The 113,345-nt window shown below is 53.8% G+C and carries 115 protein-coding genes and 2 pseudogenes (1 of these 117 running past the window's edge); 48 read left to right on the top strand and 69 right to left on the bottom strand.

Annotated features, from left to right (window positions below; all coding sequences use genetic code 11):
- A protein-coding gene (uilS, locus tag SBO83_RS15755; protein ID WP_353504069.1) for a UilS family quorum-quenching N-acyl-homoserine lactonase crosses the window boundary here: on the top strand, positions 1-123 show its 3' portion. The gene continues 741 nt to the left of window position 1, outside the view; the window shows 123 of its 864 coding nt (coding positions 742-864); its start codon lies beyond the left edge, outside the window; its stop codon occupies positions 121-123.
- A gap of 25 nt (positions 124-148) precedes the next feature.
- On the opposite strand, the gene SBO83_RS15750 is transcribed toward uilS, so the two are convergent.
- Positions 149-1,036 carry a LysR substrate-binding domain-containing protein gene (locus tag SBO83_RS15750; protein ID WP_396132180.1) on the bottom strand — a complete coding sequence of 296 codons (888 nt, stop codon included), beginning with the start codon at positions 1,034-1,036 and terminating at the stop codon, positions 149-151.
- 94 nt (positions 1,037-1,130) lie between these two features.
- Between SBO83_RS15750 and SBO83_RS15745 the strand changes: the two genes are divergently transcribed.
- Positions 1,131-1,739, top strand: a complete 609-nt coding sequence (locus tag SBO83_RS15745) for a short chain dehydrogenase (protein ID WP_034796212.1) — start codon at positions 1,131-1,133, stop codon at positions 1,737-1,739.
- An 82-nt stretch (positions 1,740-1,821) separates the two neighbouring features.
- Here SBO83_RS15745 and mtr read toward each other — a convergent pair whose 3' ends face one another.
- Positions 1,822-3,066 carry a tryptophan permease gene (gene mtr, locus SBO83_RS15740; RefSeq protein WP_396132179.1) on the bottom strand — a complete coding sequence of 415 codons (1,245 nt, stop codon included), beginning with the start codon at positions 3,064-3,066 and terminating at the stop codon, positions 1,822-1,824.
- Positions 3,067-3,306: 240 nt separating this feature from the next.
- On the opposite strand from mtr, the gene SBO83_RS15735 reads away from it, so the two are divergent.
- The 3 genes from SBO83_RS15735 (at position 3,307) to SBO83_RS15725 (ending at position 4,617) form a co-directional block, all read left to right on the top strand.
- On the top strand, positions 3,307-3,600 hold the full coding sequence (locus SBO83_RS15735; protein WP_396132178.1) for an I78 family peptidase inhibitor: 294 nt from the start codon (positions 3,307-3,309) through the stop codon (positions 3,598-3,600).
- Between the two features lie 171 nt (positions 3,601-3,771).
- A complete protein-coding gene (locus tag SBO83_RS15730) occupies positions 3,772-3,996 on the top strand; it encodes a hypothetical protein (protein WP_396132264.1) in 225 nt (74 codons plus the stop codon).
- A 54-nt stretch (positions 3,997-4,050) separates the two neighbouring features.
- Entirely contained in the window at positions 4,051-4,617 is a 567-nt protein-coding gene (locus SBO83_RS15725) for a helix-turn-helix transcriptional regulator (RefSeq protein WP_396132177.1), read from the top strand.
- Here SBO83_RS15725 and SBO83_RS15720 read toward each other — a convergent pair.
- Positions 4,602-5,201 carry a LysE family transporter gene (locus tag SBO83_RS15720; protein WP_396132176.1) on the bottom strand — a complete coding sequence of 200 codons (600 nt, stop codon included), beginning with the start codon at positions 5,199-5,201 and terminating at the stop codon, positions 4,602-4,604. The two genes, SBO83_RS15725 and SBO83_RS15720, sit on opposite strands and share 16 nt — an antisense overlap.
- Positions 5,198-5,797, bottom strand: coding sequence for a GNAT family N-acetyltransferase (locus SBO83_RS15715; protein WP_396132175.1), 600 nt, complete (start codon positions 5,795-5,797; stop codon positions 5,198-5,200). The genes SBO83_RS15720 and SBO83_RS15715 overlap by 4 nt, the downstream gene beginning before the upstream one ends.
- A 322-nt stretch (positions 5,798-6,119) precedes the next feature.
- Here SBO83_RS15715 and SBO83_RS15710 point away from each other — a divergent pair, with 322 nt between their 5' ends.
- Positions 6,120-6,524, top strand: coding sequence for a (R)-mandelonitrile lyase (locus tag SBO83_RS15710; RefSeq protein ID WP_396132174.1), 405 nt, complete (start codon positions 6,120-6,122; stop codon positions 6,522-6,524).
- Here the strand turns inward: SBO83_RS15710 and SBO83_RS15705 are convergent, their stop codons facing one another.
- Positions 6,525-7,205, bottom strand: coding sequence for a DsbA family protein (locus SBO83_RS15705; RefSeq protein WP_396132173.1), 681 nt, complete (start codon positions 7,203-7,205; stop codon positions 6,525-6,527).
- A gap of 137 nt (positions 7,206-7,342) precedes the next feature.
- Complete coding sequence (locus SBO83_RS15700) at positions 7,343-7,717, bottom strand: winged helix-turn-helix transcriptional regulator (RefSeq protein ID WP_353504080.1); 375 nt, start codon at positions 7,715-7,717, stop codon at positions 7,343-7,345.
- 103 nt (positions 7,718-7,820) lie between these two features.
- Here SBO83_RS15700 and SBO83_RS15695 point away from each other — a divergent pair, with 103 nt between their 5' ends.
- The 8 genes from SBO83_RS15695 to SBO83_RS15660 all read left to right on the top strand — a co-directional run bounded on the left by SBO83_RS15695 (position 7,821) and on the right by SBO83_RS15660 (position 15,449).
- Complete coding sequence (locus SBO83_RS15695) at positions 7,821-8,942, top strand: NADH:flavin oxidoreductase (RefSeq protein ID WP_396132172.1); 1,122 nt, start codon at positions 7,821-7,823, stop codon at positions 8,940-8,942.
- Between the two features lie 469 nt (positions 8,943-9,411).
- A complete protein-coding gene (locus SBO83_RS15690) occupies positions 9,412-11,241 on the top strand; it encodes a phospholipase effector Tle1 domain-containing protein (protein WP_396132171.1) in 1,830 nt (609 codons plus the stop codon).
- Positions 11,232-11,882, top strand: coding sequence for a DUF2931 family protein (locus SBO83_RS15685; protein WP_353504083.1), 651 nt, complete (start codon positions 11,232-11,234; stop codon positions 11,880-11,882). The genes SBO83_RS15690 and SBO83_RS15685 overlap by 10 nt, the downstream gene beginning before the upstream one ends.
- A gap of 48 nt (positions 11,883-11,930) precedes the next feature.
- Positions 11,931-12,608, top strand: a complete 678-nt coding sequence (locus tag SBO83_RS15680) for a DUF2931 family protein (protein ID WP_396132170.1) — start codon at positions 11,931-11,933, stop codon at positions 12,606-12,608.
- 48 nt (positions 12,609-12,656) lie between these two features.
- Positions 12,657-13,319: a DUF2931 family protein gene (locus SBO83_RS15675; protein ID WP_396132169.1), complete on the top strand. Its 663-nt coding sequence runs from the start codon at positions 12,657-12,659 to the stop codon at positions 13,317-13,319.
- Between the two features lie 48 nt (positions 13,320-13,367).
- Positions 13,368-14,039, top strand: a complete 672-nt coding sequence (locus tag SBO83_RS15670; protein ID WP_396132168.1) for a DUF2931 family protein — start codon at positions 13,368-13,370, stop codon at positions 14,037-14,039.
- A 48-nt stretch (positions 14,040-14,087) separates the two neighbouring features.
- Complete coding sequence (locus SBO83_RS15665) at positions 14,088-14,738, top strand: DUF2931 family protein (protein WP_396132167.1); 651 nt, start codon at positions 14,088-14,090, stop codon at positions 14,736-14,738.
- A gap of 48 nt (positions 14,739-14,786) precedes the next feature.
- On the top strand, positions 14,787-15,449 hold the full coding sequence (locus SBO83_RS15660; protein WP_396132166.1) for a DUF2931 family protein: 663 nt from the start codon (positions 14,787-14,789) through the stop codon (positions 15,447-15,449).
- 97 nt (positions 15,450-15,546) lie between these two features.
- Here the strand turns inward: SBO83_RS15660 and gap are convergent, their stop codons facing one another.
- The 4 genes from gap to SBO83_RS15640 form a co-directional block, all read right to left on the bottom strand.
- Positions 15,547-16,557, bottom strand: a complete 1,011-nt coding sequence (gap, locus tag SBO83_RS15655) for a type I glyceraldehyde-3-phosphate dehydrogenase (protein ID WP_396132165.1) — start codon at positions 16,555-16,557, stop codon at positions 15,547-15,549.
- Between the two features lie 77 nt (positions 16,558-16,634).
- On the bottom strand, positions 16,635-17,615 hold the full coding sequence (locus SBO83_RS15650) for a helix-turn-helix domain-containing protein (protein WP_396132164.1): 981 nt from the start codon (positions 17,613-17,615) through the stop codon (positions 16,635-16,637).
- 64 nt (positions 17,616-17,679) lie between these two features.
- A complete protein-coding gene (map, locus tag SBO83_RS15645) occupies positions 17,680-18,441 on the bottom strand; it encodes a type I methionyl aminopeptidase (RefSeq protein ID WP_396132163.1) in 762 nt (253 codons plus the stop codon).
- Positions 18,431-18,688, bottom strand: coding sequence for a ParD-like family protein (locus SBO83_RS15640; protein WP_353504089.1), 258 nt, complete (start codon positions 18,686-18,688; stop codon positions 18,431-18,433). The genes map and SBO83_RS15640 overlap by 11 nt, the downstream gene beginning before the upstream one ends.
- Before the next feature lie 189 nt (positions 18,689-18,877).
- On the opposite strand from SBO83_RS15640, the gene SBO83_RS15635 reads away from it, so the two are divergent.
- Positions 18,878-19,360 (top strand): NUDIX domain-containing protein, encoded by a 483-nt coding sequence (locus tag SBO83_RS15635; protein WP_396132162.1) that lies wholly within the window; start codon positions 18,878-18,880, stop codon positions 19,358-19,360.
- A gap of 748 nt (positions 19,361-20,108) precedes the next feature.
- A complete protein-coding gene (locus tag SBO83_RS15630) occupies positions 20,109-20,687 on the top strand; it encodes a flavin reductase family protein (protein ID WP_353504091.1) in 579 nt (192 codons plus the stop codon).
- 30 nt (positions 20,688-20,717) lie between these two features.
- On the opposite strand, the gene SBO83_RS15625 is transcribed toward SBO83_RS15630, so the two are convergent.
- Positions 20,718-21,611, bottom strand: a complete 894-nt coding sequence (locus tag SBO83_RS15625; protein ID WP_396132161.1) for a LysR substrate-binding domain-containing protein — start codon at positions 21,609-21,611, stop codon at positions 20,718-20,720.
- 101 nt (positions 21,612-21,712) lie between these two features.
- Between SBO83_RS15625 and SBO83_RS15620 the strand changes: the two genes are divergently transcribed.
- Complete coding sequence (locus tag SBO83_RS15620) at positions 21,713-22,351, top strand: NAD(P)-binding domain-containing protein (protein WP_396132160.1); 639 nt, start codon at positions 21,713-21,715, stop codon at positions 22,349-22,351.
- Here the strand turns inward: SBO83_RS15620 and argE are convergent.
- The 9 genes from argE to SBO83_RS15575 form a co-directional block, all read right to left on the bottom strand.
- A complete protein-coding gene (gene argE, locus SBO83_RS15615; RefSeq protein WP_396132159.1) occupies positions 22,319-23,479 on the bottom strand; it encodes an acetylornithine deacetylase in 1,161 nt (386 codons plus the stop codon). The two genes, SBO83_RS15620 and argE, sit on opposite strands and share 33 nt — an antisense overlap.
- Positions 23,480-23,489: 10 nt before the next feature.
- Positions 23,490-23,900, bottom strand: a complete 411-nt coding sequence (locus tag SBO83_RS15610) for a RidA family protein (protein WP_353504272.1) — start codon at positions 23,898-23,900, stop codon at positions 23,490-23,492.
- 84 nt (positions 23,901-23,984) lie between these two features.
- Positions 23,985-24,737 carry an ATP-binding cassette domain-containing protein gene (locus SBO83_RS15605; RefSeq protein WP_396132158.1) on the bottom strand — a complete coding sequence of 251 codons (753 nt, stop codon included), beginning with the start codon at positions 24,735-24,737 and terminating at the stop codon, positions 23,985-23,987.
- Complete coding sequence (locus SBO83_RS15600; RefSeq protein ID WP_396132157.1) at positions 24,724-25,392, bottom strand: ABC transporter permease subunit; 669 nt, start codon at positions 25,390-25,392, stop codon at positions 24,724-24,726. The genes SBO83_RS15605 and SBO83_RS15600 overlap by 14 nt, the downstream gene beginning before the upstream one ends.
- A complete protein-coding gene (locus tag SBO83_RS15595) occupies positions 25,389-26,060 on the bottom strand; it encodes an ABC transporter permease subunit (protein ID WP_396132156.1) in 672 nt (223 codons plus the stop codon). Before SBO83_RS15595 ends, SBO83_RS15600 begins: the two co-directional genes overlap by 4 nt.
- 90 nt (positions 26,061-26,150) lie before the next feature.
- Complete coding sequence (locus SBO83_RS15590) at positions 26,151-26,951, bottom strand: transporter substrate-binding domain-containing protein (protein WP_396132155.1); 801 nt, start codon at positions 26,949-26,951, stop codon at positions 26,151-26,153.
- 102 nt (positions 26,952-27,053) lie between these two features.
- Positions 27,054-28,034, bottom strand: coding sequence for an agmatinase (locus SBO83_RS15585; protein WP_396132154.1), 981 nt, complete (start codon positions 28,032-28,034; stop codon positions 27,054-27,056).
- 43 nt (positions 28,035-28,077) lie between these two features.
- The gene (locus SBO83_RS15580; protein WP_396132153.1) at positions 28,078-28,953 is read right to left on the bottom strand and encodes an SIS domain-containing protein; all 876 of its coding nucleotides are present in this window, start codon (positions 28,951-28,953) and stop codon (positions 28,078-28,080) included.
- A gap of 314 nt (positions 28,954-29,267) precedes the next feature.
- Positions 29,268-30,242 (bottom strand): NmrA family NAD(P)-binding protein, encoded by a 975-nt coding sequence (locus SBO83_RS15575; RefSeq protein ID WP_396132152.1) that lies wholly within the window; start codon positions 30,240-30,242, stop codon positions 29,268-29,270.
- A gap of 95 nt (positions 30,243-30,337) precedes the next feature.
- Here SBO83_RS15575 and SBO83_RS15570 point away from each other — a divergent pair, with 95 nt between their 5' ends.
- Complete coding sequence (locus SBO83_RS15570; RefSeq protein WP_396132151.1) at positions 30,338-31,255, top strand: LysR substrate-binding domain-containing protein; 918 nt, start codon at positions 30,338-30,340, stop codon at positions 31,253-31,255.
- Positions 31,256-31,369: 114 nt separating this feature from the next.
- On the opposite strand, the gene SBO83_RS15565 is transcribed toward SBO83_RS15570, so the two are convergent.
- Entirely contained in the window at positions 31,370-32,161 is a 792-nt protein-coding gene (locus SBO83_RS15565) for a TSUP family transporter (RefSeq protein ID WP_396132150.1), read from the bottom strand.
- 64 nt (positions 32,162-32,225) lie between these two features.
- Here SBO83_RS15565 and pdxR point away from each other — a divergent pair, with 64 nt between their 5' ends.
- Positions 32,226-33,692 carry a MocR-like pyridoxine biosynthesis transcription factor PdxR gene (gene pdxR / locus SBO83_RS15560; protein ID WP_396132149.1) on the top strand — a complete coding sequence of 489 codons (1,467 nt, stop codon included), beginning with the start codon at positions 32,226-32,228 and terminating at the stop codon, positions 33,690-33,692.
- Between the two features lie 92 nt (positions 33,693-33,784).
- Here the strand turns inward: pdxR and SBO83_RS15555 are convergent, their stop codons facing one another.
- Positions 33,785-35,119 carry a family 10 glycosylhydrolase gene (locus tag SBO83_RS15555; RefSeq protein WP_396132263.1) on the bottom strand — a complete coding sequence of 445 codons (1,335 nt, stop codon included), beginning with the start codon at positions 35,117-35,119 and terminating at the stop codon, positions 33,785-33,787.
- A gap of 220 nt (positions 35,120-35,339) precedes the next feature.
- Between SBO83_RS15555 and SBO83_RS15550 the strand changes: the two genes are divergently transcribed.
- Positions 35,340-35,636, top strand: coding sequence for a hypothetical protein (locus SBO83_RS15550; protein ID WP_396132148.1), 297 nt, complete (start codon positions 35,340-35,342; stop codon positions 35,634-35,636).
- Between the two features lie 330 nt (positions 35,637-35,966).
- Here SBO83_RS15550 and SBO83_RS15545 read toward each other — a convergent pair whose 3' ends face one another.
- Complete coding sequence (locus SBO83_RS15545; RefSeq protein WP_396132147.1) at positions 35,967-37,190, bottom strand: citrate synthase family protein; 1,224 nt, start codon at positions 37,188-37,190, stop codon at positions 35,967-35,969.
- 69 nt (positions 37,191-37,259) lie between these two features.
- Between SBO83_RS15545 and SBO83_RS15540 the strand changes: the two genes are divergently transcribed.
- The 3 genes from SBO83_RS15540 (at position 37,260) to SBO83_RS15530 (ending at position 40,289) form a co-directional block, all read left to right on the top strand.
- Positions 37,260-38,651 carry a CoA transferase gene (locus SBO83_RS15540; protein ID WP_396132146.1) on the top strand — a complete coding sequence of 464 codons (1,392 nt, stop codon included), beginning with the start codon at positions 37,260-37,262 and terminating at the stop codon, positions 38,649-38,651.
- Between the two features lie 275 nt (positions 38,652-38,926).
- Positions 38,927-39,409 (top strand): glutathione peroxidase, encoded by a 483-nt coding sequence (locus tag SBO83_RS15535; protein ID WP_396132145.1) that lies wholly within the window; start codon positions 38,927-38,929, stop codon positions 39,407-39,409.
- Between the two features lie 373 nt (positions 39,410-39,782).
- The gene (locus SBO83_RS15530; RefSeq protein ID WP_353504130.1) at positions 39,783-40,289 is read left to right on the top strand and encodes a YciE/YciF ferroxidase family protein; all 507 of its coding nucleotides are present in this window, start codon (positions 39,783-39,785) and stop codon (positions 40,287-40,289) included.
- 142 nt (positions 40,290-40,431) lie between these two features.
- On the opposite strand, the gene SBO83_RS15525 is transcribed toward SBO83_RS15530, so the two are convergent.
- The 7 genes from SBO83_RS15525 to SBO83_RS15495 all read right to left on the bottom strand — a co-directional run bounded on the left by SBO83_RS15525 (position 40,432) and on the right by SBO83_RS15495 (position 45,042).
- Positions 40,432-40,578, bottom strand: coding sequence for a hypothetical protein (locus tag SBO83_RS15525; RefSeq protein ID WP_396132144.1), 147 nt, complete (start codon positions 40,576-40,578; stop codon positions 40,432-40,434).
- A gap of 52 nt (positions 40,579-40,630) precedes the next feature.
- Complete coding sequence (locus SBO83_RS15520) at positions 40,631-41,236, bottom strand: TetR family transcriptional regulator (RefSeq protein WP_396132143.1); 606 nt, start codon at positions 41,234-41,236, stop codon at positions 40,631-40,633.
- Positions 41,237-41,517: 281 nt separating this feature from the next.
- A complete protein-coding gene (locus tag SBO83_RS15515; protein WP_396132142.1) occupies positions 41,518-42,198 on the bottom strand; it encodes a DJ-1/PfpI family protein in 681 nt (226 codons plus the stop codon).
- Positions 42,199-42,450: 252 nt separating this feature from the next.
- On the bottom strand, positions 42,451-42,759 hold the full coding sequence (locus tag SBO83_RS15510; RefSeq protein WP_396132141.1) for an aldehyde dehydrogenase family protein: 309 nt from the start codon (positions 42,757-42,759) through the stop codon (positions 42,451-42,453).
- A 63-nt stretch (positions 42,760-42,822) separates the two neighbouring features.
- Positions 42,823-43,458: a XopG/HopH/AvrPtoH family type III secretion system effector gene (xopG, locus tag SBO83_RS15505; RefSeq protein ID WP_353504132.1), complete on the bottom strand. Its 636-nt coding sequence runs from the start codon at positions 43,456-43,458 to the stop codon at positions 42,823-42,825.
- A gap of 20 nt (positions 43,459-43,478) precedes the next feature.
- Positions 43,479-43,961, bottom strand: a complete 483-nt coding sequence (locus tag SBO83_RS15500; RefSeq protein WP_396132140.1) for a CesT family type III secretion system chaperone — start codon at positions 43,959-43,961, stop codon at positions 43,479-43,481.
- Positions 43,962-44,112: 151 nt separating this feature from the next.
- A complete protein-coding gene (locus SBO83_RS15495) occupies positions 44,113-45,042 on the bottom strand; it encodes a cupin domain-containing protein (RefSeq protein ID WP_396132139.1) in 930 nt (309 codons plus the stop codon).
- Positions 45,043-45,155: 113 nt separating this feature from the next.
- On the opposite strand from SBO83_RS15495, the gene SBO83_RS15490 reads away from it, so the two are divergent.
- Positions 45,156-46,190 carry an NAD-dependent epimerase/dehydratase family protein gene (locus SBO83_RS15490; RefSeq protein ID WP_396132138.1) on the top strand — a complete coding sequence of 345 codons (1,035 nt, stop codon included), beginning with the start codon at positions 45,156-45,158 and terminating at the stop codon, positions 46,188-46,190.
- A gap of 161 nt (positions 46,191-46,351) precedes the next feature.
- Entirely contained in the window at positions 46,352-47,587 is a 1,236-nt protein-coding gene (locus SBO83_RS15485; RefSeq protein ID WP_396132137.1) for an EAL domain-containing protein, read from the top strand.
- A gap of 222 nt (positions 47,588-47,809) precedes the next feature.
- Here the strand turns inward: SBO83_RS15485 and SBO83_RS15480 are convergent, their stop codons facing one another.
- The 12 genes and pseudogenes from SBO83_RS15480 to SBO83_RS15430 form a co-directional block, all read right to left on the bottom strand.
- A complete protein-coding gene (locus SBO83_RS15480; protein WP_396132136.1) occupies positions 47,810-49,870 on the bottom strand; it encodes an FUSC family protein in 2,061 nt (686 codons plus the stop codon).
- A gap of 275 nt (positions 49,871-50,145) precedes the next feature.
- Positions 50,146-52,566, bottom strand: coding sequence for a TonB-dependent receptor domain-containing protein (locus SBO83_RS15475; protein WP_396132135.1), 2,421 nt, complete (start codon positions 52,564-52,566; stop codon positions 50,146-50,148).
- Positions 52,567-52,961: 395 nt separating this feature from the next.
- Positions 52,962-53,876, bottom strand: coding sequence for an EamA family transporter (locus SBO83_RS15470; RefSeq protein ID WP_396132134.1), 915 nt, complete (start codon positions 53,874-53,876; stop codon positions 52,962-52,964).
- A 258-nt stretch (positions 53,877-54,134) separates the two neighbouring features.
- A complete protein-coding gene (locus tag SBO83_RS15465) occupies positions 54,135-54,323 on the bottom strand; it encodes a YjfB family protein (RefSeq protein ID WP_034795659.1) in 189 nt (62 codons plus the stop codon).
- A 191-nt stretch (positions 54,324-54,514) separates the two neighbouring features.
- Complete coding sequence (locus SBO83_RS15460; RefSeq protein WP_353504142.1) at positions 54,515-55,546, bottom strand: methionine synthase; 1,032 nt, start codon at positions 55,544-55,546, stop codon at positions 54,515-54,517.
- A gap of 26 nt (positions 55,547-55,572) precedes the next feature.
- Positions 55,573-56,553: a DUF1852 domain-containing protein gene (locus tag SBO83_RS15455; RefSeq protein ID WP_396132133.1), complete on the bottom strand. Its 981-nt coding sequence runs from the start codon at positions 56,551-56,553 to the stop codon at positions 55,573-55,575.
- A 397-nt stretch (positions 56,554-56,950) separates the two neighbouring features.
- The gene (locus SBO83_RS15450; RefSeq protein WP_449536235.1) at positions 56,951-63,805 is read right to left on the bottom strand and encodes an autotransporter outer membrane beta-barrel domain-containing protein; all 6,855 of its coding nucleotides are present in this window, start codon (positions 63,803-63,805) and stop codon (positions 56,951-56,953) included.
- 45 nt (positions 63,806-63,850) lie between these two features.
- A pseudogene (locus SBO83_RS21420) lies at positions 63,851-63,949 on the bottom strand (ESPR-type extended signal peptide-containing protein); the annotation flags it as partial.
- A 540-nt stretch (positions 63,950-64,489) separates the two neighbouring features.
- A pseudogene (locus tag SBO83_RS15445) lies at positions 64,490-64,771 on the bottom strand (GNAT family N-acetyltransferase); the annotation flags it as partial.
- A 118-nt stretch (positions 64,772-64,889) separates the two neighbouring features.
- Positions 64,890-65,603, bottom strand: coding sequence for an arsenical resistance protein ArsH (gene arsH / locus SBO83_RS15440; RefSeq protein ID WP_396132131.1), 714 nt, complete (start codon positions 65,601-65,603; stop codon positions 64,890-64,892).
- Positions 65,584-65,934, bottom strand: coding sequence for a metalloregulator ArsR/SmtB family transcription factor (locus tag SBO83_RS15435; RefSeq protein ID WP_396132130.1), 351 nt, complete (start codon positions 65,932-65,934; stop codon positions 65,584-65,586). The genes arsH and SBO83_RS15435 overlap by 20 nt, the downstream gene beginning before the upstream one ends.
- 157 nt (positions 65,935-66,091) lie before the next feature.
- Positions 66,092-66,388 (bottom strand): DUF1127 domain-containing protein, encoded by a 297-nt coding sequence (locus SBO83_RS15430; RefSeq protein ID WP_396132129.1) that lies wholly within the window; start codon positions 66,386-66,388, stop codon positions 66,092-66,094.
- 168 nt (positions 66,389-66,556) lie between these two features.
- On the opposite strand from SBO83_RS15430, the gene SBO83_RS15425 reads away from it, so the two are divergent.
- Positions 66,557-68,008, top strand: a complete 1,452-nt coding sequence (locus SBO83_RS15425; protein ID WP_396132128.1) for an aminotransferase class I/II-fold pyridoxal phosphate-dependent enzyme — start codon at positions 66,557-66,559, stop codon at positions 68,006-68,008.
- Positions 68,009-68,041: 33 nt separating this feature from the next.
- Here the strand turns inward: SBO83_RS15425 and SBO83_RS15420 are convergent, their stop codons facing one another.
- Positions 68,042-68,791: an SDR family oxidoreductase gene (locus SBO83_RS15420; RefSeq protein WP_396132262.1), complete on the bottom strand. Its 750-nt coding sequence runs from the start codon at positions 68,789-68,791 to the stop codon at positions 68,042-68,044.
- A 188-nt stretch (positions 68,792-68,979) separates the two neighbouring features.
- Between SBO83_RS15420 and SBO83_RS15415 the strand changes: the two genes are divergently transcribed.
- From SBO83_RS15415 to SBO83_RS15405, 3 genes are all read left to right on the top strand, one after another.
- Complete coding sequence (locus SBO83_RS15415; RefSeq protein ID WP_396132127.1) at positions 68,980-69,765, top strand: alpha/beta fold hydrolase; 786 nt, start codon at positions 68,980-68,982, stop codon at positions 69,763-69,765.
- Positions 69,766-69,840: 75 nt separating this feature from the next.
- Entirely contained in the window at positions 69,841-70,512 is a 672-nt protein-coding gene (locus SBO83_RS15410) for a heavy metal response regulator transcription factor (RefSeq protein WP_396132126.1), read from the top strand.
- Complete coding sequence (locus tag SBO83_RS15405) at positions 70,509-71,903, top strand: heavy metal sensor histidine kinase (RefSeq protein WP_396132125.1); 1,395 nt, start codon at positions 70,509-70,511, stop codon at positions 71,901-71,903. Before SBO83_RS15410 ends, SBO83_RS15405 begins: the two co-directional genes overlap by 4 nt.
- Positions 71,904-71,970: 67 nt before the next feature.
- Here the strand turns inward: SBO83_RS15405 and SBO83_RS15400 are convergent, their stop codons facing one another.
- From SBO83_RS15400 to SBO83_RS15390, 3 genes are all read right to left on the bottom strand, one after another.
- Positions 71,971-72,288 (bottom strand): DMT family transporter, encoded by a 318-nt coding sequence (locus SBO83_RS15400; RefSeq protein WP_034795720.1) that lies wholly within the window; start codon positions 72,286-72,288, stop codon positions 71,971-71,973.
- Positions 72,289-72,437: 149 nt separating this feature from the next.
- Positions 72,438-73,835 (bottom strand): amidohydrolase family protein, encoded by a 1,398-nt coding sequence (locus SBO83_RS15395; protein WP_396132124.1) that lies wholly within the window; start codon positions 73,833-73,835, stop codon positions 72,438-72,440.
- A gap of 111 nt (positions 73,836-73,946) precedes the next feature.
- The gene (locus SBO83_RS15390; protein WP_396132123.1) at positions 73,947-74,801 is read right to left on the bottom strand and encodes a LysR family transcriptional regulator; all 855 of its coding nucleotides are present in this window, start codon (positions 74,799-74,801) and stop codon (positions 73,947-73,949) included.
- Positions 74,802-75,109: 308 nt separating this feature from the next.
- On the opposite strand from SBO83_RS15390, the gene SBO83_RS15385 reads away from it, so the two are divergent.
- The 3 genes from SBO83_RS15385 (at position 75,110) to SBO83_RS15375 (ending at position 77,695) form a co-directional block, all read left to right on the top strand.
- The gene (locus SBO83_RS15385; RefSeq protein WP_353504155.1) at positions 75,110-76,570 is read left to right on the top strand and encodes an AMP nucleosidase; all 1,461 of its coding nucleotides are present in this window, start codon (positions 75,110-75,112) and stop codon (positions 76,568-76,570) included.
- A gap of 193 nt (positions 76,571-76,763) precedes the next feature.
- Positions 76,764-77,108, top strand: a complete 345-nt coding sequence (locus SBO83_RS15380) for a hypothetical protein (protein WP_396132121.1) — start codon at positions 76,764-76,766, stop codon at positions 77,106-77,108.
- Positions 77,109-77,125: 17 nt separating this feature from the next.
- The gene (locus tag SBO83_RS15375; protein WP_396132120.1) at positions 77,126-77,695 is read left to right on the top strand and encodes a glycine zipper family protein; all 570 of its coding nucleotides are present in this window, start codon (positions 77,126-77,128) and stop codon (positions 77,693-77,695) included.
- Positions 77,696-77,720: 25 nt separating this feature from the next.
- Here the strand turns inward: SBO83_RS15375 and kup are convergent, their stop codons facing one another.
- The 4 genes from kup to SBO83_RS15355 all read right to left on the bottom strand — a co-directional run bounded on the left by kup (position 77,721) and on the right by SBO83_RS15355 (position 82,048).
- On the bottom strand, positions 77,721-79,589 hold the full coding sequence (kup, locus tag SBO83_RS15370; protein ID WP_396132119.1) for a low affinity potassium transporter Kup: 1,869 nt from the start codon (positions 79,587-79,589) through the stop codon (positions 77,721-77,723).
- 136 nt (positions 79,590-79,725) lie between these two features.
- On the bottom strand, positions 79,726-80,907 hold the full coding sequence (locus SBO83_RS15365; RefSeq protein ID WP_353504159.1) for a sugar transporter: 1,182 nt from the start codon (positions 80,905-80,907) through the stop codon (positions 79,726-79,728).
- Positions 80,908-81,059: 152 nt separating this feature from the next.
- Positions 81,060-81,383, bottom strand: coding sequence for an AzlD domain-containing protein (locus SBO83_RS15360; RefSeq protein WP_396132118.1), 324 nt, complete (start codon positions 81,381-81,383; stop codon positions 81,060-81,062).
- On the bottom strand, positions 81,380-82,048 hold the full coding sequence (locus tag SBO83_RS15355; RefSeq protein WP_396132117.1) for an AzlC family ABC transporter permease: 669 nt from the start codon (positions 82,046-82,048) through the stop codon (positions 81,380-81,382). Before SBO83_RS15355 ends, SBO83_RS15360 begins: the two co-directional genes overlap by 4 nt.
- Before the next feature lie 115 nt (positions 82,049-82,163).
- Between SBO83_RS15355 and SBO83_RS15350 the strand changes: the two genes are divergently transcribed.
- Positions 82,164-82,712 (top strand): helix-turn-helix domain-containing protein, encoded by a 549-nt coding sequence (locus SBO83_RS15350; RefSeq protein WP_396132116.1) that lies wholly within the window; start codon positions 82,164-82,166, stop codon positions 82,710-82,712.
- A gap of 64 nt (positions 82,713-82,776) precedes the next feature.
- Here SBO83_RS15350 and ompC read toward each other — a convergent pair whose 3' ends face one another.
- The 7 genes from ompC to SBO83_RS15315 all read right to left on the bottom strand — a co-directional run bounded on the left by ompC (position 82,777) and on the right by SBO83_RS15315 (position 88,836).
- Positions 82,777-83,937, bottom strand: coding sequence for a porin OmpC (ompC, locus tag SBO83_RS15345; RefSeq protein WP_396132115.1), 1,161 nt, complete (start codon positions 83,935-83,937; stop codon positions 82,777-82,779).
- Between the two features lie 483 nt (positions 83,938-84,420).
- Positions 84,421-84,624 carry a hypothetical protein gene (locus SBO83_RS15340; protein ID WP_396132114.1) on the bottom strand — a complete coding sequence of 68 codons (204 nt, stop codon included), beginning with the start codon at positions 84,622-84,624 and terminating at the stop codon, positions 84,421-84,423.
- 141 nt (positions 84,625-84,765) lie between these two features.
- Positions 84,766-85,335 carry a hypothetical protein gene (locus tag SBO83_RS15335; protein ID WP_396132113.1) on the bottom strand — a complete coding sequence of 190 codons (570 nt, stop codon included), beginning with the start codon at positions 85,333-85,335 and terminating at the stop codon, positions 84,766-84,768.
- Positions 85,336-85,386: 51 nt separating this feature from the next.
- Entirely contained in the window at positions 85,387-86,238 is an 852-nt protein-coding gene (locus tag SBO83_RS15330; protein WP_396132112.1) for a metal ABC transporter permease, read from the bottom strand.
- A complete protein-coding gene (locus SBO83_RS15325; protein WP_396132111.1) occupies positions 86,235-87,104 on the bottom strand; it encodes an iron chelate uptake ABC transporter family permease subunit in 870 nt (289 codons plus the stop codon). Before SBO83_RS15325 ends, SBO83_RS15330 begins: the two co-directional genes overlap by 4 nt.
- Positions 87,101-87,898, bottom strand: coding sequence for an ATP-binding cassette domain-containing protein (locus SBO83_RS15320; RefSeq protein ID WP_396132109.1), 798 nt, complete (start codon positions 87,896-87,898; stop codon positions 87,101-87,103). Before SBO83_RS15320 ends, SBO83_RS15325 begins: the two co-directional genes overlap by 4 nt.
- Positions 87,895-88,836, bottom strand: coding sequence for a metal ABC transporter solute-binding protein, Zn/Mn family (locus tag SBO83_RS15315; protein WP_396132108.1), 942 nt, complete (start codon positions 88,834-88,836; stop codon positions 87,895-87,897). Before SBO83_RS15315 ends, SBO83_RS15320 begins: the two co-directional genes overlap by 4 nt.
- A 190-nt stretch (positions 88,837-89,026) precedes the next feature.
- Between SBO83_RS15315 and mntR the strand changes: the two genes are divergently transcribed.
- Complete coding sequence (gene mntR / locus SBO83_RS15310) at positions 89,027-89,470, top strand: manganese-binding transcriptional regulator MntR (RefSeq protein WP_396132107.1); 444 nt, start codon at positions 89,027-89,029, stop codon at positions 89,468-89,470.
- A gap of 323 nt (positions 89,471-89,793) precedes the next feature.
- Here mntR and SBO83_RS15305 read toward each other — a convergent pair whose 3' ends face one another.
- Positions 89,794-90,420 carry a TetR family transcriptional regulator gene (locus tag SBO83_RS15305; RefSeq protein WP_396132261.1) on the bottom strand — a complete coding sequence of 209 codons (627 nt, stop codon included), beginning with the start codon at positions 90,418-90,420 and terminating at the stop codon, positions 89,794-89,796.
- A gap of 175 nt (positions 90,421-90,595) precedes the next feature.
- Between SBO83_RS15305 and SBO83_RS15300 the strand changes: the two genes are divergently transcribed.
- Positions 90,596-91,810 (top strand): Tm-1-like ATP-binding domain-containing protein, encoded by a 1,215-nt coding sequence (locus SBO83_RS15300; protein WP_396132106.1) that lies wholly within the window; start codon positions 90,596-90,598, stop codon positions 91,808-91,810.
- 12 nt (positions 91,811-91,822) lie between these two features.
- Positions 91,823-92,653 (top strand): phosphoenolpyruvate hydrolase family protein, encoded by an 831-nt coding sequence (locus SBO83_RS15295; protein WP_396132105.1) that lies wholly within the window; start codon positions 91,823-91,825, stop codon positions 92,651-92,653.
- Positions 92,654-92,723: 70 nt separating this feature from the next.
- Here SBO83_RS15295 and SBO83_RS15290 read toward each other — a convergent pair whose 3' ends face one another.
- A complete protein-coding gene (locus tag SBO83_RS15290; RefSeq protein WP_396132104.1) occupies positions 92,724-93,137 on the bottom strand; it encodes a hypothetical protein in 414 nt (137 codons plus the stop codon).
- A gap of 55 nt (positions 93,138-93,192) precedes the next feature.
- Entirely contained in the window at positions 93,193-93,480 is a 288-nt protein-coding gene (locus SBO83_RS15285; RefSeq protein ID WP_396132103.1) for a HigA family addiction module antitoxin, read from the bottom strand.
- 195 nt (positions 93,481-93,675) lie between these two features.
- On the opposite strand from SBO83_RS15285, the gene SBO83_RS15280 reads away from it, so the two are divergent.
- The 8 genes from SBO83_RS15280 to SBO83_RS15245 all read left to right on the top strand — a co-directional run bounded on the left by SBO83_RS15280 (position 93,676) and on the right by SBO83_RS15245 (position 102,341).
- Complete coding sequence (locus SBO83_RS15280; protein WP_353504177.1) at positions 93,676-94,674, top strand: LLM class flavin-dependent oxidoreductase; 999 nt, start codon at positions 93,676-93,678, stop codon at positions 94,672-94,674.
- Between the two features lie 10 nt (positions 94,675-94,684).
- Positions 94,685-95,248 (top strand): GNAT family N-acetyltransferase, encoded by a 564-nt coding sequence (locus tag SBO83_RS15275; protein WP_396132102.1) that lies wholly within the window; start codon positions 94,685-94,687, stop codon positions 95,246-95,248.
- A gap of 79 nt (positions 95,249-95,327) precedes the next feature.
- Complete coding sequence (locus SBO83_RS15270; protein WP_396132260.1) at positions 95,328-96,908, top strand: ABC transporter substrate-binding protein; 1,581 nt, start codon at positions 95,328-95,330, stop codon at positions 96,906-96,908.
- Between the two features lie 42 nt (positions 96,909-96,950).
- Complete coding sequence (locus tag SBO83_RS15265) at positions 96,951-97,958, top strand: ABC transporter permease subunit (RefSeq protein WP_396132101.1); 1,008 nt, start codon at positions 96,951-96,953, stop codon at positions 97,956-97,958.
- Entirely contained in the window at positions 97,955-98,794 is an 840-nt protein-coding gene (locus SBO83_RS15260; RefSeq protein WP_396132100.1) for an ABC transporter permease subunit, read from the top strand. Before SBO83_RS15265 ends, SBO83_RS15260 begins: the two co-directional genes overlap by 4 nt.
- Positions 98,791-100,398, top strand: coding sequence for a dipeptide ABC transporter ATP-binding protein (locus tag SBO83_RS15255; protein WP_396132099.1), 1,608 nt, complete (start codon positions 98,791-98,793; stop codon positions 100,396-100,398). The genes SBO83_RS15260 and SBO83_RS15255 overlap by 4 nt, the downstream gene beginning before the upstream one ends.
- 36 nt (positions 100,399-100,434) lie before the next feature.
- Positions 100,435-101,787 (top strand): NtaA/DmoA family FMN-dependent monooxygenase, encoded by a 1,353-nt coding sequence (locus SBO83_RS15250; RefSeq protein WP_396132097.1) that lies wholly within the window; start codon positions 100,435-100,437, stop codon positions 101,785-101,787.
- Between the two features lie 248 nt (positions 101,788-102,035).
- Positions 102,036-102,341, top strand: coding sequence for a YdgH/BhsA/McbA family protein (locus SBO83_RS15245; RefSeq protein WP_353504183.1), 306 nt, complete (start codon positions 102,036-102,038; stop codon positions 102,339-102,341).
- 75 nt (positions 102,342-102,416) lie between these two features.
- Here the strand turns inward: SBO83_RS15245 and SBO83_RS15240 are convergent, their stop codons facing one another.
- The 4 genes from SBO83_RS15240 to SBO83_RS15225 all read right to left on the bottom strand — a co-directional run bounded on the left by SBO83_RS15240 (position 102,417) and on the right by SBO83_RS15225 (position 105,001).
- Positions 102,417-103,388 (bottom strand): oxidoreductase, encoded by a 972-nt coding sequence (locus SBO83_RS15240; protein WP_396132096.1) that lies wholly within the window; start codon positions 103,386-103,388, stop codon positions 102,417-102,419.
- Positions 103,389-103,552: 164 nt separating this feature from the next.
- Positions 103,553-103,819 (bottom strand): type II toxin-antitoxin system mRNA interferase toxin, RelE/StbE family, encoded by a 267-nt coding sequence (locus SBO83_RS15235; protein WP_396132095.1) that lies wholly within the window; start codon positions 103,817-103,819, stop codon positions 103,553-103,555.
- A 2-nt stretch (positions 103,820-103,821) separates the two neighbouring features.
- The gene (locus SBO83_RS15230) at positions 103,822-104,079 is read right to left on the bottom strand and encodes a type II toxin-antitoxin system RelB/DinJ family antitoxin (RefSeq protein ID WP_396132094.1); all 258 of its coding nucleotides are present in this window, start codon (positions 104,077-104,079) and stop codon (positions 103,822-103,824) included.
- 79 nt (positions 104,080-104,158) lie between these two features.
- Positions 104,159-105,001 carry a methyltransferase domain-containing protein gene (locus tag SBO83_RS15225; RefSeq protein WP_396132093.1) on the bottom strand — a complete coding sequence of 281 codons (843 nt, stop codon included), beginning with the start codon at positions 104,999-105,001 and terminating at the stop codon, positions 104,159-104,161.
- A 127-nt stretch (positions 105,002-105,128) separates the two neighbouring features.
- Between SBO83_RS15225 and SBO83_RS15220 the strand changes: the two genes are divergently transcribed.
- Entirely contained in the window at positions 105,129-106,040 is a 912-nt protein-coding gene (locus SBO83_RS15220; protein WP_396132092.1) for an AraC family transcriptional regulator, read from the top strand.
- 33 nt (positions 106,041-106,073) lie between these two features.
- Here the strand turns inward: SBO83_RS15220 and SBO83_RS15215 are convergent, their stop codons facing one another.
- The 4 genes from SBO83_RS15215 to SBO83_RS15200 all read right to left on the bottom strand — a co-directional run bounded on the left by SBO83_RS15215 (position 106,074) and on the right by SBO83_RS15200 (position 108,904).
- Positions 106,074-106,958: a helix-turn-helix domain-containing protein gene (locus tag SBO83_RS15215; protein WP_396132091.1), complete on the bottom strand. Its 885-nt coding sequence runs from the start codon at positions 106,956-106,958 to the stop codon at positions 106,074-106,076.
- Between the two features lie 80 nt (positions 106,959-107,038).
- Positions 107,039-107,677: a TetR family transcriptional regulator gene (locus SBO83_RS15210; protein ID WP_396132090.1), complete on the bottom strand. Its 639-nt coding sequence runs from the start codon at positions 107,675-107,677 to the stop codon at positions 107,039-107,041.
- Positions 107,678-107,744: 67 nt separating this feature from the next.
- Positions 107,745-108,440: a methyltransferase domain-containing protein gene (locus SBO83_RS15205; RefSeq protein WP_396132089.1), complete on the bottom strand. Its 696-nt coding sequence runs from the start codon at positions 108,438-108,440 to the stop codon at positions 107,745-107,747.
- On the bottom strand, positions 108,437-108,904 hold the full coding sequence (locus SBO83_RS15200; RefSeq protein ID WP_396132088.1) for an Rrf2 family transcriptional regulator: 468 nt from the start codon (positions 108,902-108,904) through the stop codon (positions 108,437-108,439). The genes SBO83_RS15205 and SBO83_RS15200 overlap by 4 nt, the downstream gene beginning before the upstream one ends.
- A 152-nt stretch (positions 108,905-109,056) precedes the next feature.
- Between SBO83_RS15200 and SBO83_RS15195 the strand changes: the two genes are divergently transcribed.
- Positions 109,057-109,710, top strand: coding sequence for a hypothetical protein (locus tag SBO83_RS15195; RefSeq protein ID WP_396132087.1), 654 nt, complete (start codon positions 109,057-109,059; stop codon positions 109,708-109,710).
- A 254-nt stretch (positions 109,711-109,964) separates the two neighbouring features.
- Positions 109,965-111,170, top strand: a complete 1,206-nt coding sequence (locus tag SBO83_RS15190; protein WP_396132086.1) for a TCR/Tet family MFS transporter — start codon at positions 109,965-109,967, stop codon at positions 111,168-111,170.
- Here SBO83_RS15190 and SBO83_RS15185 read toward each other — a convergent pair.
- Entirely contained in the window at positions 111,163-112,050 is an 888-nt protein-coding gene (locus SBO83_RS15185; protein WP_396132085.1) for an SDR family oxidoreductase, read from the bottom strand. The genes SBO83_RS15190 and SBO83_RS15185 overlap by 8 nt on opposite strands.
- 130 nt (positions 112,051-112,180) lie before the next feature.
- Between SBO83_RS15185 and SBO83_RS15180 the strand changes: the two genes are divergently transcribed.
- On the top strand, positions 112,181-113,077 hold the full coding sequence (locus SBO83_RS15180; RefSeq protein ID WP_396132084.1) for a cupin domain-containing protein: 897 nt from the start codon (positions 112,181-112,183) through the stop codon (positions 113,075-113,077).
- Positions 113,078-113,345: the final 268 nt, after the last annotated feature.

Below are 113,345 nucleotides of genomic sequence, written 5' to 3'. Positions count from 1 at the left end.
CTGACCACTGCCGAGAAAAAGCTCTACGTTGAGCAGGGCGCGAAGCACTACGACTTCTACTCGGGCGAGCATTTCACGCCGGTAGTCGCCGAACAAACCGCATGGTTCAAACGCTGGCTGTAAAGCTGTTCGCGCCCCGGCCTTCTCGTCAGGGCGCGTTTAAACTCAAAATCTGCTCCACCACCCACTGATGCAACGGATTGGACGCCACCCGGCGATGCCATGCCGCCACCACGTCAAAACTCTGCGGTTCCTCGGCAAAGTCTATCGTTTTGAAGTTGCCTAATCGGGTCATAGTGGACGGCACAAAGGCCACCACGTCATTGACCGACAAGAAGCTCTGTAGCGCGGTATAGCAGGGCAGCACGGCAATCACCCGGCGCTCCACCCCCTGCTCCTTCAAAAACGCTTCCACCGTATTGCTAAAATGGTAGCCATTGTTGCCCATCGCCACGTGGGGGAAGGCGGCCAAATCGGCGGGTTGGCGGATCTGCTCGAAAATCGCCGAATGCTCATTGACCACGCAGGCGTAGTGCTCTTGTTGAATCGGGACCTGAGTCAGGCGCTGGTCGATAAACTCGCCAAAACCAATCACGATATCCGCCTCGCCGCTCGCCAGCAGGGCTTCATGGGTGCGGTGGTCGAAGTCAATGATATTGAAAGTGATATTGGGAGCCAGCGCGGTGGCGGCGCGCACGAAAAGCGGCACATAGGAGAGCTGGGCGTACTCATTGGCGATGATGGTGTAAGTCTGATTGGCAGAGGCCAAATCGAAGGGCAAATCATCATAGATTCGATCTACTTCCTTGAGTACCCGCTCGAACTTGGCACACAGCTCGAAGGCGAAGTGGGTCGGTTGCAGGCCGTTACTTTGGCGCAGGAACAGCTCTTCCTGAAACTCTCCGCGTAGCCTTTTCAGGTATCCGCTCACCGCCTGCTGGGTTAAACCCGCCTCCGCCGCCACCTTCGAGACGCTTTTCTCTCTCACCAGTTGGACGAACACCCGCATATGCTTGAGGTCGATTCTATCTATCATAATATGTGATATCTCTTACATGTAATCTCTGTTTTTAATTGTATCACCACTCTCCTAAAGTGTCGGCGAGTTCAACACACACTTAGGAATAAATATGAAAACTGTCATTGTTATTGGCGCGCAGGGCAAGATTGGTCAGGCAGCACTTACCGGTTTAACCAAGCATCGGGTGATCACCGCCAGCCTGTCCGGCAAGGGCTGTGACCATCAGGTGGACATTACCGATAAGGCGTCAATTCGCGCGCTGTTTGAAAAAGTCGGCAAATTTGACGCCGTGGTTAACGCCGCCGGTTTCTGCGAATACGCACCTTTCGCCGAGATGACCGATGAGCAGTGGGAAGCCAGCGTACAGAGCAAAATGCTGGGCCAGATGCGACTGGTCAAAGAGGGGCTGAACTACATCAACGATGGCGGCTCTTTCACCCTGATTTCCGGCATTCTGAATGTGAAACCTATCCCGGAAGGCATTGCCGATGCTACCACCAGCGGCGCTATCGACACCTTCGTGCAATGCGTGGCGCACGAACTGCCGCGCGGCATTCGCATCAACGCCATCAACCCAACCGTGGTTGAAGAAGCTTGGGAATTGTTCGCCGACATGATGCCGGGTTTCCAACCGGTACCAAGCAAATTGGTCGGCAAAGCCTTCGAGCGTTCAGTCGATGGGTTTATTAGCGGGAAAGTACTGTTTGTCGATGCTTAAGCTTATGGATGCTTAAAGCAGCATAAGAAGAGACTTAATATGGGCGCGGATCTAAGATCCGCGCCCATTTTTGCTTTTAGTTTTAACGGTATACCGGCAGCCAGTTGAGGCTGGAGAGAATATGCACCGTGGCGTTGAGTACGCCAAACAGCAGCACTAAAACAATCATCGGCTTGCCACCCCAGACGCGATAACGCGGGCTGCCAAAACGCAGGCGCGAGGCGCGAGCCATCAGCGCCGGGACAATCACCGCCCAGATGGTTGCCGCTAAACCGGCGAATCCTATGGCGTAGATAAAGCCGTCAGGGTAGATCACGCCGCCAATGATTGGCGGGACGAAGGTGATCAGCGCGGTTTTGAAGCGTCCGGTTTTGCTGTCATCAAACTTGAACAGGTCGGCCAAATAGTCAAACAGCCCCAGCGTCACCCCAAGGAAGGAACAGGCCACGGCGAAGTTGGAGAAGATGGTTAGCAGTAAATCCAGCCCGGCGCTGTTCAGCACTTGGCTCAGCGACTGCACCAACACGTCAATATTGCCGCCGCGCTCGGCGATGCCGATAAACTCAGGGCGGGGGATATTGCCCATGGTGCCAAGCATCCAAATCACGTACAGACCCAGCGCCATCAGGGTGCCGAGCAGCACGCACTTCTGGATGGTTTTCGGGTCCTTACCGTAGTACTTCATCAGGCTCGGCACATTGCCGTGATAGCCAAACGACGCCAGACAGAACGGCAGCGTGGCTAAGAGGTAAGGCAGGTAGCTGGGGTTCACTTCCACACTATTGAGCAGATTGACCGGCTTGATGTGCCACAGCAAACTGCCAAACGTCAGGAAGAAGGCGATAATTTTGGCACCCAGCACGATGGCCGTCATGCGGCTTACCGCGCGAGTACTCAGCCAGACAATAAAGGCTACCGCCAGCGCGGTGAGCAGGCCGCCCAGACGCGGGGAGAAGCTGACGGACATTTCGCGCAGGGTGTGCTGGATCACCGAGCCGCTGGCCGAGATATAGGCGTAGGTCAGAATGTACAGCACGAAGGCGATGGTGATGCCGTTGATGCGATTCCACGCGTTGCCCAGCAGGTCTTTGGTCACGGTATTGAAACTGGAGCCGATAGGGTAATTCAGGTTGGCTTCAAGGATCATCAAACCCGAGTGCAGCATGCAAAACCAGGTGAAAACCAGCGCGGCCACTGACCAGAAAAACCAAGCACCGGACATCACGACGGGAAGAGAAAACATGCCTGCGCCAATGATGGTGCCGCCAATAATCATTGCGCCACCCATCACAGAGCGGGGGGAAGTGTCGACGGACTGCGTCGCCATGGTGCGGTTCCTTATGCAAAAACAGAGCGCTATAAAATGTTATTTCCAGGGCAATTCGCCGGTGGAATATCGCGTTAAGCGCCGCAATATAGTGCATAACTCACCAAATGTACATTGTGAACTAGTTCAGTGATACGGCGTTTCACCAGAACTTTTCATAGATTTTCCTATGGACTGCGCCAATGCGTATGTCTAAATTCATTGGGTGAATTTATTTTTTCAAACCTTGAGTCTTTTATAATGAAAATCAAACTATTGCTCGTCGCTTCTCTGGCTACTTTCGCACTGACTGCCTGTCAAAACCACGGGGAAACCGCAAAGCAGGAGGACGCTGTACAACAGCCGGACACCTGTAATGCGGCATCTTTTAAATATTTAATCGGCAAACCTTCCTCTACGCTGGACGGCATGCGCTTCGCCAAACCTATGCGCCTCATCACGCCGGGCACGGCGGTAACCATGGACTTCAATCCTGAGCGTTTGAATATCATGGCTGATGAGAAGGGCGTGATCACCAGTCTGCACTGCTCTTAAAAGTAAAACCGCTCTCCCGAGTGACACCCGAGATCTGATAGGCTGCCCCAGCGCAAGCAAAGGGGGATTGCGCTATGCGTTAATGAATTGGATGAGAACCAGTAAGGAAAGAACGTGAATGAGCGTTGACTGATGTCAACACTGTGTTTAGAGTACATTTCACGTAGGCCAATGAAGGCGCATCCTAATAAACATATTCAAGCAGCCATTGAATATGCCTTAACACGAGGCTGGGTTTGGGTGGCACCGGGTAGCTCGGCGCACTGTTTTTGTAAGTTGCGCTGCGGAAATCCCTTATGTGACCATCGGGACCATGCAATGAGTATATGGTCGACGCCGAAAAGTGCTGAAAACCACGCTCACCAAATAGTGCGTATGGTAAACCGCTGCTCTTAATTGCATAACGTAGTCAGGGCGAGAACTTCGCCCTTTTTGACCGCTGGAGGTCTTATGCCACTCTACAATTTCACTCTTATGCTCTCTGGCGTGACCTATCAAACTGAAGGTTTGGAAGACGCGCTTTACCGCAGCAACTGTGATGATGCGCTAATCAGCGCCTTTGGTCGCTCGGTTTATCTTGATTTCGACCGAGAAGCTGAGTCGCTCGACGCCGCCATCGCCTCTGCGGTTGGAGATGTGGAATCGGCAGGCATAGGCGCAGTTGTGGAATCCGTGGATTCTGCTCTGGTCGGGTTAAGTGATATTGCAGAACTGACCGGCATGACGCGTCAAGCCATCGCCTTACTCAAAGATGGCTCGCGCGGAGGCGGTGATTTCCCTTGCCCAATCCAGCGTATTAAAGGGCAATCTCCCCTGTGGGACTGGGCCGAGGTGGCTTTGTGGCTTGAGAGAAATGGGCGTCTGGTTGGCAATGAAACGCTGGTGGCGAATGCAAGAACGCTGAGTAAGTGGAATTTGGCACTGCGCGCCTCGGCTTTTAAGGATGTCGCTGAGATTGAGAAAATAACCCATCAACTTTTAGCCAGCAGAAAGCAGTACAGTTACCAATCCAAATAAGGCCAAATCGTAAACACCAGCAGTAACGAACCACCGCCAATGTCGATCACTTTCTTCAATTTGCGGGTGCTAATTTTGGCTGCGGAGCGTATCAGCATCTGTCCGGCGAAGAGTAACCACAGGGCCATCACCGCGACGTGAATCGACGCCAATACCAGATAACTCCACGGGGTTGCGCCACCGCCCGCGAAGGCGGGCACCACGGTGAGATACAGCATTATGGCTTTGATATTTAGCACGTTGGCTAAGTAAGCTTCTTTGATGCCGGTTGCACGGCTGCCGGAGGTGAAAGCCAAATCCTTGGCGTTCAGGCCACTGCGGATCAGTCGAATTCCCAAATAGAGAAGATATGCCGTGCCGGCAATTTTGATGGCATTCATCAAAGCAGGATAGGCCACGATAAGTCGCGTGATGCCAAGTCCGGCCAACAGGGCGTGGGTGTAGATCCCCAGCAGCGTGCCAAGAATAATTCGTCCGGTGCCGCGCATTCCCTGTTGAACGGCGTTGTTCATCGCTAAGGTAAAACTGGCCCCCGGCGAGAGAGCCACCGGCAGGATCGCCAGCGCGAAGCCGAGCAGATTCATCCGCCAACCGCGCCAAAATTCTGCAATTTGCTGTGCAGATTGCTGCGCACCTCAGGCCATTCCTCATCAATAATGCTAAATCGCACCGAGTTACGTTTACGGCCGTTTGGCATGATGCGCTCGTGACGCACAATCCCTTCCTGCTTAGCACCTAAGCGCAAAATGGCATTGCGCGACTTCTCATTCAGCTCATCTGTGGTGAACTGCACCCGCACGCAGTTCATCTCCTCGAAGGCGTGGGTGAGCAGCAGCAGTTTGGCCTCGGTATTGGCGTAGGTTCGCTGCCACGAGGCCGACAGCCAGGTGTGGCCGATTTCCAACTTGCGATTTTGAGGATCAATCTTCCACAGGCGGGTCGAGCCTATCGGCTTGCCGCTGGCAATCTCTTCAATCACGAACGGCAGCACCGTGCCCGCATTGCGGCCGGTGATCGCGATATTGATGTACTGCGCGACAGTATCTGGCGACGGAATATGGGTCAATTGCATATTCCACAATTCACCGTCTGAGGCGGCAAGCAGCAGGGCATCGGCATCTTGTTCTGTCAGGGGGCGAAGGCGGATTTTCTGACCGATCAGCGAAACGGGATTATTCATCTACGCAGGTTGCCTCATTTTATTAGCGGGGGGAGTGCTTGATTTCACTCTAAAAGATACGCGCTGGGCAGGCATTTCTCCAGCACGTATAATTAAAATGAATTTATGAATAGAAATCATTAATGCTGCGCAAGAATGTTGCCACCATTGGTATGAGCTTATGAGTTTTCCTCATTAATCCGCGCCAACGGCCTGTGCGATATTGATGAATTAGGCTTATAGCCGTTTGCAGATTTAGGCCGTAGTCGCGGGCAATGGATCTCTGTAACGTTGAATCACATCAGCACGGCCTCTTTTAGCAGATACTTTTCAGGAGCAAAGCATGAAGATCTTACGCAACGGTTCACAGCCATCGAAGGCCGGTCCGGCAGACTATTTCACCGGCAAAGTGCGGATTGACGCCCCTTTTCAGGCGACCGAACCGGCGCGGGTTGGTGGGGCGACGGTGACTTTTGAACCCGGCGCACGCACCGCGTGGCATACCCATCCCTTAGGCCAGACGCTGATTGTCACCCAAGGCCGTGGCTGGGTTCAAAAATGGGGTCACGAGGTGGAAGAGATACATCCGGGAGATATCGTTTGGATCCCTGAAGGAGTGAAACACTGGCACGGCGCAACCAGTGCGACAGCAATGACGCACATCGCCATTGCTGAATCACTCAACGGCAGCCCGGTCGAGTGGCTGGAGAAAGTCACTGACGAGCAGTACCCGGCGAAATCGGCCTAATTAACCGGCGGCGGTTCTCACTTTCTCATTGATGGCCGCGACCAGCGCCTGCGGGTCAACATAAAGGGGTTTGCCGCTGATCTGCTCATAACGATCGCCCGTCTGCACCAGCAACAGAGGTACGCCTCTGACTGCCAATTTATCCATCAGCGCCTGGGTGGTCTGGGTTCGCCGATGAGTTTGTTCAGCCAGCGCTTCGTCGTGAGCCAGACGCAGGGCAAAGTCGCTGGCATCTAGCTCATAACCCGCCGCCTGCACGTGCTGCGCGGCAATGTTGGCAACCACTTGGGGAGCCGAAGTGTCTTGCCCGTTCACATAACGCTCGTGCTGTAAGTGATGCAAAACTTGTGTTTCTAATGTGGCGTCGAGCTGGCGAATGGCCGTCAGCGCGCGGTTCATCGCCTGAGAATCAAAACGCCCATCCGTGCTCATCAGGATCTGATTAAAGTATTTTTCGCTAAATACCTGACCCGTCAGTGACTCAATGCGCTGATCGTTGGTCCACGCATGGGTGGCCAATGACGGTGACATCTCTCGCGCCCCGGTATCAGAGAACAGGCCGCTTGGCATCAACTCTAACTGCTGTGTAAAGGCCGCCGCGAGGCTGGCTAATGCCGGCGCGCTGGCGTAACACCAGCCGCAAAGTGGGTCAAAAATATACAGTAATTTAAAGTCTTGCATCGCGCCTTTCTCTCGTCACCCGTCATATGCGCCACTTTATTAGATTCAAAATGCGAGATAAACCCTCATCTGGTTGACGATTTGTTGCATAAATCGAACAAATACAGCCAATGAATAGGGCTGATAAAGTGGCATTTTTACTCTTCTTCGGCATTTAAATCGAATTTCTGCCGGGCTTTTTCCACCTCGGGCAGATAGCTGATCGTCCAGTTGAAGAGCGCGCCGAACGGCTCTTTCAATGTGCGTCCCAAGGGGGTTATGTGATATTCCACCGCGATAGGCGAGGCGGTGATCACCTTGCGATCCACAATGCCGTTGCGCTGAAGTCTGCGCAGGCTTTGCGTTAGCGCCTTCTGAGTAATGCCATCTAACTGGCGCTTAATTGTATTAAATCGTAACGGCTGCTCGCACAGGGCACTGAGGATCAGCACGGACCATTTATCCGCAATCTGGTCCAACAGCAGTCGGTGCGGGCAATCCTTGGTTGCGCAGGGGGCTTTTTGAATCGACACAGTGGTTTCCTTAACGATACCTGGTAGCGTTTTGGTGCCTGATTGACACTAGGTATACATAATATACCCTCAGCTTTGCTAACCACATAGAGAGAATTCAATCATGAGCCAAGCGAATGTAGATGCCCTATTTCAGCCTTTCCAGTTAAAAAAACTGACGTTAAAAAACCGTATTGTGATGGCGCCAATGACCCGCTCTTTCTCGCCCAACGGCGTGCCGGGCGATAACGTGGCGGCTTACTATCAGCGCCGCGCGGCGGCGGATGTCGGATTAATTCTGTCCGAAGGGACGGTGATTGACCGCCCGGCGTCGCGCAATGATGCCAATATCCCTTTCTTCCACGGCGAAGAGGCGCTGACAGGCTGGAAAAAGGTGATTGACGAGGTTCACGCCGCCGGAGGCAAGATGGGGCCGCAGCTGTGGCATACCGGCTCCGTTGCCAGCTTTATGACCGAATGGGTACCCGAGGCGCCGGTAGAAAGCCCTTCAGGGCTGATTGGGCCGGGCCAGCCGCGTGGAGAGATCATGAGCGAAGAGGCGATTGCCGATACCATCGCTGCTTTCGCAAAGGCCGCCGCAGACGCCAAACGCTTAGGTTTTGACGTCGCCGAAATCCACGGCGCGCACGGCTATCTCATCGACCAATTCTTCTGGGCGGCGACCAACCTGCGCACCGACAGCTTCGGCGGCGCGACGCTAAAACAGCGTTCTCGCTTCGCCGCCGAGGTGGTGAAAGCCATGCGCGAGGCCGTAGGGCCAGACTTCCCGCTGATCCTGCGCGTCAGCCAGTGGAAGCAGCAGGACTATGCCTTCCGCCTGACGACTACCCCTGATGAAATGACCGACTGGCTGTTGCCGCTGGTCGAGGCGGGCGTGGATATATTGCACTGCTCGCAGCGCCGATTCTGGGAGCCAGAGTTCCCTGAGATTGATGGGGAGTCCGGTCTGAACTTCGCGGGTTGGGCCAAGAAATTGACAGGCGCTGCGACCATCAGCGTCGGCTCGGTCGGCCTGTCGAATGACTTTATGGGCTCCTTCACTGGCGAAGGCGCGCAGCCCGCCAGCCTCGACAACCTGCTACAACGCCTGGAACGCGACGAGTTCGACTTAATCGCCGTCGGCCGCGCGCTGCTCAGCGACCCGCACTGGGTCATCAAAATCCGCAACGGCAATCAGGACCAACTGCACGACTTTGACGCCGCGAGTTTGGGTGTGCTGGTTTAAGTAAAATCGAGCAAAAAGGGTTAGTTCTAGCTTATCTTAAACCAGCCTAAGTCCAGACTTTGCTGACATTCCAGCCAGAGAATATAGGATATATTCTCTGGCCTTCATCTTGCTTAATCGACGCGGCGCTATGTCATCCTCCCACCCGCCAGCTTCTCGCCGCCGGGCCAGATATTGCGGCGCGCTGACAGGAAATCTTAGTGGGGAACCCCCTGTAACTCAATAATGAAAAGTAACCTTTGGCGAAACGCTAGCCATGGGTAAAATGAGCGCGGAATAACCATATAAAAAAGGAAATTAATATGGATACGCTGCGTCACAGCAGGAGCACGCCTGCCCATTGGCTGGAAATCGTTCAATCTGGCCCTTCAATTTATCAGCCTCTTTCTCATAGCCTGCGGCTCAACGACCCCCATTCGGCGGCAAAAAACCTTGTTTCAAGCTTCACTCCGCCTTGGAGGATGCGCTAATGACAATAGGTTATTATCTGGTCGTCGAGGACGAAACTACCTGTGGCGGTATCATTCTGGAGGGGGATTTTACCCACACGCTGTTTGGCAGAGCGGTGGCAAGGGAAGAGGATAGGGTTAGCTGCGGCAAGCACCCCGGCACTTACATCATTGTGGGGCACATTCCCCATGACACCATTAACGGCCGCAAATTTGCCGGTACGCTGCACAGTAGAAGTAGCTGCCCGTGCAATGCAGAATTCATTCCATCAATGGTGAATGACACCTATGAATTTATTGGCGAAGAAACGGCGGCGAAGAGCACAAGCGCAGATCCGGAGCAGCGCGGACAGGCTGCAAAGAAACCGAAACGCGAAATTACCCTAACCCTCGGCGTGTTCTTTGATGGTACGGGGAATAATGCCAACAATACCGACGCGCGTCTCAAGGCATGTAGTGCAGAGCATTATGAGATGAGCAGCGCTGATGCGATATCCTCGTTACAGCAGTGTGTCAAAATTACGCATGGGCTAAGTGGTATCTCGGCTGGTAGCCATCTTGGGTATTACACCAATGTATATTGGCTTAACACGTTATATAACCAAAAACTTGAAGTTGATTCTGGCACCGGACAGCAGGCGATTTATATCGAAGGTATTGGAACAGAATCAGGTGCAGGAGACAGTTCTTACGGAATGGGGACTGGAGCAGGAGATACTGGCGTTATTAAGAAAACCGACAAGGCCATAACAAACTTAATTGACGGTATAAGAGGGTATTTTACAAACCACCGTGTTGCACGCTCTTGCATCATAAAAGAGCTGCAGTTCGATATTTTTGGCTTTAGCCGTGGTGCCGCCGCAGCTCGGCATTTTGCCAATCGCGTGTTCTCTCAAGACCCTCAAATTATAGCCGCGATAAAAGCGGGATTAGGCAATGTTGAGTTAAATGGCACTCCGGGAGGTAAAACCCGGTTTATTGGCATTTTTGATACCGTGGCGGCCATCGGCACGCCCGAAAATGGCTTTAACCCTCATACAGCGGATACAGGCGATGTGAATATCGCTCTGCGTCCCGGTGTAGCAGAAAAAGTCTTCCATATTACTGCCCAGCACGAGTGCCGATTTAACTTTGCGCTCAACAGTGTGAAGCCCGCATGGCCAGAAGTAGAGTTACCCGGAGCCCATTCCGATATAGGAGGGGGTTATAACCCGGTGGAATACGAAGCTTATTTTCTGACTCGACCGCAGTTTGAAACCGTTCCCTTCTCAACTGACGATACTCAGACAAGGGTTTATCAGCAAACAGTGCAACAGCTCAAAGAGATGAATCAATTCCCGGCTATTAATTCAATTTGTCAGAATGTCGAAATAGACGTTAAAACTTGGCATGACGACAGGATGCCTGCTGACCATTACGGCAGATTACAAAAACGAAGCGCCGCGGCCTTGACTCTCGAGCGAACCACCTACAATTACTGGTCAAAAGTAAGCCTGCGAGTGATGCTGGATGCTGCACAAGAGGCGGGGGTGAAATTCGATCCTATACGGGAAACAAATTTAAAACTAAGACTACCGATAGAACTCGATGCATTATGCCAGAAGGCTTTGCGTCTTGGTAAAGCAGTGCGTAACGGTGAAACACGCTATGTTTTTACTTCGCCGGAACTTAACGTATTAGCCAAAAAATACCTTCACTGTTCAGCCAACTGGAATAGCGTAATTAAAGATGAACAAGGTCTACCAATTGGGGCTGTGAAGCCTGCGAAGCTAGTCAATTTTACCAATCGTCCAGACGAACAGTGGTGCCGGACGGCTTACAATATGGATGGAAAAAAAATATGGAAATAACACGTCTGGCAGTTTTGCTGCCACTACTAACAATAATGGGCTGCCATGCTACAAATCTTGAAGATAACCCGCCCAAAGCTAGGGAGTGGCGCTTTAATTTTTTCACTCCCAAGGCGCTACCTGCACTCGTTACCTTTGTTGCAATTCTTGATATTAATCAGATTGATTATCGATTCAACACCTTAGATAGTACTGCGTCTCTAGATAAGGTTATTGGTAAGTGGAATGATCAATCAAGAGCACCCGGTGGGCATTGGAATAGGATCAAAGCTCCTCCTGAGGTTATGATATTTTGCTGGGACTCGATCATTGATAAAAAGGTTTATGAAACTCACATCTCTTTTCCCCAATCAATTCAGGACAAAATGTCTAGACCCAGTGAATTAAAGGATTATGCAGGTAACACAGCTTATTATGACACTATGCAAATTGGTTTAGCCCCTGAAGGGAAGGTTGCTGTTTGGCTGCGGGGGATAGGAACTGAGCCTAATTACCGTGTTACGCCCTCAACTCTAAAAACCCTTTCCGGTGACCAGCTAAATATTTGCAAAGGAATCACCGATAGTGATTTTTCATATGGATATGATCAAGACATAAAAGATTTCATCAAAGGCAAAACTTACCCCTATGGGAATTGGTGAGACGTAATTGCGGCCAAGAGAGCCGCTTAAAATGGATGGTAAAGGTATATGGAAATAATACCGATGGCTGGGCTTGTTTCTGCATTGATTCTGACTGGCTGTCAGAGTACAGGGCAAGATAATTCAACTTCTGAAGTCAGCAAATATGCAACTCCCTATGGAGAGTGGAAATTCGATTTTTTTACCCCTAAATTACTGTCTGCTGTAGTGACTCATGTCAAGTTGATTGATACCGATGGTTATGTTTATGAGTTTAATACTATCGATAAAACTCAATCAGACCCAGAGGTCGTGGGGACTTGGAATGATTTTACGCGGAGTAACTTTGTCTCAATCAATTACAACAAGGCTAAATACCCGCCACATTTTATGGTTTTTTGCTGGGACTCGATAATAGACAAAAAGGTGTATGAAACTTATTTAACATTCAAGCAACCGATTTGGGAGAAAATGATCACTCCTGCCGCTCATAAAGATTCGTATGGGCGTATAACCTATTACAAAACGATGGTTATTGGCCTTGCACCCGAGGGGAAAGTCGCTGTTTGGTTGCAAGATGTTGACGATCATCCCAACTATCGCGTTACACCTACAGCCATAAAAACTCTTTCCGGTGACCAGCTAAATATTTGCAAAGGAATCACCGATAGTGATTTTTCATATGGATATGATCAAGACATAAAAGATTTCATCAAAGGCAAAACCTACCCCTACGGGAATTGGTGAGACGTAATTGCGGCCAAGAGGGCCGCTTAAAATGGAGGGTAGAGATATATGGAAATAACACGTCTGGCTGTGCTTCTTTCGGCATTAATTATAACGGGATGTCAAAGCGCCGTTGAAGCCAATACTATTAATTCAGAAAGGGCTGCTCCAGAAGAGTGGTACTTTACTTTTATCACTCCCAAAGCTCTGCCAGCTTTAGTGACTTATGCCATTGTTATGGACACCAAAGGCAACGCTTATAGCTTTAAAACCCTCGATAAGACACATACAGGCCCAGAAATAGTGGGAAGCTGGGGAGATAGGCCTCGTAATCCGCCTGGATACTGGAACAAAATTCAAAATCCACCTAAACACCTTATTTTTTGTTGGGACTCCATCATCGATAAAAAGGTTTATGAAACCCGCCTGTCCTTTTCTGCCTCCCTTGATGAAAAAATGAGGAAGCCCGCTGGACATAAAAATTATCGTGGCTTGGAAGTGTATTACGACATGATGACAATTGGTCTGGCTCCAGAGGGAAAAGTGACTGTCTGGCTGCAAGATGTGGGTAAGTATCCCAATTACCACGTTACACCTTTAGCCATAGAAACACTTTCAGGTGACCAGCTAAATGCATGTAAAGGTATTACCCGATTTTCTAATGGCTATGAATATGGAGAAGACACAAAGGCTTTCATCAGAGGAAAAACCTACCCCTACGGGAATTGGTGAGATCTAATTGCGGCCAAGAGGGCCGCTTAATATGGATGGTAAAGGTATATGGAAATAACACGTCTGGCCGCAAGCTTATTGGCTTTGACATTAATAGGTTGCCAAGCTACTGCTGATAATACTCGTCCTGATGCCTCCAATCCGTTCTCACTGCCGTATGGCGAGTGGAGATTTAGTTTTGTTACCCCCAAGGCATTGCCCTCGCTAGTGACTTTCGCGTCCATTCTTGATACCGACGATATTGTTTATCAATTTAACACGCTCGATGGAACTCAGGGTAACCCTGACAGTGTAGGCGAATGGAGTCAGCATATTCGTCGCTCGTCGGTGACATGGAATAAAGCCAGGCATCCGCCTAAAGCTATGGTGTTTTGCTGGGACTCAGTTATCGATATGAAGGTATATGAAACATCGATAAGCTTCCCACAATCTGTTTGGGAAAAAATGATCACCCCTGCGGATCATAAAAATCGGCGTGGAACAAAGGTTTATTACGACACCATGATTATAGGTTTGGCACCTGAAGGAAAAGTGACGGTCTGGCTGCAAGATGTGGGTAATTATCCCAATTACCGCGTAACACCTTCATCTATAAAAACACTCTCCGGCGAACAGCTAGATATCTGTAAAGGCATTACCAAGCATCCAAATGGCTACAAATATTACGGTGAGACGCCAGATTTCATCAAAGGAAAAACCTACCCCTACGGGAATTGGTGAGATCTCATTGTGGCCAAGAGGGCTGCTTAATATGGATGGTAAAGGTATATGGAAATAATACGTCTGGTTGTGTTGATCCCACTACTAACAGTAATGGGCTGCCATGCTACAAATCTAGAAGATGCCCCGACCAAAGCTAGGGAGTGGCGCTTTAATTTTTTCACACCAAAGGCGTTGCCTGCCCTCGTCACCTTTGTCGCAATTCTTGATATTAATCAGATTGATTATCGATTCAACACATTAGACAGTACTGCGTCTCTAGATAAGGTTATTGGTAAGTGGAATGATCAATCAAGAGCACCCGGTGGGCACTGGAATAGGATCAAAGCCCCGCCTAAGCTTATGATATTTTGCTGGGACTCGATCATTGATAAAAGGGTTTATGAAACTCACATTTCATTTCCCCAATCAATTCAGGACAAAATGTCTAGACCCAGTGAATTAACGGATTATGTAGGTAACACAGCTTATTATGACACCGTGCAAATAGGTTTAGCCCCTGAAGGGAAGGTTGCTGTTTGGCTCCGAGGGATAGGAACTGAACCCAATTACCGTGTTACACCCTCAACTTTAAAAACGCTTACAGGTGAGAATTTGGAAATCTGTAAAGGCATTACCAAGCATCCAAATGGGTACAAATATTACGGTGAGACGCCAGATTTCATCAAAGGGAAAACCTATCCCTACGGGAATTGGTGAGACGTAATTGTGGCCAAGAGGGCCGCTTAAAATGGAGGGTAGAGATATATGGAAATAACACGTCTGGCAGGGCTTCTTTCAGCATTAATTATCACTGGCTGTCAGAGGGCCGTTGAAGCCAATACTATTAATTCAGAAAGGGCTGCTCCAGAAGAGTGGTACTTTACTTTTATCACTCCTAAGGCTCTGCCAGCTTTAGTGACTTACGCCATTGTTATGGATACCAAAGGCAACGCCTATAGTTTTAAAACTCTCGATAAGACACATACAGGCCCGGAAATAGTAGGAAGCTGGGGAGATAGGCCTCGTAATCCGCCTGGATACTGGAACAAAATTCAAAATCCACCTAAACACCTTATTTTTTGTTGGGACTCCATCATCGATAAAAAGGTTTATGAAACCCGCCTGTCCTTTTCTGCCTCCCTTGATGAAAAAATGAGGAAGCCCGCAGGACATAAAAATTATCGTGGCTTGGAAGTTTATTACGACATGATGACAATTGGTCTGGCTCCAGAGGGAAAAGTGACTGTCTGGCTGCAAGATGTTGGTAAGTATCCCAATTACCACGTTACACCTTTAGCCATAGAAACACTTTCAGGTGACCAGTTAAATGCATGTAAAGGTATTACCCGATTTTCTAATGGCTATGAATATGGAGAAGACACAAAGGCTTTCATCAAAGGCAAAACCTACCCCTACGGGAATTGGTGAGACGTAATTGCGGCCAAGAAGATCGCTTAAAATGGATGGTTTTACAGTTAGCAAAAGGCCCGCACAATGGCGGGCCAGAACTGTTCTTCACGCTGGATTACAAACCTCGCTGGTCCATCAGCACGGCTAAATCCACCAGACGGTTTGAGAAGGCCCATTCGTTGTCATACCACGCGAGGATCTTCACCAGATTGCCGCCAATCACCAGCGTGGACAGTCCGTCGATAATCGACGAGCGCGCATCACCCTGATAATCGCTCGACACCAGCGGCTCATCGCTGTAGCCCAAAATCCCTTTCAGTGGCCCGGATTCTGCGGCTTTGCGGAAGGCGTTATTCACTTCTTCAGCAGTTACATCGCGTTTTAGCGTCACGGTCAGGTCAACGATGGAAACCACTGGCACCGGCACGCGCAGTGAGTAGCCGGTCAGGCGTCCGTCCAGCTCAGGAATGACTTTACCCAAGGCTTTGGCCGCGCCGCTGGAGTAAGGAACAATCGACAGCGCCGCCGCACGTGCGCCGCGCAGGTCTTTCTCCGGCTGGTCATGCAGTGCCTGACTGTTGGTGTAGGCATGAGTGGTGTTCATCAGGCCGTGCTCAATGCCGAAGCTTTGATGCAGGACCTGCGCCGCCGGGGCCAGACCGTTGGTAGTGCAACTGCCGTTGCTGACAATCTTGTGCTGCGCCGGGTCATATTTTTCATGGTTAACGCCCATCACCACGGTGATGTCATCGTCTTTGCCCGGCGCGGAGAGGATCACGCGCTTGGCGCCGCCTTTGGTGATGTGCACTTCGGCTTTGGCTTTTTCGGTGAAGAAGCCGGTGGATTCAATGACCAGTTCGACGCCAACGCTGCTCCATGGTATTGCACCCGGATCGCGCTCAGAGAAAACGCGGATCGCGTTGCCATTAACTTTCAGCTGGCCTTCGGAAGCTTCGACTTCGGCCGCGAGGGTGCCCTGCAGTGAGTCATATTTAAGAAGATGCGCGAGGGTTTTGCTGTCGGTCAGGTCGTTGATGGCCACGACTTGAAAATCGCTGCGGCCGAGCGCGGCGCGCAGAACGTTTCTACCAATACGACCAAAACCGTTAATGCCTACTTTGACCATGATGTACTCCTTGGTGAGTTGTCTGGTTTCAAAATAGTGCTTTGGCAAGTTGGCGTAAATGACAAATAAGAATCAATTTAAGCCATGTTACGCGCGTAGAAGCGTTCGCGGTAATCAGACGGCGTGAGTTGCAGATTGCGTTCGAATACCCGGCGCAGGTTCAGGCTATTGCCAAATCCGGTTATGGCGGCGATCTGTTCTATTTTGTCTGAGCTTTGCTCTAGGTGCTGACGGGCCACGTCAAGACGCACTTCCTCGACGTATTTCGCCGGGCTGCTGCCGGTTTCTCGGGTGAAGACGCGGGTAAAGTTGCGCGGACTCATGGCGACGCGCTCGGCCAGTTTTTCCACCGACAGGTCGCCGGAAAGATTTTGCAGGATCCAGCTTTGCAGGTCGCGGATAGGGCCGGGGGTATTGGACTGGCTGAGCAGGAAACGGCTGAACTGCGACTGCCCGCCGGGACGACGCAGGAACATCACCAGATCCTGTGCGACGTCGCGCGCCAGGGTGAAGCTGTGGTCATCTTCCACCAGTGCCAGCGTGAGATCAAAGCCCGAGCTGACGCCCGCCGAGGTCCAGACATTGCCGTCTTGCAGATAAATCGGCCCTTTCTCGACCAGCACTTTGGGATAGCTATTTTGCAGGTTATCCAGCTGCCGCCAGTGGGTGGTGGCGCGACGTCCGTCGAGCAGGCCCGCCTCTGCCAGCAGCAGCGCGCCGCCGCAAATCGATACCACTCTTTTGGCATGAGGCGCGGCGCGGCTGATCCAGTTGGCGACCAGTGCGGATTCTTCAGGAGTCGAGCCTTTGCCGGTGATCATTACGGTGTCGCGCGGCAATGCGGGGTCAAGATCTGCCAGCCGATGGTCGGCCAACAGATTCAAACCGGACATGCCGTGAATGACGCGATGCGACTGGGTGGTGGCAATTTCGACCTGGTAGGGCGGATGAGGAGAATCCTTGGGCCTCAAGCGATTAGCTTGCATCAGGATGTCAGCGATGCCGGTCGGTTCGAACAGCATGCTCCCTTCGGGGACAATGATCAGGAATGTATGCATGTCCTTAAAATACAAAAAAGGACAAAATAGGTCAAGAAAGGCCCAAATCAATGGGCCTTAATTTTTATGGCCATGGAGTGAGGATCTCATGCCCGTCTTTAGTGACCAGCACCATGTGTTCCCACTGCGCCGAGAGGGAGTGGTCTTTAGTCACTACGGTCCAGCCATCTTTTAAAAATTTTGAGTAGCGCTGGCCGGCGTTGATCATCGGCTCGATGGTGAACAGCATGCCTTCTTTCAGCACTAGGCCTTGGCCTTTCTGGCCGTAGTGCAGCACCTGCGGGTCTTCATGGTAGCCCTGCCCGATGCCGTGGCCGCAATACTCTTCCACCACGCTAAATCCTTCGCGTCTGGCAACGGCGGCAATCGCAAAACCCACGTCACCCAGCGTCGCGCCCGGCCGGACGACGTCAATACCGGCGTGCATGGCTTCGAGCGTGGTATCCACCAAGCGGCGGGCGAGGATCGAAGGTTCACCGGCGTAGAACATCCGGCTGGTGTCGCCATACCAACCGTCTTTGATCAACGCCACGTCCACGTTGACGATATCACCCTTTTTCAACACTTTATCTGAAGGAATACCGTGGCAAATCACGTGATTCACCGAGATGCAGGTGGTTTTGGTATAGCCCTGATAACCAATGTTGGCCGGGATCGCGTCCAGCTCGTTGACGATAAAGTCATGACACAGGGCATCCAGATAGTCGGTGGTGACGCCGGGCTGAACATGGGGTTCAATCATTTGCAGCACGCGCGCGGCCAGATGCCCGGCGGCGCGCGCCTTGGCGATGCCTTCAGGAGATTTTATAAACGAATTATTGCTCATTGGTGCTCTTCCTTGTTGTCACGCCATCATTAAGTAGTGTCTTTATGCCATCGAACTGCTCGTTCGATTCCGTGCTGGCTTTTACCAATAGCTGGCAGATATCACGGTGAGAAAGGTCTGGGTGCATCTCCATCAGCATGCCGACTTTCATCCAATGCTCGGCCTGAGCATTCATTGAACGGGTAAAGGCCATGCTGGCGATACGCAGGTTCTCATGCATCATTTCTGAGATTTTGATAATGCCCATCGGGGTTCTCGCAATATATGGTTTATATATGAATCGTATATGTTCTGTATCTTAGCCGACTTGTGCGCAACGTTGCAACTCAGACGTTATTTTTGGTGAAAGTGGCGGGCCTTATTGGCAAACCACTCGGTGAGAACTATGTTGGAGGTGAAAAAATGGTGACCAGCAAAGCGAAGTTAACGGAGAGAAATGATGAGTTTAATGCCGAGGATCGGCGTCGGCGTACTGATTTTCCGCGAGGGGAAATTGTTGCTGGGCCGCAGAAAAGGTAGTCACGGTGCCGGTTTTTGGTCTGCTCCCGGCGGCCATTTAGAGTTTGGCGAAACGCCAGAACAGTGCGCCCGGAGAGAAGCTTTAGAAGAAACAGGCTTGCAACTCGAGGTAGTGCATCCCGGCCCCTGGGTTAACGATATTTTCACTCTCGAGCAAAAACACTATGTGACGCTGTTTTGTGTTGCACACTCCCAACCTGAGCAGGGCGAGCCGGTTAACACCGAGCCAGAGAAATGCGAAGGCTGGCACTGGTTTAATTGTGACCAATTACCACAACCGCTTTTTCAACCTATTGATGACTTGATTGAAAAGGTGGGAAATATCAAAAATTTCATCGAAATATTGGGTATGACTGAGAATAAAAACATGTTCTTAAATACAGTGTTGACACCCCGCTAAGAACGAGTAAATTAGGACTCAACGGTGAAGCGAAGTTTGAAGTAACAAGTATTTCTTACCCCTCCTTCATCGTTATATAGAGAGTTTTAAATACTCTATAAAACAGAGTGCGATACGGGCCACGAAATACTGTTGTATGGGAGATTCACTGCGGAAAGGAATGAAAACCAATTCGAGTGATGAAGATTTCAAGCCACGTAGTTAATTTGTACAATCGCACGCATGGGAATGCGCGATGATGTAAGGCCTTGTTGTTAAAAGTAATGTTCGCGATTTGGGTACGAAAGTATGAGATCGAGAATGTCGCGATGAAAGTAAGGCAACGCATCAAAGAGTATATATCGCGTGGGCGATGTACTTATCGGATCCTCTATTTCGAACAGAGAAACCGGTAAATGACACAGGATTGATGCTTTATTCCATTTTATTATAGGAGGACGGCAGTACAAGAGTGACCAATATATCCTGTGAAGCTATGTACATCATTTGAAGTAGTATTAAGTTATAAGTTGATTAATGTTAATTACTAACACTGTAGTACCATAAAAGCCCCGGCAAATATCGCTGGGGCTTTTTCATTTCTGTTGCAAAATTCCTTCATTTTTTCTTATCAGTCCAGCCATGAGTTGCCTCTGTGGACGCCGCACCGCAATTTAATTTTTCTCTCACTCATCTGTTCTTCTCCGCTACTGACTTTTGCTATTGTTATGCCGCCGAACGAACTGCAAACAGCCGCCAAGGGACCCAGATGAACGAATTTATTGCGCCAGTAGAATTAGAAAAATCATACCGCTTACTCAATCATGGACCGACGGTGTTGGTGTCTGGAAGCCACGGCGGGGTGGATAACGTGATGACCGCCGCCTGGTCGTGCGCGCTGGACTTCACCCCGTCAAAAGTGATGGTTGTGCTGGATAAAATCACTAAAACCCGTGAGTTGATCGAAAAGAGCGGCACCTTTGTGTTGCAGGTTCCTACCGTGGCTCAGTTGCAACTGACTTATGATTTAGGCCGCAGCAGCCTGTTTACCGAGCCGGATAAATTGGTAAAAACCGGCGTGCAGCTGTTCAGCATTGAAGGCCACGACGGCCCCTTTGTTGAAGGTTGTTCGGCATGGTTATCGTGCCGGTTAATCAATGAGCCGCACAACCAGCAGGCCCACGACCTGTTTATTGGCGAAGTTATTGGCGCATGGGCTGACACGCGGGTATTCAAAAACGGCCACTGGGCGTTTGGAAGCTCCGATCCGGACTTCCGCAGTTTGCACTACATCGCTGGCGGCAACTTCTATGCCATTGGCGAGTCCCTGCAAGTCGAAAAAGAGTAACTGTTTTAAGCGAAAAGCCCTGCGTCTTGCTTACTCATTGCCGAACTCCGCCACCATGGCATCCACAAAGCTGCGGAGTTTGGCCGTTGGTCGGCGAGTGGGCGGATAGACGATATGCATCGGGCGGGCCGGGCCTTGGTACTGGGTTAACACCTGAACTAGTCGGCCTGCTTTGACTTCACTCTCCAGCACGATTTCCGGGCCGAGCGTAATGCCAAAGCCGCTGATCGCCGCGTGCAGTAAGGCATTCCAATTATTGCAATGAAATCGCCCTTCGATATGTACTTCCTGCGTTTTCCCGTCGCGGCTAAACAGCCAGCGACAGGGCTGCGAGGCAGGGGAAGAGCCATAGTGCAGGCAGTCGTGATGAGCCAAATCGTCCAGCGTTTCCGGCGTGCCGCGCTTTGCCAGATAGTCCGGCGAGGCGCAGGCGATGAGCCTGTAAGGCCTGAGCCGGCGGGCAATCAGTGACGAATCCACCAAATCTCCCAGCCGAATAATTACTTCAATGCCTTCTTCCAAAGGATCCACGTAGCGATCGTCAAGCGAGAGGTCTATCTGCATGTCCGGGTGCTGGGCCAAAAATCGCGTCACAAAGGCGGGCATGGTAAAAGCGCCGAAGGTGATGGGCGCGCTAACTTTCAAAATGCCTTTCGGATGAGTTTGCATGTCCAGCGCCAGCGAGTCTGCGGCTTCCACCTCGGACAGCACGCGCTTGCAGCGTTCATAGTAGGCACGGCCGACGTCGGTCAGCTGCTGGCGGCGGGTGGTGCGGTTGAGCAATGTAATGCCGAGCTGCGCTTCCAAAGCGGCGATGTGCTTCGCCACCATTTGCGGCGACATCTCCAGCGCGTCCGCCGTCGCGGCGAAAGAGCCTAAATCGGCTGATTTCACAAACACGCTCATGCTGGTCAGTCTGTCCATGATTCACCACTCTGGGTTGTTAGTTATCAATTTAAACGGCCATTTATCTTCGAATCTATATCAATCATGCTCACTCTGTCATCAACCTTGGAGAGAAGAACATGAAGATAGGCATTATTGGGGCAGGGTTTGTGGGTCGGGCTATCAGCAAGCTGGCCTTAGCGGCGGGACATCAGGTGATGTTGAGCAATTCGCGGGATCCCAAAACATTATTTACCTTAACCCGCACCACCCAGTGCGAGGCAGGAACCCCGCAGCAGGCGGCCGAGTTCGGCGACGTGGTGGTGATCGCCATTCCATTAGAGGCCTATCGCAGCGTGCCCGCCGCGCCGCTGGTGGGCAAAGTGGTGATTGACGCCAACAACTACTATCCGGATCGCGATGGGCGCATCCCTGAACTTGACCAGCACCAGACCACCACCAGCGAAATGTTGGCAAAGCATTTGCCCGAGTCGCGGGTGATCAAAGCCTTTAACGCCATCAGAATGGATGATTTGCTGAATGACGGTCTGCCTGCTTCCGCTGCCGAACGCCGCGCTTTGCCGATTGTCGGTGATGACGCCCAGGGCAAGGTCATCGTTACGGCGCTGCTCGACGAGTTCGGTTTTGACGTGGTAGACGCCGGGGCGTTGGAGGAAGGATGGCGTTTCGAAGCCGGAACGCCAGTCTACTGCGTGCCGCTCAATAAAGAGCAGCTGGCTGCGGGGTTACAGGCTGCCGCCACTAACCATCTTGCGTAAAAAGGTCAGGCAGAGTTCTAGCTGTGACAGCTCGATATATTCGTCGGCCTTGTGCGCCTGAGTAATGGAGCCGGGGCCGCAAATCACGGTAGGGATGCCAGCCTGCTGGAACAGCCCGGCTTCGGTGCCAAAAGCCACGGATTCGAAGTCGTGCTGGGGCAGCGCGCTGGCGCATTGTTGCTTGAGCGCGTCCATCGATTGATCGTCTTGCAACCCTGGATATTCGACTTGCTGCGACAGGTGAATATCGGTGTCGGGGCTGACGCGGCGCATATCGGGGAGCAACTCTTGGCTCGCCCATTGCTGCAAGGTTTGGGGCAGCTGCTGGTGGGGAGAGCCGGGCAAGGCGCGAATTTCAAAATCGAACTCACAGTGGTCCGGCACCACGTTGACGGCGGTGCCGCCTTTAATGGTGCCGACCTGCACCGTGGACCACGGCGGATCGTAGCGCGCATCGCCAGTTTCCTGCTGCCAGCCTTTGCCCTGCTGGCGCAAAAAGGTCACCAGCTCGGCGGCGATTTCAATCGCATTCACCCCCCAATCGGGCTGAGAGGAGTGGGCTGCCTGCCCGTGAACCGAGCAGCGCCACGCGCTTTTGCCTTTGTGCGCCGTGGCGACTTTCATCAGGGTCGGCTCACCGACGATGCAACCACTCGGGCGCACGGCGTCGCGCGATAACTCATCCAGCAGGCCGCGTACGCCGACGCAGCCTATCTCCTCATCGTAGCTGACCGCAATGTGTACCGGCGCGGCGTCCGGATGGCGCGTGGCTTCAATAAATTCGGGCACCAGCGCCAGCACGCAGGCCAAGTATCCTTTCATGTCGGCGCTGCCGCGACCATAGAGGCGGCCATCGCGGGTGGTCAGCACAAAGGGGTCTTGCGACCAGGGCTGGCCTTCAACGGGAACCACATCAGAGTGACCCGAAAAGCAGATCCCCCCACGATGAGGATTGCCAATGGTGGCGTAAAGGTTGGCACGCAGACCGTCTTCGCTATAAACCCGGCGAGCCGCAATGCCATAATCGGCCAGATAGGTGTCGATATAGTCAATCATCGCCAGATTAGACTGCAGGCTAATGGTGTTAAAACTCACCAATTTAGACAGGATATCTATTACGGTCTGCATCACGCTTTCCTTATGATTTTACAGCGATAACGTCAATCTCAACCCACCACTCTGGGCGCGCCAGCGAGGTGATCATCAGGCCGGTAGAGACCGGGAACACCCCTTTCAACCAGCGACCCATGATGTTGTAAACCGTCTCGCGGTAACGTACATCGGTAAGGTACACGGTGATTTTGCAGATGTCTTCCAGCTTGCTGCCCGACTCTTCTAACAGCATGTTAATGTTGTACATCGCTTGTTCGGTTTGTGCCGCGACGTCGCCCTTGCCGACCGATTCGCGGGTATCGAGGTCTTGACCAATCTGACCGCGCAAAAACACCATATTTCCAGCGACCACGGCCTGACATAAATCATTATCCAGATTCTGTTCAGGGTAGGTGACTTTGGTGTTAAACGGGCGAATACGGGTATGTGCCATGATGCTTTTCTCCTGGTTTACTGCATTAAGGTGTTGGACTTAAGGTGGGGGAATGCCCCGTAAAATTGCGTAACGCTGCTGCCGAAGTTAGGCAAGGAACTGCTTAAGCTCCGGCGTCTGGGGTGCGTTGAAAATTTGGTCAGGGGTGCCCACTTCGTGGACTTTCCCCTGATGCATAAAGACGATGCGATCGCTGACTTTGCGCGCAAAGTTCATTTCGTGAGTCACCATGATGATGGTCATGCCCTCTTCGGCGAGGGTTTCAATCACTTGTAGCACTTCGCCGACCAGCTCGGGATCGAGCGCAGAGGTGATTTCGTCACACAGCAGCACCTCCGGGTTCATCGCCAGCGCGCGGGCAATCGCCACGCGCTGCTGCTGGCCCCCGGAGAGGCTGGCGGGCCACATGTCGAACTTCTCCTCCAGACCGACGCGGGCCAGCAGAGTTCGCGCGGCGCGCTCCGCCGACTCTTTTTGCAGTTTTTTGACCAGCGTCGGGGCCAGCATGATGTTGCGGCCCACGGTGAGATGCGGGAACAGGTTGAAGCTCTGGAAAATCATGCCGACGTTTTGGCGCAGCTCGCGCATGGCGGCCGGGTCGTCATGGCGCAAGGCTTGGCCGTCGACGGTTAACGTGCCCTGGTGAAAGCTCTCCAGCCCGTTAATGCAGCGCAGCAGGGTGCTTTTGCCCGAGCCGCTTTTGCCCAAAATGCACACCACTTCTTTGCGTTTGATCTTCAGATCAATGCCCTTCAGCACCTCATTGTCGCCAAAGCGTTTGTGCAAACCGGTGATATCAACGACCGCAAACCCGGCCTCGGTGTGGTTAGTTTTGGTCATGGTTATCGGCTCCACGCATTACTTGTTTTTCGAGATACCGGCTCCACAGCGAGAGCGGAAAACAGAGGATGAAATAAAGCAGCGCCACGCTGCCGTAGACCAAAAATGGTGAGAAGGTGGCGTTAGCAATAATCTGCCCGGAGCGCGTCAACTCGACAAAGCCGATCACCGAGGCCAGCGCCGTGGCTTTTACCGCCTGCACCATAAAGCCCACGGTGGGGGCGATGGCGACGCGCACCGCCTGCGGCAATATCACATAGCGCAGCTGTTCGCCGAAAGAGAGCGCCAGACTGGCGGACGCCTCCCACTGCTGCTTGGAAATGCTCTCCACGCTGCCGCGCCAGATATCTGTCAGATAGGCGCTGGCGTAGAGGGTTAAACAGAGGCTGGCGGCCACCAGCGGGGTGGTATCAATACCAAACAGCGCCAGTCCGAAGTAGGTCAAAAACAGCTGCATCAGCAGCGGCGTACCCTGAAACAGGTTGACGTAAATCACCACGAGGATTTGCAGCCATCGGCGATGAGACAGGCGCATGACCAGCAGGATGGCGCCGACAAGGCCGCCGCCAATAAAGGCAATCAGCGACAGCCCGACGGTCCAGCGCAGCGCCAGCAGCAGGTTGCGGTAGATGTCCCACAGTGAGAAATCACTCATGATCTTTTTCCTGTTTGTGGACCAAAGATGAAGCGCGGGCCGAACCAGCCAAGAAACTGACGCACCGCGATGGCAAGCAGCAGGTAGATCGTCGTCGCCACGATGTAAGACTCAAAATTGCGGAAAGAGCGGCTGGCAATCAGGTTGGCGGCGTAAGACAGCTCCTCGGTAGAGATTTGGCTACAGACCGCCGACCCGAGCATGATGATAACCACCTGACTGATCATGCTGGGCCAGACGCGCCCAAGGGCCGGGGGCAACACCACGCGGGTGAAGATTTGCCACGGGTTGAGCGCCAGACTTTGCGCCGCTTCAATCTGGCTGCGCGGGGTGTTTTGGATCCCGGCGCGGACGATCTCTGAGCTATACGCCCCCAGGTTGAGCACCAGAGACAGGGTGCTGGCCTCAATGGCTGACAAGTGAATGCCCAGCACCGGCAGGCCGAAAAAGATAAAGAACAACTGCACCACGTAAGGCGTGTTGCGCAGCAGTTCGACATAGCAAGCCACCAATAGCCGTAATACCCCACGGCCGTTAGCGCGCGCCCAGCCGCTGGCGATCCCCAGACAAATACCCAAGAAGGTCGATATCAGCGTCATGACTAGCGTGATCAGGGTGCCACTCAGCAATAGCGGCCACTGCTGCAGCACGGAAGTAAAATCAAACATAGAGACTCGGCTCCTCAAGTGGCATAAATGCCCGATAGTGGCGTTTCACTCCCCCCGCCAGCGCAGTGCGGCAGAGGGAATTACTGCGGGTTATTCCGGTAAGTTGCCTGCCGGACCGCCCAGCCATTTCTCAGAAAGCTTATCCAGCGTGCCGTCTGCCTTGGCGGCGCGGATAATGTCATTCACCTTAGCAACCAGCTGTGGCTGGTCCTTGGGCATGCCGACGTAGCACGGCGAGTTGGCCAACATCACTTTCATATGCAGGTCGAGCTTCGGGTCCTTTTTCATCATGGCGCCCGCCACCGGGGTGCCAATCGCCATAAACTGCGTCTGACCGGAGAGATAAGCCGCCACTGTGCTGTTGTTATCTTCAAAACGCTGAGGAATGGCGTTTGGCGACTGGCTGGTCAGCTCTTGGTCTTCCATTGAGCCGCGCGTCACCCCGACCTTTTTGCCCGCTAACTGGGCGAAAGTGGTGATGTCCTGCTTGCTGCTGCCGAACACCGCGTCGAAGAACGGCGCATAGGCAATACTGAAATCAATCACTTTGGCGCGTTCTGCGGTTTTGCCTAATGAGGAGATAGTCATATCGGCCTTGCCGGTTTGCAGATAGGGCACGCGGTTTGGCGCGGTGACCGGAATTAAGGTGACTTTTACTCCTAGCTTTTGACCAATCAGCTTGGCGACGTCGACGTCAATGCCTTCCGGCTCCATGGAAGCGCCGACATAGCCGTACGGCGGGTAGTCCACCGGAATGGCGACGCGCAGGTTTTTAGCCGCCATCACGTTATCCAGCACGTTTTCGGCGCTGGCGCTCAGGCTAAACATGGCGCTGGCCGCGCCGAGTAAGACAGGTAGGACATAAGCAGCAAGTACACGACGAGTTTTCATTGCGGTTATCCTGTGTAGTGAAGTGATGAATAGTTTTATTGCGCAGTCGGCTGCGCTTATAAGTTGGGCCGATGAAGGCTCCCTGGTGTTGACGCTTTACTCTTATTTGGCGCTTAATTTATTGAAGTATCCGGCCCGCACGGCCATGCCAATCAGGTTAACGAAGAACCGGCAGGCGGTGATGGCGGTAATGCCGTTGAGGTCTTTTTTCGGCGTGATTTCAACGATATCCATTCCCACCACGCGCCCCTTCTTCACCAATCCGTGGATCAGTTTGCGCGCTTCGCTGTAGGTCACGCCGCCCAGCGCCGGGCCAGCCACGGCGGGCATGATGGTCGGGTCGATGCCGTCGGCATCCATGGTCAGGTAGTAATTGCCGCCGTCGGGAATGCGGCTGAGAATGGCCTCGACGCCTTCGTCATGCAGCTCGTGGGCGGTGATCAGATGTGCGCCATAGGCCAGCGCGGCGTCCACTTCTTCTTGACGCGCGGAGCCGTTGGCACGCAGACCAATCTGGAAGATTTCGCCGACATGGGCCATCTCAGAGGCGCGGCGGATTGGGCTGGAGTAGCCGTCGGTCACGCCATTGACCTCTTGACGCCAATCCAGATGGGAGTCGATTTGAATCAGGGTGATCGGGCCGACGCTGTCCAGCGCGCGCAGTACCGGGATTGGCACGCCGTGGTCGCCGCCGATAATCAGCGGCATGCCGCCGAGGGAGAGAATTTTGCGCACCACGGTTTCTGCCGCATCGTAATGGCCGTTGAGCTGGCGGGCGTCACCGGCGATGTCGCCGCAATCGACCATGCGGATAGGCTGGTTGTCCATCAGCGGGCCGCCGATATCAAAGTCATAACGCTCGATGCTGCGCACGGCGCGGTCGGTCGCCTGACGCACGGCGGTCGGGGCGTTGGTCTGATCATTGGTCACTTCATCAATCGAATACGGCGAGCCATAAGGAATGCCCAGTACGGCGATATCCACGGAATCCAACGTGTTCAGGTCGCTGACCACTTCTGAATAGAGCAGGCTTTTGTGGCCATGTTTCGGGGCGGTGGTCAGTTCTGGTTTGTAAACGCTCATCTCTATTTCCTATCAATTAGGGTTGCCAAGGGCCGGGTAAGATCTATTTGTGACTCCACCATTCGCCCATCAGCCACAGCTTCTCTTCGGTGTCGGTCACGCAGGCGCGGACATCGACTTTCGCCGTGGCCGCCATCAGCGTGGCTAAGAGTTCGCTGACTAAAAAAGCCGGCGTCATGGCGTCGAAAAACGAGGTGGTCTGCTTCTGGACCAAAATGGTGTCACTCGCCAAACGCGCGACGGGCGAACTGGCGTCATCCGTGATGGCGACGATTTTGGCCTTTTGCTGCGCCATATAGCGGGTCAACACCACGGCGCGGCGCGAATAGGGTGAAAGACTGCAAACCAGCAGCACGTCTTTCGGGCCGATGCTGTGCATCAGGGTCATCAGGCCGCTTTCACCGGCCCCTTCCACCAAAATCAGGTTGTTCTGGAAGTAGGACGCCACGTGATAAAAGTGAAAGGCGATGGAGAAAGAGGCGCGCATGCCCACGCAATAAATATTGCGCGCCTGCGACAGAGTCTTGGCCGCGCTGACAATCGAAGCCAGATTGCTGGCCTGACACAGCGACTGAATGTGGGAGATGGTGGTGTTCGCCAAATCCAGCACCAGTGAGCTTTCGCCGACCTTCTGCTTCATTTCGACCAGCGCCGACACTCTGGAGCTGTATTCATTGCCTTTATTGCGCAAGGCATTAATGAAAATCTCGCGAACGTCGTCATAGCCGGAAAAGCCCAATCGCTTGGCGAAACGCGTCATGGTCGAAGGAGGAAGCCCGGCCAGCTTGGCCTGTTCACGCATCGACATCACCGCCACTTCCTGCGGGTAATTCAGCACAAAGCTTGCCACCAGCCTTACCTGCTTGGGTAAAGACTCATACTGATCTTTGATTTTCTGAATCAGTGCTTGCTGTTCCATAAGGCCTCGCCATCGATATCTCTCTCATGATGGTTGCAACGGCCATGCCAAATTTTTTCCAGAGTGAAACAGTTGAATCAAAATCGGCTGGATATTTTTTGTGCGAAAAACCTAAAAAGTGGCAGGGGGATTAGGTGGATGATTTAAATGATTCACCAGAGGCGAAAAATAGTTCTGAGTGTTTTGCTGTTCGCCATATTGGGGGGAGTGCGAGGCATTTACCCCTGCGCCAGATTGGTGCGCAGGGGCGATCATCAAGGCGCATTTGCCACTTTTGTTGCACCTTTTGCGACATTTAGCGTCAAGCGTGCAGCCTAGCCGTGAGGCCGCCCGAAGGTGGTGCCTTCCCCTTGCCAGCCGGTGGTTTTCAGAAATTGTTCCCACGTCAGGCTGGCGGGATTGATGCGACTGCTCCACTCAAGGTCGCGGTCCGGGCGATAATAGCCATACTCCACGGCGTATTCGGCCATGCCCACCACTTCATCAATCAGCGCATTCATCCCGGCGAATGACGGGAAATGCTGCACCAACTCTTCACGGGTAAAGGCCGAGGTGTAGGCCGCCTTGATACCGGTCACGCGGCTAAAGGTGTCGACAATCTCCCTGGGCGAGAGGAATTCGCCAATCACCGGCAACGACTGGCCCGCGTATTTCTCGTGATGATCCAAAATCTCTAGCACCGCTGGCCCGGTGGCGGTCAGGGGATCGACAAAGGGCGCGCGGTGATTTTCGGGTAAATACAGGGGGAAAATCAGGGTGTCGCCCTGAAGGCGCGGCGGGTAATACTCCAAAATATTGGTGTAAAAGAATGCCATATAGATGAAGGAGCTGGTGACCGGCAGGGCGCGGATATACTCCTCGATCTGGCCTTTATCGGTGAAGTGCGGCACCCACTTTTTGCCTGCGGTAATACTTTCGACATTTTCCAGCGCGGTAAAAACGATGTGCTCCACGCCCGCTTCGACGGCAGCGTCGGCCAGCTCTTTGCCCAGCGGGGCTTCGTCGCTTTCAGCATAATCAGCATCCGGCGCGATGGGCGGCGTCATCAGAAAGGCGGCCCGCGCGCCTTTAAACGCCTCAACGAACTGTGTTTTGTGGCCTAACTCGAGGGGCACAGCTACCAACTCGGCACCTTGACAGGCCAGCTCCTGCGCCTCGGGGGAGTCCACGCGGCGGGTTAACGCTCGCACCTGATAACGCTGACTTTGCAGCAGGGTTTGCACCACGCTGCGGCCCTGCTTGCTCAGCGCACCGACTACGGTAACAAGGGGTTTATGAGAAGAGTTCATCGACTTTTCCTGCCTGATAATGGGGGTGAACTTGCATTATCAGCAGAACTCAGCGATAACAGAAATCGATTGATTTATATTAAGGAATCCATCTGATGGATACCACGCGCATTGATCTCAACCTGCTGGTTACCTTTGAAACTCTGCTTTCCGAACAGAACGTCACTAAGGCGGCGGCGCGGCTCAACCTCAGCCAGCCCGCGGTCAGCGCGCAGCTCAATCGCCTGCGCGAGATGTTTGATGACCCACTGCTGGTGCCCGCCCGGCGCGGCATGACGCCCACCGCCAAGGCGCTCGAGCTGCTGGGGCCACTGCGTGATGCTTTGGATCAGCTGCGGCGCACGCTGCAAACTCATAAAGACTTTCATCCGCAGAGCGCGCAGCTGACCCTGACCATCGCCTGCACCGACTACATTCAGGCCGCCGTGGCGATGCCGCTGGTGCTGGCTCTGCGCCAACGGGCGCCGGGCGTGCGCATTGCGCTGCGCCACTATGCCCCGGACCAGCTGGAACAGCAGCTGGCCAGCGGCGAGATTGATTTGGCGATTGCCACGCCGGAGAGCCGATACGCCCAGCTGCGAACCCGCCACTTGTTTGATGAAGACTATGTACTGGTGGGGCGGCGCGGGCATCCGGCACTCAGTGCCGAGTTGAGCATGGAGGCATTTGCCCAGCTGGAGCAGGTGATTGTTTCCCCCTCCGGCGGCGGTTTTACTACCCCAATCGACGAAGCGCTGGCGACCTTTGGTCTTGAGCGCCGGGTGGTGATGTCGGCGGCGTCCTTCCTTTTCGTGCCGCAAATCGTCGCCATCAGCAATCTGGTTGCGCTGGTTCCCCGGCGGCTGCTACAGCAGGTGATGACGGAACGGCTCGCGCAGGCCGAAGTTCCCTGGCTAGCGGAACAGTTTGAGGTCAGCATGATTTGGCACGAGCGCAACCACGGCCACGCCGGGCAGCGCTGGGTGCGAGAGGTGATTTTAGGATGGGTGAAAGAGAAAACGGCGGCCAGTTAAAGCAGCTTGGTCCCCACCGTCACCACCTTCTTGACCACTAACTCTTCCTTCGAGCCATTCGTTATGCTACCGAGATTTCCCTGTTTGATCCAAGCGTCGGTAAGCTGCGCCCCGCTATTTGATATAACCCCCAACGCCATCCCAAAGTAATTTTAGGGCCGACACCACCAACAGCCCATAGCAGGCGCGGTACATTTGCTGCTGGTTGAGTCTGGATTGCAACTTCCACCCTAGCCAGACGCCGGAGGGGATGGCGAGTAGGCCGATGAGGGTCAGAGTTAGCACATTACCCGTGGGGCGGGCGATGAGCAGCCAGGGCGCGGCCTTGAGAATATTGCCCACGGTGAAGAACATGCTGGTGGTCCCGGCATACATCTGTTTGCTCAGCCCAAGGGGTAATAGATAAATCGCCAATGGCGGGCCACCGGAGTGGGCAACCATCGTGGTGATGCCGGAGGTGACGCCCGCCACGACCGCTTTGGGGGAAGAGCGCGGGCGTACGCTGACCTCTCCGCCAGACTTCAACCACAGCCCGACAAACAGCAGCGTCACGGCGGCCATGGCGATGGCAATCGCGCGGTGGTCGAGCAGGCGGAAAAACCCATATCCGACAGCAATCCCTGCCACTAAGCCGGGTACCAACAGGCGTAAATCCGGATTCGACCACGTTGAAGGTTTCCAATAGCGCAGGCTAAACAGATCCATAGCGACAAACAGCGGGGCGAGCATCCCGCCGGCCGTGACGGGGTCCATCACCAGCGATAGGAGCGGAATGCCGACGATGGCAAAGCCTCCACCAAACGCGCCCTTCATAAAGCAGATCAGGAAGACGGCGGCGAAGGTAATGAGCAGCGTTGTGGCGTTGAGTTCCAGTGGGATTGGCGGCATCGGGGATTGGTTTCTCATCAGCAAAAAGGCTAATATCGGCCACAACCAGTATGATAAAAAGTGCCAGTTTTGAGGTTTTTACATGGGCCAGTTTGTTGCTAAATCGAAGGTTACTTTACGAGGTGTGGAGCGGCGCATCTATGGCAGTTTGCGGGGGCAAATCGAGGGCGGCTCATTGGAGGCAGGCGCGAAGCTGGTGTCTACGCGCGCCATGGCCGCCGAGCTGGGCGTGTCTCGCACCTCGGTGACGGCGGCTTATGAGCAACTGGCTGCCGAAGGTTTCGTGATCACTTCCGCTGGCAAGGCCGCCAGAGTGGCCCCCCTGATTAACAGCCCATCAGCCACAAGCCCACCGCCATCGGAGCAGAAGCTTTCGACCCGGCTCTCGGATTACGGTCAGCGAGTCGCCGCCATGGCGTCTTACCGAACAACCTCACCTCGGGCGCAGATTGATTTCAAATACGGCTCGGTTGCCTCGCAGGATTTCCCCGCGCAGAGCTGGCAACGCGCCTACCGCCGCGAGCTTGTTAAACGTCAGTCCAGTCTCTATTACAGCCAGCCGGAGGGGGAGGCTCGCCTGCGGCTGGCCTTACAAGGCTATTTGCGCCGCGCCCGAGGATTAATGTGTGATGCCGAGCAGATCGTTATTGTCCATGGTTCGCAGCAGGGGCTGGACCTGTGCGCCAGACTGTTGCTCAACCCCGGTGATAAATTTGTTTTCGAGAATCCGGGTTATCGCATGGCGAGATACTGTTTCGAAGCCACCGGCGCGACGGCCTTGCCCATCAACGTGGATGCCGCAGGGCTAAAGACCGATCTGCTGCCGGAAGACGCGGCCGCGCGACTGGCCTATGTGACACCGTCACACCAGTTCCCTACGGGCGCGGTGCTGCCCATCGCACGGCGGCAGGCACTGCTGCAATGGGCAAATCGGCAAAGGGCGTGGATCATTGAAGATGATTATGGCGGTGAGTTTCGTTACGGCCAGCGTCCTATTGATGCGCTGCAATCCATGGACGGCGAGGGGCGGGTGATCTATGTCGGCACCTTCTCCAAGGCACTTTCCCCACAGCTCCGGCTGGGATATCTGGTCGTACCGCGCGAGCTGGTGGCCGTGTTCCGCCAAGCCAAACTGATCGCTGATCGCCATTCGGCACGCTGGGAGCAAAACGTTCTCGCCGCGTTGATTGAGGAGGGAACCTATGAGCGCCATATACGCCGCCTGCGCCGGGAGAATGAGCGCCGCCGCAAGGCGCTGATGGAAGCCGTCGATCAATATTTACCTGAGCAGAGTTTCCTGACGGGCATGGCCGCTGGGCTGCACGGCGTCCTCCTGCTGCCGCACTTTCGCCCACAGGATGAACGCGCACTGCAAGCGGCGGCCCTTGAGCGCGGGGTCGGCGTTTATCCTCTCTCCCCGCTGTTTGCCGAGTCAGCACAGTCAGAAGACTCAAACCCTGCCGGGCTAATTTTGGGTTACGCGGGGTTAAGCGTTGAGCAGATCCATGATGGCGTAAGGATTTTGGGCGAGGTGCTGGGGGAAGTGTGACCTATCCGTGTTGGGCTCCCCTCCCGCCCACAAGAGACACCTACGCAGGTCCTCTAACGTTTTGATCAACACCGCTATCTGGAAGGGGATGATTAACTTCCCCAGCGTGTACGCAGGTAATTGACGGCTTGCTGGGTTTGCGGCTGGTTGAGGTAATCCTCGCGGAACAGAATGGTGCCGGAGATTTGTGGCACGGCGTCGTTGAGATCGAGCTGTTTTTTCAGCTCTGGCACGCCGCCGCTGACCATCCAGTCGGGCTCGTTTTTGGAGGGTTCGCCCACTTTATACAGCGCGATACCAATGTACAGGCGGGTATGGGTCGGCTTCACCACGTCGGCCCACCACTTTGCCAACACGTCATAACGGGCCGCGTCGCGCGCGAAGGGCCAATAGAGCTGTGGCGCGATATAATCCAGCAATCCTTCTTGCACCCAGAGGCGAGTGTCAGCATAGGATTCATCATAGGCCGCCGCGCCGCGCGTGTTGGAACCCGCCGGATCCTGTGAGCGATTTCGCCACACGCCCGCCGGGCTGATACCAAACTCCACGTTAGGTTTCAATTGCTTAATGGTGCGCGACACCTGCTCAACCAGCAGTTGGGTATTGTGGCGACGCCAGTCAGCTTTCGAGCTGAACCCCTGACCATATTTTCTGAACGTTTGGCTATCGTCGAGGGTTGATCCTGATGATTCCGTGTAAAAGTAATCATCAAACTGCACGCCGTCGATCGGATAGCGCGACACCACTTCTGACACAATGCTGGTTATCCAGTCGCGGGCTTCAGGGATGCCGGGGTCGAGCACAAAACGGTCACCGGCGGTGCGGATCCAGTCGCGATGCAGTACAAATACGCTGGCCGGGTTCATTGATAGGGTGCGATTTAGCTCCGCCACGGTTCGCGGCTTGGTGTTGACCGACACGCGATAAGGATTGAACCAGGCGTGGACTTTCATGCCGCGTTTGTGCGCTTCTTCCAACATAAACTGCAGTGGGTCATAGCCCGGATCCTGACCTATATGCCCCGTCATCACGTCCGACCAAGGCAGAATCTTCGAAGACCAGAGGGCCGTACCGTCGGGCTTAACCTGGAAAAACACTGTGTTGATACCCAGACTTTTCAGCTTATCAAGTTTGTCGGTCAACGCTTTTTGCTGCTGGTTAATGCGAACTGCCGGATTGCTCACATTCACCGAAGAGATTGGCGGCCAGTCGAGGCGAGACACCGTGGTCAGCCAGACGCCGCGCATTGGCTCTTGCGCATGCGAAGGCTTATCCGGTAAAGGCTGTTTCGCCACCGGCGGCAGTGGGGTGACGAGCGATTTTGGCGGCGTGGAGGAACAGCTGGCCAGCCACAGGGCACCGGCAAAAATTGCACCTAAGCGTAGAATCTTAGTTAGCCTGGAAAAGCGGCGAAGAGGGGCGATGATAATCTCCAGTGTTTTCGGGTAGTCACGTGGGAATCGCCATTCTCTTATGAATCAGGTTGAAGCGGCAAGTTTTTGCGGCGCCTTAGCTATTTTAACCCACCTCGTGGGAGCCGCTGCGGGGGCATGTTGGCGAATGATCATCACATCAAGTTCAATGTGGTTCTTTTGTTAAATTTATGAAAAAATAAATCTCTAATACGAAATGTCTCAAGGAGTGAAAATGAATCCACAATATAATTTGTACGTGATTATCGTACCTATTTTAATCATCGCTTTGACCTGGTGGGATTGGCGTCGCAAGAAAAATGCCCTTCTCAAAGACAGACAACACGCTAATAGCCCTGATTTTCATGAGCCTTACGCTGAATCTCAATCCGAAGCCAAAGATAAATCATTATCAGAAATAAACCACAGAGAACAGGCATTATCTAAAACGCTAAAATATAGAATCGCGGTCACCATTATCTTTATTCTGCCGATTTTAATGTACATAAGATTGTATTTTTTACATAAGTAATGCATTCAGCATAGAAATAGGGTGGATGTATAAGTAGGGAAGACACTTTACATCCATCCAAATTAATTAATTGATAGAGACATTTAGGTTGGCGTCGCGCAGCCTGCTCCAGCCGATTATCAGAACAATAAGCATAATTAAGCCAGCCAAACATCAGGCTGGATAAGATGGAGCCTAGCGCGTAGGCGGCCAGAATGATGCTGGCCGAGGTCGGCCAATCATGCTCATTGGCGAAGGCCACCGCCGACACGTCGATGGTGCCCGGTCTGCTGCTGGTGGAGATAGAAGCCACTGCGGTGGTGCTGGCGTAGTGGGGTTTAGCGCCAGATCTTAAAGTGTATTGGGCGTGATGCCGACGTAACGCGCTCGCGGCCGGATCAGCCGACTGGCGGCGACCTGCTCCAGCGCGTGGGCTAGCCAGCCGGAACAGCGGCTGACGGCGAACAGTATAAAGGGCGCTTCCACTGGCAAGTTGTAGGTGTCCGCCAGCAGGGCGAGGGCGAAGTCTATGCTCGGGCGCTCGCCCGCCGCCTGTACCACATACTCCATCAGTTCGCCGTAAGGCCCGCCGCTCGGCAACATCGCCATGATGGCATTGGCTCGCACGTCACCGTCGGGGTAGAGCGGATGCCCAAAGCCCGGCAGTGTCCGCCCCTGCGCCAACCACTCCCTCACGGCTTGCTGCGCGCCAACTCGCCGGGTCGAGTCAACCAGCACGTTGAGCGAGCGCGAAGCACCGCCGTGCAGAGGCCCGGTCAAGGATGCCAGCCCGGAGAGCACCCCGGCGGCCAGCGACGCGCCGGTTGAAATCGTCACCCGCACGGCGAACGCGGAAGCATTCAATTCATGTTCGGCCAGCAGCACCAGTGTGCGGCGCAGCACGTTTTCCGCCTCGGGGCATTGCCATGTCTGGGCCAAACTCTCGCTGAGCGTGCTTCCACCGAGGGTTATGTCGATACCAAGCATGGCTTCGGTAAGCGTAGCGAACACGCCTGCCGCCTCGGCGCGAAGTACCGAAAGAGCGCGCCCTGTTGAGGGTAAATCACTGCCGCTGCGCTTGGCCAGAGCCACCAGTCCGGCTGCCGAAGCCTGAGCAAAGCCTTTGAAATGGCGAGTAGGGCGGCCGCCGCCAACCAGCGCCTGCTGGAAGTCCGTCTGCGGATACTCCCACAGCAGCGCCGCGACCTGCTCCAACGACGCCGTGCCTGAAAGGACCACCGCGTCCTGCCCGCGATACCAAAGCCGCCCGTCAATCACCGTCGAAATCGCCGAAGGCAGCACCGGATCACCCCATTCAATGGCCTGAGCGGCCACCACTTCTAGCGTGCGGCGACCGTTGGTGCGCTTCGTCATGCGCATCACATCTTCGCGGTGATAAAGGCTGCGACGACTGTCTTTGCTGTCCGGCTGCGCGCGGATTTTTCCCCGGCTGACATTGGCATAAAGCGTTTGCGGGCGGACATTCAAAATGCTCAGGGCTTCTGCGGCCGTTATCCACACCATGGTGATCCTCAGGTTAATGTTGATGATTCGAGTCAAGATTGACGTCAACATTAGCAAGATTATTCTGGGGTTAAAAGATGGCTCACTGCTCCCTCAAATCCAGTTTACTCAGGCGGACATATGACGAATGTAACCATGGCTTTTTTTGATCAAGCTCGGCAGGCGCTGCATCTCCCTCAAGAAGCGTTAACTCAGTTCGATGTGCAAGGCACGGCGCAATTGGCGTCTGAGTTCCCGGTCACCGATTTTGCCGTTGCGGCGATTGGCGCGGCGGGAATGGCGCTGGCTGAACTCATCAAAGTGCAATTTGGGCACAAGCCGCAGGTGGAGGTTGACCGTAAACTGGCTTCGCTGTGGTTTAGTTGGTCAATACGGCCTATTGGCTGGCAGATGCCCGCCTTATGGGATTCCATTGCCGGAGACTATAAAACTCAAGATGGCTGGATCCGTCTGCACACCAACGCGCCGCACCACAAAGCCGCCGCGCTAAAGGTTTTGCAGTGTGCCGACGACCGCGAGGCGGTGATGAAAGAGGTGGCGAAATGGCCCGGCGAGGCACTGGAAACGGCGATTGTGGAGCAAAAGGGCTGCGCGGCGGTTATGCGCAGTTTGGCCGAGTGGCAGGTCCATGCGCAGGGCAAAGCCGTGGCGGCAGAGCCACTGATTGCCTGGTCATCCGCTGAGGCGGCATCTCCTTACTCAACTTGGCAACCTGAAGAAAAAAGGCCACTGGCGGGTCTAAAAGTGCTGGATTTGACCCGCGTACTGGCAGGCCCGATAGCCACCCGATTCCTCGCCGGTTATGGGGCAGAAGTGCTGCGGCTAGACCCGCCGGAGTGGGATGAACCCTCGGTGATCCCCGATGTGACACTGGGCAAACGCTGCGCGCGGCTCGATATTAAAACGTCCGCCGGGAGAGCTACCTTCGAGCGATTACTGGCCGAAGCCGACGTGCTGGTGCACGGCTATCGCCCCGATGCTCTTGTCCGACTGGGCTATGGGGAGGCCGAGCGGCGCATAATCAACCCCGGATTGATTGATGTTTCTCTCAATGCCTATGGCTGGAGTGGTCCGTGGGCCGGACGGCGCGGCTTTGATAGCCTGTTGCAGATGAGTTCCGGGATCGCGCACTGCGGCATGCAAGGAACGCATTCGGACCGGCCTGTGCCGCTGCCGGTGCAGGCGCTCGACCACGCTACGGGCTATTTAATGGCGGCGGCGGTGATCCGCGCTCTGGTTTGGCGAGTGACTGACAATCGCGCATCAACGGCGCGCTTGTCTTTGGCGCGAGTGGCGCACTCGTTGGCTGAGCTGCCGCGAGCCCCCGTCGCCGCGCAGGGTTTGGAAATCAGCCCAGACGACTTGTCTCTGGAAATAGAAAAAACGCCGTGGGGCGAGGCCAAACGATGTAAATCTCCACTGTTAGTCGGCGGCTTACCTTTGGTTTGGCAACGTCCGGCGTCGCGACTTGGGTCGGCTGAAGCGGGTTGGGTGGAGTCAAGTTTAGGTTAAACAGGGACTAATATGTGTAAGATTGCCGGTGCTCCGCCGCTTTTTGCAGCAACCGTATAGCGCTTTGCGCTGATAATTTTGGTGCGTATAACATTGATTATGTTAAATAAAGTGAATTAAGTTCTAAATCTTACATTTTAATCACTCGATAGATGAGGGACTTTTGTGAAGTCTCCGTCCTGATTTTGAAAACCTGCTGCCCCTCTGATTATTTACATATATCAGATAAAGTGGCAATTTCAACGTCGAGCTATTTCTACTTAGAGGATTCCGCTATGACTACCTTTCATCAACTTACCGCCACCAGTCTGGACGGCAAGCTTATCTCTATGGGCGACTTCGCCGGTAAGGTGGTTTTGGTCGTGAATACTGCAAGCCAATGTGGCTTCACGCCACAGTACGGCGGTCTTGAAACGCTCTACAATAAATACGCCGCCCAAGGTTTGATGGTGCTGGGTTTCCCCTGCAACCAGTTCGGTAAACAGGAGCCAGGCGACGCCGACGAAATCGCGCGGACCTGTTACATTAATTACGGAGTGAGCTTCCCTATCTTCGAGAAGGTACAGGTCAACGGAACGGCAGCGCACCCGGTATTTCGTCATCTAAAAAATGAACTACCCGGCGTGCTTGGTGGCAAAATCAAGTGGAACTTCACTAAATTTCTGATTGGACGCGACGGTAAACCGCTCAAGCGTTTTGCTCCGATCGCTACCCCGGAGAAAATGGAAGCCGCAATCCTTGCTGCACTTGCAATCTAAGTGTGTCTAGAGGATATTTTCTTAAGGTTATCAATGGATGTTCACTATATTATTTTTTAAATACCGAGTAAGTTGATTATAAGAAGTCATATCCTTTTTTCTTTAATAAATAGTCATATTGTGGAAATCCCTCTCCATTATTAATAGATAATCAAAATGTCTCTGTCTAAATGACTCATCTTGCAAGTATAGGTTAATTAAAGGGATTGTAAGTCTGTTAACTCAAGTTATGAATCAGCTTACGTATGCATAATTAGCTGTTTCGTCGCATTTAAATAAAATCTCATAGAGTAAGATAAATCTTAATTGAGTTTTTTATTTTCTCACCCGACTATTCTTTAGAGGTGTTATTTTTTTATGAGAGGAAGTTTCGATGCCTATTACTACTTTAAAAGAGTTGTTTAATCATGATTTATCTGACGTTTACAGCGCAGAAAAACAAATTACCAAAGCACTTCCAAAAATGGCGCGTGCAGCAACGGATACTCAATTAGTTGATGCGTTTAAACTTCACCTGGAAGAAACTCAGGGTCAAATTGAACGCCTTGATAAAGTGGCTGAGTCACATGCTGATATTCGCATTAAGCGTATGAAATGCCACGCGCTTGAAGGTCTGGTAGAAGAAGCGCAGGAACTTATCGAATCAGTAGAAAAAGGCGAAGTGCTTGATGCCGGTCTAATCGGCGCCGCGCAAAAAGTGGAGCACTATGAAATTGCCACCTATGGCACGCTCGCGGCGCTGGCGAAAAAACTCGGTTATACCGAGGCAGCAAAACTTCTGCTCGAAACGCTGGAAGAAGAGAAAAATACGGATGTGAAATTAACCTCTATTGCCGAAGCCAGCTCTCCAAAATCTAAAAAAAGCACCCCAGTTCGTTGACTTATTGCAGATGGCCCACGAGCAATATAGGCCATCTGCTTTCCATCAAGATTGGTTATGTATTTCTCATACCTCTTAGGGATATTACTTGTGAGTAGAGTTTGATTCTCGCTACACTGAAATTGATTTTGCTTTAATAAAGTTAGATGCTGAACTCCAGGGCGCTATTTCTTGGTTGCAAATCAATGATCAATATCAGCACCGACTGCTTATTGGCTTCGACTGGCGCGTTGTGATGTGGCAGCTGCGTGCCAAGCTGAATATAAAAGGTTGATTGGCGCTGTGTCATTGCTTAGAAGCCTCAGAGCAGGCCTTTGGCCTGCTAGCCGCCCCCCCCTCGCTTAGGGGGTGATATGAATAATTTTTCTTGTCGTGTTCAGCGCCGAATCAAACGGCCCGGTATTTCGAACAATCTTAACCATGACGCTTGCGCCAACCCAAAGCTGGTAGAGACTTTCTGCCACGATGCGGGGCGTATCGTCAATCGTCAGAGATCCTTCGTCTATTCCCTTTTCTAAGGCTTCCGCCAGACGTGAGATTATCCCTGAAGTACCTGCCTCAAGGGTTAAGCGCATTGTGTCCGACAGATCGGCCACTTCAGCACCCAGTTTCACGGCAAGACACTTACCCTGACAGTCAGAGAACGACTGAGATTCTCGCCACTGCTGCCAATAATTCATGAGTTTCTGCGCCATATTGAGTCCCGGCTGGCTCAACGTCCTGTCGATGTCAGCGAGATAGTCATCAAAATAGTGCGCCAGCATATCCGCACCAAAAGCTTCCTTCGAACTAAAGTAATGATAAAAGGAGCCTTTAGGGACGCCAGCGTCCTTGAGAATTTCATTCAGTCCGACCGCAGAGAACCCTTTACCGGCCATAATACGCTGGCCCGTCGCAAGAATATGCTCGCGGATTTCATTGCTATGTTGTTGAGTTGTAGTATTCATAAATTTAAATTACCAAGAACTAGACCAGTCGTCTATAGGTAAGTTAAAAAGTTCCATTTTGCTAAAGCATATTGGTGGATTTCAGCAGTCCACCACAGAGGGTTATCGCCACCGGCTGAGATAAATCGCAGCAGGTCTGCATTTATCGTCGCGACTTGGGTGATGGTCATTCCGTGGCCAAACCCGGCATAGACCTTGAGCTGCGCATCTTTGACAAGTTGCGCTGCCAAAATGGCAGAGGTAGGGGCAAATCCACATCGCCCCTCCCTAGTGAATAGCTGCTATGCGCCCAGTTGCTTAATCAGCTGGGCCGCCGTTGCGGCTGAGGACGTTGGGTTTTGCCCGGTGATCAGCAGGCCGTCGCTGACCACATAAGAGCTCCAGTCTTCCCCTTTCGAGTAAATCCCGCCTTTGGCAATTAGTTCGTCTTCTACCAAGAAAGGCACAATGCGGGTCAAGCCCACGGCTTCCTCTTCGCTGTTGGTAAAACCGGTGACCTTACGGCCTTCAACCAGTGGTTTCCCCTGCGGGGTTTTGACGTGGCGCAGCACGCCAGGCGCATGACAGACCAGAGCGACATGCTTGTTTGCCGCCAGGAATGCTTCGATGAGTGCGATGGAGTGTTTATCTTCGGCCAGATCCCACAGAGGGCCGTGACCACCCGGATAAAACACGGCGTCGAAATCATCCTGCGAAACGCTGTCGAGGCGAAATGTCGCAGCCAGTTGTGCCGTAGCTTCAGCATCGGCTTCGAAGCGATGGGTTTGTTCGGTCTGGAAATTAGGCTCATTGCTTTTTGGGTCTAGCGGTGGATTGCCGCCCTGCGGCGAGGCCAGCGTGATGTCTGCGCCCGCATCTTTAAATGCGTAGTACGGTGCCGCCAGCTCTTCCAGCCAAAAACCCGTTTTGCGACCGGTGTCGCCCAATTTGTCGTGAGAGGTTAAAACCATAAGAATTTTCATTATAAAGCTCCTGCGTTTAAGTTTAAGAGATGTGTATTAGACCAGTCGTCTATTTATGGGGCGAATGTCAGACTGGCCGTTGCTGCGATGTAGGCAAATTAACAGCTATTAGACCAGTCGTCTACAGGTATTTTAAAACTTTTTATCGGTAATGCGTCAGGCACCTTCTCTTCGTTGATGCCTGACCCAGTGCCTTAAAGCACGCATTCTAAGATTGACTCACCAGCGGTCTTCTACCCGCCGTTAGCAAGCTCAGCTAACTTTTTTGGCCCAAACTGCCTCGTTGCCGGAAAGCATATTCGGCCCGAAGGCGCGGATAACCTGCCATAAAAGGAAGTTCCAAGGCATGACGGCCAAAATAGAGCCGACCGGCAGATGGGAGATATGTACCCTATCGTCATTTTCAACAGACACAGGTTCATCGGCGAGGATGGCGGGGCCATTGCTGGCAATCCAGTCAAGCGTGGCCGCGCACTTCTCGACTTCAGCGCGGGCCGCCGTCAGGGTTTTTCCCATTTCAGGGGTAATGATCCCGGCTAAACTCTCTGAGCGTTCGCGCAAAATTAACCCATCAGGCTCATCGGTTTAGCCGGTGAGCCTGTATCACCTGTTAACTCACAGCCATTACCCTGCGGCGTACTGGCCGCGCAGCGGCAGGCCATGTTCATGGCGGATGCCATTCTCAGAAAGCGCCTCATTGGCGAACTTGCCGATGCCCACCGCGCGCGCCTCCTCCTGCCCAGCCGGAGAGCTATTATCGTAACGGTCCGAAGTCCCGCCGGTGTACGTTCCCTTCAGCATGCGATAGCCGTGTACTAACTCATGGGCCAAAGATACAAACGCCAGCGAGGTATCGTCCATCAGGCTTGGACGCCCATAAGCGTCAATCGCCACGGATTGACGCGGGTTCCAGTCCACGCTGGCGCTGGTTCCCTCACCTTTCATACCCAGCGTCTGCTTCTGCGCTAGCTGGGTAGCTTTCTTATTATGGGCTTGGTCATACTCGCTGCTGGACAGCTTAAAGCGGCTGACCTGAGATTGCGTTAGCACCGGGCGGGCCACGGTGTTAGCCATTGCCGTCACCTTGACTTTAACGTAGCGCCCATTGCTGCTTAGATCACGCAGTTCATTCAGCAGGCTGCGGCCATTTGGGCGACTATTCAGCTTTTGTAATGCGCTTTCAGCGGCAAAATAGTCCTCCTGACGATGGTATTCAATCGCGATATGCGGTGCTATTTGACTGGCAGAAATCGTACTCATTTTCTCTCCTACGTGCTGTTTTAACGTTGCGACATCAGGGCTTCAACCTGACGGCGCTGAAGTAAAAGCTTTTCTTCATCTTTGGTGACCGAACGGCCTTGTGGGACCGCGGGCTGACACCAGCGACCAATTACCGACAGCGTCCAGACGAGGCGTTCAAATAAGGAGATAAGCGTATCGTGAAGAAGATCTTTTAGCGGCAAGGCGGCCCATATCACCAGTTGTGCGCCCGCTTTATCAGCCGCAACGGTAATGACAGGCTGCTCCTCGATATTCAGGTTGGCCTGAAGCAATTCAAGCAGCAGCGTCTCACTTGGGTTTTCAGGCAACGGCAACATCCCCATCATAATCAAAGACATGTTTTCCGTAAGTTCAAGAAAGACCTCTTGGCCACCCTCGAGTGGCAACGCATAGTATCCATGCGGATTGCACTCAAGCGCAGGCACGTTCAGCTGTTTAAACAGCGGTTGGAGTTTTTGATAGAACTGTTCAGCAATCACCATAGCTACACCTATTTCGCGGACCAATATGACGAGTTATGTGGTTAGCGTTCGAGGCTGGTTCCTGCGGGAGTTTGTAACAAGGTGCAATCGATATTGCATATACAAAGCTGATTTTTCAGATGAAAGGTATGCGAATTAATTGATTAGATTTTCAAACGGCAGGCGAAGACCGCACAGCCAGTCTCCAAGCTTTGGGGGACAGACCGGTCTCTCGTTTAAAGATGGTATTGAAAGCACTCACCGAAGCATAACCCAGTGAGTGGGCCACCACGGCAATCTGTTCTTCTCCTTCGGACAATGCCCGTTCGGCAAGACGCACGCGCCACTGTGTCAAATAGGCAATTGGGGTCATGCCCGCAATAAGCTTGAAATTTTGCGCAAAGGTGGTGCGTGACATGGCGCAGGATTTCGCCAGCTCTTCCAGATGCCATTTACGTGCCGGATAGCCGTGTATCAGCTGTAATGCCGGAACCAGACGTTTATCAGCAAGTATGCGCAACCACCCGGAAGATAGAACATCGCTGGTTTGCAGATATTCTCTCAGGATATGAATAAACAGTAACTGCGCCAAGTGCGCGGAGGCCAGCTGTGAGCCAGCACGAGCATTACGGCGCTCCAGCACCAATTGGTCGAGCAGCCAGCGAAAAGAGGCGGCTTGGTCTGAGGCTGCTGGTATGTGGATCCACGGCGGAAGAACATGCATTAGCAGTTTGCCGCTGGTGGGATTGAGCAGTATATGCCCCCCAATATGCTCAAAATCATCTCCTTCCCCCACGGCAACATCGACTTTACCGGCACCAGAAAACACGCTCATGGCGTCGACCGGCTCAACATCCGGATGGCTGGCGAGGATGAAAGATCGCTTGGCGCTCAGCAGCCCCACATCACCCGTAGAAAACCGCACGGGGGCTGGCTCCCCTTGCAAAATGACCCAACAACTGCCTTTTACGATGGCGAAAAACTTGATTTTTTCCGGGGCAGGAAAACGCAGCGCCCAATGACCGCCCGCGGTAAAACCGCCAGTAACCAAAGACTGGGCCTGCGTGAGCTTGATGATGTCAGAAAACGGATCATTGTTCATTCCCGTACTATCCAGCAACTAATCCGGACTATCAAGGATTTTAAGTACGCCTATCCTCCTCTAAGCTGTTTCGCAACAGGATTAATGCGACACAACACCAAGAGGTTAACGTGATGAGTAAAGAAAAAGTATTGGTGACGGGCGGTACAGGTTTTATCGCGCAACACTGCATTATTGTCTTGTTGAACAGTGGCTATCAGGTTCGGACTACCGTGCGTTCTCTCGAGCGAGAGGCTGAAGTTCGGCAGCATCTGCATCAGGGCGGCGTTGACGCGCAGGATAATCTGACCTTTGTGGTCGCTGATTTGATGTCTGACGAGGGTTGGGACGAGGCGGCGGCAGGCTGTACTTATGTCATGCACGGCGCGTCGCCTACCCCCTCTGGTGGGCAATTGACGGAAGACGACTGGGTCAATCCGGCGATTGAGGGCAACCTGCGGGTTCTGCGCGCAGCGCGTAATGCGGGGGTTAAACGCGTGGTTCTAACCTCGGCGTTTGGTGCCATCGGGGTTGGCCACCCTGCTGATTATCGGCGCCCCTTCGACGAGAACGACTGGAGTGACATCAGTGGCGATGTCTGGCCTTATCAGAAATCAAAAACCTTGTCGGAGCGTGCTGCGTGGGACTTTATCGCCAGCGTTCAGGGCGAACTTGAGCTTGCCTCTGTTAACCCGGTTACGGTGCTAGGCCCGGTGTTGGGGGGCGACCACTCCCACTCCACTCGCATAATAAAGAATATGCTGGAAGGCGAGCCGGGCTGCCCAAACATCAACTCCTGCTTTGTCGATGTGCGGGATGTAGCTGATTTGCACTTGCTGGCGATGACCCATCCGGCGGCCAATGGCGAAAGATTTCTTGCCAGCTCGGGCAACAGTCTGACCCTATTGCAGGTGGCGCAGACGTTGCGCGATAACTTGGGCGAGGAGTCTCGCAAGGTATCGACTCTGGCATTGAGTGATGACATGGTGCGGGCCGCAGCCGATAAAAACCCGGTCATGCTGGGGATGGTCAAACTGCTGGGTGTAGATATGAATGTGACTAACGCGAAGGCTAGAAGTTTATTAGGCTGGGCGCCTCGCTCGCCTGAACAGGCGATTATCGCCACGGCTAAAAGCTTAATTGAATTGGGACTTGTCGATAACAAGTAACTTTCTTTTGACTGAAGCGTCTTCACGACGCTTCATCAACTTTCCGCTAAATTGCCCAATTAGATCTCATTTTTTACCCGTCAATTTTACTTAATCCTTGGCTCTCCCCCTGCATTCTCTGATAGGGTCTTACCCTGAATTACTAATCCAAGGTCCCCTACATGCTCCTGACACTCGTCTACCGCAGCCAAATCAGCAGTAACACCCAGCTTGATGATTTGAACAATATGGTCGCTAAGGCCAGCATGACCAATAGCCAATCCTCGGTCACCGGCATTCTGTTGCACGACGACAGCCACTTTTTCCAGCTGCTGGAAGGTCCAGAGGACGCCGTAGACAGTATCTTTGCTAAGATTGCCATGGATAAACGCCATAACAACGTGGTGGAACTGATGCGCGACCACGCGCCTTCGCGCCGGTTCGGCAAGGTGGGAATGGAGCTTTTCGACCTCAGAACCTATAGCGAGGACGTGGTATTTCAGGCCGTGTTGGATAAAGGGACGTCGAAGTATCGCTTAACCTACGATGACCGCGCATTGCAGTTTCTTTCCACCTTTGTGCAGGCGCGCGAGAAAGAAAACTATCTTGATATTCCCTCGCCGGACACCTGGTCCTTTGTGGTCGATCACTCTCAGTCCTACCCGGTTCAGGCATCCCCCTCTGCGGAGTGCAGTTACGCCTTCCAGCCCGTTGTCGATCCACTCAAAAAACAGATTGTTTCCTTTGTCGCCACACTCTGCGACCCGGAAGGCAGCTCGCCGCTGGGGTATTACGCGCGGTCTGAACATAAAAGTATTTACAGTGCCGATCTAGAGTCCAAGCGCCACGCTTTCGCAATGGCCAGCGAATTTGGTATTGGCGATAAAAGCCTGACCCTCTCATTGTTGCCGATGACACTGTCCAACGCGCCGAACGCGGTGGAGTTTCTCCTGCAGGAAATAGCTGCCTGCGGGCTGGTGCCGGAACAGGTGGTTATCGCGTTAAGTGAAAACGGCTCAATCACGGCGGAAGAGGCGTTCCACCTGGCCGTGAAAAAGCTCAAGGCGTCCGGCATGCGGCTGGCGGTCGAGAACTTTGGCGCAGGCTCGGCGGGCTTGCTTCAGCTCACCCAGATGCAGCCCGACAAGCTGATGATTGAACCCAGCCTGATTCAAGACGTGCATAAAAGCGGGCCGAAACAGGCGATTATTCTGTCGATCATTAAGTTCTGTTCGTCACTTGAGATCTCATTGACGGCGACCGGCGTAGAGCAGGTCGAGGAGTGGATGTGGCTTGAAGCGGCGGGGATTTGCCATTTTCAGGGCAGCCTGTTTGCCAAGCCGGGGGTGAATCGCCTGCCCCTTATTGCCTGGCCTGAAATCGGGGACGAGTTTGGTCCACGTGAAAAGGCGGTGTAAACCTCGCGGCCGCTGTGGACTGCGGGGGAAATTCCACACAATAAAAAGAGTGAGCAAGTGCTGCAAAGATAAGGTTTTAAGCGCGAAGGCTATACCGGCTCGTATTTGAAAATTGCCGGTAAGTGGCAGGACCATGTTTTAACTTCACCGATCAATCCGCTGGATGATTAGCCCTGCCAAGTACGGTGCTGGCAGGGTTGGTCACTCCACGTAAAGGCGCAACTACATATCCGTCTCAACCCGATTCAAGCTCGGCCAGTGCGAGCGTGAGAACAGCACAAGCCGGATGTTAAACAGTGACAGCATGGGGGCGTAGTAGTGGGCGTCTTTGCTGGAGAGCGTCTCAAGCTTTATCAGCAAGAGGTCTATTTCGCGGAGCAATTTCGGGTGCGGCGAAGCCTGGAACGATTTTAGGCGTGCTTTCAGGTAATGTTTTAATTCATAGAATATGCGGTCAGTGGCGTTGATGTGATCGGCCAATAATTCCTGATTCTTCATATGGAAATCGTAATAGTTCGCGCCAAGCCACACTTCGGTGATCAAGTCCCCGCCTGCGGCTAATTCATCCGTTACGTCACTCTTTTTTCTCGGCAAAATCACATTCACTTTATCGAGCATTCTCGCCACAAACTGTTGGCGTGAGTGAGGAGAGGCGCGTTGCAGTTTGATCTCCGCCAGAAAGTGAATCAGCTCTTTTATACCCTTGAGCAATGCACGTTTCGCCGTCCATGAGGGCCGTTTACTGCGAATAATTGCTGTCACCACCACGCCAATAACCACGCCGACCAGACTTGAAACTGCGCCGTTTAACGTCGCCAGCAGATCGGGTTTATAGTAATGGCTCAGACTGATTAAGCCCGGAATTTGGGTGGCAATAATTAAGCCGAGTAAGTTGGTGACAGGATTGGCGATGAGCACGCCGAGCGCAAATAGTCCGGGGAATAGGCAAATCAGCAGAGCTTCAAAGGTGGTGGTGAGCGGGATGAGCGTTGAGACATAAAAGATGCTGATCGCCGTGGCAACCACCACGCCGGTCAAAAATACCTTCATCGGAGCTACCGGGTTGTCCATCGCCGCGAAGAAAGAGCAGAGTATTGCCGCCATCATCGGGGCGGTTGCCCCGTCCTTCCAGCCAGAGCCAATCCAGAACAAGCAGCAGAGGAAAGTCACCAAAAACGCGGTAAATGACGAGAGCAGCAGCATCCCTTTATCGATATGCCAGTGGGCCGTGGAGCGTCTGGCCTTGCTTTCATCAAAGTTATCGACGCGCTTACCCACGCTAAAGTGCGCATCGGCCACTCTGACAAAATCCCCTAGCCTGTCGAGTAAGCCGTTCAGTAGCAAACTCTCTTCCACGTTTATCGCCTTAGTTTGGTGAGCCTGCTGCAACTCAGCCTGTGTCTGGGCGATATTTTGTTGAATGGTATGGGTGTTTTCGACGGCGTCGCTGTTATTTAGCCAGAGTAAAAAGTGACGAAAAGTGTTTTGCACGTTTTCTGGGAAAGCAATCTGACGCTTCGCCAACATAGTCAGGCGCAGCTCAATGGATGTCAGCGTGGGCACCAGATAAGACAGATGCTGATATTGCACCGTCACCAGGCGAATTAGCTTTCTCGCCGCATTACCTTCAAAGATGCAGTGGGTGATCAGAACTTCGACATTGGCGGGATAACCGGCCATCTGGATCAGAATATTTTCGTGATCCGGCGACTTCTCCGGCGTCGGCGCGGTGAGCAGCGCGTTACACAGCTTCTTGGCACTGTCGTACCAATTGGTGATGCTTTTTTCCAGAATATTGCTCATCGAAACCGGCAAAATCAGACTGTGAATCAGGCTGCTGCAGACAATCGCAACACCAATTTCCTCAATGCGCGATAACACCGTATAGGTGATGGCCAGAGGGGAAGTCACGTCAGGAAATCCCATAATCGCGGCACTATAACCGGCCAGCATAAAGACATAGCTTTTCGGGGTACGGTCGTGCAGCGAGAGATACAAACAGAGGGCGACCCAGGCAGAAACACACAGGCTGAACAGCAGCGGATTCTGGACCGTGATGGGGTAAATCAGCAGAATAAATAGCCCTCCCAGCAGGGTTCCGAGCATGCGGAACACGGATTTTGAGAGCGTAGAAGCAGAATATAATTGAGAAGCAATAAAAACCGAAGCAACTGACCAGGCAGGTTTGTCTAAATTAAGAGCCAGTGCGATGTATAGTGCGAGAAATGCGGCAAAACAGGTTTTAAGCGAGAACAGGACTGCGCTTTTTGAGAACCATTTCATAGGTGGAGACTAACTCACAAGAACTGCATTTTATCGTTATCCGCGCATAATATCCGAAGCCGATCACGCCAGCATTTTTAAATTTCCTACAATTTATTTCCGCGATAAGCTATTTTTTAACCTCACTGACTTTAGTAATTAAAAATAGCATTTGGCTTTTTTAAACAGCCTTATTTTTTAATTTTAGATTGTGCTTAGAGGCTCAGATTTATAAAAGGTGTTACCCAAACAAGTCGAGTAACACCATGACTTCTCCTTTAGCGACTCATCAACCGCTAGAAATCAACATTCACGCCCAACTGGAAATTGCGGCCCGGCATGACGGCCAGCGCCTTGTTGTAGGCATCCTGATTGCTGGTGTCAGTCAGAGTGCGGCTGCTGAGGTAATCCCAGTATTCACGGTCGGTGATGTTATACACGCCGCCGCTAAGTTTGACGTTTTTGGCGACCTGCCAGTAGGCCGTGGCATCAAGCATGCCGAAGCCCGGCACGTTCATGTAATCCGTGGTGGAGTCAGTGATTGGTGCCCCGCTATTGCTATAACTTTGGCGATTAGTGGCCTCTGCTTTCTTACCTTTGACGAACGTCGCGATCAGCGCGGCACCGTAAATGCCTGATGGATCATCCCACGCCACGCCCGCTACCAGTTTCATTGGTGGGACGCTATCGAGATCGACGTATTTATCCCCGGCATAGCTGGACTTGGATTCGCCCTGCGCGTAACCCAGCGCGAAGCTGGTGCTCAGTCCATTTACCGCGCTAAACCACGAGCCGTAGCTGATTTTCGTGGTTAGGTCTGCGCCATAGATGAAGGCGTCATCGCGGTTTTCGGCCTGATAAATGGTGTAAATATTGGATGGCACGTCGGCAAACATGCCCGGATTCGCTTTGCGGGTGTAGCGCGTATTGGCGATGAAGTTCTTGTAAGTGTTGTAGAACGCCGAGGTTTTAAAGGTCACCCCTTCACTCAGCTCGCCCTTCATTCCCCACTCAAAGTTATTGCTGGTCTCGGTTTTTAGGTTGGTATTCCCAATCAAGGCATATTGGGCAGATCCGGCGTAGGAAGAGCCAAGGTTCCAGGAGCCGTACAATTGGCTGGCGTCGGGGAACTGTGCTCCACGCTGATATTGCAGGTAAGTCATCAGCTTAGGCGTGATGTCGTAGGTAAAGGCCAGTGAGGGAAGAGCCTGAGTGTCCGAGTTCGCCTTACTGTATAAAGTGGAAACCTGCCCGGTTGACACCACGCCGTTGGCCAAGTCCGACAAGTCTCGCGCTTCGGTGTTCTGATGAGCAACGCGCACTGCGGGGACAATGCCAAAGTTATGACCGTCGAGGTCAAACTTTATAGTGTCCTGCACGAAGCCGCCCAGAATATAGGTCCGGCTATCAGCCTCGGGCTGCATTAGGGTGTTGAAAATGTCCTGCGTCGGACTTTGGCGGAACGGGCGCTCGGTATTGGACACCCGGCCATTCAGCCCGGCGCTCAGCTCGTGGCGCCCTACCGTTTTCAGCCAGCTGGTTTCAGCGCCGTAGGTGTCAACGTCATAGTTGGAATAGACGTTGATCATCTGATCGCTGGAGTTAGGCAGGTAGGTATTATCGTGCGCCTGGGTGTACTGGTAATAGACTTTCGACACCACGGCGTCCACGTAATCGTTGAACGGCGTCCACTCATCCTTCAGGCTTATCCCCCAGCGGCGGGTATTACTTTGCTGCTGGGCGGTGCCCAAAATGGTGTCACCAGAACCGTCCCACGCGTCGTAATGAGTGTGGTTTACCTTCTCGTAGTAATCGAGCGTGCCGGTGAACTTGTGCGCATCGGTGGGCTGCCAGATGACGGATGACATGACCGCGTCAGAGTGCCAGTTCTCAGGATAGGCGTCACGAGTGCCGCTGTTATTGCTGGTTTCCTGACCGTCGCGACGGCTAATGGCTATCAGGCCGCGTAATGTGTCGTCCCCGGCGGCGGCGGTGATGCCGTTGTGCCACGAGCGATCGGCCGAGCCATAATCGGACTGATAACCAAAATAGGTCTCTTTGCCGGGATGCAGGTAGTCATCGGCAGATTTTGGCAAGAAGGAGACTTCGCCGCCGATGGAGGTGTTGGCGCGCTCGGCCGAGGTTGCGCCAGACTGAATATCGACTTGGCCGTACATGTACGGGTCAATATAGTCGCGGCCGATGCCGAAGGTACCCAGACCCGCGCGGCTGACATAGCTGCGCCCGGTGGCGTTGGGTTGCGGAATGCCATCGACGTCAATGCCGACGCGGTTGCTTTCCAGCCCGCGAATGTTGTAGCCGGTATAGCCGCTGCGGTCGAAGCCGCTTTTGCCATTTCCAGAGCCACCGCTGGAGCCGGTGGCAGAAATTAACGGCTGATAGCGCATAATCGTGCCGAAATCGTTTCCGCCGTTTTTCTGCATATCTGCCGCTGAAATCGAGGTTTTCGAGCCCGGTTTCTTATCCGGCAGCGTCTCGGTGATGGTCATCACGTCTTCATTGTTCTGCAACGGCGCCTGAGTTCTGCGAGCTATCGGTTTCTTTTTGCCTGAAGGCGCTGTCTGAGCTTCCCCGATGTTTGATAGATTATTGTCTTTAACAGTTTCCGCTGCGTTAGCCTGCAAAGTGGCACTGAGGACAATCCCCGGTAAAATAACGTTCCTAATAATTCCCTGCACTTTAAAAGGTTTGAGCATTTTAATTTTATTCCGTACTGATTATTAAAATATGCTCATCAATTGCTGCCTTACCCACCACCGAAGAATCAATAAGGCTGGGTAAAAATGATGTAAAAGAGTGTCTTCTATAAGTATTCTCAATCCTGAGTCAGCCATTTATCCTTATAGTTTATGATATTATTACAGCGATTCATTTTGGCTTGCTGCCGATAATAATCATTATCGAGAAAATAACAAATAAAAGTCGCTTCCTTGACGATATTTTCCCAAAAAAGGCTTTAACTCCACATGGAATATATAACTATAAAAATAACGGATTACACTAGTAATAAAAGAGGGATATTGAACACCTTCTAAACCTTATTCATTAAAAGGTGTTTCAATTGTGCAGCCACCTAAGATGGCTGGCCTGGTTACTTCACCGCCGCGTTTTTTATTGAAACTGCTTGTTTCCCCGGGCTGACTATCATCCACACGGCGATGCCGACAATGATGGCGCCGATGATGAAACCTTTAGTGATGGTCTCACCCAGCGCAAGATATCCCCAGAGCACGCCAAAGGGTGGGATCAGGAAGGTGACTGTCAGTGAGCGTAATGGGCCGATGTCGGCAATTAGCCGGAAATAGAGAATATAGGCTAAGGCAGTGCAGACAAGGCCGACGGCAAGAACGCTGGCCCACACGTCAATTTGCCCCCAGTTGACTGCCGGGCCAGTGCCCATCGACCAGGCAAAGAAAGGCAGAAGAAACAGTGTCGCGCCCATTTGGCTACCAAAGGCGACCGTTTTAGGATCAAGCCCGCCGCGGTTGGATATCCACCGACGGGTCAGGAAGCCCGCCACGCCATAACAGCTGGTTGCCACTAAGCAGGCCAGAATGCCATACAACATACCGCTGGCTGAATTTATATCTCCAATAGTGGTGATGACGATTATTCCTAACAATCCTAATATCACCCCACCCCACTTTCTGGCACTCAATTTCTCACTGAAAAAAGCAAAGCCTATAATGGCTCCCATGAGTGGCGTTGTGGCATTGAATATTGCCGAATAACCGGCGGGTAACCACTGGGCGGCAAAACAATACATTAAGAAGGGTAATCCTGAGTTAATAACCCCGAGAAATAATGATGATTTGAATTTATTCTCAAAATTGAATGAGGACCTCAGCATTAAAAGAATCACGCCAAGGCCAATAAAGCCGAAAAACACCCGTAAAAATGCAGTATTAATCGCGCCAAACTGCGGTGCGGCAATTCTCATGAAAATAAAACTGGCTCCCCAAATTGCGGCAAGTAGGAGTAATCGTAGATAATCTGCAATACGCATGTTTTAGGCCCCTTTATATGCTTCCACATATTTTTTATAAGATGTAATGATGACAACTGCGCGATGAACTCGGGATGCAAGGTAGAATATCTTTTAACGGGCGAGAATAGCACTCCGCATCTTGCTTTTTTGTTCAATGAACTTGCCCACCAGCAGTTGGGGTCATGCAGGCTTTGAAAAGGAAAACGGCTATCAATGGAGGGAAGCGATGGGGGAAATTATCCCGCCACCGCTCAACTTACGTTGGACATTGACGACTCAGACAGCGATATTAATATTGCGGCCGATTGCTGGGTTAGCAGGCAACGGCGGAATGGCATCAAGCAGGCTGGCGGCCGTAGTCTGTTGGTTATCCAGCGCTTTTTTTAGCAGGATAGTGTTCACCTTACTGCCGAGATCCAGGTTATCCAGCCCGGTCGCGACTGAAGCAATCTGCGATACATCCATTCTATTCTCCTTTTCAAAACAAAAATTGCTCACGGCTTGGACCCAAGCCTGAAGATGTTATCGGCAATTTATGGGGATTCTTTTGGTCTGTTAGAAATTTGGATGAACTCAAAACAACTCAGCCCAGAAGGCAATCTCTTCGATTGCACATTCCGGGCTGAGTTTTCATCATGTAAGAGTGTTTGGCGGAGTTATTTAGCCAGCAGCTCTTTACGCACGATTTCTGCACCTGCACTCAGTGCATCCAACTTGCCGCGCGCGATGCCGCGAGGAAGTGGGATCATGCCGCAGTTGGTGCATGGATAGAGTTTGTCGGCGTCAACGAATTGCAGCGCTTTGCGCAGGGTCGCGGCGACTTCCTCTGGTGTCTCAACGGTACTGCTCGCCACGTCAATGGCCCCCACCATCACCTTCTTACCGCGAATCAGCTCCATCAGCTCCATTGGAACGTGGGAGTTGTGGCATTCCAGAGAGATAATATCGATGTTGGATTTTTGCAGTTTCGGGAAGATCTCTTCGTACTGCCTCCACTCGGTGCCCAGCGTCTTTTTCCAGTCGGTGTTGGCTTTGATGCCGTAGCCGTAGCAGATGTGCACGGCGGTTTCGCATTTCAGGCCCTCGATGGCGCGCTCTAGGGTAGCAATACCCCAATCATTTACTTCATCGAAGAACACGTTAAAGGCTGGCTCGTCGAACTGGATGATATCCACACCGGCGGCTTCCAACTCTTTGGCTTCTTCATTGAGGATTTTTGCAAATTCCCACGCCAGTTTTTCGCGACTTTTGTAGTGGTTGTCATACAGGGTGTCGATCATGGTCATAGGACCCGGCAGCGCCCACTTGATTGGCTGGTCAGTCTGCTTACGCAAGAACTTAGCGTCTTCAACAAATACGGACTTCTGGCGGCTCACTGGACCAACCACGGTCGGTACGCTGGCTTCATAACGGTCACGGATTTTGACAATTTCGCGTTTCTCAAAATCAACGCCATTAAGGTGCTCGATAAAGGTGGTGACGAAGTGCTGACGCGTTTGCTCGCCGTCGCTGACGATATCAATACCGGCCTGCTGTTGATCTTCCAGACACAGACGCAAAGCATCCAGCTTGCCGTCGACGAGTTCTTGATCCTGCAATTTCCAAGGTGACCAAAGTTGCTCAGGCTGTGCCAGCCAAGAAGGTTTAGGTAAGCTGCCAGCAGTTGAAGTCGGTAATAACTTTTTCATAATGGATGACCCTGTGTTTTGGTTAATCAAAGAACGGAATTAGCAGACCATTGCTCAAGAATAGTTTGGTGAGGCTTAATGAATTCTTCTTCAGTAAACTTCCCCTGCTCAACGGCTAATTGGCTACGTTCTTCACGATCATAAACAATGCGAGTTAATGAATAATCTTGTTGGTTCAAACTTGGCTGATAGCAGCGACCCGCCGGAGAGTTCGCGTTGTAAATCTCTGGGCGATAAATCTTCTGGAAGGTTTCCATGGTGCTGATGGTGCTAATCAGTTCCAGATTGGTGTAATCGCTGAGTAAATCACCGGCGAAATAGAAGGCTAAAGGCGCGACGCTACCGGCAGGCATGAAGTAACGAGCCTGCAAACCCATTCTGCCGAAATAGAGATCGGTCAAAGAAGATTGATCATCTTGCTCATATTCAATGCCCAATACCGGGTGCACATTACCAGTACGGTTATAGATATTCTTGCTCGAGACGCTCAGGCAGATAACCGGCGTCTTGTTGAAATTCTGCTTGTAAGCTTCTGAATTAATGAAGCATTTGAAGATATTGCCATGCAATTCACCAAAGTTTTCTGGGATGGTGAATTGGTTCTTTCCCTTATTGTGCTCGGACAACAACACGCTGAAGTCGTAATCACGCACATAAGAGGAGAAGTTATTGCCGACAATACCTTCAATGCGCTCGTTGGTTTTTTTATCAACGATATTGGTTTTCAAAATTTCAATAACCGGGAAGGACGTGCCTGCACTTTCAATCTTCAACTCAACGGAAATGATGTCCAGTTCGACGGTATAGCGATCTGACTTCGGGTTATCCCAGTTCGCCAGAGAGTTAAAACGATTATCGATCATCACTAAGGCGTTGTGCAGGTTCTCTTGGCGTTTCTCACCGCGAGCCAAATTAGCAAAGTTAGTTGTAATGCGCGTGCTAGTAGACGGATTGTAATTCTCGTCAAAGCGCAAACTTTTCGTCGTAAATGTGAAATTATTATTCATTGTAATTTGGTTCCTAACTTCCGGTATAAAATATGGTTAATTGCTCTTTACTCAGGACTTCCTAATTTTCTGTTCTAGTTTTGTCATTAAGTCGCCCTTATGTGATCTACAGCAAATCTCTGAAGACAATTTATGCCTGAGTCGTTGGATGAGGAAAAGTGATTTAATTTCATTGAACATGAGCTATTTTCATGTCCAGACGTATAGACGTCTTTAACGCTATCTCAAACCCTTTGCCACTAAGGGATTACAGCTGGGATCAAGGGGATTTAACGAAGGGGGCAGAAGGGCAATGTTTTGGTAAGCCCATGTTTCGAGATAAATTTAAAGCGCCCCGAAGGGCGCTTGATTCACTTTAGGTTTGAGAAACAACCACCGTTTTACGCAATCATGGCTATCAGAAGCTGACTTTAATGCCCATCAAGGCGCTGGTATCTGAATAACCACTGCCGCCCATCTGCTGAGCCACGTTGCCCCACAGATTCACGCCCGGTTTAATCTGGCCTTCAACCCCCACTTTGAGTTCGCCAAGGTTGCGCGCGCCCTTTTGGGTCACGTTAACGCCGTTGAGCTGGCTACCAAACGAATGGGTATTGCTGATCAGGTTTGCCTCAACAAAGGGTTCGAACGAACGGTTTTTACCTTCATCAATCTGGCTATGACCTTTGATGAAGGCGCGAACACCAAGGCGAGCCTGAAGGTTGCCGTCACCTAAACCTTCTACGCGAGTGCCATTGTCTTCGCGAATACTGTCCGCTTCGACGCCCATCCAGGTTAGCTGGGCTTTAGGCTGCAAGTAGTAGCTCTCGTGATCGTTTTTCTCGCCCACTTTCCAGGTGTAACCACTTTCAACCGATGCTGTTATCCCTTTCGATTTATATGACTCTGCCGCGAGAGAATCCCCTTTTACAGTGTTGTTAAACCAGCTGTACTGCGCCCATGTATCCACATAAGCCCCGGTTTTCTCAACATTGTCCTGTAGCCAGGTTCCATACACGCCGAGACTATAACCGTTGATGCTACCGTCGGCTTTCTCGCCGGTAAGGCGATTGCGGCTGTTGCTGCTCTGGTTTGCATAACCTGCCATGACGCCGAGGTGATAACGGTCAGCGCCGTCTGAGCTCCACTGGGCTATATCGCCGCCCATTTGCATCACATAGCGATTAGCCTGCGTTTTCATCTGGCCGCTGCTGTCCGCCGAGCGCGTATGGCCGCCCACGTTGCGCAGCCACACGCTGGTTACTTTCTCCTCACCGGTTATCGCATCGACATAATGGGTTTCCCCCAGACGGTCATGAAGTCGGGTATTAAACAGCGTATTGGCTGCTGCCATGTTCGAGGCGTAAGCACTGGATTCCGGGCGATACACTTCCACCACTTCAGGGTCGGGTTTGTTACCGCCGCCACCACCTTCATTCAAGGTGTTGGAAAGATACCAGTGATTAGCATTGCCCTCCTCACCGCGCTGTAAGTGATAATCGTAGGCACCGGCAACAATACGCCCCTCCTGCACAAATTCGCCGTCGGACTGACCGTTAACACGGATAAGCTCGATGCCGTTGAGGGTTTTGGCCCCGCTGCCGCCCGCATTATTGACGCTGACCCGCGTGCTGCCCTGAGTGTCGCCCTCGACCACCATTTTGTCGGTGACTGAACTGTCGTCGCCTAACGCAGTGTTAAAAGTCAGATGCCCATTATTGCCCGCGTAGTTGCCCGCAACGTGCAGCAGATTACCCGCCGTGCGACCTGCTCGCCCGATGGAGGCTTCGCCATCGTTGTTCAGATTGCCTGCAATATTAAAAGTCTGTGCTTCGCCCGTTGCTCTGGCCAAAGGGTTCAGCGCACCTAACAATAGCGTACCCTGATTGTTCACATTACCCGCGGTACCGCCAAAACCTCCTGCAGTTGCGCCAGACGCGATGTTGAGTTCACCCGAAGCCAGCGTTACGTCACTGCCCGCGCTGCCCAGTTGCAGGCCACCCGCGTTAACATGGGTGTCGCCGGTGAATTGCGCCGCTGCCTGAGTTAGCGTGACCACGCCGCTGCCATTTTGATTCAGAATGCCACTACCTGTAACGCGATTGCCAAGCGTCCAACTCTCCACAGAAGCCAGATTCAGGGCACCTTCATTGCTGACTGCCGCCGTACCGAGGCTGTTTTGACCCGTAACCGTCAGCGCGGAGTCTTTATCCGTGGTGAAGGTGCCGGAGAAGTGTTGATTATCGCCCATCAGTTTGACGTCGCTGGCATTGGCGATTTGCGTTTCACCCTTGCCGCTCAGGCTGTTAAACAGGCTGCCTGCGGCATTTTTGATGGCCAGCAAGCCGTCGTTCGAGATGCTTCCCATTCCCAAGCCCGAAGTGTTATTGAGCTGTACGTCAGCACCGGAGGCGATGGACGTCGCCGCCGTAAGCCCGGCGTTACTGCCGTTTATCGCCAGCGTGCCGCCATTGACGTTGAGTGCGCCACTGCCTTGCAGCACGCCATCGACAGTACCGCCATGGGTGATATCTAGCGCGCCGTTGGCAACATTCACCATCGAGCCGGACTGGGTGTTCAGCATGCCCACTGCCTGATGATGGCCATTCATGTCGAAGCCGGTGCCCGAAGCCAGTGCCAACTCAGATGTCTGGCCCAGCACATTGTCGTTATTCATCAACAAGGTGCCGCTGCGCACATCGGTTTTCCTCTGATAGTCATTGTCCAAGTTGGAAAGCGAAACCACTTGGCCCACGCCAGTATCAATTGCCAGATCTCCAGCACCGGTTAACTTCGCGCTCATATCAGCCGAGTTACCGGTCTGGCCATAAGCATTCAATATCAAGGCATTACTGCCTGACGTTAACAGATCGAGTTCGGTTAAGCCGTAGCTGGTATAAAGGCCGTCATCCGCCTCGCCGCTGGTCAGTCGATAGTCATAGGTAGCGTTGGCGACGGTTTCTCCGCCCTGAATGACGCCGCGCTCCAGCGCCGCGGTGATCAGATCACCGAACTGGTCGCGCAATGCTAAGTTGCCGCCGCTGCCTGTGACAGCCACATCACTGCCCGCCAGTTTAATGCCCAACTGGCCTTCATCCTGCTGGAGTAGTGAGAGGGTCGCTGGTGGCAAGGTTGGGGTGTTACTCACCGAGCCGGCGTTAATCCCAACCGTACCGCGTCCATCAATATCCAGTAAGTTCGCGGTTTGCACCATGCCTTTAGCCATGGTTTCACCCGGCGTCCCAGTGTCAAACGACAGAGTTCCGCCATCAAAACGTAATCCACCGATATTTTGCGTCCCGTCGCCGACGGTGGTGTGGCTACCACTGCTTGCCTGCAAAGTGGCGTTAGTCAGTGCCTGAGTGTTTAAACCTTCGAGGCTGAATGTGGTATCACTCAGTGCCAGCGTCCCGCTGAAACTGTTCATGGCATTGTTGGCCGTGAAGTCGAAAGCGTTACCCGCCGTGCTGGCAGCGATTGTGCCCGCGCCGCTGATATGGCTGGCAAATTGGGTATCACTGCTCTGCTTCAACACCAGAGTGCTGTCGCCATCAATGCTAAAACCGGTCCCCGCGCCATCGTCTTTTGCATCGCCTAACGGCAGCAGGATGTTATCCAGCGTGAGAGTCGAGTTATTGGCCAGATTGACTTCTTCGAAGCCAGCGACGGTTTTCCCGGTTTGTGCCAGCGTCATCAGGCTGTTCAACAGATTCAGCTTGTCATGGCCCGCGCCCGCATTCAGTGAGCTGAATAAATTGCTATCAGTGGCGTCGATATTGACCAGATTAAAGGTGTCATTGCCCCCCGCGCTCGTCACATCCGTCGCGGTGCTGCCGTGCTGTAAGTCAACCGTATGGTTGTTGGCCGTGGTGAGATTCACCTGCCCGATAATATTGCCGCCCTGCGCGTTCACGAAGTGCACGCCTGACAGGCCACTGGTAATTTCCAGTGCGACCTGCGCGGCTGAGTTAGCGATAATGTCACCACGGTTGATGAAGCTGCCGAGGTAGCCATTGTTGACGTCAACCACCGGGTTGGTGGTGGATTTCGACACCAGACGGCCGCTCTGTTCAACCACTGAAGTCGTTCCGCCTACTTTAAGGGCCGGACCGCCAGCGGCATCATTAACGTTAACGCTCGCGCCGGACTTCACCTTCCCCTTGAGGTTCGTGACGATACCGCTGCCGGAAGCCTGATTAACATTGATAACCAAATTACGCGAGTTGGACATATCCATGTCGCCATCGGCTATCGAGCCATCAGCGTGCTGTAAAAGCAGGCCGGTGCCGCTGCCATTGACCGTAATGGTGCCACTGTTGTTCGCATCCATGCTGGCGGCAGTACGTACACCGGCGCCGTTATCGACCGTAATGTGAGTGTTGTCGAGTTTGATTCCGGCGATTTCTGCCTTGTTTTCGATGGCATTGCCGTTGGCTACGGGATCCATGATGATGCTGGCGTCCTTCACCGTCAGGCCATGCGCGCCGGTATCAAGCAGAATGCCGTGTGCGCTGCCGCTGGCTTTTACAATACCCAGCCCGTCGAGAGCCAGATCCGCGCCATTGCCAACCTTGATCGCCGCTTCGCCATCACCGGCTTCAATGGTGCCGGTATTGGTTACGGTTGAGGTACTGCCCTGAATATTTACGGCAACGCCGTTGACGTGAATATCGCCGCTGTTATCCAGTGTCCCGCCATCAACCAATACGCCAGTGGCGCCCGCGGTGGTGAAGTTGATACTGCCTTTTTGGTCGAGCGTACCGCCGTTGCGGGCAATAAAGCCCACGGCATTCGCCGCCGTTGCCACGCTGTTATCCAGCATGGCATAGCTGGTCAACGTGGCGTTGCCACGATAGCTAGGATCGCCCGCGCCGGTGATATCGCTATAGCTGCCGTCAACAATGCCCGCGGTGCTGCCTGCGCCGGTCAGCGAAAGCGTCGTGTCACTGGATAATGTGCCTTGCGCATCCCCCATCACCTTAATACCCGTCGCGCCTTCACCGCTGGCGGTAATACTCATATTGCCAGTGTTAAGTTGGCTCGTCTGGCCGTTACTGGTGACCAGAAGCGCGGTTGAGTTCTTACCACTGCTTTCAAGGGATGACGTGCTACCCGCGCCGTCAAAGCCGGCACCGCCATCAATACGGTAAAGCGTAGAGCCTTCTGTGGTCACGTTTTGGCTGCCGGTGCTCTTATCCACCACTTTCGACCCGGCCCCCAAGACGAAGTAACCCGTTTGGTTAAGACCGTCGAATTTCATTTCACCAGCACCGTCCACCTCAATGGTGCCGCCATTGCGAGCGTGGGCACCAACGGCACCGTCGCCCTTCAAATCGATCAAGCCGGCGTTGGCAACCGTCGCGCGCGCGCCGTCGGCCCACAGACCGTAGTTGGCTGTTTTGGTCGTAGGATCCACTCCACGATTAACCGTAATAGTGCCCGCATTGCGCACGGCACTGTCTAGCGCATCAGCAACGGCCGATTTTGCCATCATCGCAACGGAGTTAATGCCATTAAGGAGGATATTACCCGTGCTAGCGTTAACGACGTTGGACGCGCCTAGAGCCGCCATGATGCCAACGTTTTGCAATGGCGCGGCCCCTGCAACGCCGTCAGCGGCGCCATTAATCGTAATAAAGCCGCTGTTTTCGACATTGCTGGTTGCGCCTTCTGCGACAACGCCATAGCTGCCTTGTGTCTTGCTGCCAAGAGTAAGCAGACCGTTTTCTTTATTGGTGAACAGGCCCTGCTTAACATAGACCAGCCTGCTCCCCGGAGCCGCGGAGGAGATATCAACCGAAGCAGAGCTGAGATCGCGCTGTGCTTCGCGGCCCAAATAGAGTTCAGCGTCGGCTTCATTGATCAATTTGGAGCCGACGTCGTTCAGCTGCACGCCAACGGTAAATTTCCCGCTGTATTGCGGCGAAGTGGCCCTTTCTACCGCTGAAACATTCAGGTTTCCAGTGTTGGTCATCACGGCGTTGTTGAACAGGTAGACGCCAACGTTGGAGACATAGCTGCCGTTGGGCGCGACGTTGATCACGCCCTGATTATTTACCGTCGCGTTGTTGGCCGCTATGCCTTCATTGTGCCCCTGGAAAACGATAGCGTTGGCGCCGTTGACCGTATATCCGGCCATTTCGGCATTGGTACCCGCATCAATTACGCCATAGTTATTAACGACCGCGCCATTTCTGGCGCTGACAACCATTGACCCTGCGCTGGTACTATTAAACATCCCCAAGCTGCCGTAGTTATTCAGCACGCCACCATTATCAAGCCTGACAATGGAGCTATCGGTTGAGTAGCCTTGAATAGAAGCATCGCTGGCAATATTCACCGTACCGCCGTCACCGTGAATATAAGCTACGCGTTGATAATTAACGTACTGGCTCGCTGCGTCATCTTGATCAATAACCGCATCGACATAGACCATTCGGCCCGAGGTTGGAATAGCTTTATTAAACTCTTCAACATATTTTTCAGGTGCGAGAGTGCCGCTTTGGATCGCGGCGATAAGTGCGCTGTTATAATTTTTTAGGTCATCAATGGTATTAACCGTCTGCGGACCTAATACGCTATCAAAGCTGCCATTAAACCCAGTTCTTACGCTGAGAATAGATTCGCCAATATTTTTAGCCTGATTATTAAAATTACCAAGGTGCACAACCGTTTTACTGTTGTAATCAATGGTTGAAGCTACGCCAACTTTAAATACTGAAGAGACAGCAGAAGAGCTGGCATCACCTTTCATGTAGAGTTTAAGGCGGTTATTAGGATCATTAAACCAGTCGCTACCTGAACTATCACCGACTGACACATCAAGCGTTCCACCACCGGTAACCTGAATTAAATTACGATCGACATACTGGCCATCTACCCCTACGGCATAAGCCAAAGGAATCGACTGGTCCAGCACGTTCGCCATCTTCAACTCATTGTTATTGTAGCCCTGAAATGTCGCGACATTGCCAATATTGGCGTCATAGTAGTCATAACCCACCATCTGGCCGGTGACCAAATTGCCTTTATCCAGGTCCGCTAGGGTTGCACCGCTATCCAAATCACGTAATTTTCCTTGAAGGATCGCCTCGCGTACGGACATACGGATGTAACCCGGATCGCCCGCGGCAATATTGTTCCAAGAGCTGCTAATTAATTTATCGTTACCCGTAATCGATTGAACATGCCCGCCGTCTTTAGAGTCAAACGCATCCACTTCTATCTCTGCTGCCATTGCGGGTGCAGTAAGCCCCAGCGCTAATGCAGTCATGGATAATATTCCCGCGTGACGCAATTGCACGCCGGTTTTTTTAGAATTGCCGCTTGAGCATTTGCTTTTTCCCTTGGTCAATTCTGAGGTAATATCAAAACGTTGCAAGGAGCTATTCCATTTAACTTTAAAGACTTTGTTCATATTGATTCCTGATTTCTTTAAGGCGAGCAATACCCCACCGAGTATTCGGTGTAATATTTATCTGAGTGGAATTAAAAATAAGAACGAGTATCGCTGATACATAGCCATACGCTGCGAGAGAACGTTTATAAAATCAGCTAAATTATTGGCCTTATACTGCAAGCACACCTAATAATTAGACTTCAGATAACAGGTTCGTGTTATTTCCACTGTAAAAGTGCTTAACGTTATGACGGAGGCGATATTCGATGCGCACACCGCCACTTCAGAACGAAGAGATATTGTCATTTTTTAGATGTGTCGGTAATAAGACGATCCTACAAAGGATGTAGGAAATGGCTTACATATGGCCTTTTTCTTATAAATTACATTCACTTTGTTGGATTAAGAAATATCTAGTTTGGCGGACGTCGATATCTGGATACGCCATTTGGAACTTGGACAGACGGGGAATAAGCTAGCGGATAGTAAAAGTGGTGAAGCAGTGCAGGCGGATCACCGCCCGCCAGAGGTTACTGACATGCTTTCTGTGACGGACCGTTACTTCTGATTCTCACTCCGGGTGTAGATATCAGGGCGGGTAATGGTCCATGCATAATTTTCTCTATTGGCGGGTTCATAGCCTAACTTTTCATACAGCCATGGGGCGGTGGTGGTGAACAACATGATCCGGTGCAGTTTCTCAAACACCGGATGAGCATGAACACATTCAATCAGCCATCGCCCAAGTCCCTCCCCCTGATATTCTTCAAGCACGTAGACATCGCACAGGTAAGCGAAGGTCGCATAGTCAGTGATTAGACGTGCAAAACCTATTTGGGAAACATTCATGGTTCGCTGAAATGTTCACTTTGCTACCTACTCACTGGATTGTGTGGGGGTTAACCCTATCATTGCATGGGGAAAGTCAGGCTGCTCGACCCAATATTTTCAGCGGCTTTTATATGCTCCGCTGATTCACTCTGGCCGAAAGCTGCTCGGCGCTCTCCTTTCTCTCGCTATAGCGATCGGTGAGATAGTCGGCGTTCCCGCGCGTCAGCACGGTGAACTTCATCAACTCCTCCATCACGTCGACAATACGATCATAATAGGCTGAAGGCTTCATCCGTCCTTCCTCATCGAACTCTGCCCAGGCTTTGGCCACCGATGACTGATTGGGGATGGTGATCATCCGCATCCAGCGACCCAGAATGCGCATTTGATTGACGGCGTTAAACGACTGAGAGCCGCCGCTGACCTGCATGACCGCCAGCGTCTTGCCCTGAGACGGGCGTACCGCGCCCATTGACAGCGGGATCCAATCAATCTGCGCCTTCATTACGCCGGTCATCGCGCCGTGGCGTTCTGGCGAGCACCAGACCATGCCTTCTGACCACAATACCAGCTCGCGCAGCTCGGCGACTTTAGGATGGGTTTCTGGGGCATCATCGGGCAAGGGCAGGCCGGACGGATTGAAAATTTTGACCTCGGCCCCCATTGCCTCCAGCAGGCGCGCTGCCTCTTCAGTGGCAAACCGGCTGAATGAGCGCTCACGCACTGAGCCATACAGCAGCAGTATGCGCGGTGGGTGTGCTGGCTGGGCTGCCGTCAGCTTCTCAGCGGTGATCGGCGCGTCAAAAAGTTGTTTATCCAAATTATTCATCTGCATGTCCATTGGATTTTCCTCCTAGATCTGTTGGCAATCGAATGTCGCATCCCCCTTCCCCCGAGCAGCACTCCTCGACCAGAAACACCAATAGTTGTTCAAGTCGCTGATACTGTGGCAGGCAAAAAAGCGTGCGGCCTTGTCGCTCTTGGCGAATAAGCCCGACGGTTAACAGCGCCGAGAGGTGGTGGCTCAGAGTCGAAGCCGGAATATCCAGCTGCGCCTGCAACTCGCCGACCGGCAACCCGCCGTGCCCGGCTTTGACCAGCGCCTTGTAGACAGCCAGTCGTGTAGGATGACCAAGCTCTTTTAACGCACTGGCCGCTGTGTTGAGATCCATAACGCCTCCTTTAAAACTATATTTCTAGAATAGTCGAAATATAGAGTGAGTCAACAGGAGTTTCAGATGCGACTTGTTGTCCCTCAGAATTTACCCCTAAACCTGTTTTAACTTGATGAAAGGCGAGTGCGTAGCAGGTCAATCCGCCCCTTGAGCATTACTTTATTCCCTGAGGCAAGTCTGGCCAGCCGGTGCGGTTCTGCTCCTTATCTAGCTCATCTCTGGATAAGCCAATATCACGCAGCTGGCTGTCGGAAAGGCTTTCAATAGTTGGGTGCGAGAGGTTTTTAACTTTCCCCGCTTTTTGCTGCCGTAAAGCCATTTTAAGCCTGCTTAACCACGACTGTTTTTGAGGTTTCATCACTGCCGCAGGTTGTTTTGTTGTACTCAACGAGCCCGCGCTGCCTCCACAGATATGGTCACAATATTGGCGCTCTTTCATCATCTTTTTCATCTTGCTTACCCCATTTACCCTGTGGCAATAATATGGAAGAAAGCTGATCGGCAATACAGACTCAGTTTTTGAAAATTTAATCAATACGGCGTCCATTTTTGTGACAGATATCGTCCAAAAGTTGAAAAATCTGTACTGTTTTAATCTTCAAAAAATGGAGAGTAATGAATGAAGCGTTACGACTATCTGGTCAACGTATTGAGCGAACGCATCGAGCAGGGTTTTTACCCGGCGGGCGACCGACTTCCCTCTATTCGGAATATGAGTAGCGAGCACAGTGTAAGCATCAGTACCGTGCAACAGGCGTACCGCGTACTGGAAGACAAAATGCTGGTGGAAGTCCGCCCAAAATCCGGATATTTCGTGACATTCCCGGCAGACGGCGACGGGCAACCTGCGACTAAGCGTCGAGCTCAGGCAGCGTTACCCGCCGTCTGCCGGCCCGCACAGCGGCCTGTAGATATTTCTCAGTGGGATCAAGTTTTAGACTTGATCACCTCGCCGAGGATGTCTGACGCCATTCAGTTTTACAGGGGGACGCCGGATATCTCTCCACCGACGCTTAAACCCCTTAATTTGGCGTTATCACGGGTTAGCCGTCATCAAAATCTCGAGGCTTTTCAAAGTGACAGCATTTTTGGCGTGCAGAAGTTACGAGAAGAAATTGCCCGGCTGATGATTGATAGCGGCAATTATATCAATGCCAGCAATATCATTATTACGACGGGGTGCCATGAGGCGCTGTCGATTGCTATTCGTTCAGTCTGTCAGGCAGGGGATATCGTCGCTGTAGATTCCCCAAGCTTCCATGGTGTGATGCAAACCTTAAGGGGCAATGGCATAAAAGCGCTGGAAATTGCCACGGATCCCGTGACGGGTATCAGTATTGAAGCTCTCGAAATGGCCATGAATCAGTGGCCAATCAAAGCCATCCAGCTCACGGCAAACTGCAATAGCCCCTTGGGGTTTAATATGCCAGATGAGCGCAAAAAGGCGTTATTGCGCCTCGCGCAGTCCCATGACATCGCCATCATTGAGGATGATGTCTATGGCGACCTGTCCTATCAGTACCCTCGCCCCAGCACCATTAGCTCATTTGATGAAGATGGCCGCGTTTTACTCTGCAGCTCGTTTTCTAAAACAATCGCGCCTGGGCTACGCATTGGCTGGCTGGCCCCCGGTCGTTATTACGATCGCTGCCTTTACATGAAATATATCAGCACGGGTCGAACCACCTCTTTGACCCAAATTGCAGTAACTGATTTTATTAAGCAGGGCCATTATTCGCAGCACCTGCGGCGTATGCGTAACCAATATCAAAAGAATCTGAGGATCATGACCGGCTGGGTCAATCAATACTTTCCTTGTGAAACGCGGGTAAGTCGGCCACAGGGCGGGTTTATGCTGTGGATTGAGCTGGATAAGCAGCTTGATACTCAGCGGCTGAATAAGTTGCTTGAGGAACACAATATACGCGTCGCCGTGGGCAGCATCTTCTCGGCATCGGGTAAATACCGTAATTGTCTGCGACTCAATTACTCGCAGCCTTTGACGGAGATTCATCAGCAAGCGATGCAACTCATTGGGCGAACAATAAAGGAGATGATGCAGGTAAAGTGATTGGCATCGACTTCACCTTGCTGTGTCGGTCCTCTATACCCCGCCGCACAGGTCAGTAAAACTGCCGGTCACAAAGGAGGCCTCGTCGCTCAGCAGCCAAAGAATGGCGTTGGCGACCTCTTCCGGCGTGCCGCCGCGCTGCATCGGGAAATTCTTGGCGATGCGGTCAACCCGTGCCGCCTCGCCGCCGTCGGCGTGGATATCGGTATAAATGCCTCCGGGGCGCACGCAGTTGACGCGAATACCTTCAGCCGCCACCTCTTTCGACAGCCCGACGGTGAAGGTGTCCACCGCGCCTTTGGAGGCGGCGTAATCCACATATTCAAACGGCGAGCCGCTGCGCGATGCGCCGGAGGACACATTGACAATCGCCCCGCCAGCGCCGCCTCTGGACCGCGCCATGCGTTTTATCGCTTCACGCGAACAGTAAAAGTGGCTCATCACGTTAGTCAGCAGTACCTGCTGGAAACGCTCTCCGTCCATCTCAATCATCGGCATTTTTTGCTTTAGGATCCCGACGTTATTCACCAAATGAGTAATGGCCCCAAGCTGGCTGTCGATGGTGGCGAAGACTTCTTTGACCTGCTGCTCGTTAGAGACGTCGCCGCGCACCGCGATGCACTGACCGCCAAGACTTAAAATCTCATCGCGAACCTTAAAAGCGGCCTGCTGGTCATTGACGTAATTTACAACGACGGCGTAACCCCGTTTTGCCGCCAATATCGCCGTGGCGGCCCCTATGCCCCGGCTGGAGCCAGTGACTAACAACACCTTTGGATTCATCATTATCCTGCTGAGTAACCTGTGGATTTACAGGATTTAACATAGCCCAAATAATCCGATGAAGTAAAAATAAGCTGGCCTAACTGATCGCGATTCGCCTTGTTGTCATTCTTTTGTCATTTTCTCGTCAGCCTTTTGTTGGCCCCTGCTTGCTAGAGTGTCATCACACACTGCCAAGGGGATTTATAATGAAATTACGCAATCTGTCACTTATCGCTTCACTGGTTCTGGCTGGCATGTCTCTCTCTACTGCTCAGGCGGATACCAGCAAGCCTGCCGCTGCTCAACCCGAAGTGACCAACATCGTGTTGGTTCACGGCCTGTTCGCTGACGCATCCAGCTGGGGTAAAGTTATTCCGCTGCTACAAGCTAAAGGTCTGCACGTCACTGCGGTGCAGAACCCAACTACCTCTTTGGATAACGACGTTGCCGCCGTGAAACGCGCGCTGGCGCTGCAAAACGGCCCGGTGATCCTGGTCGCCCACTCCTACGGCGGCATGGTGATTAGCCAGGCGGGCAACGAGCCAGAAGTGAAAGGTTTGGTGTATATCGCCGCGCGCGCTCCGGCTGCGGGTGAAGACTACCCGGCGCTGACCAAGAAATTCCCAGCCGCGCCAGCCTCTGCCGGTATCCAGTGGAACAGCGATTTTGGTGCCCTGAGCGAATCGGCCTTTGTGCATGATTTTGCTGGTGACCTGCCGGAGAAAGAAGCCAAGGCTTACTACGCCGTGCAGCAGCCTATGGGCCGCGCCATTACCATGGCCAAGACCAGCGTCGCGGCTTGGGAATTTAAGCCAACTTACTATGCTGTCTCGACCGAAGACCGCACCATCAACCCGGATCTCGAACGCTTCATGGCGAAACGTATGCACGCGCAGACGATCGAGCTAAAATCTAGCCATGTCTCATTGATTTCCCAGCCGGAAGCCGTGGCGAACCTGATTATGAAAGCCGCGCACGTGCCGGGTTACTGAGTTTTACTCCATCATCATGATGAGAACTGGGCGCCGCGTGCGCCCTTTGCTCCTGTATTCGAGGTTTGACGCTGCTTGAAAATTCTCATCGTTGAAGACGAAGAAAAAACCGCCGAGTATCTGCGCAATGGCCTTAATGAAGCGGGCTACACCGCAGACTGGGCGGCGAATGGCATCGACGGCCTGCACATGGCGCGGGAAAACGCTTATGACCTGATCCTGCTGGACGTCATGCTGCCAGAGATGGACGGCTGGACGGTGATGGAGCGTCTGCGCATCCACAGCCAGACGCCGGTGCTGTTTCTCAGTGCCCGTGGTGCGCTGGAAGACCGCCTGCGCGGCTTGGGGCTGGGTGCTGATGAGTATCTGGTTAAGCCTTTCTCCTACGCCGAGCTGCTGGCGCGCATTCGCATCATTCTGCGTCGTGGCCAGCCGCAGTCCGGTGACGTGCTGACGCTGGCGGATCTGCTGGTAGATATTGAAAAATTCCGCTGTGAGCGTGGCGGCAAACGCATCACCTTGACCAACAAAGAGTTCAAGCTGCTGGTCTGTTTCCTGCAACATCCGGGGGAGGTACTGTCGCGTACCTTTTTGGCTTCCCGCGTGTGGGACATGAATTTTGACAGCGACACCAACGTGGTGGATGTGGCGGTGAGAAGATTACGGCAGAAAATCGATGAGCCTTTCGACACCCAGTTAATACACACCATACACGGCGTTGGCTATCGCTGTGAGGCTGAGCCATGAGACGCATCTCCCTCACTTTTCGCCTGGCGGTGCTGCTGGCGGCCTTCTCTTTTGTGGCCTTTACCGTCATGGGCGGCGCGCTGTATTACGCGTTGCGCTATCAACTGACGCTCAGGGACGACGCGGCGCTGGTGTCGCGTGTCGACCAGATAGGCACCCTTTTGAGGGATCTGGACGCCCGTCAGCTGATCCATGAGAAGCCGCACCTGTTCGCCAATATGCTGGGCAACACCGAGTCGCTGCTGGTGATCCGCTATGTCGGCGGCCCGACCTTGTTAGAGGTCAACCCGCTCAAACGCCCGATCCCGCAGGTCACGCCGATTTCCGCCGAGCAGCGGCTGTCGCTGAATGCGGTGCATCACTCCCAGACCGCCGACGGCACGCCGATGATTTATATGGCCGCCACCAGCCCCTCTTCCAACGATTTAGTGCCGCTGGAGATCATCTCCAGCCGGGTATTGACCGATAGGACCCACATTCTGGATGTGTACCGTAATTACATCATTCTGTTTGCTTCGATGATGGCTGCCATATCTGTGGTTCTGGCGTTTATTTTTGCCCGTCGCGGCGTCTCGCCGCTGCGCAGGCTGGCGGAGAGAACCGCCAGAATTGGCACCCGCACCCTGTCATCGCGGCTGACCAAAGATGATGCCCCGACCGAGCTGGATACCCTGATTGATCAGATTAACGCCATGCTGGAAAGGCTCGAGCGCGGCTTTAAGCAGTTGAAGCAGGTGAGCGCCGACATGGCCCACGACTTGCGCACGCCGATCACCATTTTGCTGGGGCAGACTGAGGTAGGCCTCGGCGCGCCGCGCGAAAATGAGTATTACCGGCGGCTGCTGGGGTCCAATTTTGAGGAGCTTCAGCGTATGTCGCGAATGATCGACAATATGCTGTTCTTGGCGCAGGCCGAGCAACCCGACCTTGAGATTGAGCGTACGCTGCTGGACGCCACGCAGGACATGAGGCGGCTTTGTGACTATTTTGAGGACTTGGCCGCCGACCGGGATATTCAGATTCAGGTGAGTGGCGAAGGCACGCTGTTTGCCGACGCCATGCTGTTACGCCGCGCGCTGGCTAACTTGCTGTCCAACGCGGTGCGCCACGCCGCGCCGGGCAGCCTGATTGAAATCAACGCCATCCCTTCGGCCGAAGGCATGACCATTCAGGTGGTGAATCAGGGCGACACCATTTCTAAATCGCATCAGGAGAGGATTTTCGACCGATTCTATCGCGCAGACTCCTCGCGGCAGAACTCGTCAAACTCCAGCGGGCTGGGCCTGTCGATTGTCACCTCAATCATGCAACTGCACCAAGGCCGCTGCTGGGTGGAGAGCAACCAAGGCACCACTACGTTTGGGCTGTTTTTTCCGAATGCACAGGTGTAAATCCAAAATATGGGGTGTTATCCGCCAAAAAGCGGTTTAACACCCAAAATAATGGAATTAACTCGGTTTACTTGGTCGCCAGCTTCAATAGCACCACGCCGGAGAAAATCAGCAGTACGGCGATGACGCGCATGGGGTTGAGGCTCTCGCCAAACATGGTGACGCCAAGGATGAATGCGCCGATGGCGCCGATGCCGACCCACACGGTGTAGGAGGTGCCTAAAGGGAGGGTTTTCATGGAGATAGCCAGCAGCGCGAAGCTGAGCAGCATGAAGACTAAGGTGACAATACTCGGAACCAGCTTGGTAAAGCCGTGCGACTCTTTCATCGCCGTCGACCATACCACTTCAAACAAACCTGCTAATAACAGATATACCCAAGCCATATTCTGACCTTATTTAATCGCAGGGTCGTCCCTATTCAATGAAGCCGAGTCTCTGGTCGTCCAGTCAGCATAAAACGGTGAGAGAAGAGTATAGATCAAGATGAAGCCGGAGAAAATTGCGAGCCGCATCCCACGGCCCGCAGAGGGAGTTAGACTTTTTGCACGCTGCCGAATACCAGACGGCCCTGATGGAAGGTGGCTTTGACGTCAGAAACCCGCGCCACGGCTTCGGCGGAGCAGCTGGCGTCGACCAGAATCATCTCGGCATTATCATTCACCGCCGGCCACTGGCGAGTGCCTTTATTGTCCAGCGGCAGCACATTGCCGGTCGCGATAGCCAGCGAGCGCGTTAGGCCGAACTCGTCAGAGTTGCCATAAAGCTGGGCATAAAGGTTGGCTTTTTCCAGCATGCTGCCGGTGCCAAACGGCGACCAGTGGTCAATCACGCTGTCCGTGCCGGTCATGACAAACACGCCCTTTTCGCTCAATTGCGGCAGCGGCATTGCCAGCTTGCCAATCGGCACGGTGGACGCCACGGTAAACTGCTGGCGGGCCAGCCCGTCTATCACTTCATCCAGCTCAGCATCTTTCAGCGTCGAGAGCGCAAAGCCGTGGCTCAGCGTCACTTTGCCCTTCAGCTGCGGGTTCTGCTCGACGGTTTTTATCATATATTTTACGGCAGCCACGCCGGCCGGTGAGGTTTCATGCAGGTGGATATCCACGCCGGTGTGGGTATCCAGAGCAATCTGGAACATGGCGTCGAGTGACTTCTCCATCGCGCCGTCGACGTTGGTTGGATCCAGCCCGCCGACGTACTGGACGCCCATTTGCATCGCTTCGCGCATCAGGCCGTCCACTTTCGAGTGCAGCAGGCCGTGCTGCGGGAAGGCGACAATTTCACAGCTGAAGTCGTTTTTATGTTTTTCCAGCGCGATTTGCAGATGTTCGAGGCTTTTCAGACCACTTACCGGGTCGATGTTGCAATGGCTACGCGCCACCGTGGTGCCTTTCGAGTGCAGCAGACCAATAATGGCTTCCGCCCGTTGAACCGAGGTCGGCAGAAGCTGTGGGATCAGCACCTGCTCGCGAGCGATCATGTCCATAATGGTCTTGCCTTTACGCGGCCTCGGTGCCTCCCACGGCCCGCCGTAGAAGGTTTTTTCGAGGTGAATATGCATGTCGCGGGTGGCGGGCAGCAGCAATAATCCTTGGGCATCAAAAGCAGGTAGCGTGCTGGCGGCCGCACCGCTGGCGGGTTGAATCGCCATGATTTTGCCGTCTTTTATCTCAAGATGATAAAGGGCCGTCCGGGTGCCGATAATCATCTCCCCTTCGCGCTTGAAATCCTCTTCCAGTCGGACATTGCGCAGCTGGTAGTGGGCGGCGGACAGAGAGGTGACTGCGTTATTCTCTTCGCATTTAGCCATCGCGTTTTGAGTTGCTGCCTGAGCCGAAGCCATGCCGGTCGCCAGCAGCGCGCCTCCGGCGGTCAATTTAGCGGTGTTTGAGAGAAAATTTCTGCGGCTTTGTTGTTGAGTGTTCTGCACGTCGATTTCCTTAATCCAGAGAACAAAAATGACATTACCGTTTCACCATAAAATAAGGCGCTTTCGCTGGCTGCGATATTTGCCACTGGTGGTCAGTGGTAAACGCAATAGTTAACTCAGCTGGCAGAACTGGCGCAGCTTCTCGGCCAGCGCCAGCTGCGCCGGGGTGGCGTCAGGGCGGTAAAACAGTGCCAGCTCGACATTATCAATTTGCGGCAACCCACTCTCCGCGCCCAACACGCGGTGCTCCGGCAGGCGACAGCTGGCGGGCAGCAGCGTCACGCCCAGCCCCGCCGCGCTGGCGGCGACCAGAGCTGCAAGGCTGGCGCTACTGTAACTGATGCGCCAGGGGCGGCCGATAACATCCAACGCCTGACACAGTTCCTCGCGATACAACCCGTTGAGTGGAAACAGCACCAGCGGCACCGGGTTATTTTCAAACGCTGGGTAAGCCGCGCTGTCCAGCCACAGCATAGGCTCAGGGCGCGCCGCGTTGGGTTTGTCGCCCTTAATCTGCTTCACCAGAATGATATCCAACTCGTCCTGCTGCCAGGATTTACGCAGTTCATAGCTCAGGCCGCTGGTGACGTCGAGACGCAAATGGGGATGAGTGCGGCTGAACTCGGCCAGCAGTCCGGTGGTGGCCGCCGCAAAGTCCTCCGGTACGCCAAGACGCACCACGCCGTCGCGCCACTGGTCGGAAAGCGCGTCATGCGCCTCGCCGTTCAGCGCAATGATTCGCCGCGCATAGCCGAGAAATCTCTCCCCCTCTTCGGTGAGCAAAACCTGATGAGAAGTGCGTTCCAGCAGGGCTTTGCCCAACATCTCTTCAAGGCGGCGCACCTGCTGGCTGACGGTGGATTGAGAAAGGAACACCCGTTCGGCGGCACGGGTAAAACTGCCGCTATCGCAAACTGCCACGAAACTCAGTAATTGCTGAGGGCTAAACATCGGGTAGCGATTCATTTTATCAATACATATTCGTCTGGCATTCGATTAACCAATAGTATCAATCTGGACGAGGCTGACAACCTGGGGTTGGGTAATAAAGTGCCCCCTCGTTGCGCGATTAGCCGACCGCGAGCCCCACACGCCCTGTTGATATTCCCTAACTATCTTCCAAATTGGGGTTCATAAGGCCCCTAATCCAGATGAGTAAGACGAGCCAGAGTTCATTGTTTACTTATAATTAGCAAAATCTTTGGATTAGAATCCTTTGTTAACCAATGCCATACTTTGTGTTAAGTCTTGCTCATCTGCATAAGGGAACGATTTTGAATAATGCTTATTCCGCAACCCAATTGAACGCCACCGACGCGCTGGATCGGCTGGAGGCACTGTACAACGGTGCCGTAGTAGCACTGCGAAAAGCCATCGGTGACTTTATTCTCGATGGGACACTGCCTGATAACGACGTGCGTTTGGCAGGACTTTTCACCTACCCTGAGCTGAGCGTTAGCTGGGACGGGGCTGCGCAGAATCAATTTAAGTCTCGCGCCTATGGCCGCTTCCCGCGCGCCGGGAAATACACCACCACCATCACCCGCCCGGAGCTGTTCCGTGGCTATCTGGCGGACCAACTGAGCCTGCTGGAAAGCGAATATAACGCCAGTTTTGTGGTGAAACCTTCCCAGCTCGAGATACCCTTCCCGTTTGTTATCGACGGCTCTGACCTGAACCTCGATCGCACTATGAGCGCGGCGCTGGCGCAACACTTCCCGACCACCGAGCTGTCGCAAATCGGCGACCAGATCACCGACGGTTTATCCACCTCCACCACCGAGTTCCCGCTGTCGCACTTTGACGCGCTGCGCACCGACTTCTCACTGGCGCGCTTGAAACACTACACCGGCACCCCGGCGGAGCACGTGCAGCCTTACGTGCTGTTCACCAACTACACCCGTTACGTGGATGAGTTTGTTAGCTGGGCCTGCGCGCAAATCGTCGATCCGGCCACTCCTTACGTGGCGCTCTCCTGCGCTGGCGGGGCCTACGTCACGGCGGAAACCGTCAATCTGGAGCAGACGGTCTCTGACTTGGCGTGGAAAAAACACCAGATGCCGGCCTATCACCTGATTGCCGACGACGGCAAAGGCATTACGCTGGTGAATATCGGCGTCGGCCCGTCTAACGCCAAAACTATTTGCGACCATCTGGCTGTGCTGCGCCCGCACGCCTGGCTGATGATTGGCCACTGCGGCGGTCTGCGCGAAAGCCAGCAAATTGGCGATTACGTGCTTGCCCACGCCTACCTGCGCGACGACCACGTGCTGGACGCCGTACTGCCGCCGGACATCCCAATTCCAAGCATTGCCGAAGTGCAGCGCGCGCTGTACGACGCCACCAAGGCCATCAGCAATATGCCGGGGGAAGAAGTTAAGCAGCGCCTGCGTACCGGCACCGTGGTGACTACCGACGACCGTAACTGGGAGCTGCGCTATTCTGCTTCGGCCATGCGGTTCAACCTGAGTCGCGCCGTGGCTGTGGATATGGAGAGTGCGACCATTGCGGCGCAGGGCTATCGCTTCCGCGTGCCTTACGGCACTTTGCTCTGTGTCTCCGACAAGCCGCTGCACGGCGAAATTAAGCTGCCGGGGCAGGCGAACCACTTCTACGAAGGGGCGATTTCCGAGCATTTACAGATTGGGATCCACGCTATTGGCCTGCTGCGACAGGAAGGTGACAAGCTGCATTCGCGTAAATTACGTACCTTCAACGAACCGCCATTCCGCTAAAAAACGCCTCTACCGGGGAGGTTTGTCCTCCTCGGTAAATTTCACAATATTTCCACACAATTACTGCCGATCCCTTAGCGCATTCCACCTGATTTGCCGTGTAAAAAAGCGGCAGATAGCGCGTATATTCATGCTCATCGACCGGGAACTTTTCGGCGATAAATGAGCGGTTTAAACGGATGTCGAGGTGGTTATGAAAAGGCTATTGCTGCTGTTGCTGGCCGCAGGTGCAATGATGTCGGTGGCACAAACTTCTTACGCCTATGGCTATTACGGCCACGGGTATTATGGTCATGGTTATTATCACGGGTGGTACGGCCCGAGGGTGATCATTGGCGCGCCTTGGGGGCCTCCGCCGCCTGTCTATTACGGGCCGCCGCCGGTGGTCTATGTGACACCGTCACCTCCGCAAACCTTTGTGGAGAAAACCCCTAATTACGCTTATTACTGCCAGAGTCCAGCGGGTTATTATCCGCACGTTCAGCGCTGCGCGCAGGGCTGGATGAAAGTGGTGGTCGGCGATTCTGCACCGCGCTAAGCCTGAGTGAATCAATCATGAAACGTCTCTATCAATTAGCCCCTCTGACGCTGGTGATGGCACTGGCGGGCTGCGTGGCGCCCCCTTCGGCACCAGAAGTTCAGGTTTTACCTGGCAGCACCAAGAGCTACGGGCAGTTTAGGCAGGATGATATGTTATGTCGCAACGCGGCGCAGAATAGCGTGAGCGGCGGCGCGCAGGCGGCATCTAACAGTGCAGCTGGCACGGCGGCGGCGGGAACGGTGGTCGGTGCAGCGGCGGGCGCTTTGATTGGCGCGGCATCAGGCCATGCCGGGCCGGGGGCGCTGATCGGCGCTGGCAGCGGCCTGCTGGTGGGAAGCGCCATGGGCAGTAATACGGCGGGAATGAGCAGCGGCGATTTACAAGATCAGTACGACGTTATCTACACCCAATGTATGTACGCCAAGGGCAATAAAGTGCCGGTGGCTTATAGCTACGATGAACCAAGATCGGGGCAGTCAGAGGTTCCCCCTGATTACCACCCCGCTTCTGATCCAAGCAGCGTGCCACCCGATTATAATGGGGGCGTGCCTGACAGCAACGCGCCGCCAGACTATCGTCCATAAATAATTGATTGCTCGATAAAAAAACTTAAAACTTCACCATGGCGCCAAGTTCAATAACGCGGTTAGGCGGGAGCTGGAACTGATCCGGCGCCCGCAGCGCGTTACGCTGTAACACTTGGAACAGCTTGCCGCGGATCTGTAAATACCATGGGCGTTTGTCCAATACCAGCGTGTCGCGCGACATAAAGAATGAGGTGTCGCTCATAGTGCAGCGCAGCCCATCCTGCCCGCAACGATAGAACACATCTTCCAGATTGGGCGTCTCGCGCCAGCCATAGCTCGCCACCACGCGCCAGAAGGATGGCGACAGATGCTCAATGGTCACACGCTTCAGATTATGCACGTAAGGCACGTCGGCACTGCTGATAGTCAGCAAAATGATGCGCTCGTGCAGCACTTTGTTGTGCTTTAAATTGTGCAAAAGCACTAGAGGCACGGCGTCCGGCGCACGGGCCATAAATACCGCGGTGCCCGGCACGCGGCGCGGCGGGGATTTTTCGAGGGAGGTGATCAGCGCGCTCAAGGCGTCCGGGTCTTCACGCAGGCGGCGCAACAGGCGCGAACGCTCGGTGTGCCAGGTGATCATGACAAGCAGAATGCTCAGCCCCAGCGCCACCGGCAGCCAGCCGCCTGAGAACAGCTTGGTAAGGTTGGCGGCAAACAGCGGGATATCAATCATCATCAGGAATGCTAGCAGCAGCAGGCCCCAGCGCTTCTTCCAGCCCCAGTTTTTAATCGCCACAATGCACAGCAGGATGGAGGTCAGGAGCATGGTTCCCGTCACCACGATGCCGTAGGCCGACGCCAAGTCGCTGGAGTGTTTGAAGCTGATGATCACAATCAGCACCGCCACGTACAGCAGCCAGTTCACCACCGGAATATAGATTTGCCCGGATTCGACGTCGGAGGTGTACACAATGCGCATCGGTGGCAGATAGCCTAAACGCATCGCCTGACGAGTCAGTGAAAACACCCCAGAAATGACGGCCTGGGAGGCGATAACCGTTGCCAGAGTGGCAATAATCAGTAGCGGAACCAGTGCCCAGTCAGGCGCCAGAAGGAAGAACGGGTTTTTGATGGCGTCCGGGTTACTCATCAACAACGCGCCCTGCCCGAAGTAGTTCAGCACCAGCGATGGCGCCACCAGCAGGAACCACGCAATACGGATAGGCTTTTTACCGAAGTGGCCCATGTCGGCATACAGCGCCTCGGCCCCGGTCACGGCCAGCACCACCATGCCTAGCGCGAAGAAGGAAATGCCTTTGAATTCAATAAAGAAGTGCAGCGCCCAGTAAGGATTCAAGGCTTGCAGCACGCCCGGATTATGCAGAATGCCGCCGATACCCATCACGCCCAGCGCGACAAACCACAGCACCATCACCGGCGCGAACAGCTTCCCGACGCTACCCGTGCCTTTCTTCTGAATCACAAACAGCACGGTGAGCACGGCAATGGAGATCGGAATGATAAATTTATCCAGCGAAGGCGCGATGATTTCCAGCCCTTCAATGGCCGAAAGCACCGAAATGGCTGGCGTGATCACCCCATCGCCATAGAAGAAACTGCCGCCAACCAGCCCGAGGAACACCACGGTGGCGTACCAGCGCGGGTTGATATCGCGCACCGCCAGCGACATCAGGGTCAAAATCCCCCCTTCGCCGCCGTTATCGGCACGCATCACGTAGCCGATATATTTGAATGACACCACCAGCATCAGCAGCCAGAAAATCAGCGATAAAAAGCCGAAAATAGATCCTTGGGTCATGGTGATCCCGGCCTGACCGGTCAGACATTCGCGCAAGGTATAGAGCGGACTGGTACCAATATCACCGTACACTACGCCGATGGCCGCCAGCGTGACGGCAGGCAAGGGCTGCTTCTTTTGTGCATGCATAGATGAGTGATTCGCAAAGTAAAAGGACCGGAAACACCGGCTAATGTTGGGAGTATAGTACCGACATGGGTCGGTACTGTTAATGATATGTTTCTTTGATGGTTATTTGCGAGCTAAGAAGCAAAAGCGAGGCCGATCATACGGTCCGCAGTTGGGGGTAGCGGCGCAGGATAAACAGGCACCATGCCAGTGAAATGCAGCCCATCGCCCCGCCGACATAGCCCACGTCCGACAGTTCAAGATGCATAATCACCTGATTGCCCAGCAGTGCACCCGCGCCAATCCCCAGATTGAAAATACCTGAGAACAGCGACATGGCGACGTCGGTGGCATCCGGCGCTAGCGCCAGCACGCGAATTTGCATCGCCAGCGCGATAGCCATCATCCCAATGCCCCACAAAACGGTCAGCGCAGAGATGCTGAAAGCACTGGTCGAGGAGACCAGCAGCAACAGCATTGAAACCGCGATGATAGTGATAGCGCCGACAAAGAACGCCGTCGGGAATTTGCTGCCCATCACGCTAAATAGCGCACTGCCCAAAATGCCTGCTCCGCCGAAAATCAGCAGTAAGAAGGTAGTGAAATCTTCACTCATTTTAGCGACATTCTGCACGAACGGCTCAATGTAGCTGTACGCCGTGTAATGGGAAGTGACGATGAGCGCGATCAGCAGGTACATCGACACCAGCGCCGGTCGTTTGAACAGCATCGGCACGCTGCTCAGCGAGCCGCTGTGCTCGCTCGGCAGTTTCGGCAGCAGGCGACTCAGGCTGATTAAGGTGATCAGCGCCACGACGCCAATCACCCCAAAGGTAATGCGCCAGCCAAGATATTGACCAATCACCCGCCCGAGCGGCAGGCCGAGCACCATCGCCAGCGCGGTGCCGGTCGCCAGCATACTCAGAGCCTGCGTTTTCTTGCCAGCCGGGGCGACGCGAATGGCCAGCGATGAAGTTATTGACCAGAAAATCGCGTGCGCCAGTGCAATCCCAATGCGCGATACCACCAGCGAGCCGAAATCCCAGGCCACCACCGACAGCACGTGGCTGAGGATAAACAGGCCAAACACCGCCATCAGCAGCAGGCGGCGCTCGACGTTGCGGGTCAGCAGCATCAGCGGCAGCGACATCAGGGCGACCACCCAGGCGTAAATGGTCAGCATCAGGCCGACCTGCGCGGTTTCCATCGAGAAAGAGCTGGCGATGTCTGATAACAGGCCTACGGGGACGAATTCGGTGGTATTAAAAATAAACGCGGCGATAGCTAGCATGATGACGCGTAGCCACTCGGTTTTGCGCGAAACGTTATGTGATTGCATTGAGATGTTGGCTTGTAAGTGATGGGTTAACTGCTTGTTTAATGACGGCGAGAAATGTCATTTTTTGTGACGAGTATTGTGTTTTATTTCGGCCGGAATGAAAACCGCTAAATCCGGCCTGCGGAAAAATTATGCTCCCTCAGAGCAGAAATTCAAGGTAAACCCAGCCAGCGGGCCAGTGCGGTGACCGCGGCGGCGGAGAGGATAACGGCAATCAGCGGCACTTTACGCCAAGCCATCACCGCCGCCACCCCTACTCCCAACAAACGCGCGAATCCGGCAAAGTGCTCACCTTCCAGCAGGGTGGCAATTACCGCCACTGAGAGCAGCAGCGTGGTGGCGGCGTCGGCAATCAGTGCGCGGGTATTCTCAGTGAAGGTCATCCGCGATCCGAGCTTGAAGCCGACAAAGCGAAATGCATAGGTGCCCACGGCCAAAAGCGCGATGCCGCAAATGATCAATGTGTGTTGGTTCATGATTTTTTCTTCCTGATAGCCAATCCGAGCAGGGAAAACAGCACCGGCATACCGACAGGCACAAAAGGGACTGCCGCGAGTGAAATCAGCGCGCCCGAGCAGGCGGAGATGATGGTTTTGGCATTTTTCAGCGCTGGAAGGGTCAACGCCAGCAAGATGGCTGGGAAAACGGCATCAAGGCCGATAGCCTGCGGATCCGGGATGATTTGCCCAATCGAGCCGCCGATAATCACCCCCAGCGGCCAGCAGAGGGCAATGCCCAAGCCGCATAGCCAAAAGGCAGCTTTGCACTCTGCCTTGGTTGGCTGAGACACGCCGAATACTACGCTTTCATCATTGACGATGTGGCAGCCCAGCAGGCTTTTGGATTTAGTGCCGACCAAATCTTTCACCGCAATGCCAAACGGCAGATGGCGCGCATTCACCAATAAACCTGCTGCTGCGGCGGCGAACGGGCTTCCGCCACTCAAGACAATGCCGATAAAGAGAAACTCAGAGGCCCCGGCCAGCACGAAAACGGAGAGCGCCATCGGCACCCAGAAAGGGAAGCCAACGCCGGTAGCCAGCGAGCCGTAGGATATGCCGACAATGCCATCAGCCAGACAGACCAGAATGATGGCTTTGATGGTCCCCGATTTCAGTGCGGAAAATTGATGAAAATGCATTTTTCAATCTCATAACGAACAAACAGGCTGTTATAATGAACATATTAAAATCGTTTTACAAGTCGAACGATTGTTCGTTATAAGGGTTATCGCTATCTTCATTTAGGCTAAATCTATGATCCAACCCATCGACATTATTGCCAGCTCTCTGGTCAGGGAGCGCCAACGCACAGGCTTATCACTGGCGGAAGTCGCCAGACGCGCGGGAATTGCCAAATCTACCCTCTCGCAACTCGAGGCGGCCAATGGCAACCCCAGCATTGAAACCCTGTGGGCGCTATGCGTCGCGCTGGAGATCCCCTTTGCGCGCCTGATGGAGCCGCAGATCAACAAGTCGCAGCTGATTCGACGCGGCGAAGGCCCTGCGGTCATTGCCGAATTAGCCAATTATAAGGCCGTGCTGCTGGCAACCTGCCCGCCGGGATCGCGACGGGATATCTATCTGCTGAGCGCCGAGCCGGGCGCCGATCGCGTATCAAAGCCCCATTCGCCGGGATCGGTGGAGCACATTATTGTCACTCAGGGTCAGGCGTTGGTCGGTCTGACGGAGGAGCCCTATGTGCTAAACGCGGGGGATTACATCAGCTATCCGGCAGATCAGGAGCATATTTTCCGCGCGCTGGTACCGGATACGCTTGCTGTGTTGGTGTCTGAGCAAAACTAAACGTTGGACATAAAAAAGCCCGCCATGGCGGCGGGCTTGGGGTAACGCGTTTTCAGGCTGAGGTTTAGAACTGATAAACCAGACCCACGGCGACCACGTCGTCCGTTGAGATGCCGTTGTCTTTATAGAAGCTGTCGGAGTCATCCAGCAGGTTAATTTTGTAATCAACGTAGGTCGACATATTTTTATTGAAGTTGTAAGTGGTACCCACTGACACGTATTTCACCAGATCTTTATCGTTGTTGACATTGGTGGTGTTAGTGTTCAGGTCCTTACCTTTAGATTGCAGGTAAGACACCTCAGGGCGCAGACCGAAATCGAACTGGTATTGTGCAGTGGCTTCAAAGTTCTGCGTTTTGTTGGCGACGTTGCCGTCATTGTCTTGGGTGGTGCCGTTTGCCAGAGTGGTTTTACCACCACCGTACATGGTCATGTTACGGGTTTCAGAATACATGGTTGCCAGATACAGGCTGTTGGCATCGTATTTCAGACCCACGGTCCAGACGTCTGCTTTGTCGCCTTTAGCAGTGGTGCCGCCATTGGTTTGGTCATTAGTACGGTCGGAAGAGGCAAATGCCGCACCCGCGCTGATACCCATACCAAAGTCATAGCTGGTGGACATACCGTAGCCATCACCATTCTGGTGGCGAACGTCACGGCTGTTGTTCGTGCCTTCGCCATTGTTGGTGCCGTCGTTTGCGCCTTGGTATTGCAGCGCGAAGTTCAGGCCTTCAACCAGACCGAAGAAGCCGTTATTACGGTAGGTTGCCACGCCGTTGGTACGGCCAACCATGAAGTTATCCGCAGTGGTATAGGTGTCGCCGCCGAACTCAGGCAGCATATCCGTCCAGGATTCAACGTCGTACACCACGCCATAGTTACGGCCGTAGTCAAATGAGCCGTAGTCACCGAATTTCAGGCCCGCGAAGCCGAGACGCGTGGCGTTTTTAGAAGAGCCACTGCTTTCAGTATTGTTCGCCTGAACGTTATATTCCCACTGGCCGTAGCCTGAGAGTTGATCAGAAATCTGGGTTTCACCTTTGAAGCCGAAACGGGCATAAGACTGGTCGCCGTCTTTTGACGCATCGTCAGAAAAATAGTGCAGACCATCAACTTTGCCGTACAGGTCTAATTTGTTGCCATCTTTGTTATAAACTTCAGCCGAATGTGCAGCGTTTGTAATCAGTAATGCTGGGACCAATAGTGCCAATGCTTTTAATTTCATGATCTCATTCCTTTTATCATTCAAATGAATTTTTTTATATTCAATATAATAAATTTGTATATATTATATTTCCTTCTAATAATAACGACAGAGTTCCCCTTGGTATTAATTAATTTTCGATAAATAGATTTATTATTTATTGCTAACTATTTCTTTTGGCTTTAATTATTTGTTTGGTGAATGTATTTAATTTGAATATTCTAAATATATATTAATTTGCGGCGGAAAAAGACAAAGGCGGGAATTAGCGGTTAAATGTGTCAAAATTTAGGCAATAAAAAAACCCATAACTGATATCAGTTACGGGCTCCACAATTGAGAGAAAAATCACATTTACGACGAGGTCAGAGAGAACTAAGGCTAAAAGTGTTGAACATTTACTGCACTACTACTCGGACTACCAGGAGAAAGATCAGGAATTACAGCTGATGGGTGATGCACAGCTCATTCCAGTAACTAAAGCGTACCCTATGCCGGTAAAAGCTATTTCGTGCGATACCAGGCTGGGTCAACTCTTTCCATTGAAAAACTGCCCATTTCGATACCATATAAGCTTCCTGTAGGGATTAAGGCTTCCATCATGCGCGTGCTGTCCTGTGAAGGTTCAGTGAGAAATGCGGTTAAACATTTATCTTTAACGCGTTGCCAAAAGGTTATTGATGAAGAAAACGAGTTTTTCTGCGTCATGATGTCGGCCCCTTGCTAAATAAATTTCTGAAAGAGAAATGCGTTTTGCGTCGCTCTTCGTTGAAACCAGTTAACAATGGAATGAAGCAGAAATAAAATGACGATTTCTGCTTTCTATATCTGCGTGATGACTATGAGGATTTAGCGGTTTTTATAAAAGGAGATAACGCGGCGCGGCTCAAAAGTGAAAATAACATACTCGCGGCGGTTCATGCTGATGGTATCAAATTCAGTCATCGGATAATGGCGATGGATAGCCAGCGACTTCTGATTCTCTTTATCGACAAAAGCCACGCCCAGCGCGAAACGATTCTGTAGGTTTTCGCAGATATGGATGAGGAGCTGGGTCAGCAGCCCTTTGCCGCGAAAATCTCGCCGCACGCTCACTGGCCCGTAGAGGAAAATCTGATCGGCCGGAACCTTGCCGTTACTGACCACGGCGTTGTAAGTCGCCTGCGCCACCCCATGCTTGGCCAGCTTACCGAGCGAAGTCATTGCTACCCCCGCAATCTCCGGCTGTCCGTCAACCTGCTCTTTGCAAACAAAAACGCCGACGCCGTCCTGAAAGGTTTTCAGCAAGGATTCGTCCATATTGCCCTGAGTAAATCCCTCGTTAGCTCGCTGCTCGGAAGAGAGGTTCTCACCCTTGGATTCGCTCAGAATGTGCAGGATTTCCTGCATATCGGCATGACCTGATTTAATGATTTCCATGAACACTCCTGAAAAGGGACTCTGCCATCAGTATGGCAAAAATCTTACTTTTCAGGCGATCTTTTCAGCGCGGCGGGCGGGGATTTTACGTAATAAATAGCCTGCCAGTGCCAGTAAAAAGAGAGTTGCCTGCACCAAAACGATGGCTGGGCCGGTCGCGGCATCAATATAAAAACTGATGAAAGTCCCGGCAATGGCGGCAATCAGTGACGTAATCACAGCAACCAGCAGCATTTTAGGCAGCGTTTTGCACAACAGAAAAGCTGTGATCCCCGGTGTGATCAGCATGGCGACCACCAGCACAACCCCCACCGCCTGCAAAGCGGCGACAATGGTTAATGCCAGCAAACAGAGCAGCGCGTAGTGGTAGAACCGCACCGGCAGGCCTATCACCTTGGCTTGTACTGGGTCGAAGCAGAACAGCGTCAGGTCTTTAAATTTCACCAGAATAGCCAGCGTTACGCCGCCAGCAATCACCAACGTTTGCAGCATTTCGCTGTCAGTCACGCCGAGCACGTTGCCAAAAAGTATGTGGCTTAAATGCTGTTCAGTGTTAACGCGGGAGAACAGCACCAGTCCCGCTGCAAACATGCCTGAGAAAACAATGCCCATCACCGAATCTTCTTTCACGCGGCAATGCTCTTTGATGTAGCCCGTCGCCACGGCGCAGAATAAGCCGGAAACAAAAGCGCCAATCACCAGTGGAATGCCCGCAAGAAACGCCAACACCACGCCGGGCAGCACCGCGTGCGAGATGGCATCTCCCATCAATGACCAGCCTTTCAAGACCAGAAAGCAGGAGAAGATAGCGCACACGATGCTGGTGGCCATGGCGGTCAACAGGGCGCGCTGCATAAAGACGAAGCCCATCGGCTCCATCACCAGTTCAAACCATGAGGTCATGAGGCACTCTCCTTGTGCTGCGCCTTAGCTCTGATACGAAAGTGGTTCGCCAACCAGCCGTGCTTAGGCGCGAAGATGAAGGCCAGCAGGAAGACGCTGGTCTGAAGGCACACAATCACCCCGCCGGTGGCACCATCGAGATAGTAACTGAGCCAGGCTCCGACCGCGCTAGTGACGGCACCGATGGCGACGGATAACAGCAAAAGGTGGGAGAACCTGTCGGTCAACAAGTAGGCCGTCGCGCCCGGTGTGATCACCATGGCGATCACCAAAATCGCCCCGACGGTTTGCAGCGCCGCCACGCTACAGGCGCTGAATAGCGTAAAGAAAATCACTTTCAGCCACAGGGGCGATAAACCGACTGAGCGGGCATGGGCTTCATCAAAAAATACGGCAAGCAGGTCGCGCCAGATAACACACAGCACCAGCAGCGAAACGCCGACGATGATTTGCACCTGCAAAATATCGGCGTCGTCGATGCCCAAAATATTGCCAAACAGGATGGACTGCACGTTCACCGAGGTGGGATTCAGTGATACCAAAAGCAGGCCTAGCGCGAAGAAGGAGGAGAAGACAAAGCCGATGATGGCATCTTCACGCAGCCGGGTGTAATGGCGCAGCAGAGTCATGGAGAGCGCGGCCAGAATGCCGGTGCCGAAAGCCCCAATGGCATAGGGAAAGCCCAATGCGTAAGCCCCGGCGACACCCGGAACCACTGAGTGCGACAGCGCGTCGCCCATCAGCGACCAGCCTTTTAGCATCAGGTAAGCCGAGAGAAATGCGCATACCGCGCCAACTCCGGCGCTGACCCAAATGGCTTTCACCATGTAGTTATAGTTGAAAGGTTGTAGCAGTAGCTCGATCATTGCACCAGCCTCACTGGCGATGGGCGCTCGGCCACGCGCTCTTTCGCCAGATAGTCAATATTGCGCATTGCGCCGCCAAAGGCGTGCTCTAAATTGGCGTGGGTAAAGGTGGTTTCCAGCGGCCCTTTGGCGATCACCGTTCGGTTGATCAGCACCACGCGGTCGCAGAAATCCGGCACGCTGGCGATGTTGTGGGTCGACACCAGAATCAGGTGTCCCTCATCGCGCAGCTGCCTGAGCAGGTCAACAATGGCATTTTCAGTTTTGATGTCGACGCCGGTAAAAGGCTCATCCAGCAGCATCACGCTGCCCTGCTGCGCCAGCGCGCGGGCTAAAAATACCCGTTTCTTCTGCCCGCCGGACAGCTCGCCGATTTGGCGCTGAGCAAGATCGGTCAGGCCGACCCGCGCCAAGGCTGAAGCAACTTGCTTCTTGTCCTCTCTAGAAGGAATACGCAAGAAGGACATTTTGCCGTAGCGCCCCATCATTACCACATCACGCACCAGCACCGGGAAGTTCCAGTCGACGTCTTCTGACTGGGGCACGTAGGCGATAAGGTTCTGGCGCAAAGACTTGGCAACGTCCATTTTGTTAAGCGACACGCTGCCGGTAGTCGGGCGAACAATGCCCATAATGGTTTTAAACAGCGTCGACTTGCCGCTGCCATTTACCCCCAGCAAGGCGCAAATCGAGCCGCCTTCCAGCCGGAAACTGGCATCTTCAATCGCCGTGTGGCCATTGTTATAGGTCACACTGACGTTTTCTACTTTGAGTTCTAAGGTTTCTGCTGTCATTGGCCAAACCCTTTTGCCACTGTCCCGACGGTGACTTTCAGCAAATCAATATAGGTTGGCACCGGACCATCGGCTGTCGACAGTGAATCGACATAGAGCACGCCGCCATAGGCCGCGCCGGTCTCCTTGCTCACCTGTCTGGCGGGCTTATCTGAAATGGTGCTTTCACTAAACACTACCGGAATATGTTTCTCGCGCACCAAATCAATCAGCTTTTTGACCTGCTGCGGCGTGCCCTGCTCTTCGGCGTTAATAGGCCAAAGGTAGGCTTCCTGCAAACCGTAATCCTTCGCCATATAGCTAAAAGCCCCTTCACTGGTGACTAACCAACGCTGCTCGGCCGGGATTTTCGCCAGTCGGGCACGTAGTGGAGCATCTAATTGGCTAATTTTCTCTGAATAATCTTTAGCATTTTTGTCATACACCTCGGCATTGGCCGGATCGTACTTCACCAGAGCGGCGCGAATATTCTCGACATACACCAAGGCATTTTTGGACGACATCCAGGCGTGAGGATTGGGATTGCCAAGGTAAGGCCCCTCTTGGATCGGCAGCGGCGTAATGCCGTCAGTGACCGTCGCGGAGGGCACATTTTTGATATTTTCGAAGAAACGCCCGAACCAACGCTCAAGATTAAAGCCATTCCACAAAATCAGATCGGCGGATTGGGTTTTGACGATGTCACGCGGCGTCGGCTGGTAATCATGGATTTCCGCCCCCGGCTTGGTGATGGATTCAACCGTGGCGGCGTCGCCAGCGACGTTCTGCGCGATATCCTGAATCACGGTGAATGTCGTGACGACTTTGAATTTTTTCTTTTCTTTATCAGCAGCCTGCGCATTGCCACCCAGCAGTGCGACCAGCATGCCGATGAGCATCAGCCGTAACTGAAACGGGGTAAGGCTAAACAGTTTCCAAACACTTTGTTTTCTCTCCATGAAATTTCTCCTGTGTGCTCTTTTGCAGCATGGCGACGTTTTATTACACAGATATAGCATAGGCTATACTCCTTAGCCAATGCAAAGTTTGCAAAAATTGGTGCTAGCGCTAGCTTGGTTTACAATATCAATCCCTGTCGCCGTAAATGGCGGCGGTAAAAAACCGTTGAGCAAGAAAGAGGCAAGCGTTGTGAATGAAAAGAAGGTGAATCCTTTACTGGATGTTGAAGAGCACGCTCAGGGTTTTTTACAAGTGCGAGAAGCGCATCGCCGCGAACTGATGGACGACTATGTCGAGCTGATTTCGGATTTGATTCGTGAGTTTGGCGAGGCCAGACAGGTCGACTTGGCAGCCCGTTTAGGCGTATCTCAACCTACAGTGGCAAAAACCCTCAAGCGCTTGGCCAGTGCGGGATTAGTGCGTCAACTTCCCTATCGCGGGACTTTTCTGACGCCAGAGGGCGAGAAACTGGCGGCGGAAAACCGCGAGCGCCACAACGTAGTTGAAGCCTTCTTTATCGCGTTAGGCATCAGCCCGGAAACCGCCCGCCTCGACGCCGAAGGCGTTGAGCACCACGTCAGCGATGAAACCCTCGAAGTCTTCCGCCGATTCACCGAGCAGAATAAGAAGTAACTCCCTTCCCCATGCCATTATGGAACTGAGAGCCATGCTCTCAGGTTTCCTCACTTACGTCTTATCTTTCCCCTGACAGTGGCGATATTTGATCCAGTTAAAGACTCTTTCATGAGCAGATTTCTTCGTGCAGGAGGTGGTAATATCGCTTTGCCATGACCATACATTAACAGGGAGTTATTCGATGAAATCATTTTCAAAATGGTTGCCATGGATTGTCATTGCAGGGATTTTGGCTGTGCTGATAGGGTTGTTTTTGAGCTTTTAAAGCGCGGACACCGACTCAATAAAATGCCCGCGCCGTGCGGGCACCTAAATCCCTCTCACTCCCCCAGCCGTGCATCTTCCTCAGCCTGCCGCAAAATAGCCTTGGCCATCCACTGGGTGAGATCTTGAATTTCGCCGTCACCGACGTGCCAGATATCTTTCATCACCATAAACACTTCCGAGCCGTAAATTAGCGAAAAAGCGTGCATGGTGCGCTGTAACGCTGCTGGCGAAAGCCTGTCTTCCAGGGGGGCGAGCACCCTTTTCAAAATCTTTTTGCGGTTGCCGCGTACCAGCGTCTCTTGGGTATCGGGATCGCGACGCTTTTCTGACCATTGTTGCAGAGATAACTGTAAAGCCGCGCGTAAAACGCCTTCATGTTCTAGCATTCGTGGGTACGCAAAACTCAGTAACTCGGCAATACGTTCACCGGCGTTGGAATGCTGTGGATCCCACTCGATGATTGGCCGCAGGCTTTCTTCCACCATGGCGGCGACCAGCGCACTCTGCGTGGGAAAGTAGCGATACGCCGTCGCGCGGGAAAATCCGGCACTGGCGGCCACTTCGGTTAGCGTAGGTAATGCTCCACTTTCTGCCAGACGCATGGCCGCGGTCACCAGCTTCTGCTGGGTGCGGGTCTGGGCTTCGGTCAGGGCTACCGGCGTATGAATAGGAGTCAAGATAGGGTTTCCACCTGGGAGTCTAATGACGCAACTTTAACAAAAAATGCCTGCTGGAAAAGCAAAATCACCGAAATGTAAATTTTATGAGACTCGAGTCTCAAATGTGTATGATGACCTTGCTCTAGTGAGACTGGCGTCTCATTATGCGGGGATATTAATCAAAAAGGATGTCCTGATGAACGCAAAACAAGCCAATGTTTATGTTGCTACCACCACCGATACCAAAGGCCGGGAACAGGCTTTTGTGGCGGATTTAATCCGCGCGACGGGGGTTAACGTGGTGACGGTCGATTTATCGACCAAGCACAAAACCCATGACGATCAGGCTGATATCAGTGCCGCCGCCGTCGCTGCGTTTCATCCTCAGGGCATCGATGCAGTTTTCTGTGGCGATCGCGGCAAAGCCATCAGCGCCATGGCGCAGGCGTTCGAAGGCTTTATCGCCTCACGGACTGACGTAGCGGGCTTGTTGGGTCTGGGTGGCTCTGGCGGCACGGCGTTAATCACCCCGGCGATGCAGGCTCTGCCCGTTGGCGTGCCGAAGTTGATGGTGTCGACCATGGCTTCTGGCGATGTCTCGGCGTATATCGGCGCGAGCGATATATCCCTGCTCTACTCTGTGACTGACGTCGCGGGTTTGAATCGCATTTCGCGTAAAGTGCTGGCTAACGCCGCGCACCAAATAGCTGGCGCGGTACTGTTTTCTCACCCAGAAAGCCAGGATGACAAACCGGCGGTTGGCCTCACCATGTTTGGCGTCACCACGCCGTGCATTAATAGCGCCAGCGAATTGCTAGAGAGCGAATTCGACTGTCTGGTGTTTCACGCGACAGGCAGCGGCGGTAAAGCGATGGAGAAATTAGTCTCCAGCGGGTTGCTATCCGGCGTGCTGGATTTAACGACCACGGAAGTGTGCGACCTGCTGTTTGACGGCGTACTGGCCTGCGGCCCGGAGCGTTTCGACGCCATCGCCCAGACTGAAATCCCCTTCGTGGGATCGTGTGGCGCCTTGGATATGGTCAATTTTGGGCATATTTCCACGGTCCCGGCCAAATATGCCGACCGCCAGTTTTATGAACATAACGCGCAGGTGACGTTGATGCGCACCACGCCGGAAGAAAACGCCGAAATGGCGAGATGGATCGGGGAAAAGCTCAACGCCTGCGAAGGCGAAGTGCGTTTCCTGATACCAGAGGGCGGTTTTTCCGCTCTAGATGCAGTCGGGCAACCCTTCTGGAACCCCGATGCGATGAATGCTTTTGCTAACACCTTGGAAAACACCGTAAAACAGACCGCGAAGCGGCGTGTAATTAGGCTCAACTGCAACATCAATGATCCAGAGTTTGCAGAAACGGCAGTAGGACTTTTTAAAGATATTGCTCAACATTAAGGGAAAACCATCATGGCTAAATTTGAACGACAGGCGCTACTGGCAAAATTCCGCGAAATGATCGCGCGTCGCGAACCTATCATTGGCGGCGGCGCGGGAACCGGCCTTTCGGCAAAATGCGAAGAAGCGGGTGGCATTGACCTGATTGTGATCTACAACTCTGGGCGTTATCGCATGGCCGGGCGCGGCTCTTTGGCAGGCTTACTGGCCTATGGCAACGCTAACGAGATTGTGGTGGATATGGCGAAGGAAGTGATCCCGGTGGTAAAACACACGCCAGTTCTGGCCGGTGTCAACGGCACAGACCCCTTCTGCCAGTTCGACAAATTCCTCGATGATTTGAAAGCCCTTGGCTTTGCCGGTGTGCAAAATTTCCCCACTGTCGGCCTGATTGACGGCAACTTCCGCGCGAATCTGGAAGAGACCGGCATGGGATACGGACTGGAAGTGGACATGATCCGCCTCGCCCACCAAAAAGACATGCTGACCACGCCTTACGTATTTAGCGCGGCGGACGCTATCGCCATGACCGAAGCCGGTGCTGATATCATCGTGCCGCACATGGGGTTAACCACCGGTGGCAATATCGGCGCGGGCACCGCGTTGAAACTCGAAGATTGCGTGCCGCTGATTAATGACTGGGCCAAAGCGGCGAAAGGCGTGCGCGACGACGTGATTGTGCTGTGCCACGGCGGACCGATTTCTTCGCCACAGGATGCAGAATACATCATGCAGAACTGCCCGCAGGTTGACGGATTCTACGGTGCCAGCTCAATGGAGCGCCTGCCGACCGAGGTGGCACTCACCGAAACGACGCGTCAGTTCAAGTCATTGACTCGCTAAGGTTTTAGTGACTAAAAAGCCCGGTGATTGCAGCTATCACCGGGCTTTTTTATGTCATTTTTGGCGCTGATTAAGGTCTGGCGTCCGCCGCGCCCGGCCAAATCCCTTCACACAGGATTTTGGCGCAGCCGATGCTCTGTTGGTGGCGAGCCGCCGCGTCGCCCGGTTCTTCTTTCATTTGATCTAGCATGCCAACAAAGCAGCGCGCTATCCACCGTGTCGACAGGTCTTGACGAAACAGCCCGCTCTGCTGGCACCCGGCCAGCAGAGCGCTAATGGCGTTTACCAACGCGGCTTTCTGCGTCTCGCCAAAGGCCTGCTGGGTCAGCTCAGCGTCCTGAGTCAAAAAATTCAGCAGCTTGCGAAAATGCAGGGCAATGCGGTCAATAACCTGATTGTCCGGCGTATTGGGCGCGAGCGTCAGGCTATCCACCAAGGCATTGAAGCGCTGGTCAAAATCTTGGTTGGGGGGTTGTTGTGTCATGGTGGACCTAATTATGGGACGGGTTTGCAGCCCTTCTGTCTTTCAATTTATATCGCTATGCCGTTTGCAATCGGTGCAGTTGGGAAACGTCCACCACCTGCCTCGCCTGCCACAAATCATAATCATTCTGCATGCCGAGCCAGAAATATTCAGAGCTGCCGATCACTACCGAGAGACGAATGGCCATTTCAGGCGAAATATCGGACTTCCCGGCAACGATCCTCTGAACCGTCGAGGGCGCAACCCCCAACTCTTTTGCCAAGGCACGGGTACTCAGGTTTAACTCTTCCATAGTTTCTTTCACAAGAAGCCCCGGATGCGGTGGGTTATGCATGGTGGCCATTAATGATAATCCTTATCTTGGCACAACAGAAAGTGGCATCTTAAACCAAGTTATTGGGCAATTACTTCTATTTCCTCGCCATCCCTATCTCATTTCGCGCAACTTCATAGCAACTATTGTTGTTTTACAACTTTCTAACCTGCCTTTAATAATCGACCCCATACCGTAGTCAGGGAACATAAGGACAATAACGAGATGGGTTACCGATTAAGTCTGCTGGAAAAAAGTCCAATCGATGAAGGTGAAAGTGCCAGCGGTGCGCTGAAACGTACGCTGGAACTGGCGCAGAAGGCCGAGCGCTGGGGCTATCACCGCTTCTGGCTGGCAGAGCATCACAACACTGACAAGCTGGCTATTTCCTCGCCGGAAGTGGTGATTGCCTGGATCCTCGCCCACACCCAGCGCATTCGCGTCGGCTCGGGCGGCGTGATGTTGCAGCACTACAGTCCTTACAAAGTGGCGGAAAACTTCAACGTCCTCTCTTCCCTCGCGCCGGGCCGGGTGGATTTAGGCGTGGGTAAAGCACCGGGCGGATTGCCGCTCTCCACGCGCGCGCTGCAATATGCCGTGGATCCGGCCCTGAAAGGGGATTTTGCCGATCAGCTGCGCCTGCTCGATGACTGGCTAAATGCCAAGCCGAATGACACTCAGGGCGATACCCTGCTCGCCACGCCGCTGCCGCCGCAGACTGCCGGACGCTTCCTGCTCGGTGCCAGTGAGCAGAGCGCCCGTCTGGCGGCCAGCCTGAACTGGAACTTTGTGTTTGCCGCGCATTTAAATGGCGACCAGACCGAAATCGGCCGCGCCCTCTCAGCTTACACCCATGACAGTCAGGGGCGTCGCGCGCTGCTGGCTGTGTCGGTGATTGTGGCGGAGACGGCAGCGAAAGCCGAAGAGCTGGCCGCAGACAAGCAGGCTTTCCGGGTGATTGGCAGCGACGGTCAGAGCGTCACCGTGGGCAGCGTGGCACAGGCCGAGGCTTACATTCGCCAGTCCACCGCCGCCTCGCACAAGATTGAAGAGCGCGTTTCGTCGATTCTGACCGGCACTGCCGAGCAGGTGCATCATCAGCTCGAAGAGCTACAGGCGCGCTATGGCGTGGAGGAGTTTGTGATCGACACGCCGCTGGCTCAGCCACAGGCGCGTTTGGCCTCTCTCGAGCTGCTCGCCGCAGAGAGCCGGGCGCTGGCTTAGGGGATTAACAATGAGTCAACTTATCCGTCTGGCCCGCGAAGATGAGGCCGCCGAGCTGCATGGCCTGCTGCAACGCGCTTACTCGCCGCTGCTGAAATTGAACATTCACTTCACCATTACCCGCGCCAGCGTGGAGGACGTGCGTGAGGTGATCCGCAATGAAACCACCTATGTGCTGGAAACCGAGCAAGGCATCACGGCGACCCTCACCACTCGCTTTCCTTGGACGCCGACCAGCAAGAAAGAGTACGCGCCCTGGCCTTTCGTCCACTGGTTCGCGGTGGATGAGAATGCAAAAGGTCACGGCTATGGTGGCCAGATCATGACGCATGTTGAAAATACTTTTCTGCGCGACACCCTCAAAGTGCCCGCCGTCTACCTAGCGACCGCCATTCGCCACCCTTGGCTGACGGCGCTCTATCAGCGTCGCGGCTATGAGCCTTTCCACACGGCGGTGAATCCGCTAGGGGTGGAACTGGTGTACTTACGCAAAATCCTCAACACCTCGCTCTATGAGGCGCAGGCGCAAAAAGAGTTCGTGCGCACCGTGCCCGAGGCCAAGCTTTTCGTCTAAATGCCGTTTTAACTTATTGATCTCTGGGAAAACAATGAACCTGATTAAACCCACTATCGGGCTAACCGCCCTTTCGTTAATGGCGCTGTCTTTCAGTTATTCTGCCTTTGCCGCCGATGAAAAACCGCGCAGCGGCGGCTCTCTGACCTGGGGCGTAGAAACCGAACCCAATACTTTCAACCCGCAGCTTAACGGCCAGTCGAAAGCCGAACTGATCCTGCGCGTGGCCTATGAATCCCTGCTGGCTCGCAAGCCAGACGGCTCCTATATTCCGTGGTTGGCCAAGGGCTACAGCCTGTCTGACGACGGCAAAACCTACACTTTCACCCTGCGCCCTGACGTCACTTTCTCCGACGGCAAAAAGTTTGATGCCAACGCCGTGGCGGAGAATTTCCGCCATGCGCAGGACCCGGCGTACTGCGCCGGTTCTAGCCTGTGCGCCATTGCCAGCCGTATCGAGAGCGTCACCACGCCGGATGAAAGTACGGTGGTGATCACTCTTAAGCAGGTGTACGCGCCCTTCCTCTCTTTCGCCGCCGGGCTGAAATTGCTCTCTCCGGCCTCGTGGGCCTCTCCGCAGCTTAAAGCCGGTGGGCCGGACTTGGCGGGCACCGGGCCGTTTATCCTCAAGCGTTATGAGAAAGGCCAGCAGGTGGAATATGTGAAAAACCCGGCCTACAACTGGGCGTCGGCCAATGCCGCGCACCAAGGCCCGGCCTATCTCGACAGCGTGACTTATCGCTTCCTGCCTGAATCCTCGGTGCGCACTGGCGCGCTGCTTTCTGGTCAGGTGGACGTGATTGAGGGGATTTCCGGTAATGACGCCGGAGAATTCAAAGATAACCCAGACTTCACCTACCAACATGCGCTGAACACCGGCACGCCTTACTCCTTGTTTCTTAACGTGACTTACGGCCCAACTCAGGAAGTGAAGGTGCGCCAGGCGCTGTTGCAGGGGCTGGATGTCGGGCCCATTTTGCAATCTATCTATCGCGGTGAGCGCACGCGGGTGTGGGGCATCACTTCGCCGGTGGACCCGCTGTATGACAACAGCCTCGACGGCAAATATGGCAATAACCCGCAGCTCGCCAACTCACTGCTGGATGAGGCGGGCTGGAAAACCCGCGACGCCGAGGGCTTTCGCACCAAAGACGGCAAACGCCTGAGCATTGAGATCATTCAGGCGCAGGCCACGGTGCGCGACCAGCGCGATGTGCTGCTGCAAGCCCTTCAGGCGCAGGCTCGCCAGCGTTTGGGTATCGAACTGAAGATTCGTTATGTCGACTCCGGCACCTACACCGATGTGCGCAATACCGGGCTGTTTGGCTCGATTGCTAACTCGAACACCGACACCGACGGCATTGATATTGAAAACCACTACCTGCCAGTGAAAGGCGGCGGTGCCATCAACTATAGCCGTACCGATGCGCCAGAAATCGCCCCTTGGCTGCACGGCGCGGCGCAAACCCTCGATAACGACAAGCGCAAAGGCTTTTATGCCCAGTTGCAGGAGTTTGCCATCGTGCAGCAGGCCTTTGCCATCCCGCTCTATGAGCCGGAAGACCAGATTGCTGCCGCGTCTTACGTCCACGGCGTCGGCTTTAGACCTTTCAAGCAGATGCCTGAAAACGCCTATGACGTCTGGCTGAGCGACCATTAAATCGCGCCGAACTGAACTGTAAAAGAACCAAGGAGCCGCCCGATGACTGTTGAAACTTCACTTGATACGCCGCGCAGATGGCGCAGCCCGCCGACGTGGCGCGCGCCGCTGTTATGGCGAATTCTGCGCCGCATTGGCAGCGGCATTCTGGTGCTGTGGGCGGCGGTGAGTTTGTCCTTTATCAGCGTCTACCTCGCGCCGGGAGATATTGTCAGCTTGCTGATTGGCGAGCAGGTGCGCACCCCGGCGATTGAGGCGGCAATTCGCGCCGAATGGGGGCTGGACCAGCCGCTGTGGCTGCAATACCTGCACTATCTGTGGCGGGTGCTGCACGGTGATTTCGGCCGCTCTTACCTGCTCAATATTGATGTCAGTTCACTGGTGCTCTCGCAGCTCTGGCCGACGTTGAAACTGACTGGCGCGGCTTTGCTGGTCAGCCTGACCTTCGCCGTGGCGATGGCGGTGCTCACCGCTAACCGCCGCTTTGGCCGCCGGATTGCTGGGTTCTTCGAGCTGTTATTGGCCTCGACACCCTCTTTCTGGCTGGGGATCGTGCTGCTGTTTATCTTCAGCTTTACCCTGCGCTGGTTCCCGGTCGCCGGAGATCGCAACTTCTCGGCACTGGTGTTACCGGCGCTGTCGCTGGGCTTGGCGCAGGGCGCGGTGGTCGCGCAGGTGCTGCGCCGGGGTCTGGAAGACGCGTTAAACGAGCCTTTCGCCTTGACGCTGCGGGCGTGGGGGCTGGGTAATTTGACCATTCGCCTGCGCCACGCGTTGCGTCACGCCGCGCTGCCCGCCGTCACCCTCACCGGCTGGCTGATTGGCGGGCTGCTCAGCGGCGCGGTGATCACCGAACAGGTGTTTGGCCGCCCGGGGCTGGGCAAAGTGACGGTGGACGCCGTGCTCGGCAAAGACCTGCCGGTGGTGCTGGCGGTGGCGATTTTCTCGGCGCTGGTTTACGTGGCGATGAGCACGCTGGTGGATATTCTCTACCTGCTGATTGACCCGCGCCTGCGCGACCAGCCCTCTTCACAGGGAGGCGCGTCATGAGCCTCTCCCTAAGCTTACAGCGCCGCCGCAGTTGGCCTTCAACAGGATTAGCAGTGGCAGCTCTGTTCCTGATTTTAATACTGCTGGCGGTGCTTTTTCCTTCCCTTATTAGCCCAAACGATCCGCTGAGCGCTGACCCGATCAACGCCCAGCTGCCTCCTTCGGCCGCCCACTGGCTGGGCACCGATCAACTGGGGCGCGACGTGTTGACGCGCATTATCTACGGCAGCCGCTATTCGATGTTAATCAGCATCGCGGCGATGGCCGTCGCGGTCACCGTCGGCAGCCTGCTCGGGCTGTTGTCCGGGCTGGCGCGCGGCGCGCTGGATGAGTTTATCAGCCGCGCGGTGGACGTGATCTCCGCCTTTCCCGACCTGCTGCTGGCGCTGATGCTGATTGCCTTCACCGGCCCGGGCACCACCAATCTGATCTTTGCCCTCGGCGTCGCTTCGATCCCGCGCTTTGCCCGCGTGGTGCGAGCGCAAACCTTCGTAGTGATGTCCTCGGGCTATGTCGAGCAGGCGCGCACCTTCGGCCTGACTCGCCGCACGCTGGTCTGGCGGCACGTGTTGCCCCACGCCATCGCCCACGTGCCGGTGCTGGCAACCTTGGGTTTAGGCACGGCGATCATCGGCACGGCCGGGCTGAGTTTCCTCGGCATGGGGCCGCAGCCGCCAACGGCCGAGTGGGGATTGATGCTGGCCGAAGGGCGAAATTACCTGCGCAATGCCTGGTGGATTGGCGTCTGGCCTGGCGTGGCGATCACCCTCACCGTGGTGGCAGTCAACACCGTCGGCCGCCACTGGCAGGCGCGTTTCGAAGGGAGACAGGCATGAGTCAGGAACTCTTTATTGATATTCGCAATTTGACCGTCAGCTTCCCCTCGCCGCAGGGCCGCAAAGTGGTGGTGCGCGGGTTAAACCTGCAATTGCAGCGCGGGCAGTCTTTGGCGCTGGTGGGGGAATCCGGCTCGGGGAAAACCGTTACCGCCCGCTCGCTGATTGGCCTACAGGATGAAAACGCCGAGCTGACGGCGGACCGTTTTATGATTAATGGCCGCGACATGCTGCGCGCCAGCCAGCGCGAGTGGCGCGGCGTGCGCGGCAGGCAGATTGGCTATGTGCTGCAAGACGCGCTGGTTTCTCTCGACCCTTTGCGGCGTATCGGCCAGCAACTGGGCGACGCCCTGTTGGCGCATCCGAGCGAGGGCAAAATCGACCTGCGCAAGCAGAGTCTGCAACTGCTGGCGTCGGTGGGCATGCCGGAGGCGCAGCGCCGTCTGAGCCTATATCCGCATCAGCTCTCCGGTGGCTTGCGCCAGCGTGCGCTGATCGCCACGGCATTGGCCGGTAAACCCGAGCTGCTGATTGCCGATGAGCCGACCACCGCGCTGGATATGACGGTGCAAAAGCAGATCCTCGACCTCCTTCAGCGCCGCCGCGACGACGGGCAGGCGCTGCTGCTGATTAGCCACGACCTGTCCGTCGTCGGCCAGCTGGCTGACGTTGTAGTAGTGATGAAGGATGGCGAAGCGGTGGAGCAAGGCGCGACCTGGCAGGTGCTCAATGCGCCGGCCCATGAGTGGACCCGCCAGTTGCTGCGCGCCGTACCGACGCCCGAAACTAAAGGTTTTCGCCTTTCTTCCCCCGCGCCGGTGGCCCTTCCCCAGCGCCAAATTGCAGCCGGTGAGCCGCTACTGCTGGCCCAGCACTTGAATAAATATTACGGCGAGCATCAGGTGGTGCGCGATGTCAGTTTCCAGCTTTCGGCGGGAGAGACGCTGGGTATCGTCGGCGAGTCTGGCTCGGGTAAAACCACCGTCGCGCGCATGGTGCTAGGGCTGACCGAACCGGACAGCGGCCTGATCCAGATTGAAGCGCAACCGTGGAGCCACGTGGCTGAGGCCGAACGGCGCTTGCGCCGCAGCCGCATTCAGCTGATTGCGCAGGACCCGCTCAGCTCCTTCGACCCGCGCTATACCGTGGAGAAAATCATTGGCGAGAGCCTCGACGCAGCGGGCATTTTCGGCGCGGCCCGCCGCCAGCGTGTGTTACAGCTTTTGGATGAAGTGCGCCTCGGCGAGCATTTTCTCCAGCGTTACCCGCGTGAACTCTCCGGCGGGCAGCGTCAGCGCGTGGCCATTGCTCGCGCCTTCGCGCCAAACCCTGCCTTGCTGGTGGCCGATGAGCCGGTCAGCGCGCTCGACGTTTCCGTGCAGGCGCAGGTACTGGATCTGCTGGCCGATATGCAGGCGGAGCATCACACCGCGCTGCTGTTTATTTCACACGACCTTGGCGTCATTCACCATCTCGCCGACCGCGTGCTGGTAATGAAAGACGGTGCGGTGGTCGAAAGCGGCGATGTCAATCGGGTGTTTAACCATCCGCAGCACCGCTGGACTCAACAACTGCTGGCCGCGCTGCCCGGTCAGGCGGCCTAGCTCGAACAACATCAACCCAATATTGAGGAAAGCGTCATGAGCAACAAGAGACAGTTACGTTTGGGGGCGATCATTCAGGGCGCGTCAGGGAATATGTCCGCGTGGCGCCACCCGGACGCGGTGGCTGACGCCAGCATCAATATCCAGTTCTGCCAGCAGCTAGCGCAAAAGGCCGAACAGGGAAAATTTGATTTTCTGTTTGTCGCCGACGGCCTGTATATCAATGAGAAGTCGATCCCGCACTTCCTCAACCGTTTTGAGCCTATCACCCTGCTGTCCGCGCTGGCGCTGGTGACGCATAAGATTGGTCTGGTGGCGACGCTTTCTACTTCTTACAGCGAGCCTTTTACCGTGGCGCGGCAGTTCGCCAGCTTGGATCACCTCAGCGGCGGTCGTGCGGGCTGGAATGTGGTGACTTCTCCGCTTGAAGGCTCGGCCAAGAACTTCTCGCGGGATAAGCACCCGGAGCACGACGAGCGTTATCGCATCGCCAGTGAATATGTCAGCGTGGTCAAAGGCTTGTGGGATTCTTGGGAAGGCGATGCTTTCGTGCGCGACAAGGCCAAGGGGCAATTCTTTGCGCCGGAGAAGCTGCACACCTTGAACCATCAGGGGAAGTATTTCTCGGTGCAGGGGCCGCTCAACGTCGGGCGCTCGCCGCAGGGCCAGCCGGTGGTGTTTCAGGCCGGAGCCTCCGAGCAGGGTAAAGCCTTTGCCGCCGAGGCCGCCGACGCGATTTATACCCGTCAGGCCACGCCGGAGCTGGCCCGCGAGTTCTATCAGGACGTCAAACGCCAGCTGGTTGAAAACGGCCGTGACGCCGATGATATCCGTATTTTCCAAGGCATCAGCGTGATTATTGGTGACAGCGTCACCGACGCCGAGCAGAAATATCAGCAAACGGCCCAGCTAGTCACCGCCGATAAGGCGCTGGATTACCTAGGGCGCTACTTCGAGCATTATGATTTTAGCCAACATCCGTTGGATGAGCCTTTCCCGGACATTGGTGATTTGGGCCAAAACAGCTTCCGCAGCACCACGGACTCTATCAAGCGTGACGCCAAAGCGCGCGGATTGACGCTGCGTCAGGTGGCTTTGGAAGCCGCCACCCCGCGCCCGACCTTTATTGGCAGCGCCAGCGACGTGGCCGATGGTCTGCAACACTGGTTTACCAGCGGCGCGACGGACGGGTTTATCGTTCGCGGCGGCACGCCAACGGCTTTCGACGATTTTGTCGAGCAGGTGATCCCACTCTTGCAGCAGCGAGGCTTATACCGCACGGAGTATGAAGGAGAGACGCTGCGCGAGAATTTAGGCCTGCGTGAGCCGGAAAACCAATTTGCCGCAAAGCCGGGGGCTGAAGTTCGCCAACTGGCGGCGGTGAAATAGCCGCCAGTTGGTACATTTCAACCACCCCTGACCTGTAACCAACTGAAAATATCTTCGTTGAAGATGACGTGAATTGTGGCGGGAGTTTTCTTAACAACTAATTAGCAATTAAAGCTAAAGATCTAAACAAAAATGGGTGTCTATTGGAACGGTGCCGGTGAATAAATCAGAGTGGCCATCAACCTCTGTTTATTGACGACATGCTCTGACTAACCGATGTAGAACCTAACCTGATGAGGGGTAAGTCCATGAAAGATTTAGTGAATGATATTATATCCATATTTAACCCCAAGACGGTTACGCCTGTTTTAGTTCGCACAGGATTATCGCATCGTGAAGTCGCGTCCCTGCAGGCCGTCGGCGTAGCAACGGTTTCTTGGGCAACGTCCATGGAAGAGCTGAATAGCGCATTTGTTAAAAAGGCGTTAGACGCGGGTGCTGTCGGCTATCACATTACTAATGTGGAATCGCACAAACCGGGTAAGGAAGATCAACACGTCATGGCCGCCACCGCGACCTTCTATCACATCAATCATAAAGCGGCCTATGGCTAATGTTGCAGAACAGTGATGACGGAATTAAAAATGCCGCATTCCAGAAATGGCGTGCGGCATTTTTTTTGCCCGAATTTACCAGACGTAGCGCACGCCGGTGAGTTTCTCACTCAGCTGCCACAGGCGTTTGGCCGCCTCGGGGTCGATGGCCCATGAGCTTACGCCGATTTCTGCGCCGTCCTCGGCGGCCAGTGGAGCAATGTCTGCATCGTCACAGTAAACACCGCCTTTGCCCGCCAAACTTGGATGGGTGGCGCACCACACCGAGGTTGCAGCGCCCTGCTCAACGGTTTTGAATCCCGCCTCTTCAGTGGTTTTTACCTCACCATCCTCATTGAGTGCGCCGACGCGTTGATAATCGCTCTTTTCCATATGGCGGGTTAACGCGGTAAAAATCGCGCCCGGGTGCAGGGAAAATGCGCGGATATTATGCGCCTCGCCGAGCTTATCCAGCTGTAAGGCAAAGAGTACGTTGGCGGTTTTCGACTGGCCGTAGGCCAGCCATTTGTCATACGGGCGCTGATTGAAGTTAGGATCGGCGAAATCCACCCCAGCAAAGCGATGACCGCGTGAAGAGACGCAGACCACGCGCGCGCCGTTGGCATTTTTCAACGCGGGCAGCAGGCGCGCGGTGAGTTGATAGTGGCCGAGATGGTTGGTGGAAAACTGCCACTCGTTGCCCCGTGCGTCGCGATGCAGCGGCGGTGCCATCACCCCCGCGCTGTTAATCAGAATATGCAGTGGGCGGCCCGTTGCGAGGAAACGCTCGGCGAAAGCGTCAATAGACGCGGGGTCCATCAGGTCTAAGAAGTCCGTTTCAACATTGGAAATGCCTTTCAGCGCCTCTTTAGCCTTTTCCACATCACGGGTGGGAACGCGGACCTGCGCTCCGGCCTCGGCCAGAACGCGCACCGTTTCCAGCCCAATACCAGAATAGCCGCCAGTCACAATCGCATTTATGCCGGTGAGGCTGCGTTGGCCCAGCACCTCGCTGGCGGTAGAGTTTTTATCGAATCCAGAATGCAGTGGTTGTTGTTGAGTGGTCATAGAGTCAGTTCCAATGTGGTTGAATCGCAAGACAACCCCGGGGTCATCGGTTAGCCGACAACCCATCATGCTGGATATTGCTCAGACTAGGAATGCATTAACGTCCCGAATACTGTCGAGATCGTCTGATTTCAAGAAATGCTCTCACCACGTCGCGGTGAGAGTTAGAAGAGGTCTGAGTGACTGCCGACTCTATATAATTTTATCTCGGTCGTCGTTCGCTGGTAGACCAAAAGTAGGTCCGGCATTCCATGGCATTCTAAATAACCAATGTAATTGCCAATCAGGGAGTGCTCCTTGTATTTTTTCGGTAAAGGCTCCCCTGTCTGTAACAAAGCAATGGTTTCTAAAATTACATCCTGCGCCTTCTTGTTCTTTGCATAGCGCTTGGCATCTTTTTTAAAACGACTTTGATAAACAATTTGTAGCATCGTCACCAACCTAGATCGCGTTTAAGATCGGAGATGGTATCAACACGAGTGGTTTCTACCCCATTTTCTAAATCTCGAATGGCTTGAAGGGTTTGCTGGTTAGGTTGCATTAAATCTTTTGGCAATTCAGCATCCACGGCAAGACGATTTACAACCATTCTAATGACAGTCGATAAATCCAAACCAAGGGCCTTGGCGTTTGCCATTGCAGCAGCCTTTGAGGCTGGTGAAACCCGGGCACGTACGACGGTATCTGGCATAGTAGTTCTCCTCATTAACTAAAATAAAGTGTAGCCCTTTTGTAGCCACAAAGATAGCCTGAATTTTAAACAATCTATTTTAATGCTCCCCCAAATCCCACAACGACGCATGCGCATTTAACGGCGCGATGCCGCGGTCGGCGTAGTGCTTCAGCTCGGCGATTTGGCTTTGGAAGAAGGCTTTGGTCTTGGCGTTCAGCTCTGCGCTGTTGGCAATCACCTGCTGGAGGTGGCGCAGCACGTGGCTCACTTCCCACTGACCGTCTTGCAGTTGGTGCTGCTCAAAGACTTGCTCCGACTGCTGCTTAATGCCCCGTGCGGCCATCATCCCGGCAAGGTCGTCGCGGGTGATCAGCGTGCGAATATTACAGTCGTCGTGGTGGGCAAACAGGTTGTACTGGTTCTGAATGTGCACTGCGTAAAGGTGAGCCATCTGGTTGATGTCGGTGACCCGCGTATCCCACTCGGCGTAGCAGAACTGTTTGGCGACGCGGCGGGCTTTTTCAATGATGCGCGCCAGCACGTCGAGGTTTTCGAAATACCAAGAGGAGTGCGCCACAATGACTTTATCAAAGTACTTAGGTGGAAATTCAACGGCGTCTGAGAGGAAGTCCGTCTCAAGATACACGCTGATTCGGCTGCCCACCGGCGAGGAAGTGAGCTTGTCGAGAGACTGTGCGAGGGTGTAAGGGCTGCCGTAGTCGCCGCTGGCGATATCCAGCGCCACCACCTGCCCGCCTTCGCCCACCAACTCCGCTAGCACGGCGGTGGTGTCGCCCTGCCCGCAGCCAATCTCAAGGATTCGCTCATTCGGTTTGATGGCCCAGAACTCCGCCAGATTCAGGCGATGACCAGTCTGAATCGTTTGAATTTCAAGGTTAGTAGAGTCTAACAGCATGGTGCTTAAGATCTTCTCTATCATGCAGTGCGCCTGTGTGGTGGGAACAAAGGATGGAGGAATAAGCCATGAAAAGGTTATCCGTGCGGCGAGTATAGCTGATATCTTCCGTGCATTATGACGCCATTACGGCACTTCGCGGAGTCGACCCATGGACCCACTTTCAGACGTACTTTCCCAACTCAGTGCCGACAAAGCTTACGTGGTCGGGCTGCGCACCGGCGGTGATTGGGGGATGCATTTCCCACCTCCCGAAAACATCAAATTCAATGCCGTGGTCGAAGGCAGCTGTTGGTTAACAGTGGAAGGAGAATCCGCCCCTATTCAGCTACAGCCGGGGGATTGCTTCATTCTGACCCGCCCGAGAGCCTTCACGCTGACCAGCGCCTTAGAGATGAAAACCGCAGATGCCGTGTCGCTGTTTCGCCAGTCGGTCAAAGGCATGTTGCACTACGGCGCTGAGCAGGACTTTTTTATGATTGGCGGGCGTTTTAATTACGGTCAGGAAGCCCGTTTATTGCTCGACAGCCTGCCTTCGGTGGCGGTAGTCAATGCCAGCACGGATTCGGCGCCGGTGTTGCGCTGGGCTCTTGAACTGTTGGCGCAAGAGGTATCCAGCCCGTCCCCCGGTGGTGCGATGATGGCCCAGCAGTTGGGCAATATCATGTTGATTCAGGTACTGCGTCAGTATCTGGGAAGGGAGCAGGACAGCCCGACGGGCTGGCTGTTTGCCCTTTCCGATTCAAGAGTCAACGCCGCGCTGGAGGCTATGCATGCTGAACCGGAAAAACGCTGGAGCGTGCAGCAGTTGGCCGAGGTGGCCGGGGTTTCCCGTTCAACCTTCGCCTTGAATTTCAAACAAAAAGTCGGCTTTGGGCCTTTAGAATATTTACTGCGCTGGCGGATGCAGTTGGCGAGTCGGCGCCTGGCCGCCAGCGATGTGACAGTTTCTGCCGTGGCGCAGTCGCTGGGATATGAGTCGGACAGTGCTTTTAGTAATGCGTTTAAGCGAGTGATGCTCTGTTCGCCGCGCGAATACCGCGAGCGTCAGCGGGGCCAGTGATGGCCCCTGCTGAGAGCGTTTCGACGGGATAACCTAGGCAATAGGAATGTAATATTCGCAGGTAATGCCATTTTCGCTAGCGGTGCGGGTGTACTTTTCCAAATCATGCCCGAGCCGGAACTGCAAATCTTGCGTCGGTAAAAACACCGAATACATATATAGAATGAAATCGTTAAGGCGATCCAACTCGTGGGTGTAGTCGAATTTCAAATAGCGACCCGCCGGGATCACGACCTGTTCCACTAGCTCGTCGCAATCCCCCTCTCGACTCTCTTCGCCGAGTTGGCGCGCTACGGTGTAGAGCATGTCCATGCCCATCACCGATTCCACTTCGTCACTGGCCCGGCAATCCGCCAAACCCCAAGCCGCACGGTCGAGACAGGTCGGATCTTTCAGGTAGTGATGCATGGCGTCGCGGTGCACATGGTTTTTTGGATTGAATAACGCTTCAATCGGATAGCTGTGGCGCTGGGTTTTGCCGACAAATGACATCTCCGGCAACTCGATAATTTCATAGCTCGGCGCAGGAAATTCGTCGATCAGCAGCGGCGCGGTAATGCCGCCCATATTCCACTCGGCGTTGCGGCGAAACACGGCAGGCGTCTCGGCAAAGTTCTTCTTAAAAGAGCGAGTGAAGGTCTGCTGCGAGTCATAAGAGTAGTAGAGCGAGATATCCAGAATCGGCATATTGGTCAGGCGCAGAGCAATGGCCGCCATGGTCAAACGGCGATCGCGGATGTATTTCCCCAAGGCATAGCCCGTTTTGCTTTTAAACAGGCGTTGCAGATACCACGGCGAGTAGCCCGTTTTCTTCGAGGCTCTCTCCATGGTCAGACGGTCATTCAGATTCACTTCAATCCAGTACAGTAGCTCTTTGATCAGCTGGTCGTGGAAATCAGGTTTTTCGATGTTGTACAAATTGCGCTCCGAACTGTCCTGATGTTTAACGTGGATCCCAGGCTTTTCGCGCCGGAAATCGACTCTATAATCGTCATCAATCAATGGGTGCTAGAAGGTAAAAACAACTCTTTTTTAATCGCGCGGTTTAAGTTGTAAGCCACTTTTTCCCGCGTTAAACCCAGCGACTCGAGGCGCGACATACCGTCGAAGCTGCTGGCTAAGCCAATTAGCCGCCAGGCAATGTCCTGCGCGTCATCCGTCGCCGTGAATTGACCGTTTTGTAGCCCGGAATGGATGACATTGGTGACTAGCCGATGCCAGTCGTAGAGTGAACCGGCGAAGGCGGCTTTCATCAGTTCATCCTGTTCGCTCAACAGCATGGCTTCGCGCCACAGGCGGATGGCCTGTAGGTATCTTTCATGTTTCGCATCAATCAGATAGAGCTGTAGCCTTTCCAGCGCAGGCAGGTGACAGCTGGTGGCTTCCAGATCCCATTGCAGTTCACGCATCACCAGCGCATAGGCTTCTGCCCGCAGGGATGCCGCGCTGGAGAAGTGGTGATGCACCTGACCTGAGGCGGTGCTCGCTTCACACGCGACGCGTCTCACCGTGGTGGCGGCTAATCCTTCATCCAACGCCACGCGTGCGGCGGCCTGCAATATGGCGGCCTGCCTGTCCTGTTTACAGAGATAAACCAAGAAATTACCCGTTTTAAAACTCGGTGGGGCAAGCATCATGCCAAAAGCTGGACGCCTGTTCAAGTTTTGAGAATGTTCGTTCACATTATGTCTTTGACGATAAATGCTATCTCTGAGGTTTCTTTGCCATCCAGCCGTGGATCAGCAAGGATTGGAAGAAGCGCTGCGGCAGTTCAAAGCCTGATTGGCTAATAAGGCGCTCGGTTTGCTCCGGGGCCAGTAACAACAGTCGTTGGCTAAGCTGGTTTCTGATTTCCAGCGGGTCGCGCTCGGTTTTGCTGGCTACAGAGTGCATGGCTGCCCAGCTAATGAGCTGGGCGTCAAAGCCTTCAGATGCCATATCTCCGGCGATTTCGGCGCAGATCATTCGCCCGCCCGCCGCCAGTTGGTCATTTATCTGCTGGTAAATACCCAAACGATCGGCGTCCTGAATAAAGTGGGCGACCAGCAGACACAGCGCAACGTCATAGTCGCCGCTCACCGGCACGTCGCCCAGATAACCTTCGATCAGAGTGCATCGATCACTCAGCCCTTCGCGCTGCAACTTCTCTTGGCAGACTTCCAGCATATCTGGGGAAGGATCGACGCCGATGAAGTGCCAATTCGCATGCTGCTTAGCCAGTCGGGTGATCTCAGAGCCCGTCCCGACACCCACGCAGAGAATTCGCGCCTTTTTCGGCAGGTCGCGCAGCAACACGGAAATCAACAGATGCAGGTTGTTGGCAATCTCATTCAGGCTTTCATTATAGGCGTCGTACTGGCGTGAGAATTCGCCGTTGAAGATGTCATTGGTGTTGTTCATGCGGGGTCCTCGGGTTGGCAGGCCTGCGCGGCTGACCTGTGCGCGGCAAAGTTCTGATGAAAATCTTTGGAAAGCTTGGCCAGCGTGACTTCACCCAGCCGGGCGATCAGCAAGGCTTCGGCCTCGCGGCTGGCGGTATCTAATGCCTGATTGACCACCTGCTCGACCAGACAGCCGGGGGATTCGTGGCGATGAGTTAAGGCGATCAGTGCCGGCTCACCCACCGCGCGCCAGATTTCCACCAAGGTGATCTGGTTGAGGTCGCAGGTTAAGGTCCAGCCGCCGCCGTGCCCTTTCACCGAGCTGACATAGCCGCGTTCGCGCAGCCCCGCCATGGTGCGGCGGATCACCACCGGATGGGTGCTCATCATTTGTGCCAGCAACTCAGAGGTGACGGGCGTATTCTGTTCGGCCATGTGCAGCAAGACATGCAGGATGCCAGATAATTTACTGTCTCTTTTCATGTAACTTATAATATTACGTTTGCAGTGGCAGTCAATCCGGGCGAGGTTAAATTTTTATTTCATAGAAACTTCTTCGGAGAACAAGATTGTTGCAGAACGGGAATACGGGCAGTATGGGCGCAGCCTTACACAATAATAAATAAGGGGTTTCAATGTTCCGCAAATCGACTCTGTTGACCTTACCTCTGCTGGCCGTGTCCGTTCTATTGTTAACGGGATGCCCTCCAGCACCCGACCTGACCCAGTGGCAGCGGCCAAATACGGATATTGACGGCGTGCGCGTTGCGATGGGGCAATGTGGCGTTAAGCTGCCTGGTTCCGACATTCCCAAGACCGACAATGAGTCAGTGCTTTATTATCAGTGCATGGAAAATCAAGGGTTTACCCGCAAAGACGGATTCAAAATTTGTAGTGTCCGCGTTTACCACGATACCCAAGCCTGCCGTGAGCAGGAGCAGGGAAAGCCTCTCAGCCAGAGCCAGCTCGACGCTCTGCCTTTTGTGGCTGACAGAGGCTTCCACCCAATGAGGCCTGATTACGCCGAAGTAAAGTCTTCCTTTATCACCTGGCGCAAGGCCGGGGCGTCGAAGCACTTCGACGAGCAGATTGAGAATGACAAGCTGGCCGAGTCGGTGATGTATCAATGCGGATACCCGCACCCTTTAGGCTCAGTCCCCTATGTGCCAACGCTGCGCAAAGCCGCGGGCATCCAGCAATGTATGCTGGATAAAGGCTTCGAGCCAAAAGGCGAATTGATGCTGGTGTGCCGCAATTACCCGCAGGTGAGCGGGTGTCGAAAATTTTAACTTGGCGTTGTGGCGATGGCTGTTAAATATTCATGGCTGCAATAGAGCGCGTACAGGTACAGAGGTGATGCACCCCGCGCCGAGCCATGCTATAACTCCCTCCTCGCGAAAAATCGGCGCTTCGGTGCCGACACATACGTCGACAGTGCTCCAACGCACTCCTCGGCCAGCGTTCTAAGGTCTGACTCCCGGTCAGGCAGGTCAATGGACTCAGCTTTCTGAAGGCTGAATCTGAATGTCGACAGGAACGCGTTATGAATAAATCACTTATTGTTATTTACACTGCTATTGCACTTGATGCCGTGGGCATCGGCCTGATTTTTCCTATTCTGCCCTCCTTACTCAAACAGGTTACCCATAGCGACAATGTTGCCTTCTATATTGGCATCCTGACCGCGCTTTATGCCGTGATGCAGTTTGTTTTTGCGCCGGTGCTGGGGGCGCTGAGCGATCGCCTTGGGCGCAGGCCGGTGCTGCTGCTCTCCCTCGCCGGTGCCGTGCTGAACTACTTGCTGCTGGCATTCTCCTCCTCGCTGATTTGGCTGTTAATTGGCCGAGCCATTGCCGGGATGACCAGCGCTAATGTCTCAGTGGCCATGGCCTACATCACGGATATCTCGCCGCCGGAAACCCGCGCCCGACGATTCGGTCTGTTCAATGCCATGTTTGGGCTGGGTTTTATTATCGGTCCGGTTATCGGCGGGGTTTTGGGCGATATCCGCGTGCAGCTGCCGTTTATCGCCGCCGCCGCGCTTAACGCTGCCAACTTCCTGCTGGCGCTATGGGTTTTGCCGGAGTCGCGCAAAGCCAGTGCGGGGAAAATCAATCTCGCGCTGCTTAATCCATTACGCCCGCTGCGCTGGGTTTGGTCGATGAAACGCCTGATGCCGATTGTGATGACTTTCTTTATTTTGAGTGCCACCGGCGAGGCTTACGGCATCTGTTGGGCGCTCTGGGGCCACGACGCTTTTCACTGGAACGGCTTGTGGATTGGCTTATCTCTGGGGGCCTTTGGCCTGTGCCAAACGCTGGTACAGACGTTTATACCCGGTCCCGCCGCGAAGTTTTTCGGTGAGCGGGGCGCAACATTGCTGGGAATTGGCTGTTCCTGTCTCGCACTGGCTGCGTTGGCCTTTGTTCAACAAGGCTGGATGGTGTTTGCCATTATGCCGCTGTTCGCGTTGGGCAGTATGGGCACGCCTGCCCTTCAGGCGCTGGCGACACGGCAGGTGGAGGCCGACCTACAGGGGCAATTTCAGGGGGTATTGATGTCGGCGGTGAGTTTGGCATCTATTGTCGCGCCCCTCTTTTTCTCCACCTTCTATTTTGCCGTGCAGCACCACTGGCCCGGCGCGGTCTGGCTGTCGGTGGTGGCGATTTACCTGATTGCAGTTCCGCTGATTTTCCTCGCCACCCGACGAGCCGCCCCCACGCCGGAAGCCGCTGACAAGGTTACTTGATAGGCATTTGCTCAAGGTCGGCTATCAATGACGGGCCCGTCGGTTTCCAGCCTAAACGCTGCTGGGTGAGGTCGCTGGAGGCAGACATATCGTGGGTGACAAAGATATTCATCCAGCCGAAATGCTCGGCCGCCTCGTGCGCAGCCAGGCATTTCACCGGCAAATTCAGCACCCGGCCCAGTGTCTCGGCGAGGGTTTTCATTGGGATAGCAGGCTCGGCCACGGCGTTATAACGGCTATTGGTGGCGTTTTTCTCCAGCGCCAACACATAGAGCCGCGCCGCATCGCTGATATGCACAGCGGACCAGCAGTTTTGCCCTTCTTCGACATAGGCCGAAACGCCCTTCTGCAAAGCCAGTTCAACCAGCGGGGTGATTAAACCCTGCTTGATAGGGTCATGAACCTGCGACAGTCGCACCACCGAGACGCTGGCGCCCTGCTCGGCGGCCTTGATGCCACCCAGCTCTGAGGCTTTACGCGGGTTGGCGTGATCAGGATTGAAGTTGTCCTCGCTAGCCAGCGTATTGGGTTGAAGTGCGCCCAGCGCGACACCCGAGGTGATAATCAGCGGGCGAGATGACCCCGCCAGTTCTCGGCCCATGGCTTCTATCACCTGACGGTCACTTTCACAGTTGGCTAAAAACGTCGAGAAATCGTGATTGAACGCCGTGTGGATCACGCCATCGGCCTGACTAATGCCGCGACGCAAACTGTCTAGATCGTTAACGTCGCCATAATGTGCTTCCGCCCCCGAGGCCGCCAAGTGGTGCGCGCCCTGCTCGCTGCGGGTTAATCCAAGTACCTGGTGGCCCGCGGCGATAAGTTCGCGGGTGACGGCGGTGCCAATAAATCCGGTCGCGCCGGTGAGAAAAATACGCATGGTGAATTCGCCTCTGGTTGGGTCAGGACTTCAGTGTCCCGTGGCCTTTACTCTAGATTCTGCTCGCTGAACGATCTATGCTGGAAAGTCGCTATTTATCGTCCCATCGTCCAATGCCGTGGAGCTTAATGTGGATCCATTGTCAGAACTGCTCTCCTTGCTCAAGCCCCAGAGCTATGCCTCGGGGGGCGTGGCGATAGGTCGCGAGATGGCAATTCAATGGCCCGAACATGCTGGTATTAAGTGTTACGCCGTGGTGTCTGGGCAATGTTGGTTATCCGTCGAAGGCGTTGATGGGCCGATAGAGCTGAATGCGGGAGACTGTTACCTCCTGCCGCCGGGAGCGCCTTTTGTTATCGCAACGGATCTGCAAGCCGCGCCGATAGACTTCGCTATTCTGCGCGAGGCGCGGCTTTTAGGCCAAAACGTGCTGGGGGGTGGGACGGAGGCGTGTTTTCTAGTCGGCGGCCACTTTGTGTTGACCGGGCTTCATGCTGATTTGCTGCTCGGCTCCTTGCCGCCCGTGGTGCATATTCAGCAGGAAGCCGATAAAGCGGCCATGCGTTGGTCGCTGGAGCGAATGGCGCTGGAGGTGCGCGAACCCCAGCCGGGCGGCAGCCTGATCACCCAGCAGCTGGCGTATATGATGCTGATTCAGGCTCTTCGGCTTCATCTGCACGACGGAAAAAATAGCGGCGTTGGCTGGCTTTTTGCTTTGGCGGACAAACAGTTAAGCACCGCGCTGGCCTGTATGCATAACAACCCGGAGCATCGCTGGACTTTAGAGAGTCTTGCAGCCCACGTCGGCATGTCTCGCTCAGCTTTCGCTAAGCATTTTAAAGACATCGTCGGCAGCGCGCCGATTGAGTACCTGACCCACTGGCGGATGCTGCTGGCCTGCGATCGATTAAAAAACTCAGCAGATTCAATCCCGCGCATCGCCACGTCCCTCGGCTATGAGTCCGAAAGTGCATTTGGTAAAGCTTTTAAACGCGTTATTGGCTGTTCACCGAGACAGCATCGGTAAGTTATTTAACTCTTAACGCTACTGCTTTTTAGTATTGCTCCGCATCATTAAACTAATGTATAACCTTTATAATACCAAATGAGATTTTGGCTAAAGTTTTTGGTTAACTCCTTAACTTGTATTTATTTAGGTGCAAGTTATCTGCGTGGAAAAATTAAGGCTTTAGTTCCATCGGCTTTTAGGAGTTATTAAGGGGGCAGTTTGGATATCGAAAATTATTGTACGTTAAGGTTATTTTTTGTACCTCTGAGCTATGGTAAAGCTTGAC

The sequence above is a fragment of the Ewingella allii genome, from assembly GCF_044430645.1.
GTDB lineage: Bacteria > Pseudomonadota > Gammaproteobacteria > Enterobacterales > Enterobacteriaceae > Ewingella > Ewingella allii.
Note: the sequence above shows the minus strand (reverse complement) of the source record. Positions and strands in the feature narration are given on the sequence as shown.

Bases quoted from the DNA above. Each gene is read 5' to 3' on its own strand.
- SBO83_RS15545 (WP_396132147.1), bottom strand. From the start codon at position 37,190: ATGTTGACGTCAATCTTGACTCGAATCATCAACATTAACCTGAGGATC.
- SBO83_RS15590 (WP_396132155.1), bottom strand. From the start codon at position 26,951: ATGAAAACTCGTCGTGTACTTGCTGCTTATGTCCTACCTGTCTTACTC.
- SBO83_RS15675 (WP_396132169.1), top strand. From the start codon at position 12,657: ATGGAAATAACACGTCTGGCTGTGCTTCTTTCGGCATTAATTATAACG.
- SBO83_RS15190 (WP_396132086.1), top strand. From the start codon at position 109,965: ATGAATAAATCACTTATTGTTATTTACACTGCTATTGCACTTGATGCC.
- SBO83_RS15715 (WP_396132175.1), bottom strand. From the start codon at position 5,797: ATGAATAATCCCGTTTCGCTGATCGGTCAGAAAATCCGCCTTCGCCCC.
- SBO83_RS15220 (WP_396132092.1), top strand. From the start codon at position 105,129: ATGGACCCACTTTCAGACGTACTTTCCCAACTCAGTGCCGACAAAGCT.
- SBO83_RS15290 (WP_396132104.1), bottom strand. From the start codon at position 93,137: ATGACACAACAACCCCCCAACCAAGATTTTGACCAGCGCTTCAATGCC.
- argE (WP_396132159.1), bottom strand. From the start codon at position 23,479: ATGCAGACCGTAATAGATATCCTGTCTAAATTGGTGAGTTTTAACACC.
- SBO83_RS15210 (WP_396132090.1), bottom strand. From the start codon at position 107,677: ATGATGCTTGCCCCACCGAGTTTTAAAACGGGTAATTTCTTGGTTTAT.
- SBO83_RS15375 (WP_396132120.1), top strand. From the start codon at position 77,126: ATGAAACGTCTCTATCAATTAGCCCCTCTGACGCTGGTGATGGCACTG.
- SBO83_RS15455 (WP_396132133.1), bottom strand. From the start codon at position 56,553: ATGAATAATAATTTCACATTTACGACGAAAAGTTTGCGCTTTGACGAG.
- SBO83_RS15525 (WP_396132144.1), bottom strand. From the start codon at position 40,578: ATGACACAGCGCCAATCAACCTTTTATATTCAGCTTGGCACGCAGCTG.
- SBO83_RS15670 (WP_396132168.1), top strand. From the start codon at position 13,368: ATGGAAATAACACGTCTGGCCGCAAGCTTATTGGCTTTGACATTAATA.
- SBO83_RS15575 (WP_396132152.1), bottom strand. From the start codon at position 30,242: ATGAACTCTTCTCATAAACCCCTTGTTACCGTAGTCGGTGCGCTGAGC.
- SBO83_RS15500 (WP_396132140.1), bottom strand. From the start codon at position 43,961: ATGGTGATTGCTGAACAGTTCTATCAAAAACTCCAACCGCTGTTTAAA.
- SBO83_RS15485 (WP_396132137.1), top strand. From the start codon at position 46,352: ATGCTCCTGACACTCGTCTACCGCAGCCAAATCAGCAGTAACACCCAG.
- SBO83_RS15425 (WP_396132128.1), top strand. From the start codon at position 66,557: ATGAAGCGTTACGACTATCTGGTCAACGTATTGAGCGAACGCATCGAG.
- SBO83_RS15470 (WP_396132134.1), bottom strand. From the start codon at position 53,876: ATGCGTATTGCAGATTATCTACGATTACTCCTACTTGCCGCAATTTGG.
- SBO83_RS15695 (WP_396132172.1), top strand. From the start codon at position 7,821: ATGAGCCAAGCGAATGTAGATGCCCTATTTCAGCCTTTCCAGTTAAAA.
- SBO83_RS15460 (WP_353504142.1), bottom strand. From the start codon at position 55,546: ATGAAAAAGTTATTACCGACTTCAACTGCTGGCAGCTTACCTAAACCT.
- SBO83_RS15360 (WP_396132118.1), bottom strand. From the start codon at position 81,383: ATGAACCAACACACATTGATCATTTGCGGCATCGCGCTTTTGGCCGTG.
- SBO83_RS15245 (WP_353504183.1), top strand. From the start codon at position 102,036: ATGAAAGATTTAGTGAATGATATTATATCCATATTTAACCCCAAGACG.
- SBO83_RS15680 (WP_396132170.1), top strand. From the start codon at position 11,931: ATGGAAATAATACCGATGGCTGGGCTTGTTTCTGCATTGATTCTGACT.
- SBO83_RS15420 (WP_396132262.1), bottom strand. From the start codon at position 68,791: ATGAATCCAAAGGTGTTGTTAGTCACTGGCTCCAGCCGGGGCATAGGG.
- SBO83_RS15640 (WP_353504089.1), bottom strand. From the start codon at position 18,688: ATGGGCATTATCAAAATCTCAGAAATGATGCATGAGAACCTGCGTATC.
- gap (WP_396132165.1), bottom strand. From the start codon at position 16,557: ATGGTCAAAGTAGGCATTAACGGTTTTGGTCGTATTGGTAGAAACGTT.
- SBO83_RS15300 (WP_396132106.1), top strand. From the start codon at position 90,596: ATGAACGCAAAACAAGCCAATGTTTATGTTGCTACCACCACCGATACC.
- SBO83_RS15490 (WP_396132138.1), top strand. From the start codon at position 45,156: ATGAGTAAAGAAAAAGTATTGGTGACGGGCGGTACAGGTTTTATCGCG.
- SBO83_RS15595 (WP_396132156.1), bottom strand. From the start codon at position 26,060: ATGTTTGATTTTACTTCCGTGCTGCAGCAGTGGCCGCTATTGCTGAGT.
- SBO83_RS15355 (WP_396132117.1), bottom strand. From the start codon at position 82,048: ATGCATTTTCATCAATTTTCCGCACTGAAATCGGGGACCATCAAAGCC.
- SBO83_RS15205 (WP_396132089.1), bottom strand. From the start codon at position 108,440: ATGAACAACACCAATGACATCTTCAACGGCGAATTCTCACGCCAGTAC.
- SBO83_RS15710 (WP_396132174.1), top strand. From the start codon at position 6,120: ATGAAGATCTTACGCAACGGTTCACAGCCATCGAAGGCCGGTCCGGCA.
- SBO83_RS15600 (WP_396132157.1), bottom strand. From the start codon at position 25,392: ATGAGTGATTTCTCACTGTGGGACATCTACCGCAACCTGCTGCTGGCG.
- SBO83_RS15540 (WP_396132146.1), top strand. From the start codon at position 37,260: ATGACGAATGTAACCATGGCTTTTTTTGATCAAGCTCGGCAGGCGCTG.
- SBO83_RS15630 (WP_353504091.1), top strand. From the start codon at position 20,109: ATGAACGAATTTATTGCGCCAGTAGAATTAGAAAAATCATACCGCTTA.
- kup (WP_396132119.1), bottom strand. From the start codon at position 79,589: ATGCATGCACAAAAGAAGCAGCCCTTGCCTGCCGTCACGCTGGCGGCC.
- SBO83_RS15550 (WP_396132148.1), top strand. From the start codon at position 35,340: ATGAATCCACAATATAATTTGTACGTGATTATCGTACCTATTTTAATC.
- SBO83_RS15745 (WP_034796212.1), top strand. From the start codon at position 1,131: ATGAAAACTGTCATTGTTATTGGCGCGCAGGGCAAGATTGGTCAGGCA.
- SBO83_RS15515 (WP_396132142.1), bottom strand. From the start codon at position 42,198: ATGAAAATTCTTATGGTTTTAACCTCTCACGACAAATTGGGCGACACC.
- SBO83_RS15625 (WP_396132161.1), bottom strand. From the start codon at position 21,611: ATGGACAGACTGACCAGCATGAGCGTGTTTGTGAAATCAGCCGATTTA.
- SBO83_RS15260 (WP_396132100.1), top strand. From the start codon at position 97,955: ATGAGCCTCTCCCTAAGCTTACAGCGCCGCCGCAGTTGGCCTTCAACA.
- SBO83_RS15480 (WP_396132136.1), bottom strand. From the start codon at position 49,870: ATGAAATGGTTCTCAAAAAGCGCAGTCCTGTTCTCGCTTAAAACCTGT.
- SBO83_RS15530 (WP_353504130.1), top strand. From the start codon at position 39,783: ATGCCTATTACTACTTTAAAAGAGTTGTTTAATCATGATTTATCTGAC.
- SBO83_RS15735 (WP_396132178.1), top strand. From the start codon at position 3,307: ATGAAAATCAAACTATTGCTCGTCGCTTCTCTGGCTACTTTCGCACTG.
- SBO83_RS15390 (WP_396132123.1), bottom strand. From the start codon at position 74,801: ATGAATCGCTACCCGATGTTTAGCCCTCAGCAATTACTGAGTTTCGTG.
- SBO83_RS15295 (WP_396132105.1), top strand. From the start codon at position 91,823: ATGGCTAAATTTGAACGACAGGCGCTACTGGCAAAATTCCGCGAAATG.
- SBO83_RS15475 (WP_396132135.1), bottom strand. From the start codon at position 52,566: ATGCTCAAACCTTTTAAAGTGCAGGGAATTATTAGGAACGTTATTTTA.
- SBO83_RS15635 (WP_396132162.1), top strand. From the start codon at position 18,878: ATGATGAGTTTAATGCCGAGGATCGGCGTCGGCGTACTGATTTTCCGC.
- SBO83_RS15535 (WP_396132145.1), top strand. From the start codon at position 38,927: ATGACTACCTTTCATCAACTTACCGCCACCAGTCTGGACGGCAAGCTT.
- SBO83_RS15265 (WP_396132101.1), top strand. From the start codon at position 96,951: ATGACTGTTGAAACTTCACTTGATACGCCGCGCAGATGGCGCAGCCCG.
- SBO83_RS15660 (WP_396132166.1), top strand. From the start codon at position 14,787: ATGGAAATAACACGTCTGGCAGGGCTTCTTTCAGCATTAATTATCACT.
- SBO83_RS15450 (WP_449536235.1), bottom strand. From the start codon at position 63,805: ATGACTGCATTAGCGCTGGGGCTTACTGCACCCGCAATGGCAGCAGAG.
- SBO83_RS15285 (WP_396132103.1), bottom strand. From the start codon at position 93,480: ATGGCCACCATGCATAACCCACCGCATCCGGGGCTTCTTGTGAAAGAA.
- SBO83_RS15270 (WP_396132260.1), top strand. From the start codon at position 95,328: ATGGCGCTGTCTTTCAGTTATTCTGCCTTTGCCGCCGATGAAAAACCG.
- SBO83_RS15275 (WP_396132102.1), top strand. From the start codon at position 94,685: ATGAGTCAACTTATCCGTCTGGCCCGCGAAGATGAGGCCGCCGAGCTG.
- SBO83_RS15200 (WP_396132088.1), bottom strand. From the start codon at position 108,904: ATGAAAAGAGACAGTAAATTATCTGGCATCCTGCATGTCTTGCTGCAC.
- pdxR (WP_396132149.1), top strand. From the start codon at position 32,226: ATGGGCCAGTTTGTTGCTAAATCGAAGGTTACTTTACGAGGTGTGGAG.
- SBO83_RS15665 (WP_396132167.1), top strand. From the start codon at position 14,088: ATGGAAATAATACGTCTGGTTGTGTTGATCCCACTACTAACAGTAATG.
- SBO83_RS15435 (WP_396132130.1), bottom strand. From the start codon at position 65,934: ATGGATCTCAACACAGCGGCCAGTGCGTTAAAAGAGCTTGGTCATCCT.
- SBO83_RS15195 (WP_396132087.1), top strand. From the start codon at position 109,057: ATGTTCCGCAAATCGACTCTGTTGACCTTACCTCTGCTGGCCGTGTCC.
- SBO83_RS15230 (WP_396132094.1), bottom strand. From the start codon at position 104,079: ATGCCAGATACCGTCGTACGTGCCCGGGTTTCACCAGCCTCAAAGGCT.
- SBO83_RS15255 (WP_396132099.1), top strand. From the start codon at position 98,791: ATGAGTCAGGAACTCTTTATTGATATTCGCAATTTGACCGTCAGCTTC.
- SBO83_RS15705 (WP_396132173.1), bottom strand. From the start codon at position 7,205: ATGCAAGACTTTAAATTACTGTATATTTTTGACCCACTTTGCGGCTGG.
- SBO83_RS15400 (WP_034795720.1), bottom strand. From the start codon at position 72,288: ATGGCTTGGGTATATCTGTTATTAGCAGGTTTGTTTGAAGTGGTATGG.
- SBO83_RS15730 (WP_396132264.1), top strand. From the start codon at position 3,772: ATGAAGGCGCATCCTAATAAACATATTCAAGCAGCCATTGAATATGCC.
- SBO83_RS15650 (WP_396132164.1), bottom strand. From the start codon at position 17,615: ATGCATACATTCCTGATCATTGTCCCCGAAGGGAGCATGCTGTTCGAA.
- SBO83_RS15405 (WP_396132125.1), top strand. From the start codon at position 70,509: ATGAGACGCATCTCCCTCACTTTTCGCCTGGCGGTGCTGCTGGCGGCC.
- SBO83_RS15325 (WP_396132111.1), bottom strand. From the start codon at position 87,104: ATGATCGAGCTACTGCTACAACCTTTCAACTATAACTACATGGTGAAA.
- SBO83_RS15495 (WP_396132139.1), bottom strand. From the start codon at position 45,042: ATGAACAATGATCCGTTTTCTGACATCATCAAGCTCACGCAGGCCCAG.
- SBO83_RS15415 (WP_396132127.1), top strand. From the start codon at position 68,980: ATGAAATTACGCAATCTGTCACTTATCGCTTCACTGGTTCTGGCTGGC.
- ompC (WP_396132115.1), bottom strand. From the start codon at position 83,937: ATGAAATTAAAAGCATTGGCACTATTGGTCCCAGCATTACTGATTACA.
- SBO83_RS15335 (WP_396132113.1), bottom strand. From the start codon at position 85,335: ATGGAAATCATTAAATCAGGTCATGCCGATATGCAGGAAATCCTGCAC.
- xopG (WP_353504132.1), bottom strand. From the start codon at position 43,458: ATGAGTACGATTTCTGCCAGTCAAATAGCACCGCATATCGCGATTGAA.
- SBO83_RS15585 (WP_396132154.1), bottom strand. From the start codon at position 28,034: ATGAGCGTTTACAAACCAGAACTGACCACCGCCCCGAAACATGGCCAC.
- SBO83_RS15240 (WP_396132096.1), bottom strand. From the start codon at position 103,388: ATGACCACTCAACAACAACCACTGCATTCTGGATTCGATAAAAACTCT.
- SBO83_RS15250 (WP_396132097.1), top strand. From the start codon at position 100,435: ATGAGCAACAAGAGACAGTTACGTTTGGGGGCGATCATTCAGGGCGCG.
- SBO83_RS15320 (WP_396132109.1), bottom strand. From the start codon at position 87,898: ATGACAGCAGAAACCTTAGAACTCAAAGTAGAAAACGTCAGTGTGACC.
- SBO83_RS15185 (WP_396132085.1), bottom strand. From the start codon at position 112,050: ATGCGTATTTTTCTCACCGGCGCGACCGGATTTATTGGCACCGCCGTC.
- SBO83_RS15685 (WP_353504083.1), top strand. From the start codon at position 11,232: ATGGAAATAACACGTCTGGCAGTTTTGCTGCCACTACTAACAATAATG.
- SBO83_RS15725 (WP_396132177.1), top strand. From the start codon at position 4,051: ATGCCACTCTACAATTTCACTCTTATGCTCTCTGGCGTGACCTATCAA.
- SBO83_RS15720 (WP_396132176.1), bottom strand. From the start codon at position 5,201: ATGAATCTGCTCGGCTTCGCGCTGGCGATCCTGCCGGTGGCTCTCTCG.
- SBO83_RS15225 (WP_396132093.1), bottom strand. From the start codon at position 105,001: ATGATAGAGAAGATCTTAAGCACCATGCTGTTAGACTCTACTAACCTT.
- SBO83_RS15280 (WP_353504177.1), top strand. From the start codon at position 93,676: ATGGGTTACCGATTAAGTCTGCTGGAAAAAAGTCCAATCGATGAAGGT.
- SBO83_RS15340 (WP_396132114.1), bottom strand. From the start codon at position 84,624: ATGACGCAGAAAAACTCGTTTTCTTCATCAATAACCTTTTGGCAACGC.
- SBO83_RS15430 (WP_396132129.1), bottom strand. From the start codon at position 66,388: ATGAAAAAGATGATGAAAGAGCGCCAATATTGTGACCATATCTGTGGA.
- SBO83_RS15565 (WP_396132150.1), bottom strand. From the start codon at position 32,161: ATGAGAAACCAATCCCCGATGCCGCCAATCCCACTGGAACTCAACGCC.
- SBO83_RS15620 (WP_396132160.1), top strand. From the start codon at position 21,713: ATGAAGATAGGCATTATTGGGGCAGGGTTTGTGGGTCGGGCTATCAGC.
- SBO83_RS15330 (WP_396132112.1), bottom strand. From the start codon at position 86,238: ATGACCTCATGGTTTGAACTGGTGATGGAGCCGATGGGCTTCGTCTTT.
- SBO83_RS15580 (WP_396132153.1), bottom strand. From the start codon at position 28,953: ATGGAACAGCAAGCACTGATTCAGAAAATCAAAGATCAGTATGAGTCT.
- SBO83_RS15235 (WP_396132095.1), bottom strand. From the start codon at position 103,819: ATGCTACAAATTGTTTATCAAAGTCGTTTTAAAAAAGATGCCAAGCGC.
- SBO83_RS15350 (WP_396132116.1), top strand. From the start codon at position 82,164: ATGATCCAACCCATCGACATTATTGCCAGCTCTCTGGTCAGGGAGCGC.
- SBO83_RS15465 (WP_034795659.1), bottom strand. From the start codon at position 54,323: ATGGATGTATCGCAGATTGCTTCAGTCGCGACCGGGCTGGATAACCTG.
- mtr (WP_396132179.1), bottom strand. From the start codon at position 3,066: ATGGCGACGCAGTCCGTCGACACTTCCCCCCGCTCTGTGATGGGTGGC.
- SBO83_RS15365 (WP_353504159.1), bottom strand. From the start codon at position 80,907: ATGCAATCACATAACGTTTCGCGCAAAACCGAGTGGCTACGCGTCATC.
- SBO83_RS15315 (WP_396132108.1), bottom strand. From the start codon at position 88,836: ATGGAGAGAAAACAAAGTGTTTGGAAACTGTTTAGCCTTACCCCGTTT.
- SBO83_RS15750 (WP_396132180.1), bottom strand. From the start codon at position 1,036: ATGATAGATAGAATCGACCTCAAGCATATGCGGGTGTTCGTCCAACTG.
- SBO83_RS15570 (WP_396132151.1), top strand. From the start codon at position 30,338: ATGGATACCACGCGCATTGATCTCAACCTGCTGGTTACCTTTGAAACT.
- map (WP_396132163.1), bottom strand. From the start codon at position 18,441: ATGAGCAATAATTCGTTTATAAAATCTCCTGAAGGCATCGCCAAGGCG.
- arsH (WP_396132131.1), bottom strand. From the start codon at position 65,603: ATGGACATGCAGATGAATAATTTGGATAAACAACTTTTTGACGCGCCG.
- SBO83_RS15690 (WP_396132171.1), top strand. From the start codon at position 9,412: ATGACAATAGGTTATTATCTGGTCGTCGAGGACGAAACTACCTGTGGC.
- SBO83_RS15520 (WP_396132143.1), bottom strand. From the start codon at position 41,236: ATGAATACTACAACTCAACAACATAGCAATGAAATCCGCGAGCATATT.
- SBO83_RS15380 (WP_396132121.1), top strand. From the start codon at position 76,764: ATGAAAAGGCTATTGCTGCTGTTGCTGGCCGCAGGTGCAATGATGTCG.
- SBO83_RS15605 (WP_396132158.1), bottom strand. From the start codon at position 24,737: ATGACCAAAACTAACCACACCGAGGCCGGGTTTGCGGTCGTTGATATC.